Source organism: uncultured Veillonella sp., from assembly GCF_937981445.1.
Taxonomy (GTDB): Bacteria; Bacillota; Negativicutes; order Veillonellales; family Veillonellaceae; genus Veillonella_A.
Map to the genome: position 1 here is coordinate 1 of NZ_CALJON010000015.1, position 99,652 is coordinate 99,652.

Annotated in this window: 84 protein-coding genes, 1 tRNA gene, 1 other RNA gene and 1 other annotated feature; of the genes, 80 read left to right on the forward strand and 6 right to left on the reverse strand. The window is 40.4% G+C overall.

Features of this window, described 5'->3' with window-relative positions; genetic code table 11:
* The first annotated feature begins 671 nt into the window (after positions 1 to 671).
* Positions 672 to 2,171: a DASS family sodium-coupled anion symporter gene (locus Q0376_RS03180; protein WP_298703994.1), complete on the forward strand. Its 1,500-nt coding sequence runs from the start codon at positions 672 to 674 to the stop codon at positions 2,169 to 2,171.
* Between the two features lie 127 nt (positions 2,172 to 2,298).
* Here the strand turns inward: Q0376_RS03180 and Q0376_RS03185 are convergent, their stop codons facing one another.
* Both Q0376_RS03185 and Q0376_RS03190 read right to left on the reverse strand, forming a co-directional pair.
* Complete coding sequence (locus tag Q0376_RS03185; protein ID WP_298703997.1) at positions 2,299 to 3,648, reverse strand: MATE family efflux transporter; 1,350 nt, start codon at positions 3,646 to 3,648, stop codon at positions 2,299 to 2,301.
* Between the two features lie 214 nt (positions 3,649 to 3,862).
* Positions 3,863 to 4,981 carry a M20/M25/M40 family metallo-hydrolase gene (locus tag Q0376_RS03190; RefSeq protein ID WP_298704000.1) on the reverse strand — a complete coding sequence of 373 codons (1,119 nt, stop codon included), beginning with the start codon at positions 4,979 to 4,981 and terminating at the stop codon, positions 3,863 to 3,865.
* A 614-nt stretch (positions 4,982 to 5,595) separates the two neighbouring features.
* Between Q0376_RS03190 and Q0376_RS03195 the strand changes: the two genes are divergently transcribed.
* From Q0376_RS03195 to Q0376_RS03215, 5 genes are all read left to right on the forward strand, one after another.
* Positions 5,596 to 6,168: a DNA-3-methyladenine glycosylase I gene (locus Q0376_RS03195; RefSeq protein WP_298704004.1), complete on the forward strand. Its 573-nt coding sequence runs from the start codon at positions 5,596 to 5,598 to the stop codon at positions 6,166 to 6,168.
* A 57-nt stretch (positions 6,169 to 6,225) separates the two neighbouring features.
* Positions 6,226 to 6,609: a thioesterase family protein gene (locus Q0376_RS03200; protein ID WP_298704007.1), complete on the forward strand. Its 384-nt coding sequence runs from the start codon at positions 6,226 to 6,228 to the stop codon at positions 6,607 to 6,609.
* A 106-nt stretch (positions 6,610 to 6,715) separates the two neighbouring features.
* Entirely contained in the window at positions 6,716 to 7,267 is a 552-nt protein-coding gene (locus tag Q0376_RS03205; protein WP_298704009.1) for a hypothetical protein, read from the forward strand.
* A gap of 319 nt (positions 7,268 to 7,586) precedes the next feature.
* The gene (locus Q0376_RS03210) at positions 7,587 to 8,153 is read left to right on the forward strand and encodes a DUF3793 family protein (protein WP_298704011.1); all 567 of its coding nucleotides are present in this window, start codon (positions 7,587 to 7,589) and stop codon (positions 8,151 to 8,153) included.
* Between the two features lie 14 nt (positions 8,154 to 8,167).
* Entirely contained in the window at positions 8,168 to 8,581 is a 414-nt protein-coding gene (locus tag Q0376_RS03215) for a flavodoxin (protein WP_298704014.1), read from the forward strand.
* Positions 8,582 to 8,700: 119 nt separating this feature from the next.
* On the opposite strand, the gene Q0376_RS03220 is transcribed toward Q0376_RS03215, so the two are convergent.
* Positions 8,701 to 9,861: a pyridoxal phosphate-dependent aminotransferase gene (locus Q0376_RS03220; RefSeq protein ID WP_298704017.1), complete on the reverse strand. Its 1,161-nt coding sequence runs from the start codon at positions 9,859 to 9,861 to the stop codon at positions 8,701 to 8,703.
* Between the two features lie 912 nt (positions 9,862 to 10,773).
* On the opposite strand from Q0376_RS03220, the gene Q0376_RS03225 reads away from it, so the two are divergent.
* From Q0376_RS03225 to pyrR, 32 genes are all read left to right on the forward strand, one after another.
* Complete coding sequence (locus tag Q0376_RS03225; RefSeq protein WP_298704020.1) at positions 10,774 to 11,910, forward strand: RuBisCO large subunit C-terminal-like domain-containing protein; 1,137 nt, start codon at positions 10,774 to 10,776, stop codon at positions 11,908 to 11,910.
* Positions 11,911 to 12,234: 324 nt separating this feature from the next.
* Entirely contained in the window at positions 12,235 to 13,068 is an 834-nt protein-coding gene (gene larE / locus Q0376_RS03230) for an ATP-dependent sacrificial sulfur transferase LarE (RefSeq protein WP_298704023.1), read from the forward strand.
* Between the two features lie 43 nt (positions 13,069 to 13,111).
* Positions 13,112 to 13,909, forward strand: a complete 798-nt coding sequence (locus Q0376_RS03235) for an MBL fold metallo-hydrolase (protein ID WP_298704026.1) — start codon at positions 13,112 to 13,114, stop codon at positions 13,907 to 13,909.
* Between the two features lie 15 nt (positions 13,910 to 13,924).
* The gene (locus Q0376_RS03240; protein ID WP_298704029.1) at positions 13,925 to 15,043 is read left to right on the forward strand and encodes a S1C family serine protease; all 1,119 of its coding nucleotides are present in this window, start codon (positions 13,925 to 13,927) and stop codon (positions 15,041 to 15,043) included.
* Between the two features lie 4 nt (positions 15,044 to 15,047).
* The gene (gene rlmH, locus Q0376_RS03245; RefSeq protein WP_298704032.1) at positions 15,048 to 15,524 is read left to right on the forward strand and encodes a 23S rRNA (pseudouridine(1915)-N(3))-methyltransferase RlmH; all 477 of its coding nucleotides are present in this window, start codon (positions 15,048 to 15,050) and stop codon (positions 15,522 to 15,524) included.
* Positions 15,525 to 15,540: 16 nt separating this feature from the next.
* Positions 15,541 to 16,470, forward strand: coding sequence for a hypothetical protein (locus tag Q0376_RS03250; protein ID WP_298704035.1), 930 nt, complete (start codon positions 15,541 to 15,543; stop codon positions 16,468 to 16,470).
* Between the two features lie 115 nt (positions 16,471 to 16,585).
* Positions 16,586 to 17,041: a CBS domain-containing protein gene (locus Q0376_RS03255; protein ID WP_298704038.1), complete on the forward strand. Its 456-nt coding sequence runs from the start codon at positions 16,586 to 16,588 to the stop codon at positions 17,039 to 17,041.
* 364 nt (positions 17,042 to 17,405) lie between these two features.
* Entirely contained in the window at positions 17,406 to 18,722 is a 1,317-nt protein-coding gene (gene tig / locus Q0376_RS03260; RefSeq protein ID WP_298704041.1) for a trigger factor, read from the forward strand.
* Positions 18,723 to 18,771: 49 nt separating this feature from the next.
* On the forward strand, positions 18,772 to 19,365 hold the full coding sequence (gene clpP / locus Q0376_RS03265; protein ID WP_298704044.1) for an ATP-dependent Clp endopeptidase proteolytic subunit ClpP: 594 nt from the start codon (positions 18,772 to 18,774) through the stop codon (positions 19,363 to 19,365).
* A gap of 21 nt (positions 19,366 to 19,386) precedes the next feature.
* A complete protein-coding gene (gene clpX / locus Q0376_RS03270; RefSeq protein ID WP_298704047.1) occupies positions 19,387 to 20,613 on the forward strand; it encodes an ATP-dependent protease ATP-binding subunit ClpX in 1,227 nt (408 codons plus the stop codon).
* A gap of 99 nt (positions 20,614 to 20,712) precedes the next feature.
* Positions 20,713 to 23,025 carry an endopeptidase La gene (gene lon, locus Q0376_RS03275; protein ID WP_298704049.1) on the forward strand — a complete coding sequence of 771 codons (2,313 nt, stop codon included), beginning with the start codon at positions 20,713 to 20,715 and terminating at the stop codon, positions 23,023 to 23,025.
* Positions 23,022 to 23,714, forward strand: coding sequence for a ribosome biogenesis GTP-binding protein YihA/YsxC (gene yihA, locus Q0376_RS03280; RefSeq protein WP_298704052.1), 693 nt, complete (start codon positions 23,022 to 23,024; stop codon positions 23,712 to 23,714). Before lon ends, yihA begins: the two co-directional genes overlap by 4 nt.
* Positions 23,711 to 24,682: a polyprenyl synthetase family protein gene (locus tag Q0376_RS03285; protein ID WP_298704055.1), complete on the forward strand. Its 972-nt coding sequence runs from the start codon at positions 23,711 to 23,713 to the stop codon at positions 24,680 to 24,682. Before yihA ends, Q0376_RS03285 begins: the two co-directional genes overlap by 4 nt.
* Before the next feature lie 3 nt (positions 24,683 to 24,685).
* Positions 24,686 to 25,597, forward strand: a complete 912-nt coding sequence (tatC, locus tag Q0376_RS03290; RefSeq protein ID WP_298704057.1) for a twin-arginine translocase subunit TatC — start codon at positions 24,686 to 24,688, stop codon at positions 25,595 to 25,597.
* 51 nt (positions 25,598 to 25,648) lie between these two features.
* Positions 25,649 to 25,919 (forward strand) — a binding site (T-box leader).
* 110 nt (positions 25,920 to 26,029) lie between these two features.
* Positions 26,030 to 28,687, forward strand: coding sequence for a valine--tRNA ligase (locus Q0376_RS03295; RefSeq protein ID WP_298704060.1), 2,658 nt, complete (start codon positions 26,030 to 26,032; stop codon positions 28,685 to 28,687).
* 165 nt (positions 28,688 to 28,852) lie between these two features.
* On the forward strand, positions 28,853 to 30,151 hold the full coding sequence (locus tag Q0376_RS03300; RefSeq protein WP_298704063.1) for a folylpolyglutamate synthase/dihydrofolate synthase family protein: 1,299 nt from the start codon (positions 28,853 to 28,855) through the stop codon (positions 30,149 to 30,151).
* An 11-nt stretch (positions 30,152 to 30,162) separates the two neighbouring features.
* A complete protein-coding gene (locus tag Q0376_RS03305; protein WP_298704067.1) occupies positions 30,163 to 31,443 on the forward strand; it encodes an O-antigen ligase in 1,281 nt (426 codons plus the stop codon).
* 186 nt (positions 31,444 to 31,629) lie between these two features.
* Positions 31,630 to 33,132, forward strand: coding sequence for an acetyl-CoA hydrolase/transferase family protein (locus Q0376_RS03310; RefSeq protein ID WP_298704070.1), 1,503 nt, complete (start codon positions 31,630 to 31,632; stop codon positions 33,130 to 33,132).
* Between the two features lie 24 nt (positions 33,133 to 33,156).
* Entirely contained in the window at positions 33,157 to 34,803 is a 1,647-nt protein-coding gene (locus tag Q0376_RS03315; protein ID WP_298704073.1) for a methylmalonyl-CoA mutase, read from the forward strand.
* A 15-nt stretch (positions 34,804 to 34,818) separates the two neighbouring features.
* On the forward strand, positions 34,819 to 35,211 hold the full coding sequence (locus Q0376_RS03320) for a cobalamin B12-binding domain-containing protein (RefSeq protein WP_298704077.1): 393 nt from the start codon (positions 34,819 to 34,821) through the stop codon (positions 35,209 to 35,211).
* Between the two features lie 68 nt (positions 35,212 to 35,279).
* Positions 35,280 to 36,227, forward strand: coding sequence for a methylmalonyl Co-A mutase-associated GTPase MeaB (gene meaB / locus Q0376_RS03325; RefSeq protein ID WP_298704080.1), 948 nt, complete (start codon positions 35,280 to 35,282; stop codon positions 36,225 to 36,227).
* Between the two features lie 225 nt (positions 36,228 to 36,452).
* On the forward strand, positions 36,453 to 36,875 hold the full coding sequence (mce, locus tag Q0376_RS03330) for a methylmalonyl-CoA epimerase (protein ID WP_298704083.1): 423 nt from the start codon (positions 36,453 to 36,455) through the stop codon (positions 36,873 to 36,875).
* A gap of 214 nt (positions 36,876 to 37,089) precedes the next feature.
* On the forward strand, positions 37,090 to 38,619 hold the full coding sequence (locus Q0376_RS03335; protein WP_298704086.1) for a carboxyl transferase domain-containing protein: 1,530 nt from the start codon (positions 37,090 to 37,092) through the stop codon (positions 38,617 to 38,619).
* A 39-nt stretch (positions 38,620 to 38,658) separates the two neighbouring features.
* Positions 38,659 to 39,021: a hypothetical protein gene (locus Q0376_RS03340; protein ID WP_298704090.1), complete on the forward strand. Its 363-nt coding sequence runs from the start codon at positions 38,659 to 38,661 to the stop codon at positions 39,019 to 39,021.
* Between the two features lie 16 nt (positions 39,022 to 39,037).
* Positions 39,038 to 39,454, forward strand: a complete 417-nt coding sequence (locus Q0376_RS03345; RefSeq protein ID WP_298704092.1) for a biotin/lipoyl-containing protein — start codon at positions 39,038 to 39,040, stop codon at positions 39,452 to 39,454.
* 130 nt (positions 39,455 to 39,584) lie between these two features.
* The gene (locus Q0376_RS03350) at positions 39,585 to 40,754 is read left to right on the forward strand and encodes a sodium ion-translocating decarboxylase subunit beta (protein WP_298704095.1); all 1,170 of its coding nucleotides are present in this window, start codon (positions 39,585 to 39,587) and stop codon (positions 40,752 to 40,754) included.
* Positions 40,755 to 40,770: 16 nt separating this feature from the next.
* Positions 40,771 to 40,896, forward strand: a complete 126-nt coding sequence (locus Q0376_RS03355) for a hypothetical protein (RefSeq protein WP_298704097.1) — start codon at positions 40,771 to 40,773, stop codon at positions 40,894 to 40,896.
* A gap of 402 nt (positions 40,897 to 41,298) precedes the next feature.
* On the forward strand, positions 41,299 to 41,466 hold the full coding sequence (locus Q0376_RS03360; protein WP_295197722.1) for a DUF362 domain-containing protein: 168 nt from the start codon (positions 41,299 to 41,301) through the stop codon (positions 41,464 to 41,466).
* 189 nt (positions 41,467 to 41,655) lie between these two features.
* Positions 41,656 to 42,246 (forward strand): helix-turn-helix domain-containing protein, encoded by a 591-nt coding sequence (locus Q0376_RS03365; RefSeq protein ID WP_298704099.1) that lies wholly within the window; start codon positions 41,656 to 41,658, stop codon positions 42,244 to 42,246.
* 257 nt (positions 42,247 to 42,503) lie between these two features.
* Positions 42,504 to 42,953, forward strand: a complete 450-nt coding sequence (gene lspA / locus Q0376_RS03370; protein WP_298704101.1) for a signal peptidase II — start codon at positions 42,504 to 42,506, stop codon at positions 42,951 to 42,953.
* 66 nt (positions 42,954 to 43,019) lie between these two features.
* On the forward strand, positions 43,020 to 43,931 hold the full coding sequence (locus Q0376_RS03375) for an RluA family pseudouridine synthase (RefSeq protein WP_298704184.1): 912 nt from the start codon (positions 43,020 to 43,022) through the stop codon (positions 43,929 to 43,931).
* Positions 43,932 to 43,969: 38 nt separating this feature from the next.
* Positions 43,970 to 44,518, forward strand: a complete 549-nt coding sequence (pyrR, locus tag Q0376_RS03380) for a bifunctional pyr operon transcriptional regulator/uracil phosphoribosyltransferase PyrR (protein ID WP_298704103.1) — start codon at positions 43,970 to 43,972, stop codon at positions 44,516 to 44,518.
* Positions 44,519 to 44,754: 236 nt separating this feature from the next.
* Here the strand turns inward: pyrR and Q0376_RS03385 are convergent, their stop codons facing one another.
* Positions 44,755 to 46,125: a nucleotidyltransferase family protein gene (locus tag Q0376_RS03385; RefSeq protein ID WP_298704105.1), complete on the reverse strand. Its 1,371-nt coding sequence runs from the start codon at positions 46,123 to 46,125 to the stop codon at positions 44,755 to 44,757.
* Between the two features lie 396 nt (positions 46,126 to 46,521).
* Here Q0376_RS03385 and Q0376_RS03390 point away from each other — a divergent pair, with 396 nt between their 5' ends.
* The 40 genes from Q0376_RS03390 (at position 46,522) to rpoD (ending at position 95,749) form a co-directional block, all read left to right on the forward strand.
* On the forward strand, positions 46,522 to 47,082 hold the full coding sequence (locus Q0376_RS03390; RefSeq protein ID WP_298704107.1) for a hypothetical protein: 561 nt from the start codon (positions 46,522 to 46,524) through the stop codon (positions 47,080 to 47,082).
* 3 nt (positions 47,083 to 47,085) lie between these two features.
* Positions 47,086 to 48,279 carry an acetate/propionate family kinase gene (locus Q0376_RS03395; RefSeq protein ID WP_298704109.1) on the forward strand — a complete coding sequence of 398 codons (1,194 nt, stop codon included), beginning with the start codon at positions 47,086 to 47,088 and terminating at the stop codon, positions 48,277 to 48,279.
* Positions 48,280 to 48,378: 99 nt separating this feature from the next.
* Entirely contained in the window at positions 48,379 to 48,999 is a 621-nt protein-coding gene (locus Q0376_RS03400) for a nucleoside triphosphate pyrophosphatase (protein WP_298704111.1), read from the forward strand.
* Between the two features lie 73 nt (positions 49,000 to 49,072).
* Positions 49,073 to 49,753 carry a DNA repair protein RadC gene (radC, locus tag Q0376_RS03405; RefSeq protein WP_298704113.1) on the forward strand — a complete coding sequence of 227 codons (681 nt, stop codon included), beginning with the start codon at positions 49,073 to 49,075 and terminating at the stop codon, positions 49,751 to 49,753.
* A 107-nt stretch (positions 49,754 to 49,860) separates the two neighbouring features.
* A complete protein-coding gene (locus tag Q0376_RS03410; RefSeq protein WP_298704115.1) occupies positions 49,861 to 50,898 on the forward strand; it encodes a rod shape-determining protein in 1,038 nt (345 codons plus the stop codon).
* Entirely contained in the window at positions 50,898 to 51,809 is a 912-nt protein-coding gene (mreC, locus tag Q0376_RS03415) for a rod shape-determining protein MreC (RefSeq protein WP_298704117.1), read from the forward strand. The genes Q0376_RS03410 and mreC overlap by 1 nt, the downstream gene beginning before the upstream one ends.
* Positions 51,809 to 52,300 carry a rod shape-determining protein MreD gene (mreD, locus tag Q0376_RS03420; protein WP_298704119.1) on the forward strand — a complete coding sequence of 164 codons (492 nt, stop codon included), beginning with the start codon at positions 51,809 to 51,811 and terminating at the stop codon, positions 52,298 to 52,300. Before mreC ends, mreD begins: the two co-directional genes overlap by 1 nt.
* Before the next feature lie 118 nt (positions 52,301 to 52,418).
* Entirely contained in the window at positions 52,419 to 54,407 is a 1,989-nt protein-coding gene (mrdA, locus tag Q0376_RS03425) for a penicillin-binding protein 2 (protein WP_298704121.1), read from the forward strand.
* 204 nt (positions 54,408 to 54,611) lie between these two features.
* Positions 54,612 to 55,838, forward strand: a complete 1,227-nt coding sequence (locus tag Q0376_RS03430) for an AAA family ATPase (protein WP_298704123.1) — start codon at positions 54,612 to 54,614, stop codon at positions 55,836 to 55,838.
* A gap of 9 nt (positions 55,839 to 55,847) precedes the next feature.
* On the forward strand, positions 55,848 to 56,951 hold the full coding sequence (rodA, locus tag Q0376_RS03435; RefSeq protein ID WP_298704125.1) for a rod shape-determining protein RodA: 1,104 nt from the start codon (positions 55,848 to 55,850) through the stop codon (positions 56,949 to 56,951).
* 309 nt (positions 56,952 to 57,260) lie between these two features.
* Positions 57,261 to 59,144 (forward strand): TIGR03960 family B12-binding radical SAM protein, encoded by a 1,884-nt coding sequence (locus tag Q0376_RS03440; protein WP_298704127.1) that lies wholly within the window; start codon positions 57,261 to 57,263, stop codon positions 59,142 to 59,144.
* The gene (locus Q0376_RS03445) at positions 59,116 to 59,835 is read left to right on the forward strand and encodes a TIGR03936 family radical SAM-associated protein (RefSeq protein ID WP_363302984.1); all 720 of its coding nucleotides are present in this window, start codon (positions 59,116 to 59,118) and stop codon (positions 59,833 to 59,835) included. The genes Q0376_RS03440 and Q0376_RS03445 overlap by 29 nt, the downstream gene beginning before the upstream one ends.
* An 84-nt stretch (positions 59,836 to 59,919) precedes the next feature.
* Positions 59,920 to 61,428, forward strand: coding sequence for a ribonuclease E/G (locus Q0376_RS03450; protein ID WP_298704130.1), 1,509 nt, complete (start codon positions 59,920 to 59,922; stop codon positions 61,426 to 61,428).
* A 243-nt stretch (positions 61,429 to 61,671) separates the two neighbouring features.
* Entirely contained in the window at positions 61,672 to 62,253 is a 582-nt protein-coding gene (locus Q0376_RS03455) for a manganese efflux pump MntP family protein (protein ID WP_298704132.1), read from the forward strand.
* Between the two features lie 327 nt (positions 62,254 to 62,580).
* Entirely contained in the window at positions 62,581 to 62,892 is a 312-nt protein-coding gene (rplU, locus tag Q0376_RS03460; RefSeq protein ID WP_295790589.1) for a 50S ribosomal protein L21, read from the forward strand.
* Between the two features lie 3 nt (positions 62,893 to 62,895).
* Positions 62,896 to 63,210: a ribosomal-processing cysteine protease Prp gene (locus tag Q0376_RS03465; RefSeq protein ID WP_298704135.1), complete on the forward strand. Its 315-nt coding sequence runs from the start codon at positions 62,896 to 62,898 to the stop codon at positions 63,208 to 63,210.
* A gap of 12 nt (positions 63,211 to 63,222) precedes the next feature.
* Complete coding sequence (gene rpmA / locus Q0376_RS03470; RefSeq protein ID WP_295790580.1) at positions 63,223 to 63,507, forward strand: 50S ribosomal protein L27; 285 nt, start codon at positions 63,223 to 63,225, stop codon at positions 63,505 to 63,507.
* A 502-nt stretch (positions 63,508 to 64,009) separates the two neighbouring features.
* The gene (gene hydG / locus Q0376_RS03475; RefSeq protein ID WP_298704137.1) at positions 64,010 to 65,428 is read left to right on the forward strand and encodes a [FeFe] hydrogenase H-cluster radical SAM maturase HydG; all 1,419 of its coding nucleotides are present in this window, start codon (positions 64,010 to 64,012) and stop codon (positions 65,426 to 65,428) included.
* Positions 65,429 to 65,929: 501 nt separating this feature from the next.
* On the forward strand, positions 65,930 to 67,876 hold the full coding sequence (recJ, locus tag Q0376_RS03480) for a single-stranded-DNA-specific exonuclease RecJ (protein ID WP_298704186.1): 1,947 nt from the start codon (positions 65,930 to 65,932) through the stop codon (positions 67,874 to 67,876).
* Positions 67,877 to 67,889: 13 nt separating this feature from the next.
* Positions 67,890 to 70,124: a bifunctional (p)ppGpp synthetase/guanosine-3',5'-bis(diphosphate) 3'-pyrophosphohydrolase gene (locus Q0376_RS03485; protein ID WP_298704139.1), complete on the forward strand. Its 2,235-nt coding sequence runs from the start codon at positions 67,890 to 67,892 to the stop codon at positions 70,122 to 70,124.
* Between the two features lie 105 nt (positions 70,125 to 70,229).
* Complete coding sequence (dtd, locus tag Q0376_RS03490) at positions 70,230 to 70,679, forward strand: D-aminoacyl-tRNA deacylase (RefSeq protein WP_298704141.1); 450 nt, start codon at positions 70,230 to 70,232, stop codon at positions 70,677 to 70,679.
* A 201-nt stretch (positions 70,680 to 70,880) separates the two neighbouring features.
* Complete coding sequence (locus Q0376_RS03495) at positions 70,881 to 71,501, forward strand: MBL fold metallo-hydrolase (RefSeq protein ID WP_298704143.1); 621 nt, start codon at positions 70,881 to 70,883, stop codon at positions 71,499 to 71,501.
* 12 nt (positions 71,502 to 71,513) lie between these two features.
* Positions 71,514 to 72,575 (forward strand): AI-2E family transporter, encoded by a 1,062-nt coding sequence (locus Q0376_RS03500; protein WP_298704146.1) that lies wholly within the window; start codon positions 71,514 to 71,516, stop codon positions 72,573 to 72,575.
* Positions 72,576 to 72,577: 2 nt separating this feature from the next.
* Positions 72,578 to 73,048, forward strand: a complete 471-nt coding sequence (locus tag Q0376_RS03505; protein ID WP_298704148.1) for a Fur family transcriptional regulator — start codon at positions 72,578 to 72,580, stop codon at positions 73,046 to 73,048.
* A complete protein-coding gene (hemZ, locus tag Q0376_RS03510) occupies positions 73,041 to 74,732 on the forward strand; it encodes a coproporphyrinogen dehydrogenase HemZ (RefSeq protein ID WP_298704150.1) in 1,692 nt (563 codons plus the stop codon). The genes Q0376_RS03505 and hemZ overlap by 8 nt, the downstream gene beginning before the upstream one ends.
* Positions 74,733 to 74,734: 2 nt before the next feature.
* Positions 74,735 to 76,006: a histidine--tRNA ligase gene (gene hisS, locus Q0376_RS03515; RefSeq protein WP_298704152.1), complete on the forward strand. Its 1,272-nt coding sequence runs from the start codon at positions 74,735 to 74,737 to the stop codon at positions 76,004 to 76,006.
* 5 nt (positions 76,007 to 76,011) lie between these two features.
* Positions 76,012 to 77,808, forward strand: coding sequence for an aspartate--tRNA ligase (aspS, locus tag Q0376_RS03520; protein WP_298704154.1), 1,797 nt, complete (start codon positions 76,012 to 76,014; stop codon positions 77,806 to 77,808).
* Positions 77,809 to 77,990: 182 nt separating this feature from the next.
* Positions 77,991 to 78,164, forward strand: a non-coding RNA gene (ssrS, locus tag Q0376_RS03525) — 6S RNA.
* Positions 78,165 to 78,499: 335 nt separating this feature from the next.
* A complete protein-coding gene (locus tag Q0376_RS03530) occupies positions 78,500 to 79,816 on the forward strand; it encodes a replication-associated recombination protein A (protein ID WP_298704155.1) in 1,317 nt (438 codons plus the stop codon).
* Positions 79,817 to 79,980: 164 nt separating this feature from the next.
* Positions 79,981 to 82,806 (forward strand): DNA translocase FtsK, encoded by a 2,826-nt coding sequence (locus Q0376_RS03535; protein WP_298704157.1) that lies wholly within the window; start codon positions 79,981 to 79,983, stop codon positions 82,804 to 82,806.
* A 19-nt stretch (positions 82,807 to 82,825) separates the two neighbouring features.
* Positions 82,826 to 83,275 carry a RodZ family helix-turn-helix domain-containing protein gene (locus tag Q0376_RS03540; RefSeq protein WP_298704159.1) on the forward strand — a complete coding sequence of 150 codons (450 nt, stop codon included), beginning with the start codon at positions 82,826 to 82,828 and terminating at the stop codon, positions 83,273 to 83,275.
* A 21-nt stretch (positions 83,276 to 83,296) separates the two neighbouring features.
* Positions 83,297 to 85,348: a YgiQ family radical SAM protein gene (locus Q0376_RS03545; protein ID WP_298704161.1), complete on the forward strand. Its 2,052-nt coding sequence runs from the start codon at positions 83,297 to 83,299 to the stop codon at positions 85,346 to 85,348.
* A gap of 39 nt (positions 85,349 to 85,387) precedes the next feature.
* Positions 85,388 to 86,425, forward strand: coding sequence for an ABC transporter substrate-binding protein (locus Q0376_RS03550; protein ID WP_298704163.1), 1,038 nt, complete (start codon positions 85,388 to 85,390; stop codon positions 86,423 to 86,425).
* Between the two features lie 2 nt (positions 86,426 to 86,427).
* Positions 86,428 to 87,771 carry a 30S ribosomal protein S12 methylthiotransferase RimO gene (gene rimO / locus Q0376_RS03555; RefSeq protein ID WP_298704165.1) on the forward strand — a complete coding sequence of 448 codons (1,344 nt, stop codon included), beginning with the start codon at positions 86,428 to 86,430 and terminating at the stop codon, positions 87,769 to 87,771.
* A gap of 142 nt (positions 87,772 to 87,913) precedes the next feature.
* The gene (locus Q0376_RS03560; protein ID WP_298704167.1) at positions 87,914 to 89,170 is read left to right on the forward strand and encodes a competence/damage-inducible protein A; all 1,257 of its coding nucleotides are present in this window, start codon (positions 87,914 to 87,916) and stop codon (positions 89,168 to 89,170) included.
* Positions 89,171 to 89,194: 24 nt separating this feature from the next.
* Positions 89,195 to 90,232 carry a recombinase RecA gene (gene recA, locus Q0376_RS03565; protein WP_298704168.1) on the forward strand — a complete coding sequence of 346 codons (1,038 nt, stop codon included), beginning with the start codon at positions 89,195 to 89,197 and terminating at the stop codon, positions 90,230 to 90,232.
* A 14-nt stretch (positions 90,233 to 90,246) separates the two neighbouring features.
* Positions 90,247 to 90,753 carry a regulatory protein RecX gene (locus Q0376_RS03570; protein ID WP_298704170.1) on the forward strand — a complete coding sequence of 169 codons (507 nt, stop codon included), beginning with the start codon at positions 90,247 to 90,249 and terminating at the stop codon, positions 90,751 to 90,753.
* A gap of 163 nt (positions 90,754 to 90,916) precedes the next feature.
* Positions 90,917 to 92,461, forward strand: coding sequence for a ribonuclease Y (rny, locus tag Q0376_RS03575; RefSeq protein WP_298704172.1), 1,545 nt, complete (start codon positions 90,917 to 90,919; stop codon positions 92,459 to 92,461).
* Between the two features lie 332 nt (positions 92,462 to 92,793).
* Positions 92,794 to 94,551: a DNA primase gene (gene dnaG, locus Q0376_RS03580; RefSeq protein WP_298704174.1), complete on the forward strand. Its 1,758-nt coding sequence runs from the start codon at positions 92,794 to 92,796 to the stop codon at positions 94,549 to 94,551.
* Between the two features lie 28 nt (positions 94,552 to 94,579).
* Entirely contained in the window at positions 94,580 to 95,749 is a 1,170-nt protein-coding gene (gene rpoD, locus Q0376_RS03585; protein WP_298704176.1) for an RNA polymerase sigma factor RpoD, read from the forward strand.
* A gap of 300 nt (positions 95,750 to 96,049) precedes the next feature.
* Here rpoD and Q0376_RS03590 read toward each other — a convergent pair.
* Both Q0376_RS03590 and Q0376_RS03595 read right to left on the reverse strand, forming a co-directional pair.
* A tRNA-Ile gene (locus tag Q0376_RS03590) sits at positions 96,050 to 96,124 on the reverse strand.
* Positions 96,125 to 96,273: 149 nt separating this feature from the next.
* The gene (locus Q0376_RS03595; RefSeq protein ID WP_298704178.1) at positions 96,274 to 97,170 is read right to left on the reverse strand and encodes a LysR family transcriptional regulator; all 897 of its coding nucleotides are present in this window, start codon (positions 97,168 to 97,170) and stop codon (positions 96,274 to 96,276) included.
* Positions 97,171 to 97,540: 370 nt separating this feature from the next.
* On the opposite strand from Q0376_RS03595, the gene Q0376_RS03600 reads away from it, so the two are divergent.
* Both Q0376_RS03600 and Q0376_RS03605 read left to right on the forward strand, forming a co-directional pair.
* Positions 97,541 to 98,023 (forward strand): flavodoxin, encoded by a 483-nt coding sequence (locus Q0376_RS03600; RefSeq protein ID WP_298704180.1) that lies wholly within the window; start codon positions 97,541 to 97,543, stop codon positions 98,021 to 98,023.
* Between the two features lie 10 nt (positions 98,024 to 98,033).
* Positions 98,034 to 99,308: a carboxymuconolactone decarboxylase family protein gene (locus Q0376_RS03605; protein ID WP_298704182.1), complete on the forward strand. Its 1,275-nt coding sequence runs from the start codon at positions 98,034 to 98,036 to the stop codon at positions 99,306 to 99,308.
* Positions 99,309 to 99,652: the final 344 nt, after the last annotated feature.

A 99,652-nucleotide genomic window follows, 5' to 3' on the forward strand; every position in this document is an offset into this window, starting at 1 on the left:
ACTGTAGTAGCTTTAATCTTTGTACCAATCGTATTGATTTACCAAGGTTGGACTTACTGGACATTCCGTCATCGTATCGGTGCTGATGACTTACATTATTAATAGTAAGTACATAAGATAAATTTAATGGCATGAAAACAGCGTATTGTTTTCATGCCATTTTTTTCTTTATTTCAGTGCTGTAGTAGCGTCAATCCTAAGATTAAGAAGAGGCGTGGGATGATTGACTTTTTGTACTTGCAGAGTGGTTATTGCAGATTTCTTATTACAGATTTTTTATTACAGATTTTTTTATTACAGATTTTTTTATTACAGATTTCTCATTGCTTATTAATAGTGGACTGTTTGTGTACACTATAGATTTGTGCGGTGTGACGTAAATTGAGAAATATAAGCTAGGATACTCATGATATAAGGACATTTAAAACTAAGTTATTGTTCTAGGAGATGAATTTACTTATTATGAAAATTTATTAAAGGTATAAGAAAATCTGTGTCGAATTGTATGAATAAGTGCATTTTTAGCGCTTCGGTTAGATTTGCGATTTTTAGGATTCTATGACTCAGGGGAGCTTGTACTTACTGTTCTAAGAAGGAGCTGGCAAAAAGGGGAGGTAGCTTTTTGGTTAGTAGGTAAGACGGTTTCCACATTAGAAAGTGAGATGATGTACATGACAAAACCTATCGCAACCACCTCGCCCGCAGCACAACCGGCAAAGAATCGCAAGCCAATTAGCCTTATTATTAGCTTTTTAGTGTTAATTGCCATTTTGTGCTTACCTACACCAAGTGATTTGTCTACTGCAGGTCACCGCATGATTGCTATTTTATTCTTTGCTATTGTTATGTGGATTACCAGTGCTGTATCGTATCCTATAAGTGCTACATTATTGACGGCCTTGACAGCCCTCTTTCTGGGGACCGCGCCTAATATTGATGCACCGGCAAAATTATTAGGTACAAGTAATGCCCTTAAAATTGCCATATCTGGTTATTCTACACCAGCCTGGGCCTTAGTAGCTGCGGCTATGTTTATATCGGTGGCTATGACTAAAACCGGCTTAGATCGGCGCATTGCATTAAATGTATTATCTCGCATAGGTACTAAAACCAGCCATATTTATATGGGTGTTATCTTTACAGGCTTTATTCTCGCATTTTTTGTACCAAGCGCAACAGCTCGACTTGCTTGTTTAGTGCCGATTATTTTGGGGATTTTAGATAGTTTAGGTATTAATCGTCAAAGTAAATTGGCCGCTCTCTTAATGGTGGGGGCTACGCAAGCTGACACCTTGTGGAATATTATGGTTCAGACTGCAGCGGCACAAAATTTAGTAGCTGTAGGTTTTATCTCACAGCAACTTAATACAACAGTGTCTTGGCTTGATTGGTTATTAGCAGCCGCTCCATTTTCACTTACTATGATTGTAATTTACTATTTCTTATCTATGAAGTTACTAAAACCTGATGAAATGGATTTAGAAGGAGCTCAATTAGAACTACAGCGTCATCTTAGAGAATTAGGGCCGATGAGCTTCAATGAAAAGAAATTATTATGCTTATCTGTGATTCTTCTAGGTTTCTGGGCTACTGGTGGTCATTTACATAAATTTGATACATCTACTACGACGATTGTAGCCATTGCCATTTTCTTATTGCCAGGAATTGGTATTATTGATTGGAAGTATGCACAAAGTCGCATTGACTGGGGTTCCATTGTTATGTTCGGGGCGGGTATTAGTTTGGGTTCTGCTCTATTAAAAACAAAAGCGGCTACTTGGTTAGCTAATGCATTTATCCATATGTTTACATTGGAAACCTTGTCTGTATTCGCCTTATTAGGAACTATTACCTTATTCCTTATTGCCATTCATCTAGGCTTTGCATCAGCTACAGCTTTGGCTTCGGCGATGATTCCTATCGTTATTTCCATAGTGCAAGCCGTTAATATTCCTGGTGTAAATCCAGTAGGTCTTACAGTTATTGCACAGTTCTCTATTTGCTTCGGTTTTATTTTACCAGTTAACTCTCCACAGGGGATGGTGGCATACAGTTCTGGTACGTTTGAAGTTAAAACCTTTATGAAAACAGGGATTCCAATTACAATTATAGGCTATGCCATGTTATTATTAATGGCTTCGACATATTGGCATTGGATTGGCTTCGTATAAGATTTAAGGCATTTGTAGTGATATAGTATTGGAATAGGGATAAGGAGCAGATACTATATATAAAATTATGGGGACAAGCAAATAAAAAGGCTGCCGCTAATTGCGGCAGCCTTTTGTTTTGGGCGAATTAATAAGCAAACTTTTTATTTTGAATATACCAAGTGCGCCATAAATATCCAAGCGCAGCGATTAATACGCCACCTAAGAGGCCCATCCACACACCATAGGGGCCCCAATTAAGAGCGTACATAAAGAAGGCCGCAATGGGAATGCTGGCGCCCCAATAGCAAGTGATGGCAATGGTGGAGATGATCTTAACATCTTTATAGCCTCGTAAGATGCCTTGTAAAGGGGTGCCAAAGGCATCGATAACGGTAAAGAAGACTGCATAGGCTAAGAAGGTGCCAATTAAATCGACCATACTATAATCATTGGTGTATAATGTGGCGATTTGATCTAAATGAGTAAAAGTATAGGCGCTTACACAGATGGCGATAATAATAGCGCTTCCACGGGCAATATATGAATACGTCTTAGCTTCTTTAAACTCTTTGGCCCCCACTTCATAGCCGACGGCAATCGTAGCAGCGGTACTAATACTAAGGGGAAAACCATAGAAGAGGCTGGCAAAGCTATTCGCAGCTTGATGGGCGGCAATGATTTCGGTGCCATATTGCGTGATGACGAGACCGGCTATACTAAAAATGCTGCTTTCACAGAAAATAGCAAGGCCAATGGGAATTCCTATGGAAAATTGTTCTTTTATATATACGAAATCTGGTGTAATCCATTGTCTGAAGAGATTATATTTTCTAAAAGGTTTTCCCCAGATAAGAAGGCCTAGGAAGGCGAGGCAGTTAAACCAATAGGCTATGGCTGTGGCAATACCAGCGCCTAAGCCACCGAGGGCAGGGAAACCAAAATAACCTAATATTAAAGCAAAATCTAGGAAGATATGCAAAGAGATACCAGCTAGCATAATGTACATGGAATATCTAGTGTAGCCGTGACTGTCCACCGTATTACGCAAGGTACAAGTCCAAATGAGTGGTAATATGCCTACACCAATAGCCATCATATAATTAATACAGATTTCATATGCATCAGGGGCTAGGTTGAGATAATTAAGCAAAGGCTTAAGGCCGACGATACCGCTAATAATCAAAAGGGCTGCCAAAATGGTAGCCACGTAGAAACCATGCATTATAGTAACAGGAATGCGCTCCACCTTGTGAGCGCCTCGTAGTTGAGCAAGAATTGGTAATAAACCTAATAGTATGCCTGAAATACCATAGAAGCAGGCCACCCATATATTATAGCCAACGGAAATACCCGCTAAGTCGATGGTACTGTATTGTCCCGTTAGAACAATGGACATAAAGGAGCCACCAGTAATGGCAAATTGTGTTAAAATGACGGGAATAGTTAGTTTTATAAAATTAATGATTTTATCAGTTAAACTAGAATAATGTTTCATAGAGTCAATCCTTTCATCAAAAAAAGCACCAAATCATCTATCTTCAATGGCCTACGAAAGATGCTTTGATGCTTTTTTATTTTTATCCGGCGACAAAAATAAGCAGTCGTTCTTATGTAATTTCTAACTTATTTGGTTATTGTAACATGACTTAAGTAACTTGTCTAATTTTTATTGCCAGATATAGTGATTCTAGTTTAGGACTATATGAGACTTATTTAGCAACTTCTTGAATGATTTGAAGGGCTAGGCGAGCGGAATCATAGAGGTCTTTTTCTAAAATGCATTCATTTTTAGTGTGCACATTAGTCATGCCAACGCCAAGTACAGTAGTTGGTACACCAAAGGCATTGAAGAAGCTCGCATCGCTGCCGCCGCCTGATTCAACTACATTAACAGGGAAGCCAAGAGCTTCAGCTGCCTTGCTGGCGATTTGGATTGTTTCACAATCTTCTGGTAAATCAAATGGATCATAAGCTGGTAATACAGTCACTTCAACTTCTGTACCAGTTTCTTTGCCACCTTCTTCAAAAATGGCTACAATGTCTTTAGTAAGAGCGTCTAATTTGCTCTTTACACGACTTCGAGCTTCTAACATAACTGTAGTAGTTTCAGCTACGACATTGGTAGCGCTACCACCGGTGATGGTACCAATATTACAAGTTGTTTCATCATCAATTCGGCCTTGCGGGAATTTGGCTAAAATCTTGCCTGTGGCGATGATGGAATTAATACCTTTTTCAGGGGCATTACCAGCATGAGCCGCTTTACCAGTGACAACTAATTTAAGTTTGTTTTGACCTGGCGCCTTGCGAACGATGCGACCAGGAGCGCCCGATGTATCAAAAGTAAAGCCATGTTTAGCTTTTAATAAGGACGCATCCATATTTTTGGAACCTTGTACGCCTTTTTCTTCGGCGATGGTAAATACAACTTGAATGTCGCCGTGAGGTAAGTCTTTTTCTTCAATCACACGTAAGGCTTCTAAAATGGCAACTACGCCAGCTTTATCATCGCCCCCAAGAATAGTCGTGCCATCAGACGTGATAAGACCATCTTTTATTTGAGGTTTAATATTGGCACATGGCTCTACACAGTCCATATGGGCTGTGAGCATAATCATTGGTGCTGTTGGAACATTGCCTTTGCGAGTGGCTACAATATTACCTGTATTGCCACCTAGTTTTTGTCCTGCATCGTCTTCTTCGATGGAGAAGCCAAGGTCAGTCAATCGTTTAATCAAAATATCTGCAATTAGACGCTCTTTAAAACTTGAACAAGGAACTTGGATGAACTCTAAAAATTCTTTTAATACGCGTTCTTCATTAATCATGACGATACTCCTTTTACTAATAGATACAAACAGATACAAAGTTAATGCACAGTTACAAACTGATTAAAACCTATACAAAAAGGCCTAACGAAATAGCTATATTTTGTATATAGTTTGTTCTCGCTTGTAGCAAAGGAAAGTACGGATTTTGTCTATTTTGTGCGAAGTGAGTAATGGTAAATAATATCCATTTACTTAGGATTAAAGTTTATTCACAAGAGACAAAATATCCTTGTTTTTCCATATTAAAAGATCATTCATTACTTCTATGATACGTTAAAAAACAAAAAAAAGCCATATTTTTATGATAAAAAGTAAAAACAATTATGCTAAAAATGAAATATGGTATAATACAAGAGCCAATATTGATGGCAAAAGTATAGTTGTAACTAATATTAATGGCAAACGTATAGTTATAAAAAGTACAGTAAGCTGTATAAGTAGTATCAAATAGCTGACAATGTGTAGATGAAAGGTAGTTATAGGAGACGTACGGTTAGTAAAAGGACAGAGCGCGTAAAAGGAAATGGTGTAAATAGAAATAGTGTAAATAGAGATAGTGTAAGCAGCAATCGTGTAAATAGCAATAGTGTAATATAAAAAGGAGCTATATGATGAGTGAATCTAAATTGTGTAGTTGGGCCTATCGAAGTGAGGAAGAGCGTCTATATCATGACACGGAATGGGGCCGTCCCGTTCATGATGATGCAATTTTATTTGAATTTTTAATTTTAGAAACTATGCAGGCCGGCTTAACTTGGACTATGGTATTAAAGCGTCGCGAGTCGATGCGCGCTGCTTTTGATCAATTTGATATAAATAAAATAGCTCTTTATGATGAAGCCAAGGAAGCAGAGCTTCTTAAGAATCCAGGTATTATTAGACATCGCCTTAAAATTGCTTCCTTGCGGAAAAATGCACAAGCCTTTCGCAAGGTACAATCCGAGTTTGGCTCTTTTGATGCGTATATTTGGCATTTTACTAATGGTAATGTCATACAAGGATCTTGGTCAACGCAGGCTGAGGTGCCAGGGGTCACACCATTAGCGGAGAGCATAAGCAAAGATTTAAAGAAGCGTGGTTTTACCTTTGTAGGGCCTACGATTGTGTATGCTTTTTTGCAAGCCATCGGCGTTGTGAATGATCATATTATGACCTGCCCACAGTATAAGGAGTTAAGCCAATAATCTAGGCAGTTAAGCAAATCAATATATACAGGAAGTACTTTTTTAGGAGGATACATAATGAGTCAAGTAACGGTGGGATTAGTAGGAACAGCTACAGTCACAGTGAGTGAAGTTAATACAGCAAAAACAATGAAGAGCGGAGCACTACCAGTCTTTGCCACACCTGCTATGTGTGCTTTGATGGAAGAAGCAGCCTGCGCTGCCATTTCTGCACATTTAGGGGAAGGGGAGAGTTCAGTTGGCACTAAGTTGACTATAACGCATGATGCCCCCTCTGCCGTAGGGGCGGAGATTATGGCGAAGGCAGAAGTGATTTCTGTGGAAAATCGTCGTATTTCCTTCGCTGTATGGGCCTATGATGGCGATAAAGTTATTGGACAAGGGTCCCATGAACGCTTTATTATAAACATTGAAAAATTTATGTCAAAAATAAGTAAATAGAGTAAAATAAAATATGTAACAATAGAGTGTACACTTTATTTACTATTAGGTATAATAGGGGCTTTTGAGATACTAGGGATAGATTGTTGAAAGGGTGAATTAGGGCATGAGAAAACATTGGTACAGTTTGCTAGGTGCTACTTTGTGGGCTGCTTCTGTAGGTACTACACCGGTGCAGGGGGCTGATCAGGACATTAATATTAGCAATTATAATGATTTGGGCATTGTCATTGAGTCAGATAAGCAAGTCACAGTGATTGTGAATCATGAGCCAGCGCCTAGGGTAAGACCGGCTGCCAATGTGACAAGAGATTTTATACGCAATAATTTTTTGGAAGCCGAAGTGCTTTATGACCAGGGCTTTTCAAAGTATGTATACTATCAACTTAAGGATACAAAATCCGATGGGATTCATTTACGCGTATATCAATTTTCAGATAAGGCGAAAGATACACGCATTAGTCGCAGTGATGTGGTACTTCGCAATGGCATTTGTTACACATCGCCTGCACTGATTACCATTTATGACGAAAAAGATGGTCGTGAGATGGAATATGTATTTGAAGGTCAGAGTAAGGCCTATCGTGCTGAAGCGGGACTGTTGAAGGAGTTGACCGCGTTAGGTCTCATAGATAAAATGAATATTGAAGAAAAATAGTATGTGTTTTGAATTATAAAGTATATGGAATTGAAGTAGATTTTAAAATTAAAGTGCAATTAAAAAAGGCTCTCTTTTGAGGGCCTTTTTATTATATATATCGAAAAATATAGTAATGAAAATTGATTTCATTTTTATTGACAGAATGATACTTTAATTGTATTATGATTTTAGAAGATAGTTAGCTTAATTATTTTTCGCAAATTAATAGTCAATACATATTTTGAGAAAAACTATTAATTAAATCCGGATTTACTAGTATGACAGCCTTGAGAGCAAGTGTTCTCCTGAAACCAATGAAAAAGGCAGGTAGATCATAATGAACTCGATTGAAACGATTATCGGATATCATTGTGCGCCGGCAATACGGGGAATCAAGGTGGCGAATCTTGTGGCAATACCGCGAGATATGGAACTTCAATTGACAACGGCTTTGTCGGTGTATAATGCTCAATTTAATGACAGAGGATTATTTTTTTCTGAATTGTGTCATTGCGACCAACGTCGCTTGTTATTGGTGTTTCGTAAGCGCATGTTAGAAGAATATTTGCGTCGCCCTGAACACTTAGCGTTTTTACGCTTATATGGTTATTTACCCAGTGAGTCATTAGACACATGGCTTACTCGATTGCGTGAACGACTAGAAAAACGCTCAGATTTTCCACATGAAATAGGCCTATTTTTAGGCTATCCATTACATGATGTACGCGCTTTTATTCGCTATAAAGGGAGCGGTTATAAATTATGTGGTGAGTGGAAAGTATATGGCAATCCAATGTCAGCGATGCACTCTTTTCATTGTTTTCGGGCATGCAGAAATTACTGTCATACCCAGCTTTTAAATGGTAAACAATTAGAGTCATTAGTAGCCGTAACGGCATGCTAGTAGGAGGTAATAAAATGATTGGTGTAATTTATTGGTCTGGCACAGGTAATACAGCAGCAATGGCAGAAGCAATTGGTAAAGGCATTGCAGAAGCTGGTCAAGAAGTAGTAGTGAAATCTGTTTCTGAAATTTCTGTTGATGAAGCAGCTGCTTTTGATAAAATTGCTCTTGGTTGTGCTGACATGGGTGCAGAACAACTTGAAGAAATGGAATTCGAACCATTTTATGCTGATTTAGAAGGTAAATTATCCGGCAAAAAGGTAGTACTTTTCGGCTCCTATGGTTGGGGTGGTACTTGGCTTGATGACTGGGCAGAACGCGTAAAAGGCGCAGGTGCTACTATTGTAGCAGATAATCTTGCAATTTTAGGTGCTCCAGAAGATGAAGCTGATTGTGTAGCTCTTGGCAAAGCATTGGCTAATGCATAAGATTAAACTTAATATATAAGCATATAAAAGCTTTATATCAAATATAAGACATAAAAAAAGAGGCGATAGAATTTCTATCGTCTCTTTTGGTTTATAGATTTATAAGACAAAAGGCGTGGCTAAATGTGGTGAATAAAACGTTCGATACGTTTTAAGGCTTCTGTAATGGTTTCACGAGATGATGCATAAGAGCAGCGAATACGGCCACGACCGCAAGCACCAAAGGCGGAGCCAGGAACCACGGCAACATGCTCTTGTTGAAGTAGCTGTACAGCAAATTCCATATCATCGAGGCCACAAGCAGATATATCAGGGAAGACGTAAAAGGCACCATCTGGTACAGCAATAGGCAAGCCCATTTGTTGGAAGCCAGATGCAATTAAATCGCGCCGTGCATTGTATTCGTCACGCATGGCTTGAATGGCATCATCGCATTCGTTTAAAGCTACAATCGCTGCGTGTTGCACCGGTGTAGCAGGAGCCACAATACTGTATTGATGGATCTTAAGCGCTTGTGTAATGACGTCTCGTGGGGCACACATAAAACCAATACGAAGCCCTGTCATAGCATAGGCCTTGGAAAAACCATTGAGTATAATAGTACGTTCCTTCATGCCTGGTAAGGCGGCGATGGAGCTGTGCTTTTGTGTATAGGTGAGTTCGGAATAAATTTCATCGCTTACAACGATAAGGTCATGTTTTATGACAAGGGCGGCGATTTGTTCTAATTCGGTTTTAGTTAAAATGGCCCCTGTAGGATTGCTAGGGTAGCCCATTAGTAAGACCTTAGTGCGTGGTGTAATCGCCTTTTCAAGGGCTTCTGGGGTAATTTTAAAGCTTTCTTCTAGGGTCGTAGGAACCATAACCGGAACCCCTTTAGCCAATGCGACTTCGGCAGGATAGGCTACATAAGATGGGTCAGGGATGAGAACTTCATCACCTTCATTGAGCAGTACGCGCATAGATAAATCAATCCCCTCACTGGCACCGATAGTGAGCATGATTTCGTCTTCGGTAAAATCTACACCATAACGATTATAATACCAATGACGAATGGCCTTTCGTAATTCGAGTAGTCCTGCATTGCTAGTATAGCCTGTTTCTTTTCGCTCTAGGCTGGCTATACAAGCATTCAATACTTTCGTTGGCGGTGCATAGTCTGGCTCGCCTACACCAAGGGACAAAACATTGTCCATAGATAGGGCCATTTCCCAAATTTTACGAATCCCAGAAGGGGGTAATTGTTTTGACACTTCGGATATACGATTTTCCCAATTCATAATATCTCTCTCCTTTGATTAGTACGTAAGCATAGTAGGAAATCTCTCTTTATGAATTTAGTGTATCATAAAAAATCTATTTCTAGTAGAGAATCCATTTAAGGCCATCATTAAAGGACTTCATTTAAAGACTTCATTTAAAGAGTGCGTTTAGTGAGGCTCATTTAAAGCGCGTTTTATAAGAACATGAGCATTTTTATTTATTAAAGTAAATTTCTTGAAGTACAGGGGGCATTGAATTAAACATATGGGTAACAACATCTTCTGCAGTTGTATGGTCATCCAATAAGACCCATTCTCTCGTCATACCTATGCCACCATAACAATAAAAACGTATATGAAATTGTAACTGTGGATCTAAGGTATCAAGATGTAGACGTTTTTTTGCTTCTTTGGCCTAGGCATATCTTTTATTCATGACATAGAGCCTGTGCAAGTGATTATGGATCGCTTGATGAGTGGACTTGCGTAAATTAAATCACATGAGGGCATCGTATAAATTACATCACATGAGTGATAGTCCATAAATTAAATCATATAAATATCTTTATAAAGAAGTAAGCAAATTTGCTTACTTCTTTTTTGTAGAAAGCGGTGAGATTATAAGGGCATTTACATTGCAATAAGGGAGAAAATCTTAGGAATATTTCACTCTTTTGGTAGTATTTTAGGCGTAAGTTTTGTAAAATAGATAGGAAGATTCATTATATTGTACTAGTAAGTGCTAGTATGTAATCTACATAAATGTATTGAATGGTACAATGAATGTATACGTAGGATACGCTGCATAAGAACAATAATTCGCACATGCATGATTATCCGTATACATACTGTAATTGGTATAATCACTATACCTACATAAGCACGGTGGTTTGCATAGGTACTATAATTTATATAAGTTAGGAGTTATATATGAAAACTCTCTGTACGGAACGGTTCGTAGTAATCTATCAAATAGAAGCACAAACGTATGAAGAGGCAAAATCAATTGCCTGGTCTGTGCAGGTAGAACAAACGATTGAGTTTCCTTATGATTTTCTATGGGATGAAGATATTAAAAATCAAGTAGTTGGTCGTTTAGAACAACTAGAGCCGAGTGAACCGGGTTTTTATTGTGCGCGCATTTCCTATGGCGTAGAGACAACGGCTTTTGAAGCGACTCAATTATTAAATGTGATTTTTGGTAATTCTTCTTTACAACCTCATATTTGGGTTATTGATGTAGAATTACCGGATTCGCTATTGGCTCATTATGGTGGTCCGCGCTTTGGGATTAGTGGCCTACGGGAATTGACGGGGGTAACAAATCGAGCCTTTTTGCAGGCCGTAATCAAGCCTATGGGCTTATCTGTAGAAAAATTAGCGCATATGTGCAAGCAATATGTGCTGGGCGGTGCCGATGTTATAAAAGATGACCATGGTATTACTGACCAGCCTTTTGCTCCTTTTAAAGAACGTATAGCACGCTGTGCTGATGCCATCGGGGAAGCTAATTTGCAAAGTGGGGGTCATACTTTGTATGCTGCCAATGTATCGGCTGACGGTGAGGCCGTATTAGAACGTGCTTACGAAGCCAAAGAGGCTGGCGCAACAGCACTTATGGTAGCGCCGGCTTTAGTGGGCTTTGGTTGGCTATATCGTTTGGCAGCTGATAAAAACCTACAATTGCCGATTATTAGTCATCCTGCTTTTATGGGAGGCTTTGCCTTGCCTGGTGTAAGTGGCATTGCCGATTATTTATGGATGTCATTTTTTCCCCGTTTATTTGGGGCTGATATGCCTATTTTTGTTTCCTATGGTGGTCGGTTTACCTTTTCTAAAGAAGCATGTCAACGAATTCATCATTATTGCACTAAGCCCGTAACAGGCTTGAAGGCCGCTTGCCCTTCACCTGGCGGTGGCGTAACCGAGGCTCGCTTACCAGAGCTTTTAGATGCCTATGGTAAGGACACGATGTTCTTAGTTGGAGGCGATATGTTTAGGCGAGGTCAGGATTTACAAGAAAATACAAAGGTGTTTATCCATATATTAGAACAACATGCCTACTAGACTATATTTATTAGATTATACTGGTTAGGTTATGTCTATTAGATTATGCTTATTAGACTATATCTACTAAATTATATTGGTTAGGCTATGTCTATCAGATTATGCTTACTAGACTATATCTACTAAATTATATTGGTTAGGCTCTGTCTATTAGATTATGCTCACTAGACTATGCTAACTAGATTGTGTTAGCTAGATATGTTAATTAGATTATGTTTACTAGTGCGCTGTAGCTGGTGGCTGGCTATGATACTGTAATTTTCTAGGATTGAGTCCTGTAAGATATTAAAAATGGGACCGCGTCGTGTAAGATGTTAAAGAGAGATGAGTACAATGACAGAAGAATTACAAACTAAGTTGGATAATTTAATGGCTCAGTTAAAGGCCATGGAAAGTGTAGTGGTGGCGTTTTCTGGTGGTGTGGACAGCACCTTTTTAGCTGCCGTGGCACAGCGTGTATTAGGCGCTAAGGCGCAGGCGTTTACAGTGAGCTCACCGACCTTACCGAAGCAAGAGATTCTCGACGCAAAGCGATTTGCAAAAGACATAGGGATTACACATACGATTGTAGAAATTAATGAATTGGAATTGCCTGATTTTGTGCGCAATGATAAAAATCGTTGCTACTACTGTAAAAAGAATCGATTTCAACAATTGATAGATTGGGCCAAGGCGCAGGGCATTGCGGAAGTATTGGATGGAGGCAATGTGGACGATACCAAGGATTATCGCCCCGGTATGCGGGCTTTAGAAGAATTGGGCACAGTGAGGAGCCCTTTATTAGAGAATGGCTTTACTAAAGAGGATATTCGCACTGTAGCAAAGGAGTGGGGCTTCGCTGTATGGGATAAGCCTAGCTCTCCTTGTTTGGCTACACGCGTTCCCTATGACCACGTAATTACTGGCGAAGCCCTTGCCATGGTTGAGGCTGGTGAGGCGTATTTACATAAATATATTCATACCCCTTTGCGCGTTCGTTATCATGAAGGTATGGCGCGTATCGAAGTAGGGGACGCAGAATTTGCGTTGTTTACCGATTCGGCATTTCGCAATCAAGTAGTAGCAGCCTTTTTAGCCTTTGGATTTACCTATGTAAGTATTGACTTACAAGCCTTTAAAAGTGGCAATTTAAATCGCGAAGTAGAATCGACTAAATAGGTAGCGTAATAGATTTAGTTAGTACAAAGAAGATGGAGTAATAGTGGAAGAATCAGTAAATAAAATGGCTGTTCATGTGTTAGCCAGTGGTAGTAAAGGGAATGCCACTTTGATTGCTTACAAAAAGACCTTGCTGCTTGTGGATGCTGGCATTAGTGCACGTCGTATTGTACAAGGAATTAAGTCAGTAGGCCTGCGTCCAGACGATTTGACTGGTATTTGTATTACACACGAGCATACGGATCACATGAATGGACTGGCACAATTGGTAAAACAATATGATGTGCCTGTATACACTAAAGCCTCTACGTGGCGTGAAATCGTAAGACGTAAGGCTATTAATTTTAAACAATTACATGAGTTGACACGAAATCACCTGACTGTTGGTGATTTAGAAGTTGATATATTTAAAACAAGTCATGATGCGGTGGATCCAATCGGTCTAAGTTGTTATGGCGGGGATTCTAAATTGACCTTTATGACTGATACGGGTATTGTAGAAGAGGCTATGTTAAAGCATATGGATGAAAGCAATTTACTCGTATTAGAGGCGAATTATGATCCCCAAATGTTGCGGTATGGCCCCTATCCGGCGGATTTAAAACGCCGTGTAGCAGGAGCCGAAGGGCATTTGAGCAATGAAAGCGCAGCCCAAGCGTTACTCATGATGAAGCGCCCTAATAATTTAAAAGTTATTATGGCCCATAGGTCCGAAAAGAATAATGCAGAACCAGTGGTGGACCATACAGTATCAAAATTGTTAACCCAAGAAGGTCTATTGGTGGGAACTGATTTACAGATTTTTCATGGCCAACCTAAAGAGATTGTAAGCATTAAATAAGATTAGGAGGTATGTATGGACTCTAATAAACGTTATATATTTGTGATTATAGCCCTTGTTCTACTCATAGTGGGTGGTGTAGGTGGCTATATGTCTAAAGACTTTTTTAATGTGGCACAAAATACAACGAAAGAAACAGTTCAGGTAGGTAGTACAGGGGGCAAAAAAGATGTACCCTTAACAGCTAATCGTGATACTGCCATTGTAGAAGCCGTGAAAAAGGCGGGCCCTTCTGTAGTTGGCATTACTACAAAAGTGTATGGCCGGGATGTATTTGATCAACAAGTTCTTGTTGGTGAAGGCGTGGGGTCAGGCGTGATTATAGATAAAGCCGGTTATATTGTAACTAATTATCATGTGGTGGCTCGCGCGCAAGACAAGTCTGTGACTGTATCCTTAACGGACGGTAGCTCTCAAAAGGGGACGATTGTAGGCGTGGATCCACTAACTGATTTGGCAGTGGTTAAAATAGAGCCTAAGGATACATTACCTGTAGCCACATTAGGCGATTCAGATAATTTACAAGTTGGTGAACCGGCGATTGCCATTGGTAATCCTTTGGGACTAGAATTTCAAGGCACAGTTACAGCTGGCGTTGTAAGTGCTTTAAATCGCATGATTGATATGGAAACGCAGCGCTTTCCTTTAATCCAAACGGATGCAGCTATTAATCCAGGGAATTCTGGTGGTGCGTTAGTGAATGCAGATGGTGAAGTCGTAGGGATTAATAGTGAAAAAATTGCCCATACTGGCATTGAAGGCTTGGGTTTTGCCATTCCTATTAATGAAGTGAAGCCAATTGTGAAATCCCTAATTGAAAAAGGCAAAGTGGTGCGTCCTTATTTAGGTTTAGCCTTATTGGATAAAGCAGGGGCTGCTAAATACGGCTATGCGTTACAACGCGATGGATTGTTAGTGGCTCGCGTATATTCTGATGGCCCAGCAGAAGCAGCGGACATTCATGAAGGGGACTATATTATTGGTGTAGGTGAAAAAAGTATTACTAATTTAGTAGCTTTAAAGCAAATTTTAGATAGTCATAAGCCAGGAGAAACACTAGAGCTTACCATTGTAAGTGAAGGCGTAGAACGCCGCATCTCTTTACCTCTTGGTACTATGCCGGAGAGCGAATAAAGATATGAAATTTACTATTATTACTATAGGCAAATTAAAAACGGCTTACTTGCGTGAGGGCGTAGAGGAATTTGTAAAGCGTTTAGCACCCTATGGAGGCGCTACTATTATAGAGCTCAATGAAAGTAAACAAAGTAGCCATGATGCGGCACAGCGAGCTGCCATAGTTGAGGAAGAGGGCAGTCGAGTAATGAAGCAAATTGCCAATAAAGCCTTTGTGGTTCTTTTAGATGTAAAGGGCAAGTCCCTTTCTTCAGAAGAGTTGGCGGCCACGATTCAGCGTTTAGAGGTAGATGGCATTAGTGAAATGACCTTTGTCATTGGCGGTGCCTTTGGCGTTTCAAAGGAATTGCGTCAACGCGCTAATCTAGCCTTGTCATTTAGTGCCATGACGTTTACTCATCAAATGGTGCGTTTATTGTTGGTGGAACAATTGTATCGTGCATGTAAAATAAATAGAAATGAACCCTATCATTGGTAATAAGGAGGAGTCATAGTTGGACAATCAAAATGAGTTTTTTGGTTTGCCCTTGCCAGAGCGTTTAATGCAAACACAGGAGTTAAAAGGGTCTGGTGCATTTTATGAACTGTATAAGGATAGTGTGGAAACGGCGGAAACCGTATTTAAGGAAAATGGGGCGTATATTGAAGAATTAAAAGCTAAGTTAGATGAGTGTCAGGCGGAGGTAGCGCATGATGCTAATGAAAGCGAGCGTCGCCAAATGATTGATCGCAGTGTGAGTGATATAGCCCATTCTAATAGCCTAGTGCTTACCGCTTTAAATGCCTATGGTGATGCGGCGAATAAGATTAAAGTGTTAGAAGAAGGGGGCTTTGCACAAAATTATATTTTGCAGCGAAAAATTGACTTAGTTAAGCAAAATACTGATTTTAATATTTTGCTTACGACTTTGACGAATTATATGCAAATTATAATTAATGCTTTAGAATCTGAGTTGGCTGTTACAGATTCGGACACTGTAGCGGTTCAGCCTGGTGGTGCAGAAGGAGAGGCACAACAGACTGCTAGTGAAGAAGCTAAACATGTAGAGCAATTATCCATTTACCAATCTTGGTTACAACAGACTTATAAAGTAAATACGATTATTGAACGTCGCTTTATATTTATTGAAGCATTGTTACGTGCTTTAAAAGTTGATTTGACAAATCTTCAAGTTCATAAAATGGAACAAGATGTGCAAGAACGCAAGCAAGCCATTGCTAATCAACGTTATAAAAAGACCTTGGAAGATGTGCGAGACTACGATGATTTAGAAGGCCAATACCGTCATCAATATGATGAAGACGGCAATCTTATTGAAACTGTGCAAGGTGGTGAAGGTGGCAATAAACGAGGTATTATGGTAGCGGCTACCTTACTAGGCTTGGTAATCATTGCTATGGCAATTTATATATTGGTGAAATAACTTGTAAAAAATAATAAGAAATTTAAATTATGAGAAGGAATTTCCCTATTCATTGTCTAACTATATGTATATAGAATAGATTTCGAGAGAGATAACATCGAAGGGAGGAATTCATATGTTAATTTCTGAAGTTATGAACAAATATCCAACTACCATTACGGGAGACACTACAATTAGTGAAGCTGCCCAGCTTATGGTTAAATACAAAGTAAATGCTATTACTGTAGTCGACAGCAATGATAAGCTTAGAGGCATTATTACGGAAGGTGACTTACTTTACAAAAAAGTTAGACCTCATGCACCTCATTATGTCAATGTATTAGGAGCTAGTATTTATTACAGTGGCATTGGTGAGTATAATGCACAGTTTAAGAAGCTCTTGGCCGTCCATGTAGAAGAATTGATGACTAAGGATGTCATTACTTGCAAGGCGACGGAAGAAGTGGAAGCTGTGGTAGCTACTATGTTAGAAAAGCATTTAAAAACTGTGCCAGTCGTGGATGACCATGATGTATTAGTTGGCGTATTTAGCCGTCAAGATGTGGTGGAACTTATTGCTAAAGATTTATAATCAGACTGTTAAGGCGCATAAAGGGCGTAAGCCCGGTCCTAATATGGTTTAAACGTTCCATAAAAAGCTTAGGAACCTCCTAAGAATTCCCTTATAACTATAAGTCGTAAGTGAATAGCATAAACGATTTGTTAAAAAATTTATGAGCAAGGCCCTTTTGCTAGACAAGAGAGCCTTGCTTGTATGTTAGGATGAATTATTTTTGTGCGTTCTGGCGTATTATTAATAAAACTAGCAATTTATATAAGAAAATTGCAATCAATGAAGTTTTATGATAAGATTAGGAATGCAATATAAAAAAACAGATTTTGGGCATACGCCCTCAATAATTTTGGGCTCGGGCCCTCAAGGAGGACATATTTTCATGAACGCAACTGTAACCCCTGTTGATCAACATAAGGTAACATTAACAATTGAAGTACCTGCAAAGGACGTAACTAAAGGTATCGCGCAAGCTGTAAAACGCATTGCTGGTCAAGTAAATATCCCTGGTTTCCGTAAAGGTAAAGCACCTCGCCGCATTTTAGAAATGAACTTCGGCAAAGAAGCAATCCTTGAAGAAGCATTTGATACATTAGCTGGTCGTGCTTACCAAGAAGCACTTCGCGCTAATGACCTTACACCAGTAAGCGAACCTGAAATCGAACGCGTAGCTTTCGAAGAAGGTAAAGATTTAGTATTCAAAGCTACTTTTGTAAAACGCCCTGAAGTAACTCTTGGCGACTACAAAGGCTTAGAAGCTGAAAAAGGCGATATGACTGTAACTGATGAAGAAATTCAAGAACAATTAGATAATATTCGCAACCAACAAGCAAAAATGGTAGTAGCTGCTGAAGGCGCTAAAATTGAAACAGGCGATTTCGCAGTTATCGACTACAAAGGTTCTGTTGACGGTACTCCATTTGCTGGTGGCGAAGCTAAATCCTATCCATTAGAAATTGGTTCTGGCAACTTTATTCCTGGCTTCGAAGACCAATTAATCGGTCATGTAGCTGGCGATGATGTAAAAGTTACTGTAACATTCCCTGAAGAATACCATGCAAAAGAATTAGCTGGTAAAGAAGCTGTTTTTGAAGTTCATGTAAACGATATTAAACGTAAAGAACTTCCTGAATTAAATGATGAATTTGCTAAAGAAGCAAGTTCTTATGAAACATTTGAAGAATTAAAAGCAGACCTTAAAAAACAAATGGAAGTAGACAAAAACCGTCGTGTAATGGACGCGTATGCTACTGAAATTGTTCAAAAGGCTGTAGAAAACTCTACTGTAGACATTCCTGAAATCATGGTTGAAGAACGCGTTGAACAAATGATTCAAGAATTAGCTATGAACATGGAAAGCCGTGGTTTGAGTTTAGATCAATATTTCCAATTCTCTAACCAAACTTTAGATGGTCTTAAAGCTGAATACAAAGAAAGCGCAGCTAAAAATGTACGCACTGACCTCGTATTAGAAGCAGTTGCTAAAGCTGAAAATATCGAAGTAACTCCAGATGACTTAAACATGGAAGTGTTCACTATGGCTCGCCAATTCGGTGCTGACCCTAAAGAAGTTTGGAATGTTATTGCAAAAGAAGGCCGTGTGTCTATGTTGGCTAACTCTGTAGCTCGCAAAAAAGCAGCAGGTTTCATCGTTGCTCATGCTAAAGGCAACGAAGCAGAAGCAGCTAAAGCTGAGTAATTAGCGATAGCATATCTAGCCATCTAGGTACATGGACATGAGGTGTATTATGTATGTACCAATCGTGGTAGAACAAAGTGGACGCGGTGAGCGTTCCTATGATATTTATTCTCGTTTGTTAAAAGATCGCATTGTCTTTTTGGGTGGCCCTATTAATGATGAAGTAGCTAATGTAGTCATTGCTCAATTATTATTCTTAGAGGCTGAAGATCCTGATAAAGATATCCATCTCTATATTAATAGTCCTGGTGGCGTTGTAACAGCTGGCATGGCTATTTATGATACAATGCAGTACATCAAGCCTGATGTATCTACAATTTGTGTAGGTTCTGCTGCTAGTATGGGTGCGGTACTTTTAACAGCCGGTGCTAAAGGTAAACGCTATGCCTTACCACATGCCCGTGTTATGATTCACCAACCATTAGGTGGTGTACAAGGTCAGGCTACTGAAATTGAGATTCATGCCCGTGAGATTTTACGTATGCGTGAAGAATTAAATGGCATCATTGCCTCTCATAGTGGTCAAGATATGGAACGCGTTAAAGCGGATACTGATCGCGACAACTTTATGAGTGCCCAAGATGCTGTAGCATATGGTTTAATTGATGAAGTGCTAGAACGGCCGTTATCAATTAGTAAATAATGATAACTAGGAGGACTAGGCTTGAAAAGAAACGATAGAGAAACTTTACGTTGCAGTTTTTGTGGAAAAACTGGGGATGAAGTTCGAAAATTAGTAGCAGGTCCTAATGTATATATTTGTGATGAATGCGTAGAAGTTTGTCAAAATATTATAGAAGATGAGCTAGGCCATGATAGAGACGGTGGATTTACCTTATCTCATGTGCCTACGCCTCATGAAATAAAAGCATATTTAGACGAATATGTAATAGGACAAGATGCAGCTAAGGTTTCACTAGCTGTAGCTGTATATAATCACTACAAACGTTTACAGGTGAATAATACAGTAGATGATGTAGAACTACAAAAAGCAAATGTATTATTCATTGGTCCTACTGGTAGTGGTAAAACTTTATTAGCCCAAACCTTGGCTAAATTATTAGAAGTGCCGTTTGCTATGGCTGATGCTACAAGTTTAACAGAAGCTGGCTATGTAGGGGAGGATGTGGAAAATATCCTTCTAAAGCTTATCCAAGCCGCTGATTATGATGTAGAGAAAGCTGAGCGAGGCATCATCTATATTGATGAAATTGATAAAATCGCTCGTAAATCGGAAAATCCGTCCATTACGCGTGATGTGTCTGGTGAAGGGGTACAACAAGCGCTGCTAAAGATTTTAGAAGGCACTGTAGCATCCGTACCGCCACAAGGTGGTCGTAAGCACCCTCACCAAGAGTTAATTCAAATTGATACAACTAATATTTTGTTCATATGTGGCGGTGCCTTTGATGGCTTAGAAAAAGTAATTTCTAAGCGTACAGCAAAGAAAACATTAGGTTTTGGTGTTGACATTCAAAAGCAAGAAGAAAAAAATATTTCTGCCATTTTAAAAGAAGTGGTGCCAGAAGACTTGCAAAAGTTTGGTCTCATTCCAGAATTCATTGGTCGTTTACCAGTTATGGTAACCTTAGATCCATTGGATAAAGAAGGATTGATTAAAATCCTAACTGAACCACGGAATGCTTTAGTTAAGCAATATCAAAAGATGTTGTCTTTAGAGGATGTGGATTTGGTGTTTGAAGACGAAGCCTTGCAAGAAATTGCCTCTTTGGCGCTTGCGCGCAATACGGGGGCTCGTGGCCTTCGCTCAATTATTGAGAAGGTTATGAAACAGGTGATGTATGATATTCCTTCACAGGAAGATATTAAAACATGTATAATTACCCGTGCTGCTGTGGAGGGCACAGCAGAGCCGATACTCAAAAAATGAGTGAGCCCTTAAAGGCACGAATTAATTGTAAGTCTAAGAAACTCATTTCCTCGGGAATGAGTTTCTTTTTATAAATATAAAATTTGGAAAGGAGTCTATATGAGCGAGACCACATTTTCCCTACCTTTAGTGCCACTGCGTGGTATGGTAGTATTTCCAAAAGTAGAAGTACGTCTTGAAATGGGACGCGATAAGTCTATTAGAGCAGTTGAAGAAGCTATGGCTCATGACCGTCTATTAGCCGTGTCTGCACAATTAGACGATGAAATAGAAAATCCTACAAAAGATGAAATCGCTGAAGTAGGTACCATTGTAAAAATTAAACAAATGCTTCGCCTTCCTGGTGGGGTTGTGCGCGTTTTAGTAGAAGGGATTACGCGGGCTAAGGTAGTAGAAATTACAGAAGGTCCAGTGTATTACGAAGCTAAAATGGAGACCTTAGTATCCGAGTATGGCGATCAAGTTGAAACGGAAGCGTACCGTCGATTAGCACAATCTAATTTTATTAAATGGGCGGAAGAAACAAAACTTGTTACAGATGATGAAATTCGCCGTGTCATGGAGCGCACGGATCCATCTGAAACAGCAGACCAAATTGTACAGTTTTTACAAACTGAGATGGTAACCCGTCAAAACTTTTTAAGTGAGCTCAATGTATTGCGTCGTCTCAACATGGTTGTGGGGGCCTTGAATATGGAATTACAGATTTCTGATCTAGAAAATTCTATTAATAATCAAGTGCGTCAACAAATGGAGAAAGCGCAAAAAGAATACTTCCTACGCGAGAAAATTCGCGTAATTCACAATGAGTTGGGCGATAAGTCTGACCCTGATGAAGAAGCACAAGAACTTCGTGAGCACCTTCGCGAGTTACATGTATCTGGTGATATTCGCGAGCGTATTGATAAAGAAATCTATCGGTATAGCCGCATGCCATCTATGATGCCAGAAGCTAATATTCTTCGCAACTATTTAGATTGGGTATTAGCTCTTCCTTGGGATAAGGAATCTGAAGATCGCTTAGAAATTGATGAAGCTAGCAAGATTTTAGACGCTGACCATTATGGCCTTAAAAAAGTTAAAGAACGTATTTTGGAGTTCTTGGCTGTGCGTAAATTATCTGATTCCCAAAGTGGTTCTATTCTTTGCTTAGTAGGGCCTCCTGGGGTAGGTAAAACGTCCTTGGCTACATCCATTGCTAAGGCTATGAATCGCGAATTTATTCGCGCTTCCTTAGGCGGTGTGCGCGATGAAGCTGAAATTCGTGGTCATCGTCGTACCTATATTGGAGCTTTGCCAGGCCGTATGATTCAAGGCTTAAAAAATGCAGGCACACGCAATCCTGTATTCTTGCTTGATGAAATCGACAAATTAGCGTCTGATTATAAAGGGGATCCATCCTCAGCTTTGCTTGAGGTCTTAGACCCAGAACAGAATAAATCCTTTAGTGATCATTTTATAGAATTACCATTTGATTTCTCTGATGTATTTTGGATTACTACGGCCAATGTACCTGGCAATATTCCAGGACCATTAATGGACCGTATGGAAGTAATTGAACTATCCAGCTACATGGAAGATGAAAAATTAGAAATTGCTAAGCGCTACTTGGTGCCAAAGCAAATTAAAAAGAATGGTCTTGCCGGTAAGGGCGTAAAACTATCTGATGCAGTTCTTCGCAAAGTTATTTCTGAGTATACTCGTGAAGCAGGGGTTCGTACGTTAGAGAAAACAATTGCTAAAATTTTACGTAAAGTAGCCTTTGAAGTGGTTGGTGGCTCTGAAACAACACCAAAAGTGACGGTTAAAAATCTGCCTAATTATTTGGGCGCACCGATTTACTTAGAACAAGAACGGGAGAAGAATGCGCAAGTTGGCTTAGTATGTGGTCTCGCTTGGACCTCTGTAGGTGGTGTTGTATTGCCATGTGAAACAACGACTATGACAGGGACTGGTAAATTGTCCTTAACAGGGAGTCTAGGTAAAGTAATGCAAGAATCTGGACAGGCTGCGCTCTCTTATATTCGTCATAATGCTAAATCCTTAGGTATTGCAGATGACTTCCATAAGACTTTGGATATTCATGTTCATTTGCCTGAGGGTGCAACGCCAAAAGATGGTCCATCTGCTGGTATTACGATGACCTTGGCTATTGTATCAGCTCTTACGAACCGAAAAGTTCGCGCTGACTTGGCGATGACTGGCGAAATCACATTGCGCGGTCGAGTTCTTCCTATTGGGGGCTTAAAAGAAAAATTATTAGCAGCCCTTCGCTATGGTATAAAAGAAGTATTTATTCCTCATGGCAATATTAAAGACTTAGAGGAAATGCCTGCTTCAGTTATAGAAGGCTTGACCATAACACCAGTTAAAACTATGGATGATGTATTAGCACGAGCGTTTGTAAAATGAAGAAAAAAAAGCAAGTAAAACAACAGCCCAAACCTGTATATACGCGTAAGGCCCCTACGGGGCCGCGCATTATTGCGTCCCAATATGTGGCTTCTGCAGTACGGCCTGATCAATATCCAGACGGAGATACTGTAGAAATCGCCTTTTTAGGGCGCTCCAATGTAGGGAAATCTTCCTTGATTAATTCTCTTTGCAATCATCGAGGTTTGGCCTTAGTGAGCGGGCAACCAGGTAAGACAAAAACAATTAATTTCTTTGCTATTACTTCTAAAGAAGATATTAGTGAGGAGGCGGAGCAACGATATGAGTGGTTCCTCGTTGATTTACCAGGCTATGGCTTTGCCAAAACAGACAAAAGCAATCGCAATATTTGGTCATCATTTATTGCTGATTATATTTTAAAATCAGACAGACTTATGTTACTATGTTTATTAGTGGATGCACGTCATCCTGACTTGCCTATCGATCAAGAAGCGTTTAATTGGCTTCGTGAGGCGGGTGTGCCATTACAAATTGTGGTTACTAAAACAGACAAGTTAAATAACAAAGAAAAACAACAAAGTCGGCGTCTCATTAAGGAGCAATTTCCTACAGCGGAGCCGCCAATATTTTATAGTTCATTAAAACATACGGGACGTGAATTACTGTTACACCGTATTAATCAAGTGATTTTGGGGGACGAGGAATGAGTTTGGAAAGAGAAACGCAAATATTAGCACAAGTACAAGCTGACCTAGTTAAGGTTGATGCTTATTTGGCTGAGTCTTTGCAGACTGGTTCTGAAGACTTTAACCAATTGATACGCCCCTTATCCGCTGCAGGGGGAAAGCGCTTACGAGCCCGTTTAGCGCTTCTCATTGCAGGGGCTGGTACATCAAAAGAAAGCGAACGCGTGCCTATTGCGGCAGCTATAGAAATGCTGCATTTAGCTACTTTGATTCATGATGATGTGTTGGACCAAGCTGCTGTACGCCGTGGCGTGCCAGCCATTCATTGTAGCAAAGGCAATAAAGTGGCCATTTTAAGTGGGGACTATTTATTTGCCAAAGCTTTTGATATTGTAGCCGATGTAGGCTCTGTAGCAGTGCTAAAAGCATTTTCCTTTATTATTACCTCCTTAGTAGAAGGGGAGTTTATGCAAATGGAAGATGTGTTTAAAGTTGATCAGGGTGTGGATCGTTATTTAACTAAGACGCAGAAGAAAACCGCTGATTTTATTGAAGCATGTATGGAAATTGGTGGCTTATTAGGCCAATGGCCAGCAGAGCAGATAGCGGCACTGAAACAATATGGTCATGGCCTAGGTATGGCCTTTCAAATTACTGATGATATTATGGACTACAGTGCGACTTCTGAAACTACGGGTAAACCAGTAGGTAAGGATTTAAGAGAAGGTCTTATTACCTATCCCTTGCTCAGCATTGTAACAGAGGCGAATCAAGACGCTGTTAGTTCCTATGTGCATGCTATCGCTGATGGTGCTGAAGAGAACAAGCTCATTGATTATGTTGTTGATCATGGTGGCGTAGCCAATGCCATTGAGTTAGAAGCAAGGTATGAAAAGATGGCCAGCGAAGGCCTACAGAACTTGCCAGAATTTGCTGGTAAGTCCATGCTCTATGATATATTAAATTCCTTGGCTCATAGAAAGGTGTAATGTATGGAATCGTTTCAGGTAAGAGATTTTAATGACCCGAAACGAAAACCTTCTTTAAATAGTGTAATCGCCCACAAAAAGCGCCTTAAGGCAGCGCGGGAAGCAGGTGCAGCTGGAGGAGCTACCGTGCAGGAGCTTCCTGGTGAATCTAGTACTGATTCTATTAGTACGGCCCTAACGGAAGCTACGTATACGCCCACAGAAGAGCAGATTATGGCAGAGAGTAAGGCCATGTCCTTGGTGGGACATTTAGGCGAACTCCGAAAGCGAATTATTATTTCTGTAATCGCTATTTTAGTTGGTTTTTGTGCGGCCTATTACTATGTAGATGATATTCTCGCTATTGTTGTAGCACCAGCAGGGACTTTGTATTATATGCGTCCTACAGAAGCCTTTTTTACTTATATGAAAGTAGCTTTTGTAGCTGGTATCGTATTGTCTAGTCCTATCTGGCTATATGAAATTTGGGCCTTTATTATACCGGCCTTGACACTGCGAGAGAAAAAAATTACAAACTGGTTTTTGCCCTTTGCAATTATTTTATTTTTTATGGGTGTAATTTTTTCATATACTTTAGTATTGCCCGTGGCGATTAAATTTTTTATCGGTTTTGCTACCGATGAATTGCAGCCTTTATTTTCCATTGGCCAGTACTTAGATTTTGTAATTTCTTTTGTACTGCCTTTTGGCTTTATTTTTGAACTGCCTATAGTAGTGATCATTATGGCTAAGTTAAATCTTATTAGTTCAGCATTTTTACGTTCAAAGCGGAAATTTTTTGTTTTCCTTGCCTTCGTAATTGGAGGGGCTATATCGCCAACACCAGATATGTTCTCTCAAACTATGATAGCTTTGCCGATGATTATTTTATATGAAATATCTTTATTCCTGGTGCAGAAAGTGCTAAAAAAATAAAATTACATTGACAGAGTCTTTTGGTTTTAGCTATTATATAGATTAGATATACAAATAGCGAAGAAGAGGAAAAATTCTTTGAAACCGTCCCAGAGAGCACTGATACGGTGGGAGCAGTGCACGGCGTATGAGAAGGGTAGCCTTGGAGCTGAATTAGTGAACTATATAATAGTATCGTACTTGTTGTATTTAAGTATATATTAGCAGTGGCGTACGAATGTATTAAGTAGCTAGTTCCGGATAACTCCGTTACAGGTAATGAGTGATTGCAATAGCAATAATCTAGGTGGTACCGCGGAAGTCAAGCCCTTTCGTCCTAATGGACGAAAGGGCTTTTTTATATGATTTGATAAGAGTAAAGCTTATATTGGATTACGGCTTATAAAGGCGTACTATATGGCTTTAGCTTATGTGAAAGAGGAGGAACAAGGGATGAGTGAATTTAAAAATTTAGACACTTATAATCCAGGAGCTATTGAAAAGAATTGGTATGAATTTTGGGAAAAACAAGGATATTTTCATGAAGAAGTAGATAAGAGCAAAAAGCCTTTTAGCATTGTATTGCCACCACCAAATGTAACGGGGCAACTACACATGGGCCATGCCTTAGATAATACATTGCAAGATATTTTGATTCGCTTTAAACGCATGCAAGGCTACAATGTTCTTTGGATGCCAGGCACTGACCATGCGGGGATTGCCACACAAGTAAAGGTAGAAGAAAATTTACTTAAAACAGAAGGCAAAACACGCTATGATTTAGGCCGTGAAGAATTTGTTAAACGCGTATGGGATTGGAAAAAAGAATATGGCAGTACCATCGTTAAACAGATTCGTAGCTTAGGTGCTTCTTGCGATTGGCAGCGCGAACGCTTCACTCTAGATGAAGGGTATTATAAAGCAGTGCGTGAAGTATTTGTTAGCCTTTATGAGAAAGGCCTTATTTATCGCGGCGAACGCATTACTAACTGGTGCCCTAGCTGCCATACAGCGCTCAGCGATATTGAAGTAGATCACAGTGAAGAACCAGGTCATTTCTGGTATATTAACTATCCAGTGGTAGGTGAAGAAGGTCGCTTTGTAACGATTGCTACGACTCGCCCAGAAACAATGTTTGGGGACGTGGCAGTAGCAGTAAATCCTGAAGATAGCCGTTACCAAGATATTATTGGTAAAACTTTGTTATTGCCATTTGTTAATCGCGAAATTCCAGTGATTGCTGATGAATATGTAGATAAAGAGTTTGGTACGGGCTGCGTAAAAATTACCCCAGCTCATGATCCTAATGACTTTGAAATGGGCCAACGTCATAATTTAGAATCTGTAGTGATTATGAATCTTGACGGCACAATGAATGAAAAGACAGGTCATTTCAATGGCTTAACACGTGAAGCCGCACGTAAGCAGGTGGTGGAAGAATTAAAAGACTTAGGCTTACTTGTAAAAATTGAAGACCATGCTCATAGTGTAGGTCACTGCTCTCGTTGTAAAACAATTGTGGAACCATTAGTATCTAAACAATGGTTTGTAAAAATGGAGCCATTAGCTAAGCCAGCACTTGAAGTAGTAAAAGATAAATCCATTGAATTTGTGCCAGAACGATTTACTAAAACATATACTAATTGGCTTGAAAGCATTCGCGATTGGTGTATTTCTCGTCAACTTTGGTGGGGGCATCGCATCCCTGCTTGGTACTGCGATGATTGTGGTGAAGTGAGTGTATCTCGTGAGGATCTTACAACTTGCCCACATTGTGGTGGCCATGTACATCAAGACGAAGACGTACTGGATACCTGGTTTAGTTCTGCTTTATGGCCATTTGCTACTATGGGTTGGCCAGAACAAACTAAGGAACTAGAACAATGGTATCCTACTAGCGTTATGGTAACGGGTTACGATATTATTTTCTTCTGGGTAGCTCGTATGATTTTTACAGGACTTGAATTTAAACATGAAATTCCATTTAAACATGTATTTATTCATGGCTTAGTTCGCGATAGCCAAGGCCGTAAGATGAGTAAATCCTTAGGCAATGGTATTAATCCACTAGATGTAATTAGCGAATATGGTGCTGATGCCTTGCGTTTTACCCTTGTAACAGGCAATACACCAGGCAATGATATGCGTTTTTACATGGAACGCGTAGAGGCCAATCGTAACTTTGCTAATAAAATCTGGAATGCAGCGAAGTTTGTAATTATGAATCTTGATAATTATGATCCAAACTTCGTACCTACTGATGAGGACTTTACATTAGCAGATCGTTGGATTATTGACACCTATAACAAGGCTGTGGCTAATATTACTGCTAATCTTGAAAAATTTGAACTTGGTGAAGCTGCTGGCGGTGTATATGACTTTATTTGGAATAGCTATTGTGACTGGTTTATTGAATTGGCTAAACCACGTCTTTACAATAAAGAAGGTGGCCGCGATCGCGCTGTAGTTCAATACTTATTAGTTACGATTTTACGTCATATGCTCGAATTATTACATCCATTTATGCCATTCGTTACAGAACATATTTGGCAACATCTTCCTCATGAAGGGGAGAGCATCGTAGTGGCACCATGGCCAGAAGCCTTGCCATTTGGCGACCAAAGTGTAGCCGCTGGTCAAATGAATGTTATGATGGATGCCATTAAAGGGATTCGCAATATGCGTGCTGAAATGAATGTACCAATGGGCAAACGAAGTGCAGTTATTTTAGCGGTTACTGACGAAGCACTTCGCCCGATTGTAGAGGCTCATAAAGATTATTTCAAAACATTGGGCTGGGCAGAGACCGTAACTATTTTAGCTGCTGATGATGCAAAACCAGAAAATGCTACTGTATCAGTTGTAAATGGTCTTGAAGCATACTTATTACTTAAAGACCTAATTGATGTAACTAAGGAACGCGAACGTCTTCAAAAAGAAAAGGCAACTTTAGAAAAAGAAGTGGCACGTCTTGAAGGTAAGTTAAATAATCCAGGCTTTACATCTAAAGCACCAGCCGCTGTTGTGGAAAAAGAGCAAACAAAACTTGCTGAATATAAACAAAAACAACAGGCTGTTATGGAGCGTGAAGAATTCCTTAAGACGCTATAATCGATTTTGTTATGTAAACACTATCTTAAGGGTAGTGGTATAAACTATGTGTGGTCCTAGGGGCAAGAGGCTATAAGGTCGGCTTTGAGAGCTAGCTGTAGAGATAGACTACTTGCCTTACGGGCCTATATAAAACTTTATACATAAGTGTACAGGAGGAAGTTCATGACCTATGTAGAAGCAATAGCATATTTAGAACAATGTGCTTCTTTTGGAATAAAACCAGGTTTAGAACGTATTGAACAACTATTAGCAGCCTTAGGTAATCCTGAGCGAGCGTATAAAGTCGTTCATGTAACAGGCACTAATGGCAAAGGGTCAGTTACGTCCTTTATAGCTTCTGTATTGACTTGTAGCGGGCATAAAGTGGGGCGGTATACATCGCCTCACTTAGTCAGTTATACGGAACGCTTTTGCATCGGTGAAGAGCCTATTTCGGAGGCGGACTTTGCAGCCCTTGTAGATTCTGTCAAACCCATAGTACGTCGGCTCGTAGAAAATGGCATGGAGTCGCCTACGCAGTTTGAAGTATTAACGGCACTAGGTTTTTTATATTTTAAAGAGGCTGGCGTAGATTATGCTGTTGTTGAAGTAGGCTTAGGTGGTTTGTTAGATTCCACTAATGTAGTGATTCCAGAAGTGTCAGTGATTACCAATGTTACCATTGATCATCAGGCCTATTGTGGACGTACCATACCAGATATTGCTCAGCATAAGGCGGGTATTATTAAACACAAGCATCCAGTAGTGACGACGGCTACGGGTGAGGCTCTAGAGGTTATTCAAAGCGTAGCTAATGAGAAGGACGCACCTATATATATAGTAGATACAGCTAACGTTATTGAAGCTGTAGAACCCACCGATTTTGGTCAGCGGGTACGAATAAAAGATGGTAAAGGGCAAACGAAAGTGTATGAAACAGCCCTTCGTGGGCGCCACCAAAGCCGCAATTTGGCCTGTGCATTAGGTGCTTTAGAGGTATTGCAAAAGTCTGATACGGCCATTACCGATGAGGCCATTCTTGAGGGCATAAAACGGACGACTTGGGCGGGTCGTTTTGAAGTCGTAAAGGGCTTAGAACGAATATTTATTTTAGATGGCGCACATAATACAGATGGAGCGAAAGCCTTTGAAGAGACTTATGCGCTTTGGTATAAAAACAAACCTAAAACATTAGTTATGGCCATCTTAAAAGATAAAGAAGTGGATTCCATTATCGACCATATTGTAAAGCCTGGCGACCGTGTTATTACCGTGCCGGCACCAACGCCGCGAAGTAGTGAGCCTAGTGAACTAGCCCAACATATGCCTGGTAAGGCTTTAGCTGCTTCGACAGTCTCTGAGGGACTTGAAAAGGCTATGAAAGAGACAGAACCTAATGATATAATTGTAATAGCAGGTTCATTATATATATTAGGGGATGTGAAAGAATGGTTACAGGCTGAGCTTTCAAAAGCCCAGTAAAGGATGTATCTATGACAGATGTACAAACTTATAACAAGGGAGAGAGACTTAAAGAGAGTATTACAAAGCTGCTGTATGCTGTAGCGATAGTTATGCCCTTATATCCATTAGGTGGTGATGTATTAGTTATCTTGGCCTTCCTATTGAGTGTAGTTGACACGCTTAACTACCGGCCCTTATCGCGACCTGTATCTTGGCTGCAATGGTGTGTACTGGGATTTATGGGCTGGAGCCTACTTTCTTCAGTAGCTTCAGCAAGACCTATGTTTACTTCGCTTAGTTGGCTGTACAATGTGGGGATGTATGGAGCCATCTATTTCTTGACCTATCGCTATGTGAGAGAACCGCATCAGTGGCGCATCTTTTTACGCTGTTTCATGGTAGCGGCGGTACTCGTATGTGTAGTTGGGATTTATCAGTATATGACAACGACTATGGAGCTCCTATCTGAGTGGGTGGATGCGGAACATTTTCCGCTTTTAAAGCGACGTATGTTTTCAACTTTACAAAATCCTAATTTGTTAGGTGAATATTTATTAGTTGTCTTGTCTATTGCGGGAACCGGTATATTCCAAGGGCTTAGGGAAAAACGTTGGCACTTACTAGCTTGGATGGTACCAGCAGCGCTTTTATTCTTGGTGTGTATGACGCTCACTTATTCACGAGGCATTTGGCTTAGCTTCATGGCCGTTGTAGTGTATTGGGGCATTGCCATTGACCGGCGCCTTTTATTGTCCTTATTGGTGATACCACTTATTTTATTCTGTTATCATGGTGAGGTGGCATCTAGGCTGTGGTCCTTATTTAATGGTACTGATACATCAGCGAGCCTTCGCTGGGCTCTGTGGGATAGTACTACATATATGATTGTAGAATACCCTCTCTTAGGGATTGGCTGGGATGCTTTTTGGTTTGAATACCCTCGGTACAATTATTTTATTCAAACCCCTGGTGTCATTATTTATCATGCCCATAATATGTTTTTAAATATGCTAGCAGAGATTGGGGTACCGGGGGCACTATTCTATTTTGCAGCTATTTATGGTCATGCTGTGCATGCTTTGCGCTTGCCTAAGGCGACGATTAGCAATATTGTAAAATATGGAATTTGTGCAGTTGTTGTAGGTGTTACTATTAGTGGGCTTTTTGACCACGACTTGTTTAGCCATCAAATGTCGGTTATTTTTTGGCAAGTGTTAGGTTGGGCTTCAGCCGTACTCTATGCCTATAAATTTGATAAGGTACAAACTGATGCTCGAGAAGCGGTGGAGCACAAATTGCGGCAAGATTAAAGGTATGGCAATAGTCACCTATATATATTAAAATTAAATAGAAGATTAGGTTGGATTTTGAACTATAAAAGAGGAGTTTTTCGGGATTTGTCGAATTAAGTAAGTATGCCTATATTGGTGAAATACTTAAGCATTAGTTAATTACGTATAATATCTGTTCGTAAAACTTAAAGGAGGATTGGAAAGATGACCAATATCCACGATCGAGTTCAAAGTGAGTATCTGAAGTCTAAAATTATGAGTGCAGAGGAGGCCGCTTTGTTAATCAACCCTAATGATAGAGTTGGTACCAGTGGGTTTACGCCATCAGGTTATCCAAAAGTAGTTCCCTTAGCACTAGCTAAACGCATGGAAAAAGAGCCTTTCAAGATTGATGTGTGGTCTGGTGCGTCACTTGGTGAAGAAGTCGATGGTGCCCTAGCACGTGTTGATGGACTTCATAGACGGTATCCATATCAAACGAATTCGGATTTGCGCAATGCGATTAATTCCGGCAAAGTGCTGTATAGTGATTTACATCTTAGCCATATGGCACAGCAAGTGCGTTATGGCTTCTTTGGGGAGTGCGATGTAGCCATTATTGAGGCTGTGTGCATTCGCGAAGATGGTGGTATTGTACCGACTACGGCGGTGGGGAATGCCACTACTTTTGTAAGTCAGGCTAAGAAAGTTATTGTAGAAATTAACGAAGTACAATCCATGGGATTGGTGGGGATGCATGATATTTATGAATTACAAGATCCACCACATCGTCAACCAATTCCTATTTATAGTCCAAGTAATCGCATTGGTACACCTTATATTCCATGCGATCCAGAAAAAATTGTGGCCATTGTGTATTCTAATATACCAGATGGTACAAGAGCGTTAGCGCCTATTGATGATGATGCTAAAGCGATGAGCCAGCATTTGGTCGAGTTTTTTGAAGCGGAAGTAAAGGCTGGGCGCTTACCTAAGAACCTCTTGCCCCTTCAATCGGGTGTAGGGTCAGTGGCGAATGCAGTAGTCAGTGGCCTAGCACATGGACCATTTACTAATTTATCTATTTATACAGAAGTGATTCAAGATGGTATGTTTGATTTAATTGACGAGGGTAAAATCGAGATTATATCCGGTACGTCCTTATCACCATCACCAGCTGGGTTACAGCGCTTCTATGACAATATTGAAGAGTATTCTAAAAAGATTATTCTGCGTCCTCAAGAGGTGTCCAATTCACCTGAAGTGGCCCGCCGACTTGGGGTTATCGCTATGAATACAGCCATTGAATTTGATATTTATGGCAATGTGAACTCCACCCATATTATGGGCAGTCGAATGATGAATGGCATTGGCGGATCAGGGGATTTTGCCCGCAATGCGTATTTGTCAATTTTCTGTACGAGTTCAGTAGCTAAGCAAGGAGCGATTAGTTCAATCGTGCCATTCTGCTCTCATATTGACCATACTGAGCATGATGTTCTTGTGTTCTGTACGGAGCAAGGGATTGCTGATGTGAGAGGCTTAGCACCAGTGGAACGGGCACGACTTATTATTAAGAATTGTGCTCATCCAGATTACAAAGACATGTTAGAAGACTACTTAGAAAGAGCCATTGTGGAAACTAAAAATGCTCATACGCCAATTTTATTGGACGAGGCTCTTTCTTGGCATAAACGCTTTCAAGAAACAGGTACTATGAAAAAGTAGTCGCGATTAGGAGGATGAAACAACATGGCTAATGACAATTTAAAAGCCAAATTAGCTGATTATGATGCAGCATGCGAGAAAGTAACGGCTAAATTTCCAGAGCGTAAAAATCTAAGTTTTAATCGTCTGTATACGCCGCTCGATGTAGAAGGCTTTGACTATGAAAAAGACTTAGGATTCCCAGGGGAGTATCCATATACTCGTGGTGTACAGCCTACAATGTACCGTGGTCGTTTTTGGACTATGCGTATGTATGCCGGCTTTGCTACAGCGGAAGAGTCAAATAAGCGCTATCGGTATTTAATTGAATCCGGCGCTACGGGCTTAAGCTGTGCCTTCGACTTACCAACTCAAATCGGTTATGACTCCGATGATGCCATGGCAGAAGGTGAAGTTGGTAAAGTAGGGGTTGCTATTGACTCCTTAAAAGATATGGAGATTTTATTTGATGGTATCGATCTTGGTAAAGTATCTACGTCCATGACTATCAATGCGCCAGCGGCTGTCCTCTTAGCTATGTATATTGCAGTAGCGGAAAAACAAGGTGTACCAGCGAGCGAGTTAAAAGGTACTATTCAAAATGATATTCTTAAAGAATATGCAGCTCGTGGCACGTATATCTTCCCGCCAAAACCATCTATGCGCTTAATTACTAATATTTTCGAATATTGTTCTAAACATGTGCCAAAATGGAATACTATTTCTATTTCTGGTTACCATATTCGCGAAGCTGGTTCCACAGCAGCACAGGAAATCGCATTTACTATTGCTGATGGTATTGCCTATGTAGAAGCGGCCTTAGCAGCAGGGCTTGATGTGGACGCTTTTGCCGGTCGTTTATCCTTCTTCTGGAACGCGCACAATAATGTGCTTGAAGAAGTAGCTAAATTCCGTGCATCTCGTCGCTTATGGGCTCATATTATGAAAGAACGCTTTGGCGCTAAGAAGGCTAAATCCATGATGCTTCGTGTTCATACACAAACAGCAGGCTCTATGCTAACAGCGCAACAAGTGGATAATAATATTGTTCGCGTAGCATTACAAACTGCAGCGGCTGTTATGGGCGGAACGCAATCACTTCATACGAACTCTCGAGATGAAGCCTTGGCTCTTCCAACTGAAGAATCAGTACAAATTGCACTTCGCACGCAACAAATCGTGGCCTATGAATCAGGCCTTGCCGATGTAGTTGACCCATTAGGTGGCTCCTATTATGTAGAAGCTATGACGAATGCTATTTATGATGAAGCCCTTGAGTATATCCGTAAGATTGATGAAATGGGGGGCGCCGTAGAAGCCATTGAACAAGGCTATATTCAAAAAGAAATTCAAGAGTCTGCTTATAAATGGCAGATGGAAGTGGAATCGGGCCTTCGCACTATTGTAGGGGTTAATAAATTCCAAGTAGAAGAAAAACCAGTGGAAGGCTTGATGCGCGTTGATGCGGCAGTAGGCAAGAATCAGTCTATGAAGACACAACAGGTCCGTGAATCTCGTGATAATGACGCTGTTGCGGCAGCGTTAGCAGCATTAAAAGCAGGTGCACAAGATGAATCAGTTAACTTGATGCCACTCATTTTAGATGCTGTACGCACGTATGCAACACTTGGTGAAATTTGTAATGTACTTCGTGATGTATTTGGCGAATACCAAGCGCATTCCACTTTATAATTTGGAGGGACAATCATGGTAGAACAACGTATTCGTGTATTAGTAGCTAAACCAGGTCTAGATGGACATGACCGTGGTGCAAAGGTAGTGGCTCGCGCACTTCGCGATGCCGGTTTTGAAGTTATTTATACCGGTCTTCGTCAAACGCCTGAACAGATAGTTGAAGCAGCTTTGTCTGAAGACGTTAATGTAGTGGCGCTTAGCTTATTGTCAGGGGCACATAATACATTATTTCCAAAAATTGTAAATTTACTAAGAGAAAAGGGCATGGGCGATGTTCTTGTTATTGGTGGCGGCGTTATCCCTGATGCTGACATTCCAGGGCTTAAGGCAGCTGGTGTGGCTGAAGTATTTACACCAGGCACCCCAACAAGCGATATTATTGACTTTGTAAAAGCTCATGTATAACTTGGTGTGAGGCAACAGGCTCGAATGTATAGTTCGAGCCTGTGTAGTTTATATAAGGTGGTGAACCTATGGACTTAGTCACCGAGCTGTTTAAAGGCTCACGACTGGCGCTTGCGCGGGCCATTACAGCGGTAGAAAGTGAATATGATACGGCCAGTGCTATTATGAAGGCTATTTATCCTAAAACTGGGAGAGCTCAAATTTTAGGTATTACAGGAGCTCCTGGGGCAGGGAAAAGTACGTTGACGGACAAATTAGTAAAACACTATTTAAAGGCGGGTAAGAAAATCGGGATTATTGCGGTGGATCCGACAAGCCCCTTTTCTGGAGGCGCTATTTTAGGTGACCGTATTCGCATGAATGATTTGACCTTAGATCCTAATGTATTTATTCGCAGTATGGGCACGCGGGGGAGTTTAGGCGGCTTATCTCGTAAAACCTCTGATGTAGCTAAACTGATGGATGCGTTTGGCATGGACCTCATTATTATTGAAACTGTTGGCGTCGGTCAGTCAGAAGTAGATATTGTAAAAAGTGCTGATACGACATTGGTTGTTTTAGTACCTGGATTAGGTGATGATATTCAGGCCATTAAAGCGGGCATTTTAGAAATTGGCGATGTATTTGCCATTAATAAGGCTGACCGAGATGGCTGTGACAAGCTCAATGTGGAAATTGAAATGATGCTTGACCTAGATGGTCGGCCGCGCACTTGGCGCCCACCGATTAATCGTACTGTAGCAAGTCGCGACGAAGGTGTAGATGAATTAATTGAGTCATTGGATGCGCATTTTGCTCATTTAGTACAGACTGGTGAGTTAGAAACAAGACGACAAGCTCGTACTAGAGATGAAATCCTTGGTATGCTAGAGGAACAAATTGGCCGTTTCGTAAGCCGTGTTATCGTTCCTAGTGAGTCGTTTACAAAAGGCTTAAAAGAAGTAGAGGCAAGGACAAATGATCCGTATAGTTTAGTTAATTCATTAGTGGCCAATATATTTCCTAAGAATTTATAAATCAAGAACTTACCAAACAAGCGTTTATAAATTAAGACCTTTATAAATTAAGACCTTTATAAATCAAGAGTTTATAAGGTATGTACTGGTAAGTTAAGTTTTTATAAAGGGCAAACTTATAAATACAATTAATTACTATACTCTATAGTTTTTTGAAATTATTTTTCTTAAGGCGAACTTAATGGTAAAATAGAAATATAATATGTTATTAAGGAGCGTGTAAGTATGGCTTTTAAAGTATTACAAGTAGACCATATTGGTATCGGTGTTTCTAACTTAGATGCAACTAAAGACTTCTACAAAAACACCCTTGGCATGGACCATTTGCCAGATGATGAAGTCGTAGAGGAACAAAAAGTAAAAGTAAGCTTTTTCCCTGTAGGTGATGCAGAACTTGAATTTTTAGAAACAACAGAACCAGATGGACCGATTGGCCGATTTATTGAAAAGAATGGTGGTCGTAATGGTATTCAACATATTGCGCTCCGCGTAGATAATATTGAAAATGCCATTGCCGATTTGATGGCTAAAGGTGTTCGTATGATTGATGAAAAACCACGCTACGGTGCAGGTGGTTCGGCCATTGCCTTTATTCATCCAAAAGCGACTGGCGGGGTTTTAGTTGAACTTTGCCAACGTATGAAGTAAGATAATAAGGATATATTATTTATTGTGCTAGCATGTTCTTAGTGTCATAGGGCTAAGATACACTTGTATAAATAATGCAATACTGCTAAGCGAAGCTTTGTGTTATTGCTAGTGCTATACGAAATTTGTATAGCAGTGCCCTGTTAGCTAAGAGCAGACTTGTATAATAATCAATATAAGAGAACAAGTAAGATAATATAATGGAGGTATAGTAATGGCAACAGTCCAAGAGAAGATTGCTTTATTACACAAGAAACTTGAGACTATTAAATTAGGTGGCGGTGAAAAGCGCATTGCCCAACAACACAGCAAAGGTAAAATGACAGCTCGAGAACGTCTTGCTAAATTATTTGATCCTAATAGCTTTGTTGAAATTGACCAATTCGTAAAACATCGCTGCGTTAACTTTGGCCAAGATAAGAAGGAATTACCTGGTGAAGGTGTTGTAACAGGCTATGGTACAATTGATGGTCGCTTAGTGTATGCGTTTGCTCAAGATTTCACTGTAGAAGGTGGTTCTTTAGGGGAAATGCATGCAGCTAAAATCGTTAAAGTACAGCAAATGGCTATGAAAATGGGGGCCCCAATTATCGGTATTAACGATTCCGGCGGAGCTCGTATTCAAGAAGCTGTAGATGCTTTATCTGGTTTTGGTAAAATATTCTTCCAAAATACAGCAGCATCTGGTGTGATTCCTCAAATCTCCGTTATTATGGGGCCATGTGCAGGTGGGGCCGTATATTCACCAGCGATTACAGATTTTATTTACATGGTAAAAAATACATCCCAAATGTTTATTACTGGCCCAGCGGTTATTAAATCCGTAACAGCTGAAGAAGTAACTGCCGAAGATCTTGGCGGTGCTATGGCTCATAATGCAGTATCTGGGGTTGCTCACTTTGCGGCAGAAGACGAAGATGATTGCTTAGCTCAAATTCGCTACTTATTGACATTCTTGCCAAGCAATAATATGGAAGATGCACCATTAGTTGAAACTGGTGATAGCCCAACACGTGCTGATGAAGAGCTTAATTCTTTATTACCAGATAATAGCAATATGGCCTACAATATGCTTGATGTTATTGCTAAGGTTGTAGACAATGGTGAATACTATGAAGTGCAACCATTCTATGCAACGAATATCATTACTTGCTTTGCTCGTTTTGATGGTCAAAGTGTAGGGATTATTGCTAGCCAACCTAAAGTAATGGCTGGTTGTTTAGATATTAATGCATCCGATAAATGTGCGCGTTTCATCCGCTTCTGCGATGCCTTTAATATTCCTTTAGTTACGTTCGTTGACGTACCAGGCTTCTTGCCAGGGACAAACCAAGAATGGGGCGGCATTATCCGTCACGGCGCTAAAATGCTTTACGCATACTCTGAAGCTACTGTACCAAAGGTTACGGTTATTACTCGTAAAGCTTATGGCGGTGCCTATATTGCTATGTGTTCCCAACATTTAGGGGCTGACCAAGTATTTGCTTGGCCAACAGCGGAAATCGCTGTTATGGGGCCAGCTGGGGCTGCTAATATTATCTTCAAACGGGATGAAGATAAAGAAGCAAAAACTGCACAGTATGTAGAAGAATTTGCTACTCCTTATAAAGCAGCAGAACGTGGCTATGTAGATTCTGTTATTGAACCAAAAGAAACGCGTCCAGCGATTATTCGCTCCCTTGCCATGTTAGCAAGTAAACGTGAAAATAGACCACCTAAGAAACATGGTAATATTCCATTATAATTAGTAGTCTGTTATTACGTATAAGAAGGGAAGCACCATATGGACATTCAAAATATGCTGATTGCATTGGGCGGTATTATTGTGCTCTTTATTATTGTTAAAATGGTAAAGCGCAATCAACAGACTGCTCAAGCGTCTACAACTGAAGCACAAGCTTCAACACCTGTTGCCAATGCAGCACATGAGGTGCAAAGTAAGGCGAATGCAGAGGCACCTGTAGAGGAGGACGTTATGGCTGTAATTGCCGCTACTGTAGCAATGCAGGAGGAAGAAGTTATTGCAGTTATTGCTGCTGCTGTGGCAGCTATGGGCTATGATTCCGATCAAATTGCCTCAATTAAACCAGCAAAACTTAAAAATTGGACATTAGAAGCAAGAATAAGTGGCAGACGCCAAGGATAATCTAGGAGGTTATACGATGAAAAAATTTGTTATTACTGTAAATGGTACGGCTTATGATGTAGAAGTTAATGAAGTGGGTGGCACATCTGTGGCTCCAGCAGCGGCACCTCGTGCAGCAGCACCAACACCTGCTCCAGCACCTGTAGTAGCACCGGCTCCTACGCCAGCTCCTGCAGCACCAGCAGCGGCTCCTGCACCAGCAAAAGCAGTGCTAGCTGGCGCATTTAGCGTAAACTCTCCTATGCCTGGCAAAATCATTTCCGTTGCAGTTAAATCTGGCGACGCAGTAAAAGCTAATACAGTGGTATGTATTTTAGAAGCTATGAAAATGCAAAATGAAATTGTAGCTCAAAAAGATGGCGTAGTTGCAGATGTACGAGTAGCTGCTAATCAGTCTGTAAAAGCTGGTGAAGCACTTGTTGTAATCGAGTAATTTACACCTATTGGCAGATTGAGTGTTTGATTTCAATTGACCGATTTAGGGGGGGATTGCTCAAGGGTAATTTCCCCCCTATTTTTATAGGTGGATAGGTGTAAATTGGCTTGGTGTAGGAGGGCTTTTTATGAGTTCGTTATTTGTTGAATACCCTTGGTTAAATGAATTATTAATGGGCTTTACAGGCTTTCATGTAGGTCATTTAATCATGCTTTGCATTGGTGGGTTGCTAATTTTCTTAGCTGCTCGCTATGATTATGAACCAGTACTTTTATTGCCTATGGGTTTTGGCTGTATGTTAGCTAATATTCCTTTCTCTTCAGCAGTATCCGAAGAGGCCGGAGCAGTAGGGTTTTTGATTACCTTATACCAATCGGGCATTGCAAATGAATTATTTCCTGTACTTATTTTTATTGCCATTGGCGCTATGTGTGATTTTACACCACTCATGCGTAGACCGTCAGTTATGCTATTTGCAGCGGCTGCACAATTTGGTATTTTTGCTACTGCTATTGGCGGAGCCTTACTAGGTTTTGATTATGTACATGCTGCAGCTATTTCCATTATTGGTGCCGCTGATGGTCCCACTACTATTTATGTGGCATCTCGTCATGCTGTCGACATGTTAGGACCATTGTCTGTGGCAGCTTATTGCTACATGTCTTTAGTACCAGTTATTCAGCCACCAGTTATTAGAGCGATTACGTCTAAGAAAGAACGGCAAATTCGCATGGATTTTGAAGAAGAAAAACCAGTATCGAAAATGGCGAAAGTATTATTCCCTATTATGATTACTATCATTGCAGGGATTGTAGCACCTATTTCGGTAGCTTTGATTGGGGCCTTAATGTTTGGCAACTTATTAAAAGAATCTGGCGTTACTGACTCCCTATCCCAAGCAGCACAGAATGAATTATCTAACCTTGTTACCCTCGTGCTCGGTATTACTGTAGGTTCCACCATGACGGCGGACAATTTCTTGACTTTAGATGTTTTTAAAATTCTCTGCCTTGGTGCTGTAGCCTTCGTATTTGATACAGTAGGGGGCATAGTATTTGCTAAAATTTACAATCTTTTTGCTAAAAAGAAAATTAATCCTATGATTGGGGCTTGTGGTATTTCTGCATTCCCTATGTCTGGTCGTGTAGTAGCTAAGATGGCATTAAAAGAAGATAATACAAACTTTATTATTCAACATGCCATTGGTGTTAATGTGGCCGGTCAAATTGCATCCGTAGTGGCTGGTGGTTTAGTATTAGCTTTAATCCCAGCACTTGGTCAATTAATTGCTCGTTAGTAGAGGAGGGGATCCTATGACTGATGTAGAAGCAGCTGTATTGCAAATGTGTATTGCATTACCTGTAATGTTTATTGTAATTTGTGGCTTTATTTTAGCTACTAAAGGGTTAGTAAGTTTATTCCCTGAAAAAGATGCATAATAATTAACATATCCACCTGAAATAACCACCTCAACGATGGCTGTACGAACAGTGTATTTTTGAGGTGGATTTTTTTTGTCTGTTCTACGGCTATTTAATTGAGAATAAAACCTAATTTAAAATTCATCTTTTGTAAAATTAAATGAGAATTAAGTAGATGCCTATTCTTGGGAAATACATAAGGTGTAGAAAATGAAAATGTGTATCAAATAGCGTAATAGAGCCATTGTTCTATGCAAAATAGTTGTAGGCACTTGCTAAAAAATAATAACAAATCATTCTCCATAAGTTTGACAAGAAGGAAAAATCGTGTCATAATGAGAATATAAATTTTAAGGTAAGTTCCTTAACGAGTTGATAATCAAGAAGTTATCTAGTATATTTTTTTGGAGGTGTCCAATCATGAGAGTTATCGGTGATGAATGTATTAAATGTGGTTCTTGTGCTTCTGTGTGTCCAGTAGGCGCTATCAGCGAAGGCGAACTTAAATACGAAATCAATGACACTTGTATCGACTGCGGTTCTTGCGAATCCGTTTGCCCAGTTGGTACAATCCATCCAGCAGAATAATTTGGATGCTTAAAGCCCTCTTCGGAGGGCTTTTTTTGTATGTAAATTTTTTTATGGACGTTTTTCTTATCTGTAGTTAGAGTCTACGCTTCATAGATTGTAAGCGTAGGCGTTTTGTATTACACTAACCTCTGAAGACTTATGTATTACTTACGAAATATGTATTAATCATGCAAAAGAGGTGTAAGGATGGATAATAAGAAGATTGGTCAACTTATTTTGCAGTTGCGCACAGAAAAAGGTTTGACACAGCAAGAAGTGGCCGAGCTGCTCCATATAACTAATAAAACGGTGTCTAAGTGGGAATGTGGGAAGGGGGTACCGGATATTGCCTTATGGGAGCCTTTAGCTCAAGTATTAGGGGCAGATGTATTAAAATTATTACAAGGTGGTTTGGCACAAAATTGCAGTGATATGGGAAATATTCGGCGTATAAAGATTTATGTTTGCCCTCACTGTGGTAATATTTTAACTAGTACAAGTAATGCGCATTTAAATTGTTGTGGGAGGCAATTAGAACCCCTTCATTTTAGCCCTGGTGATGATAGGCATCGCCCAAGTATTGATAGTGTAGATGGTGATTTTTATATACACTTTAATCATCCTATGACTAAATCAGATTATATTTATTTTGTTGCATATGTATATGATGATTTCCTTTGGTTACAGCGATTATATGCAGAGCAAGAGGCGGCGTTACGAATCCCGTGGATGAAACGCGGTGGCAAGCTGTTAGTATACTGTAATCATGGAGCGTTTGTATATAATCGAGTATTTTAAATTAGGAAAATAAAAAGACCATACTTTGAGGTATGGTCTTTTTTTCGTACCTCGAAGGACTGAGTCAATGAATCGGTGGCGGTGTTAGTCGATGAATCAGTGGATGAGGCGGTAAATGAATCAATGAGACAGTCAATGAGTGGATGAGGTAGTGCTAGTCGATACGATATAAGTTTATAAGGGATGAGAATAGACAAATTGATTCTTTATAGCTTACAATAAAGAGTAATAAACTATAAAAAGGATGAGTATAAGAGATGGTTTTATATGTAATAATCGGATGTTTATGGCTGATTTTAGATCAATTTACGAAGATTTATGTGCAGCAGTCGATGCACTTAGGTGAATCTATAGCGATTATACCTAATGTATTTCATTTTACTTATATTTTAAATAAAGGTGCCGCTTTCGGTATATTGGAAGACCAAAGGGTATTTTTTTTGACTATTGTAATCATACTGTTAGGTGTGCTTTTTTATTTACGCCAATACATAATGAATGGTTCTAGAGCGCTAAAATTAGGCACGGCGTTATTAGTGAGTGGCGCGCTTGGCAATGGCTGGGATCGCTTTCATTTAGGTGCAGTAGTAGATTTTTTCGATTTTAGAATATGGCCAATTTTTAATATTGCTGATATTGGTATTTGCCTTGGTGTGGCGGCCTTGATTTATCATGTGTGGCGCCAACCGGAGAAGGGAGATAAATAGATGAGTCAAATAGATATAATCACTGAGGATGCATTACAGGCAAATTCATCGTCTCAGGCTGGCGAAGTGAAACAGTTTACAGTGCCTTCTACGGCAGAAGGGACCCGGTTAGATGTGTATTTAACGGACTTATTAGAAGGGTCCCGCAGTTATGTGAAACAGCTTGTAAAGCAGGGCCTTGTAAAGGTAAATGGCAAGGGGGGCAAAAGCAATTTAAAATTGTCCAGTGGTGTCCTTGTAGAAGTGGAAATTCCAGCACCACAATCGGTAGAAGTAAAACCAGAGAATATTCCCCTCAATATTTTATTTGAAGATCACGATATAATTATTATCAACAAAGCCCGTGGCATGGTAGTTCATCCTGCAGTGGGCAATTATAGCGGTACCTTAGTGAATGCTCTTTTATATCATTGTAAGGATTTGTCGGGGATTAATGGTGAAATTCGCCCTGGCATAGTGCATCGCTTAGATAAGGATACATCAGGTGTTATGATGGCAGCTAAAAATGATGCAGCTCATATCGGTTTGGCTGAACAGGTAAAAGCCCATACAGCGCAGCGCACATATTATGCATTGGTACAAGGCAATATTGTAGAAGAGCGCGGCGTTATTAAAGCGCCTATTGGCCGTCATCCTAAAGATCGAATGAAAATGGCCGTTGTGTTTGAAAATAGTAAGGATGCGATTACTCATTTTAAAGTGTTGGAACGATATGGCAAGCATACCTTAGTTGAATGTCAGTTAGAAACTGGCCGGACCCATCAGATTCGCGTTCATTTTGCACATATAGGACATCCTGTAGTTAATGATCCTTTCTACGGGTATAGAAAAATGGACTTTCCTATTGAGGGACAGGCTCTTCATTCGCATAGTTTACGATTGACACATCCTATTACGGGGAAGGAATTGTATTTTGAAGCACCTTTACCAGAGGACTTTTTAGCATCTATTGAATATGCAAAGGAACATAATCGTTAATTAGCTGAGCCTTTGACGATATATGTGAGGAGGATATGATGGCAGATAAAGTAAAAGACTTAGGCCGTGATGGGGATAGTCGTATTTTAATGGATGAGCAAGCTATGATGCGCGCTGTGCGCCGTATTAGCCATGAAATTTTAGAGCGTAATAAAGGCTTAGAAAATGCCATGATCATCGGTATTGAGCGGCGCGGTATTTACTTAGCGAATCGCTTGCAGAAACAGATTGAAGCCATTGAAGGCACGTCTATTGAAGTAGGAACTATGAATGTGGCACTCTATCGAGACGACCGCAATACTAAAGCTAAAGAAGGAACCCCGTTTACCCTAGATACAACAGGGAAGCTAGTTATTTTAGTGGATGATGTGCTATATACGGGACGGACCATTCGAGCCGCTTTAAATGCATTAATGGAAGTGGGGCGGCCTAGAGCCATTCAGCTGGCTGTTTTAGTGGATCGTGGCCATCGTGAGTTGCCCATTCGGGCTGACTATGTGGGAAAAAATATTCCTACCTCTCATTCCGAAACGGTTCGCGTTAATGTAGTGGAACAAGATGGCGTGGATAGCGTTACGATTTCCTAAATTAGGACACAATGTTTGATGACATAGATGGCTAATTGGGATTTTTAATGTTACTTTAAGATGGTTAGATGTGATTAATAGTATTTGATGATACGAAGATATTTAATCACATTTTGGATTTTTTTAGGGTGATTGGGCGTATAAAAAGGAGCTGTAACTTAAATGTGGGATACTCCACATTTGGTTACAGCTCCTTTATGTATGTAGGCATATATGCTACATATTATTTTATAATTTTAAACTTTTATATACAAAGGTGATCGATAAAAATCTTCATGTCCGCTTCGTAAGTCTATATTGGCATTACATAGGGCCTGTATGTCCGTGGCCTTCATATCGAGGGTGAGGAGTGTATTGGTTAAGGCCAAGTCGGCCTTTGCGCTTTGTTGGACAAAGGGACCCCATTTTTGCACGACGGGGATGGTGTGGGTATGTGCTTTTAGCCATGGTCGCGCCATATCAGTAAATCCCAAGAGGCGTGCATAGGTGGGACCTATGTGATGGGCTTCATCTTGGAGTGCTTTGGTAATGCCTAAAACAGTGTAAGTTCCCATGCGTTGTAAACGGGCATAAGTATAACGCTTAGATTTAATTTGCTCTAAGGCGAGGGGCCAGGAATTTGCTTCGCTTGCCTTAGTCCATCGGCGCTCGAGACCTTCTGTAAAATCTGGTAAAGTAACTAATGACTCCATTGTATGTAGGCGACTTTGATAATGCACTAAATCGTTATAGCGCTTGTAATCTACATAATTTTGCGTACGTAAACTTTCTTGCACTGATGTGCGGATTGATGGTGGGAAAAAGCGACTCATAGAGTTTAAGTCAATATTATGGGCGTTTTTTATGGCTTCATCATGGGCATTTTTTATAGCTTCCCTTAAGGCTGAGCCAGATGGAAGTGATGTAGCTCTCGAGGAATGCCTTGTAGAAACCGATGCTGGCAAGATGCGGCTATGGTGTGCAGACTCGCGTAAAATGGGCAATATAGAGAGGGGCAGTTTATATTTTTGAATCCCTTTAATATATTCTAAGGCTAATATATTATTGGGTCCGTCTAAAACTTGTTGAAGCGTTGCATTTGAGAGTTCTAGATTTACCGCATCGGTAGTGTTGAGAGTTTGTGCGCCTTTGGTGAGCGTTGGATGATTGACTAGCCCCTGTTGACTGCTTAAGCTAATAGCTTGCCGTAAAGCAGTGCCATAGGAAAGACCTTGGGCGAGCAAGCGTTGACAATTTTGTTGCACTGTATCACTTTCGCTGAGCGCGGCAATGTTCCAAAGAACTGAAGGATTGTCAGTTTCGGCTCCAAAGGCGAGAGTAGTGATACCAAGAGCACTTAATAAACGTACCGCCCCAGCAGCAAAGCGTTCCGCATTGGCGGTGGCAAAGATGGTAGGTAACTCCACTACAGCATGAACACCTGTTTGTAGGGCCCAGGTAGTGCGAAGAAATTTATCGAACAAAGCGGGCTCCCCACGTTGCACAAAGGAGCCACTCATAGCGACGATGATCAGGGCATCAGGATATAAGTCTTTGATTTTCTGAATTTGATATGCATGCCCTAAGTGAAAGGGATTGTATTCGGCAATGATGCCAATAAGTTTCATAAGAACTCCTTCTTTACGTAATTTGTTTGAAGTAAGGGGGATATACAGTGTATTGATGTAAGCTGTATATACAATGTATTAGTGTAAGATGTATATACAAGTGTATTGATGTAAGATGTATATACAAATTGGCTATGTAATTGTATATACAAATCATAGATACTAGTTTAATTTATTATAGCAGAAAAATGCATATGAATTTCACGTATGTTATGTATGTGTTAATTTTATGCAGGAATTTAATAAAAAATGGTGGCTAAGGGCAGGAGTAAAGTGTTATAATGAAAATGCACGTATGAATGCATATAATTGCATGCAATTCGCCTAGTTCGTAGCATCTGATGGCCGTTAATTGATGAAAAACATAGGTGCAAAAGATATGAATCGAGGAAATGTATGAAAAAGTGGCTTACAATCCTTTTAATGGGGGTTATGTTAGTATTTATAAGTGGCTGCAGTAGTGACAATGCCATCGATAATTATAGCTTTGGTCATAAAGTCATTAAAGCCGGTCAGTCTGAAGTGACCTATGAACTTCCTTTTGATATTGGCGTACAGCCTAATACCACTGCAAATGCCTTAGGATATCCTGTTACTACATATTTAGGGGCGGATAAGAATTTCTTAGTTTCTATTGAAGCTATTTCGCCTAAAGCAGGGCAGGCCTTACCAACGGCAGATGCGTATGCAAAGGAAACTCAAGCATTCTTTGAAAAAAGTTTTGGATCAAAATTAAAATGGCAAGCTAATGCCACTACGATTGATGGCGTCAATGGCGTAAAAGCGGATGCTGAACTCGTAGCAGAACAAGCAAAAATTCATTTCTTCCAATATACCTTTGTAGATAAAGGCGTATTGTGGAATATTACCTATCAGTATCCTATTAATAGTACAATGGGTGCTCAGATTTCTGACCTGGTGGTAGGAAAAATTCAAATTACTAAGAAAGAGGGATAAGTAATGAACGTTTTAGTAGTAAACTGTGGCAGCTCTTCCTTAAAGTACCAATTAGTGGACATGACAAATGAAAGCGTATTGGCAAAAGGGCAATTTGAAAAAATTGGTGCAAATGATGCAATTTTCACTCACAAACGTCCTAGTGGTGATAAATTAGAAAAAGTGGAACCAATTTTAGACCACAAAGCAGCACTTAAAATCTTGCTCGACATTTTAGTTGACAAAGAATACGGTGTAATTGCATCTATGGATGAAATTGATGCAGTAGGTCATCGTGTAGTACATGGTGCTGAAAAGTTTGCTGACTCTGTATTGATTAATGATGAAGTTATGGCTGCGTTGAATGAATGTGCAAAAATGGCACCTTTACACAACCCACCAAACATTCAAGGTATTGAAGCATGCCAATCCATTATGCCAAATGTACCACAAGTAGCTGTATTTGATACTGCTTTCCATCAATCCATGCCTCCAGAAGCTTACTTATATGGCCTTCCATTAGAAGTATATGAAAAATACGGCGTTCGTCGTTATGGCTTCCATGGTACTAGCCATCGTTATGTAGCTGATCGTGTTGCTGAATTAATGGGCAAACCACTTAGCGAATTGAAAATTATTTCTTGCCACTTAGGTAATGGTTCTTCCGTTACAGCTGTAAAAGGTGGTAAATCTGTGGATACTTCCATGGGCTTTACTCCACTTGCCGGCCTTGTAATGGGGACTCGTTGCGGTGATATCGACCCAGCTATCGTACCTTTCTTGATGGATAAAATGAACTTGTCCACTAAAGAAGTTGACGATTTAATGAACAAAAAATCTGGCGTACTTGGTATTTCCGGTGTGTCCAATGACTTCCGCGTGCTTGAAGAAGCAGCAGAAGCTGGCAATGAAAAAGCTAAATTAGCTCTTGATATGTTCCACTACAAAGTACGTGCTACTATCGGTGCTTATGCAGCTGTTATGGGCGGTGTAGACGCTATCGTATTCACTGCTGGTATCGGTGAAAATGGTATTGGCAACCGCGAAGCAATTTGCCAAGGCTTAGAATACTTAGGCACTGAACTTGACAAAGAACGCAACAATGTACGTGGTAAAGATACTGAAATTAGCGTGGAAGGTGCAAAAGTAAAATTATTTGCAATTCCAACTAACGAAGAAATTATGATTGCTCGCGATACACAACGCTTAGCAAAATAATTAAAACTTTATACAATTAATTAACAATGTTAATTATAGCGCGCAGTACCTTCGGGTACTGCGCGTTGTGGTTTAGGAACTTAAAAAAGGAAAGAACGAATGAAATCAAAATCTACCGTATTTGATGTGCCGTTTGTATTGCTTGCTTCCGCCTCACCTAGACGGCGTGAATTACTCAGTCAATTTGGATTGTCTTTTACCGTGGTGAAAAGCACTTATGAAGAAACCCATGAAACTTGGACTGACCCAGCTCAATATGTTATGACTCAAGCACAGGGGAAGGCACGAGCCGCCGTTGTAGGCGGCAGTCCTAAAGAGGCGTATGTAGTTATGGGCGCTGATACTATCGTAGTATTTAATCATCAATTATTAGGCAAACCTGAGGATGAGACAATGGCAAAACATATGTTGAAGGAACTATCAGGCAAGCGACACCAAGTTATGACCGGCCTTTGCCTTCGCTATATAGAGCCAAAACAAGGTGTTGTGCGAGAAAAAGCATTGTGTGTTAGTACTGATGTAGAATTCTATGAGCTTTCTGAAATGGAAATAAATAATTACGTAGCTACCGGTGAACCTATGGATAAAGCTGGTGCTTATGGAATTCAAGGCTTAGGGGGATATTTAGTAAAAGCCATTCATGGGTCCTATACAAATGTAGTGGGTTTACCCGTGGAAGTTGTACTACGAGAATTAAACGCTCTAAAAGGGCAAATCTAGGAGGGCAGATCTAAAAGGGCCGATTTAAAAGTAAATATGTAAAAATGTATAAAATGTACCTAGGGAGGTTTATATGGGACAAAATACATGGTGTGTAGGGGAAGGGCCTCGAGAAAAGTTTGTAGATTTAGGGGCTAATGGTTTATCGACGATTGAACTTATTGCTATTTTATTACGCACAGGTCGTAAGGGATGCTCTGTTTTAGAGGTCGCTAAAGAGGTGCTCGACTCTATTGTTGATGGAGCCTATGGTTTAAATGATGTAACTGTTGAACGATTACAACAAGTTAAGGGCATTGGCCGTGATAAGGCGGTGACTCTTTGTGCTGCCATTGAGTTAGGACGCCGTCTAGGACAAATGCGTGTGAAGCATTTGTACGAAGACTTCAGTTCCCCTAAGGCTGTAGCCGCCTATGCGATGGAACGGTTGCGACATGAGCGAGAAGAAAATTTTTGCGCCGCTTTCCTAAATTGCAAGAATAAACTCATCCGATTAGAGACCATCTCTATTGGAGGATTGACAGGCAGTTTAGCAGAGCAGCGCAGCGTATTTAGACGAGCCTTGGAAGCAAATGCAGCGAGTTTGATTTTAATTCACAATCATCCATCTGGTGATGCCACACCTAGTGATGAAGATGTGCGAATTACTAAAATCTTTAAAGCTGCCGGTGATGTAATGGGGATTCCTGTTCTTGACCATGTAATTATTGGTGATGGAATTTATGTTAGCCTTTGTGAAGATTCGCTGCTATAAACTGTATGTTAGCTTTTATAACTAGGAGTAATCTGCGTATCGGGAATATACAAAATCTCCTTGAAATGGTATCATAAAATGATGAGTATAATAAGGAGATAAAGAATATGATTCGCTTATTTTCGTCTTTAGGACGTGATTTAGGAATAGATATTGGCACCGTAAATACACATATTCATGTGCTAGGTCGAGGTGTAGTTTTATCAGAACCTTCACTGGTGGCTACGGATACAAAACAAGAAGGTATTGTGGCTGTTGGCTCTGATGCGGAGCGCTTATTGCTGCGTACGCCAGATATGCTGGATGAAATGCGCCCCTTGCGGGATGGCTTTATTGTAGATTATAGGGTTATGCTAACTATGCTGCGCCATTTTATGGGAAAAGCATCACGTTCAGTGGGCCGAGCTCGCGTTATTATGGCGGTACCTTGTGGCATTACTGATGTAGAGCGACGGGCCATGACTGATGCCATAATTCAGGCGGGGGCACGAGAAGCGTATTTAATTGAAGCACCCGTAGCAGCCGCTTTAGGCTGCAATCTACCGGTATTTGAACCTATTGGCAATATGGCTGTTGATATTGGTGGCGGTACTACCGATATTGGGGTTATGTCTTTGGGCGGTAAAGTATTAGCTAAGACGGCCCGTATTGGTGGGCATGATTTTAATACTGAGATTTTAGGATATATAAAAAATACCTACTCTGTTATGATGGCGGAAGAAACGGTGGAGCAAATTAAACTTGATTTAGGTTCCGCATTGCCGCCAGAAGAAAATGAGGAAGTATCATTTTTAGGCCGTGATATTGGAAATGGTTTGATGAAGCGTGTGACAATTCACAAATCAGAAATATATGATGTGTTGCAAATGCCTTTACAGCATATTGTAGATGAAATTAAAAATGTGGTGGAGCAGATTCCACCTGAATTGGCGGCTGATATTTTGGAGCGTGGCATGGTGTTAACCGGTGCCACAGCCTTGATGGAAGGGTTGGGGCAACGTATTAGTGGAGAACTAGGGATTCCTGTTCATATCCCTAAGGACCCTGGTTTTGCTGTAGCAGTAGGACTTGGTCAAGCCTCCAAAGAATTTGAACGAATGGATCGATTTATTATTGCTTCGAAGAGTCGGAAAGGAAGGGCTTAATGTTTTCGTCAGATAGAAAATTAATTGCTTTTGTTGGCTTATGCTGCGTATTTTTAGCCCTTTTAGGTTATGCGTGGAAGCAGCGCACAAGTATTCCCTATGTATCGGTAGCCCTTGAGCAAGTAACTACACCATTTACATATGGTGCATCACGCTTTTTAGGCTCCTTTAATACAGGGATAACAGTTATTGATAATGCCATTAATGGGACCAAAGAATTGGACCAGCTTCGCAATGAAAAAGCTGCATTAGAACAAAAGGTAGTTAATTATGATGAAGTGGTGGCTGAAAATATTCGCCTTCGCCAGCTCGTAGCATTTGAGACGAGCCATCGCCAATTTGATATGGTGGCAGCGGCTGTAGTGACTCGCGATTTTGGTACTTGGACGAATACATTTACTATTGACCGTGGTACAGAAGAAGGTCTTGCTGTGAATATGCCTGTACTGATTCCTGGCGGGGTAGTTGGTTTCATTAGTGATGTATACCCTCACTCGGCAAGAGTTCAGACGATTTTAGACCCTCGTACATCCATAGGGGTTATTGTGCAGCGCCCTGAATCTCGCGTTGCTTCGGTTGTAAAGGGAAATGGTAGTAATCCGAATGAACCTTTACTTGTTAATGTAGCACGGGATGGCGATGTATTGACTGGTGATACGCTTATTACCTCTGGTTATGGCGGAATTTATCCTAAGGGCCTATTAGTAGGTCATGTGGCGCGCATTGATAATGATTCGGAAGGCTTTGTAAAAAATGCGGTGGTTCAGCTCTCTGCTGATTTGAGCAATGTAGAAGAAGTATTTGTTATCTTACGATCTCGTGAAGGTGAATTAGACAAACCAAGTCTTACACCAAAGCTTGTGCCACAAACACAGCGTGACCAAGTGGAAGGGGTCAAAGGAGCACAATAATGAAGACTTTATTATATGTTCTAATGGGCATTTTAACCTTTTTGATACAGGCTGATGCCTTTCCCATGTTGTTTAAACATGAATGGATGCCTAATTTAATTTTAGTATGGGTCATTGTGCTATCTCTTTTAAAAGGCCGTCGTATAGGGCTTGGCGTAGCCATTTTAGGCGGACTCATACATGACTTAGTTATATCCAATGCCTTTGGGCTTCATTTTTTCCCTTACATTGTGGTGGCCTATTTTGTGAGTATTTGGTCCCATTCTGTATATGAAGAACAGTGGTATGTTACATTTGCTTGGGTGTCAGGTGCTACGGTACTAGATATGATAGTGCGCATGGGCATGCTATGGTTAGGACGGGAAGAACTAATCTTTGGCACCTATATATGGCATCATATTTGGCCTGTTTGGTGGCTTAATGGCCTCATTGGCATTGTGTTACATGAATTGATTTGGAATATGGAAGAACGAGATGAATATATTTGGTAGTTACTGATTATGCATGATTAGCCTGTTGATGAAGGGGCGTATTTTACTAATTATGTGTAGATGGACTACTAATTACATTTAACTAGCAGGTGGTTTTAAATAGAAAGGAGGCAGTCATTTGTTAGAAGCTCTCTATAAAAAGAATAAAAAAGGTCGCTTTGATGCCTTATTGTACATTGTCTGCCTTATTTTTCTGGTGCTTATAATCCGCTTATTTTACCTGCAAATTATGGATGGTGAATACTATCATACGAAGGCAGAAGGCAATCGCTTGCGCATGGTTACTATGACGGCAGCGCGTGGCGTTATGTATGATCGCAATGGTCAAATTGTTGCCGGTTCTCGCCCTGCGTACACAGTGTCTATGATGCCTACGGGGAAAGAGATTTCTGAGGATGAGCTCAATCGACTCGCTCAGATGCTCAATATTAAAGTAGAGTCCATCAAAGAAAAAATTGCAGCTCACAAGGGCGGTTATGAACCAATTCGCTTAGCCACGGATATTACGATGGACCGCGTAACTATGATTGAAGAACACCGTCATGAATTACCGGGCGTAAGTATTGAAGTGGAGCCGCTTCGCTATTATCCTTATAATACCTTAGCCTCTCAGTTGCTCGGTTATGTAGGGGAAGTTAGTGAAGATGAACTCAATGAGATAAAAACTGAAAATCCTGAAACCTTAGTGGGGCCAGGAACTATTCTCGGCCGATCTGGTTTAGAAAAAATGTATGATGATGTATTGCGCGGCATTGACGGAGGTAAACAAGTGGAAGTGGACGCCTCTGGCCGGCCTGTAGCGGAAGTGGGTCGTAAGGATACGATTCCAGGACGGGATATTCACTTAACTATTGATTTGCCTCTTCAGAAAGCCGCTGAAAAGGCGGTAGCTAATCAAATTGCCTCACTTCGTGCCCAAGGTATTCCTGCTCGCGGTGCTGCCGTAGTGGCTATGGACCCTAACACAGGGGCCGTTTTAGCGATGGTAAGTAATCCGGGCTTTGACCCGAACTGGTTTGCTCGCGGTATTACATCGGCTCAATGGAATATGTTAAACACAGATCAGAACCATCCGTTTGATAATAAAGTTATTTCTGGTGAATATCCACCAGGCTCACCGTTTAAAATTGTAACAGGTGCAGCAGCTTTAGAATTAAAGAAAGTAACACCTAATGAAATGATTTTCGATAGTGGTCGTCACTGGTTAATTGACAAGCGGAATGCGGAAGGGGAAGCACTTGGTTGGCTCGATTTTAATACGGCTTTGGCCAAATCTGACAATGTGTATTTCTATGAAATGGGCAATCGTATTGGTATTGAAAATATTGATAAATACGCTAAGATTTTTGGCCTTGGCGAAAAAACGGGTATTAAGCTCTATGGCGAGGCTGAAGGTAATTTAGCAAGTCCTGAGTATAAACGTAAAGTGTTTGACCAAGATTGGTACTTAGGGGAAACCTTTGATGCTGCCATTGGTCAGTCCTATACATTGGTAACACCACTACAGATGGCCGTTTTGATGTCAGAAGTGGCTAATGGTGGTATTCGTTATCAGCCGTATGTGGTGAGCCGCATCGATAATAGCGATGGTACGCCAGCTGAAATTTTTGGACCTCGTCAAATTGGTGTGTTACAAGTGTCTAAAACTGTTATGGATCTAATTCGTAATGCTTTACGCGATGTAACAGCAGAAGGTGGTACGGCGGGACAACTCTTTAAAGGGTGGCCTATTGCTGTAGCCGGTAAGACGGGGACGGCGGAAAATGCCACAGGGCGAGACCATGGTTGGTTTGTAGCCTATGCACCGTATGATAAACCACGTATTGTGGTGGTAGCCCTTGTAGAGCAAGGGAGCTTTGGTGCTGGTTCAGCAGGACCTATCGTTCGTGATGTATTGGCTGAGTATTTTAAAATTAATGGTGGATCTGATGCTGATACATCTAATGGTGCGGATAGTAGCAATGGGACTAATTCTGCACAGAACGATGCAAGTCGATTAAATAATTCGACTACAGATTCTACCAATTCCAGCACTACTTCTTCGGATAGTGCAAATGGTACAGAGCAAAATAGCATGACTCAGACTACAGGTCCGCAAGCACGATAGAACACAATAAAGGCACCATAAACATATGGTAAACATAAGATAAACGGATGATTAAAATGGATAAAATATAATAAACGTACAATAAAAACACAATAAAAGTACATATAAATATATGATGCAAACACGGAAAATGTATGATAAAAGTGTGTTAACAATACAAAATCTAGAAATAGGCCGTTTTACAAGTATGAGAAAGGAGCTTCCATGGGACGAATAATCTCTATTATGTCTGGTAAAGGTGGCGTAGGTAAGACTACCTTAACTGCCTCTTTAGGAGCAGCACTAAGTCGAGCAGGTCACAAAGTATTGATTACTGATGCTGATTTTGGCATGCGTGATTTAGACCTAGTGGTGGGCAAGGAAAATGATATTTTCTTTGATGCTATCGATATTTGCCAAGAAAACTGTACGTCTGACTATGCCATCTTGCCTTTAGGTACAGATTTTGACTTCTTGCCTGCTACGCAAAGTCGCCGTTGGGAAGATGTAGGTCGCAAGGGCTATGCTAAGCTCATAAAACGACTTGCTAAGCGATATGATTATGTCATTATAGATGCACCTGCAGGGATTGGGCGTGGTAATGAAGCTATTTTCAGAGCGGCAGATCAGATTGTACTTGTAGCAGAACCTATATGGGTCTCCATGCGGGCCGTGCAGCGAGTTATGCAAATGTGCCGTGAAGTACGTCAGTTAAATTATATGATTGTCCTAAATAATGTAGGTCAAAGTAAAGCTCAAGTTTCGTTAGATGATGCATTAGGAGCTTTGCAGGTAGAACGGTTGGGCACCATTTTACCTTATAGGGAAAGTATTCAAACATGGTCGCAAGAAGGCTTATTGCATGAAGAAATTGATCCATTTTTTGATCATATGATGAAAGCTTTGGTAAAATCCATTGTGTCTGATGAATATATGGAAGAGCCTGAATTAGTTGCTCTATGGCAACGAATGAAAGATACATACATGGATTCTTCAAATGTAGGGCACGACATAGAGTATTTGGAAAAAGAATCAAATGATGTCCTTGAGGTGGTGCCAGGTGAATCTGAAGTAGAAACCACTGAGGAATCTGTTGAGAACACTGTTGAGAAATCCGTTGAGGAAACTGCTGGGCAATTCGTTGAGAACACTGTTGGGCAATCCGTTGAAGAACCTGTTGAGCAATCCGTTGAGGAAACTGTTGAGGACCCCGTTAAGGAAACTGTTGGAAAAGCCGATGGGGAATCTATTGAGAACGCCGATGGAGCCGCTTCAGTGTCTATATCGGAGCATAGAGCGAACGATACGGATACTATAGCTGCCCATGAAGCTGAAGGAGTCTCTCCTGAAAGCCCTACAGAAACTGTATTACCTAAGAAAAAGGGCGGCCTAGCGTCATTATTACGCCGTCAGCTTACAAGCTTGTGGTCAAGACGCGGTCGCATGCGATAGGAGGATAGAATGTGGCAGAAAATTTGGCGTGAGTGGGATTGGACATTAGTTATATGTACTGTCGCACTGATTGCCTTAGGCACTGTAGTAATTGGGAGTGCAACCCACATAAATCGAGAAGGGCTTAGTTTTGATGATTTAGTGAGTAAACAATTGCTCTTCTTCGTTATTAATATTATTGTTGTTGTATTATTGCAATGGTTTGATTATCGGCGCCTTCGCTATTGGGGTCGCCCTTTATATGTGATTACTATTGTATTATTGCTAGCTGTTATGTTTGTTGGTACCTCCGCTCTAGGGGCACAGCGGTGGATTCAAATTGGACCTATTACAGTGCAGCCGTCGGAGTTTACTAAATTGCTTATGATTATTAGTATGGCTAGCATGATGGAATCAAGAGTTAATAAGTTAAATACATTTAAATCTTTATTGCCTATAGTTCTATTTGTAGGTATTCCTGCATTCTTGGTGTTTAAGCAACCGGACTTGGGCACAAGTTTAGTATATTTAGCTATTTTGTGTGGCATGCTCTTTGTTGGCGGCATTCGCATGCGCCTCGTTCAGATTATTGTAGGCGCAGCAGTTATTCTAGCGCCTTTAGGCTGGTTTGTTCTTCAAGAATATCAGAAGCAGCGTATTTTAGTGTTTTTAAACCCTAATATAGATCCTTTCGGTGCAGGCTACCATATTATTCAATCCAAGATTGCTATTGGGTCTGGCATGATTCTAGGAAAGGGCTTATTTGAAGGTACACAAAGTCAGCTTAACTTCTTGCCGGAAAATCATACAGATTTTATTTTTTCTGTAGTTGGTGAAGAATTGGGCTTTGTAGGCTGTGTAATAGCTCTATTATTGCTCTTTGTTATCATCTATCGCTGTATAGTGATTGCACGAAGTGCTAATGATACATTTGGCATGCTATTAGCTACCGGTGTAGGCTCTATGCTCGTATTCCAAGTGCTTGTTAATGTAGGTATGACTACGGGCGTTATGCCTGTTACGGGGATTCCTTTGCCCTTCATTAGCTATGGGGTAAGTGCGTTGACTACGAATATGATTAGCGTAGGTTTATTGTTAAATATTGCCATGCATCGTAAGAAACTCATGTTCTAGCGCTTTAGAGAATAGAAGGTAAGTTTATAATATAGGGTAAAACCAAGGTGTAATTTAAGATATAAACCAAGATGTAATCTAAGTTATAAGCTAAGGTGTAATCTAAGCTATAAACTAAGGTGTAAGCTAAGTTATAAACTAAGGTGTAAGCTAAGGATTAAACTGTGTTATAAACTAAGGTTTAAACTGAGTTATAAATATAGACATAAAGATGTTAGTAAACAAAAAGCAAACAAAAGCTATATTAATTTTAAATTTAAGTTTTATAGACTGAATATAGATATTTTATAGATTATAATAGGAGGTCCTATGGTTCATTTAGATCCCAGTTGGTTGCAACATGTGGAGAAACCAGCCCGCTACATGGGGGGCGAATGGAATAGTGTTGTAAAAGATCATAACGAAGTGGATGTTACAATTTGCTTGGGGTTCCCTGATGTATACGAAGTAGGTATGAGTCATTTGGGGATTAAGATTTTATATTCCATCGTAAATGAGCGTCCTGATTTTGCAGCAGAGCGCGTATGTGCCCCTTGGCATGATATGGAAGAGGAGATGCGTAAGCGCCAGATTCCACTTCATTCTTTAGAAACAAAAACACCAGTGCGCGATTTTGATTTCTTAGGATTTACCCTTCAATATGAGATGAGTTATACCAATATCTTGAATATGTTGGATTTAGGAGGTATTCCATTTTATAGTAAAGAACGCGATTTATCGTATCCATTACTTATTGCCGGTGGCCCTTGTGCGTATAATATGGAACCAATTGCTGATTTCTTTGATATTGTAAATCTTGGTGAAGCAGAAGAATCCATAATTGAAGTCATGGACTTGTACAAGGCAGAGAAAGCGGCCGGCTTCCCTGACGGCAAAGAAGGTTTCCTTCGTAAAGCCGCGCAGATTCCAGGTACTTATGTGCCATCCTTGTATGAACCAGAATATACAGAACATGGCGATTTCAAGGGAATGAAAGTATTGGCTCCAGAAGCGCCAGCTGTAGTAGAAAAGCGTATTATTGAAGATATGGAGCATGTGCATTATCCAACTAAGCCTGTTGTGCCCTATTTAGATGTAGTACATGACCGTGCTGTACTCGAATTATTCCGCGGTTGTACTCGTGGTTGCCGTTTCTGCCAGGCTGGCATGCTTTATCGCCCTGTTCGTGAACGTACTCCGGAACGATTAGTACAACTTGCTAAGGAAATTATTGCTAACACAGGTTATAATGAAATTTCCCTTATGTCCTTAAGTTCGGCGGACTATTCTAAATTGCCTGAGTTGGTAGACATGCTTATGGAAGAGTTTAAAGATAAACAAGTGCGCGTAAGCTTACCATCCCTCCGTATTGATGCATTTTCCATTGATATTGCAAAAAAAGTGCAGCAAGTGCGTAAAAGTGGCCTTACCTTTGCACCAGAAGCTGGTTCTCAGCGCATGCGTGATGTAATTAATAAAGGCGTTAGTGAAGAAGACTTAATCGCCGCCTGTACGAATGCTTTTAAATCAGGCTGGAATACAGTTAAATTATATTTCATGATGGGGCTTCCTACTGAAACTGATGAAGATGTGGCAGGTATTGCTGATTTAGCTTATAAAGTGCTAGATTTACATCGTGAAATTACAGGGAAACGAAATGGCAAAGTTACTGTAAGTGTATCGTTCTTTGTACCGAAGAGCCATTCACCATATCAATGGTATGGCCAACAAAGTGTGGAAGAAATTCATCGCAAGCAGCAATATCTTAAAACTTTGATTAACAATCGCAATATTTCCTATCATTATCATGATGGTGCAACTGGCTATATGGAAGCTGTGTTTGCGCGTGGAGATCGCCGTTTAGCAAAGACTCTAGTTGAAGCATGGAAACTAGGGTGTAAATTTGATGGTTGGACGGAGTTCTTCTCCTTAGACCGCTGGTTAGAAGCCTTCAAAAATACGGGAATTGACCCAGATTACTATGCGCGTCGCGATCGTGATTTTGATGAACCATTGCCATGGGATCATTTAGATGATACAGTATCTAAAAAATATTTAAAAATGGAATGGGACCGCGCTGTAAAAGCCGAATTGACTCATGATTGTCGTCGCTTGCCATGTAATGGCTGTAATGTATGTCCTGCGCTTGATACAGCGATTATTGATTATAAGGAGGGTGGACGCGTTGAAAAAAATACGTTTGGCTTTAAATAAAGGTGAACAATTACGCTTTTTATCCCACCTGGACTATGCACAGGCTGTAGAGCGTATGATTCGTCGCGCGGAAATAAAAATGGCCTATTCTGAAGGATTTAATCCTCATATGAAGATTAGTTTTTCCTCCGCCTTGGCCTTAGGCATCACCGCAGCTGTTGAATATGTGGACATGGATATTTTAGAAGATGTGCCTGTAGAAACTATTATAGATCGTTTAAAACAGGTGGCCCCTCCAGGACTTGAGCCTGTGGATGGCCGTGAGATGCCTGATAAAGTGAAAAAGCTGATGGCTATCTGTAATTATGCTGTTTATGAAGTGAATGGTCCTGTTGTAATTGATGGTAAAATCGCTACGCCAGAAGCTGCAGCGGCTATTGATTGGGCCAGTGTACTTAAAGAATTCAATGATGCTGAAGCTATTGAGTATGAAAAGGTAACACCTAAGAAACGTCGCATGATTGATGTGAAACATTTTGTAAAAGAACCAATTACAGCCACTGTAAAAGATGGGCGAGTGACTTTGCGCATGGCTATTGGGATTTATCCAGAAGGCACTATGAAACCAGGGGAAGTGTGGAAACTTGGCATGGAAGCTTATGGCTGGCCAGTGGATGCGTCCTATGCGATTCATCGCAAGGCCATTATGATTGAGACTGAGGGTGTATTGAAGACGCCTTTTGAAGTATAAGAGATAATGCCTTTTGAAGTATAAAATATTATGCTTAATGGTTTTTATATTTAAATGTATTTAAACAATGGAAAGGAGGAGCCTATGAAACGGATTATTGCTAATGTCATGCCTGAAGAGACTCGCTTAGTCGTGGTTGATGAAACTAATGAATTAGTGGATATTGCTTTTCATCGTCAAAGTGAAGATGAGTTAATTAATCATATTTTCAAGGGCACTGTGCGAAATGTATTGCCTGGTATGGCAGCGGCCTTTGTAGATATTGGGGGCAAGCAAAATGCCTACTTAAATCTAAAGCAAGGTAAGCAGACTAAGTCGATGGGCAAATTATTTGTAGGCCAGCACATACTCGTACAAGTAGTGAAAGAGGAAATGCTTGGCAAGGGCGCCCGTGTTAGTGCCGATATTAGTTTGGCTGGCCGTTTTATGGTGCTCTTGCCTTATTCAGAAGGACTCCATATTTCTAAGCGCATTACAGATTCAAAACAGCGGGATGTATTGACGACTATGGCAGAGCCTTACTTAGCGAGTGGCTGTGGTTTGATTTTACGTACAGCAGCAGCTAAAGCGGCGCCGGAAGACCTAAAAGCAGATATAGAGTATTTATGGAATACGTGGATACAATTACAAAATCGCTTTAAAGTAGCCAAAGGTGGCACAGAGCTCTATGGTGATGCGGATTTTTGGTTCCGCGTACTGCGTGATTATGGGGCTACTGATGTAAAAGAAATCATTGTAGATGATGAAATGGCCTATGAGCGTCTTCGTGAGCTCTTGGCATTGACTAAATTGGATGCTCGAATTGAACTTGTTCATTATGAGGCGCGCACTCCCATTTTTAAAGCCTGGCCTATTGAAGAACAGCTTGAAGAACTCACCACCAATCGCGTAGCCTTGCCATCAGGTGGTTATTTACAAATTGATAGTACAGAAGCCCTCACTGTAATAGATGTAAATTCGGCTCATTTTACAGGGGCGCCGGAGGTTGCCAATGGAGCTGCGGGGGACCTAGCGGTAGCTAATAGTACTAAAAAGAATTCAGCCACTACCTTGCGGGCTAGTGAAGTGGCTGTAGCAGTAAATAAAGAAGCAGTCCAGATGATTGCAAAACAAATACGATTGCGCGATATAGGTGGCATTATTATTTGTGATTTTATTGACATGCCTAAGAAGGCACAACGTGATGCATTGCTTGATGAGTTGACGCGCCTGACTCGCACGGATCGGGTAAAAACAGTGGTTTGTGGCATAACTTCTTTGGGCCTTGTGGAACTGACGCGTAAGCGGGAGCGAAAAGGCATTCAGTCGCTGCTCTTTGATGATTGCGCTGCCTGTGGCGGTACAGGTTTGTTATTGTCATCAGAGACGGTGTATTTACAGATTTTGCGCCGCCTTCGCGAATTATATCGTCTAGGCCGTTTAAAGACCGATGTACAAGTCGATGTACATCCTGAGGTGGCACGATATTTTACAAAGCAAGGGCTCCAAGACCTTAGCAAGGAGTTAAAGCGCACTATAAAAGTAAGTGCTGACTCTACAGGAAGCCGTGAGGCGTATTCTTTATTAGCCTTGGATGAATCAACTAGTAGATGATAGGCAGGCCATATACTTCTAGTATATAAAAGGCAATTAACAGGCCTACATAGTAGGTCATATGTAGGATGTAGTATGTAGTATATAACATATAGTGTAATTCACAATAAAAAGAGATTTTGTAGTTGCTACAGGTCTCTTTTTTTCGTATAATATAAAGGTTAAATTAAGCAAGTGCTTTATATTAATTATGTATATTGTTTAGCCTATATGTGAGTCACAAGTGGAGAGGATGTCAGACCTATGTCGTTGTGGGAAATAGCTATTGTAGCTGTAAGTCTAGCTATGGATGCCTTTGCCGTAGCTATTGCTAAAGGACCTTGTATTTCAGACAAAGAACCATTAAAACGGATTGGTCTGCCTTTTTTATTTGGCCTGTTTCAGATGATTATGCCGCTTATTGGTTGGGTGATTGGGGCTCAATTGGCTGGAAAAATTGATGATTATGATCATTGGATTATATTCGCCCTTCTTGGTTATTTAGGGATTAATATGATTCGCAATAGCTGTAAGCCTGTGGAAGAAGGGGACATTATATGTCATTTAGTTAAATGGCGTGAAATGTTTGTTTTGGCCTTTGCTACTAGTATTGATGCATTAGCCATCGGCATTACGTTAGCCTTCTTTAGTGTGAATGTATGGACGGCGTCATCTATGATTGGCATTATTACCTTTGTTATCTCCTTAGGTGGTGTTTTCTTAGGACAGCAATTAGCAAAATTACTATCGGGTCGTGCTGAAATGATTGGTGGTTTTGTGTTAATTTTAATTGGCCTAAAAATCCTACTTCAACATTTAGGTATATTAACCTTGGCCATGATATAGAGTCGTGGTATTAACAAGAATAACTCCATTATATTAAATTGGAGGCATTCATTACTATTAAGCAGGATGAGCCCAATAGCATTAAATAGGTTGAGTTAGCTATATTAATATAGCGTTACATTATTACTTGAAGGTGTTAACCTATTACTTGGAATAAAGGATATAAATATATTGACATTTACATGTATATCATGTAAAATAAATTAGTCATAGTTTGGGTACGCCCAACTATTGCAGCCGCATGGAGAGGTTTGTAAAAGGTCCCTCATTCCATTAGGCATGAGAGAATACCGTATTCAGCGAGTTCGAAAACAAGGAGGTGTCACAATGTACGCAATCATTAAAACTGGTGGTAAACAATATCGCGTTGCAGAAGGCGATGTAATTACTATCGAAAAATTGGAAGCAGCTGCAGAAGAAACTGTAACGTTTGACGAAGTGTTAACTGTTGTTAACGATAGTGACGTAAAAGTTGGTCTTCCACTTGTGGACGGTGCAAAAGTAACAGGCAAAGTACTTGAACATGGTAAAGCGAAGAAGATTTTAGTTTTCAAATATAAATCCAAATCCAACTACCGTCGTCGTCAAGGTCATCGTCAACCGTTCACAAAGGTTCGCATCGAATCTATCGAGGCGTAAGACATGATCAGGATTCAAAGTGTTCGCAATGAGGCGTCTCAGATTGTAGATTGTCACATCACAGGACATGCTGAATATGATGAGCATGGATATGATATTGTGTGCGCTGCCGTATCGTCTTTAGCTTGCACTGCGGTGCTTGGCTTAGAAAAGGTGGCTAAACAGCGCGGCACATATACAAACAGCTCCGGTGACTTGATTATCAAACTTGATGGTGAGATCACTGATCAGAGCCAAGCTATATTGGAGACTATGATGCTCGGTCTCGAGGAAATTAGTAAACAGTATAGCGACTTTGTTACACTTAGTGATATGTAGGAGGTGAACGGAATGTTTACTTTTGATTTGCAATTATTTGCACATAAGAAAGGTGTATCCAGTACACGTAATGGTCGCGATAGCGAATCCAAACGTCTTGGCGTTAAATGTCATGATGGCTCCGTTGTAAAAAGCGGTAACATCATCGTTCGTCAACGTGGTACTCATTTCCATCCTGGCACTAACGTAGGTATCGGCAAAGACGATACTTTATTTGCTTTAGTTCCTGGTAAAGTTGCGTTTGAACGCGATGGTCGCTACAACCGTAAAGTTAGCGTATATCCAATCGAAGCGTAAGACTTTTAAGTCCCCTATGATTCGGTGGCTCTTTAGAGCTGCTGAGTTATAGGGGCTTTTTATTTAAGAACAAAGGGAGTGGATGCCTTCTAGATTCTCAGCTTGTCAAGCTCGAAGGTTCGTCTAAAAGACATCCAATCCCTTTATTGTTTGCTCATATAACGCCCTATAAAAGGTGATAAGCTGAAAAGAGTCAATGAATCATGAGGGGATTAGGGCATGGGGATTTTTGAAAAACACTACATATTATGCTCATAATGAATACGATACTGCACATAAAATAATGGTGTTTCTGTGCTCTTTAGGTGGTACAAGTGTTCCCAAAACTGGATAAAAGATGTATAATTAAGTCATATTCAAGAGATTCAATATAGCAGAAGCAAAGTGCATAGTAAGTATGCTTTACCTGAATGGACCATCGAAGTGTAGATGGTTATTGAGCTCGTACTTGGGAAAGGGCGAGGCACAGGGCTTCGCTATGGTATGAGTAAAGGAGATCAGTATGTACGACGTAAAATCTTCTAAGGCAGAAGAATTTATTAATCACGAAGAGATTTTAGATACTTTAGCATATGCTGAAGCAAATAAAGAAAACCGTGAATTGCTTGACCAAATTTTAGCTAAAGCAGCTACTTATAATGGTTTAAATCACCGCGAAGCAGCAGTGTTGTTGGAATGTCCATTGCCAGAGTATAAAGAGAAATTATTTGCTTTGGCGAAGGAAATTAAGCAAAAGATTTATGGGGATCGCATCGTATTATTTGCGCCACTTTATTTGTCTAACTATTGTGTAAATGGCTGTGTATATTGCCCATACCATGCCAAGAATCGTCATATTTCTCGTAAGAAATTGACTCAAGAGCAAGTTCGTGAAGAGGTATTAGCCCTTGAAGCTATGGGGCACAAACGTATTGTTATTGAGTCTGGTGAAGATCCAATCAACAATCCATTGGAATACATTTTAGAATGTATCAAAACAATTTATAGTATTAAGAATAAAAATGGTGAAATTCGCCGCGTTAATGTAAATATTGCTGCTTGTGAAGTGGAAGACTATAAGAAATTACATGAAGCAGGTATTGGTACCTATACTTTATTCCAAGAAACTTACAATAAAGAAAACTATGAAGCACTTCATCCACATGGGCCAAAGAGCAATTATGCATACCATACAGAAGCTATGGACCGCGCTATGAAGGGCGGCATTGATGATGTAGGGATTGGTGTATTATATGGTTTAGAGCATTATCGTTATGACTTTGTAGGCTTATTGATGCATGCAGAACATTTAGAAGCTGTATTCGGCGTAGGCCCTCATACGATTTCTGTACCGCGCATTTGCCCAGCCGATGATATTGATGTAGATGATTTCAGCAATGCTGTACCAGATGATGTGTTCGAAAAAATCGTTGCTTTAATTCGCGTGTCTACACCATATACAGGCATGATTATGTCTACTCGTGAAAGCCAACGCATGCGTGAACGTGGTCTAGCTCTTGGTATCTCCCAAATCAGTGGTGGCTCTCGTACAAGTGTAGGTGGCTATAAGGAAGAAGAGCTTCCAGAAGATAACTCCGCACAGTTTGATACAAGCGACCAACGCAGCTTAGATGAAATTGTAGATTGGTTGTTAGAACTTGGCTATGTTCCAAGCTTCTGTACTGCTTGCTATCGTGCAGGCCGTACTGGCGATCGCTTCATGGCCCTTGCGAAGAGTGGACAAATTCATAATTGCTGTCAACCAAATGCATTAATGACCCTTAATGAATATTTGCTTGACTATGCTAGCGATGAAACGAAAGCCACTGGCGAAGCTGTTATTGAAGAACAACTTCATAAGATTAAAAACGAAAAGGTAAAAGAAGCATCTGCTAAATACATTAAACAAATGGAACATGGTGAACGAGATTTCCGTTTTTAAGGGTATGAGACTTTATTTTTAAAGGTAGGGGACCTTGTTTTTAATTGATAAAATAATCGTCTAAATTTTAAATTTATGAATGAGTGATTACATTATTGATAATCACTCATTCTTTTTTTATGTAAGACGTATTGAGAAAAAATGCATATTTATTGTTTTACTAACTAGGGATATAGTGTATAATATAATTAAATTGATAATGATAATAGACTAATTAATTGTGTAAGGTTTAAATTGAGATTGAAATTCGATTAGCATATAATAAAGAACTTAGCCTATGACATGGCACTTAACTTATGACATAGTACTTAATATATATTATAGCTTGACGTATGTTAAATAATTTGTCATATGATTCAGGGCTTGCTGTATAATATAAGTTTTGGTATATGGAAAGGGATTCATTATAGGCTAAAGAAATTTTACTTTCATTTAAACAGAGATAGAGTGAGACATATGAAACAGTGTAAAGCGAAACGATGGCGCTTAGCACCGAGCCATATGGATATGCAGGAAGAACTGGTAGAAAGTTTAGGTGTATATCCTATTGTGGCGAAACTATTAATTGATCGAGGCATTACTACAGCTGAAGCGGGGCGACAGTTTCTAGGTGGTCAGCTATCTGACCTTCTAGATCCTTTTTCTTTAAAGGGGATGCGAGAAGCCGTTCCTCTTATTGAATCGGCTGTAGATAAAAAAGAAAAAATCGTCATTTATGGCGATTACGATGTAGATGGTATTACAGCTACATCATTGATGTATCGATTTTTAACACGTTTAGGTGCTAATGTAAGCTACTATATTCCAGAACGACAAAGTGAAGGCTATGGCCTTAATGAAGAGGCTTTAGAGCATATTATTGCTGATGGAACGGCCTTGGTGATTACCGTGGACTGTGGCATTAGCTCCTATGATATTGTGGAAGCCGTAAGGGACCGGCTGACTATGATTATTACAGACCACCATACGGCACCACCTATTATTCCACGAGCTGCAGCAGTGATTAATCACAAGCAGCCAGATTGTCCCTATGAAGATAAAAATTTATCCGGTGTGGGTGTGGCCTTTAAACTGTGCCAGGCTTTATGGAAAGAGCGCACAGGGGAGGACTATTTAGAAGATTTAGACATTGTAGCCCTTGGTACAGTGGCTGACGTAGTCCCTTTAGTGGGGGAAAACCGCATCATTGTACGAGAAGGACTTCGTAAAATGAATGAAAGTCCTAATCTAGGCATTGCGTCTTTAGTGGATGTAGCTGGCTTAGGGGGCAAGAAACTGACTGCTGGTCATATAGGCTTTACCTTGGCGCCACGGCTCAATGCCGCTGGACGTGTGACCCATGCGACAAGGGCGGTAGAGTTATTGACTACTGAGGTACAAGATGAGGCCAATGCGATTGCAGAAGAATTACAGGAAACTAATTTAGAACGACAACAAATTGAGCGAGCCATTCATGATGAGGCGCGCCGCGATGTACTAGCCCAAGGTGAATTAGCTGATAAAGTTCTTGTTGTAGCTGGTGAAGGCTGGCATCCAGGGGTGATTGGTATTGTAGCATCGCGCTTAGTAGAGAAATTTTATAAACCTACTTTGGTTATTAGTATTCACGATGGTATAGGTAAGGGCTCTTGTCGAAGCATTGATAATTGCAATATTTATGAAGCGTTAAAATCGGCGGAAGATTTGCTCCTACAATTTGGTGGGCACAAGCAGGCAGCAGGATTTAGTATTGAAGAAAAAAATATTCCTGCCCTTCGTCAGCGACTTACAGAATATTGTGAAAATGCATTAACCGATGAGGACTATGTGCCTATTGTAGATATTGATGCGGCTATTGCTGCTGAAGATATTACGGTGGAGTTAATTGATCAAATAGAAACTTTAGAGCCTTATGGTATGGGCAATAGCACGCCAATCTTTGCTATTAACTCAATTTTAGTACAGGATGTATTTTTATTAGGGCAGCAAAAGAATCACTGCAAAATTATTTTACAGTCTAAGCTAGGCCCTTTAGATGCTATGATTTGGCATGGTGAAGAATATCATCGAGAAATATTTCCTGATGAGGCGGTAAAATTAGCCTTTTCCTTACAAAAGAATGAATGGCAAGGGCGCATTTCACCGCAGCTCATGGTACAGGATTTAAGTCCTTTAGACTCACAGCGAACTAAATTAACTACAGAGGGGCTAAGGGCTATGTATTTAATTGTAAAAGATGTATTTAGAAGCCCGACAGCACCTAAGTATATTGTTGAGTCAGAGGTCATCCATCGACATCCACCAGACCAAACAGACAAAGAGGCCATACTCGCCATTGAAGTGTTTAAGGAATTAGGTATTTTACAAGAAGAAACAACAGCCAATGGCTTAGCGGTGTACCGCTGGTGTCATGTGAAGGAAAAATTAGATTTAATTACATCCTTGACCTTTTTAAAGTACAGCACCTAAGGAGGTGAGGTATATGATCGAAAATGAAGAAGGTAAAGAGCTGGTCGAACAGACAGCCTTTAATAAAGAAGAAGAATTAAAGAACTTCATGGATATCGTTCATTCCTATTTAGATGATGACGATGCTAAGCGTATTTTAGAAGCCTTTGCAGTAGCAGATAAGGCGCATGCTACGCAAAAACGTGCCTCAGGGGAGCCTTATATTTTGCATCCTTTAGCAGTGGCCACTATTTTGGCACATTTACAAATTGATGGCACTACTTTAATTGCTGCCTTGCTCCATGATGTGGTAGAAGATACGGATGTTACGTTGGAGCAAGTGGAAGAGCTATTTGGTAAAGAAGTGGCCTTCCTTGTGGATGGTGTGACGAAATTAAATCAGTTCCAATATCACACGAAGGAAGACCAGCAATTAGAAAATTATCGCAAAATGATTTTGGCCATGGCTAAAGATGTACGCGTAGTGGTTATTAAGCTAGGGGACCGTTTACATAATATGCGCACCTTAAAGCATATGCGCAGTGATAAGCAAAAGCGTATTGCTCAAGAGACTTTGGAGATTTTTGCGCCATTAGCTCACCGTCTTGGTATTTTCAATATGAAATGGGAACTGGAAGACTTGTCGTTCCGTTATTTAGAGCCTGATAAATACTATGACTTAGTAGAGCAAATGAAGGAAAAACGCCATGTTCGCGAAGAGATTGTAAATGATACCATGGAGCAACTAAAAAAAGCTCTTGGGGAAGCACAGATTAAAGCTGATGTAAAAGGCCGTCCTAAACATTTTTATAGTATTTATAAAAAAATGAAAAAGGATAATCGTGACCTATCACAGATTTATGATCTATATGCAGTGCGCGTTATTGTAGATACGATTCCAGATTGTTATGCCGTGCTGGGGATTGCTCATAATTTATGGAAACCATTGCCATATCGTTTCAAAGATTATATTGCCATGCCTAAGTCCAATATGTATCAGTCTTTACATACGACTGTTATCGGCACAATGGGGCATTCCGTAGAAATTCAAATTCGCACTTGGGATATGCACCGCGTGTCTGAGTATGGTGTAGCCGCTCACTGGCGCTATAAGGAAGGCAATAAGGGGGGCGACAAGGATTTTGACCAAAAAGTAGGCTGGCTTCGCCAAGTTCTAGAATGGCAAGATTCGAGCAATCCTAAGGAATTGGTTAATGCCTTGAAGCTAGATGTATTTTCTGGTGAAGTATTTGTTTTCACCCCGCGTGGTGATGTGGTGAAATTGCCAAAAGGGGCTGTACCACTTGACTTTGCCTATCGCATTCACACTGATGTGGGGCATCGCTGTGTAGGGGCGAAGGTAAATGGTAAAATCGTGTCTCTTGACTATACCTTGCAAAATGGCGATATCGTAGATATTATTACGTCTAAAACAGGTAAGCCAAGTTTAGACTGGCTCAATATTGTAGGCTCTACAGAAAGTAAGAGTAAAATTCGCAATTGGTTTAAGAAAGAGAATAAGGAAGAAAATATTGTTAAGGGCCGCGAAATGCTCGAAAAAGAAGCACGCCGTCTCAATTATGAATGGAAGGCTCTTAATACGCCTGGCCGCTTAGAGCAGATTGCAAAAAGCTTAAATGCAGGTACTGAGTCCGAGCTCTTATCCGCTGTTGGTTATGGTGGTATTCCTGTTAATTCAGTGCTTCTTCGCATTGTAGATATGTACAAGCGGGAAATTGCTAAAGAAGACAATCGCCGTGATACGATGGCCATGTTAGAACGGCTTAAAATGCATGAGCCAGTGCGTAAGCGTTCGAGTATGGGCATTTTATGTAATGGCGAACCAGATGTAATGGTCCGCATGGCCCGGTGCTGTAATCCAGTGCCAGGGGATGAGATTGTAGGCTATATTACGCGCGGTCGTGGCGTATCCGTTCATCGTGCTGATTGCCCTAATGTGGGGCATACTAAAGAAGATGTGGATCGCATGATTGAAGTGGAATGGGACATTGCTACTAAGGATAATTTCCATGTAGCTGTAGACATTCAGGCCTATGACCGTGGTGGCATGCTTATGGAAATCATGGCGACCTTATCGGAAATGAAGATTAATATTGTAAATATTAATGCTAAAGTGGACGATACGAAGAATGCGAATATTAATTTAATTATAGAAATTCGCGACTTATCACAGCTCGATTTTGTTATGACTAAATTGCGCCGCATTCGCGATGTATACTCGGTGCAGCGCGCCAATGGTAGCAATTGATGAGGCATGCCTGATGGTAGAATACATAAAATTTGTTTAGAATTTCTAGCAGGTTCTAACTATTTTTAGATATTCAAAGGCAGGCGCGAAATGGGAGGGATATACATGAGAGCTGTAGTACAACGCGTATCTAAGGCTAGCGTCACCGTAGATGGTGATGTAGTGGGCAATATAGGGCAAGGGGTGCTTGTTTTGCTCGGTGTTGGCAAAGAGGATACGGATAAAGATGCTAAGTATTTAGCAGAAAAAATTGTAAATTTACGCATTTTTGAAGATGATGCAGAAAAAATGAATCTCTCCTTATTAGATATACAAGGGTCTGTGCTCGCTGTATCGCAGTTTACCTTATATGGTGATGTGCGCAAGGGACGGCGTCCTGGTTTTGATCAGGCGGCACCACCAGCTGAGGCAAATCGTTTGTATGAAATCTTTGTGGAGGCTGTGAAAGCCTTAAACTGTCCTGTAGAAACAGGCGTATTTCAGGCTGATATGAAGGTAGAGCTCATTAATGATGGGCCGGTGACGATATTGCTGGACAGTCAAAAATTGTTTTAATACAAGTTTGTTAATAGAGCTATAAAATAAACTCGTGTTACATAAAAGTATTTTAAAATCTAGTGTTATATAAAAAGTGTTATATAAAAGTAGTTTAAAATACAATTTTTATTATGGTAATGAGAGATTACATATTTATTATGATAATGAGAGATTATATAAAACTAATATATATTTAAACTTTTTGAAGGGAGTGATGGGATGAAATTATATCGTTTACCTTTGGGTCCTTTACAGACGAATTGTTATATTATTGGCGAAGATGAGTCGCCTAGATGCTGGATATTTGATCCAGGGTCAGAAGGGCCGTATTTAGTGGACTTACTAAAGGAACGAAAGCTTAAGCCAGAAGCTATTTTGCTTACCCATGGTCATGGTGACCATATTGGTGCCGTGCAGGCGTTGGTAGATGAATTTTCCATTCCTGTATATATTCACGAAGGCGATACAGAGTTTTTAACCAATAGTCAGGTTAATTTAAGTGCTGCTATGGGGTTACAAATTACAGTGTCGGCGGATATTCAGTATGTAGTAGATGGTCAAACTCTGGTGTTAGGTGATTTTGAGTTTACCGTACTTCATACGCCAGGTCATACACCGGGCGGTGTTTGTTATTATGGACATGGTCTTGTTATAGCAGGGGACACCTTGTTCCAAGAGTCCGTAGGGCGCACTGATTTTCTTGGCAGTAGCTTTGATGATTTAATCGCAGGGATTCAAGAAAAATTATTCGTATTGCCTAATGAAACTGTAGTATATCCAGGTCATGGACCGGAGACTACGATTGGACATGAGAAGACGTATAATCCGTTTGTTCGTTAGGTGGTGGACAAGATGGTAAAAAAATCAACACAGTATTGGTTACGCACCGTGTTGATTGTGCTTACAATCATATGTTTTTGGCTTATTGTACCTGTGCTGTGGCCGCTCATCGTGTCCTGTATTTTTACACTTATTTTATTACCCATAGTTAATAAAATTCAGGATTATGCAAGAAAGAGATTGGGCTGGACTTGGTTTCCACGATTTATGGCCATTATTCCGGCCTTTCTCTTGGTTATTTTAATTATGGCAATTTTAATAAAATTTATTGTATTGCCATTTATGACAGAATTTACTCGTTTACTCAACAATATTCCAAACTTAATGGCCCAATTAAATGAATTGTGGCAGGCTGTAGCTACAACCTCCTATGTGAAGTTACCACCACAAGTTGATGCAGTGGTGACAAATACATTAAATCGCATTAGTAGTTATGGTGTGGAACTAGCGCAACGCGGTATATTTGCTATATTTACATTGGCTACTACCATGTTAGAATTCTTACTCGTTCCTATTATGACCTTTTATCTCTTAAAAGATGGACGGCGCTTAAAAGAAGCTTGTTTGAATCTCTTTGCACCGCCTTACAATCGGTATTTAACTGATGTGGTAAACCAAATTCACCGCACTATGGGCGGGTATTTGCGAGGTCTATTAGTATTAGCTACTAATATGTTCTGCATTACTTTAATTATGGCCTATGTGTATGAACTGCCTTATCCCTTGGTATTAGCGTTGTTGGCTGGTATGGCGGAGTGGATTCCTATTATTGGTCCTATTATGGCGGCAGTGCCTGCCATTGTGTTGGCCTTTATAATGAGTCCAGGCTTAGCCTTACAGGTAGCTATTACATATTTTGTTTTACAAGTAATTGATGGGCAAATTATTATGCCTAAGATCATGGGCCATGTTATTAAGCTTCACCCTTTGGTCGTATTAATGGCTATTTTCATAGGGGGCTATTTCTTTGGTATTATTGGCATGATGACAGCAGTACCAGTGACGGCGATGTTGCAAATTGTGTTAAATAAATTATGGTATTATAATTCGTATTATTCTAAAAAGGAAGTGTAATCATGAACACCACATTAGAGAAATTAAAAGAACGTATTAAGGATAAAAAATACAAATTAACAACTCAGCGTCAAACAATCTTGCAAGCTTTCATTGATGCGGAAGAAAAACATCTCTGTGCAGAAGATGTGTATGTATTAGTAAAAAAAGTAGCACCTGATATTGGTTTAGCCACAATTTATCGTACATTGGATTTATTTACAGAACTTGATTTATTAAAACGCCTTGACTTTGGTGATGGCCGTAATCGCTATGAATTAAATGATGAGGAATTTGCTCATTTCCATCATCATTTAATCTGTGTTAAATGCGGCTGTGTAAAAGAATTTGAAGATGATATGCTTGAAACTTTAGAGTCTATTATTGCTAAAAAACTTAATTTTAAAACCATTGATCATCAATTAAAAGTATATGGTTATTGTGGTGACTGCCAAGAAAAAATGAAAGAAGAGGAAGCGGCTAAGGGTGAGTAATCGTCATACGTATTCCTATGAGGGGCCGCTTCCATTAGGGAGTGTGGTGGCTCATCATTGTGGTGCCGCTGGTCTTGTAACGGCAAAGGACGCTCATTGGCAACTCGTGGGGCGTGAGATACACAAAAGTGCTTATATTGAAGGACTTGCCCATGAGAGCCTAGGGCATGAAGGACTTGCCCGTGAAAATCTAGGACATGAAGGGCTAGAGAATGAAGCGCTAGGTCATGAGGGTTTAGGGCAATATATACTGGAAGTATATGAGGTGCAAAATGAGGAGTCTATTTCAAAAGAGCGCCTTTTACGAGCTACCATTAGGGGAGAAATAAGTTCTAGCGGGCGTACGCACATGGGCGGCCAATTACTTCGCCTATTGCGCACCGCACAGGGACTAGCGCCTGTAGGCGAATGGGGCACCATGGTAGGTGTTCGGCCAACCAAACTTTTTCATAAGCTGTGGGATCAGGCAGTACAAGACGAGCGGAGCTCAGTATTACCAATACGAGCGGCGAGCTTAGCGCCTATGGAGGAAGCTCAGCGTGCAGGTCAGCAGAATTTTTCAGAAGCGCATGCTGTGATGACAGATCTCGCGCAAAAGGCCAGTGAGGCGCTGCGTGAACTGCATGAGGTGAGCGAGTCAAAATTGAGTTTACTCCGTCAAATTGGTACCCTACAGCGTCCTTATGTTGAGCCCAAGGAACATATGAAATCACATATCAGCGTGTATGCAGGCATTCCTTTCTGTCAAACTCGTTGTACCTATTGCTCATTCCCTTATGGATTGATACAGGATTATGAGCGCATACCAGAGTTTGTGCGTGCCTTTCGGGCTGATGCGGTGCATTTAGAGCATATAGTGAAGCGATTTAATCTCACTGTTGATAGTTTATACATGGGCGGTGGGACCCCAACTAGCTTAGATGATGAGGATTTTGCACATGTACTAGCAGCGCTACAGCCTTTACATCAAGAACATCGTGAATTTACAGTAGAAGCAGGTCGTCCAGATTCTGTGACAAAATCCAAGCTGGATACCATGAAGCGCTGTGGCGTAACACGCATTAGTATTAATCCGCAAAGCATGCAAGATTCAGTCTTAAAAGCCATCGCTAGGGGACATACAGCTGCGGATATTAGGCAGTTATATAAAGTGGTTAAACAATCTACGGATTTTATTGTGAATATGGATTTTATAGCGGGCTTACCACATCAAACCCTAGCATATATGGAAGAAAATTTAGATTATGTTTGTCAGGCAAGGCCTGAAAATGTTACAATTCATACATTGGCCCTTAAACGAGGGAGCCCTTTATATGAGGGGCATGGTTTAGAAGCTATGCCAGAAGAGGCGGTTGTTAAAGAGATGGTTAATTTAAGTCGTGCCCGTTTAGAAGCGGCCGGCTATGTGCCATATTATGTTTATCGCCAACAATATATGCGTGGTCAGTTGGAGAATATTGGCTATACTTTGCCCGGTTATGAATGTGAGTACAATATTCGCATTATGGAGGAGCGGCAAAGTATTCTATCCATTGGACCTGGTAGTTCATCGAAATGGATTAGCGGTACTGATTATCGCCAAAAGAAGCAGCACGTACCGAAGGACGTGTCCGTATATATTGATACATTACATACATTATTACAAAAGCGTGAAACGCTGAGCAATACACATTGGGAGGGATAATTATGGCTATTCAAAAGCCACGGGGCACGCAGGATTTTTTACCAGCGGTCATTGGTAATTGGCGCTATATAGAAGCAGCCATTCGCAAGTTGTGTGCCGCTTATGGATTTGAAGAAATTCGAACCCCGATTTTTGAAGATACAGGTTTGTTTTTGCGCGGTATTGGTGAAACTACCGATGTAGTGCAAAAGGAAATGTATTCATTCCCTACAGGGGATAAAAAAGAACAGACCTATACGTTGCGTCCAGAAAATACAGCCTCAGCTGTGCGGGCCTATTTAGAGAATAAAGTATATGGTCAAGAAAGTTTAACTAAGTGGTTTTACATGGGGCCTATGTTCCGTCATGATAAGCCACAGGCTGGGCGCTATCGTCAATTTCATCAATTTGGGGTGGAAGTGTTAGGCACACAAGCACCAAGTGCTGATGCAGATGTTATTTTAATGGCCCTCCAATTATTTAGTGATTTAGGTCTTAAGGACTTGAGTGTACAGGTAAATTCCGTAGGCTGTCCAAATTGTCGTCCCGCTTATCGCGATAAATTGATTGCTTTCTTTGAACCAAAGAAAGATGAGCTTTGTGAAGATTGTCAAAGCCGTTTATACAAGAATCCAATGCGTATTTTAGACTGCAAAGAAGAGTCTTGTAAGGCCTTGAGTGTAGGGGCTCCAGAAATTCATGAAAATCTTTGTGAAGAATGTGCTACTCACTTTGAACAAGTAAAGACATTGTTGACTGCGGCAGATGTTAATTACACTGTAAATCCTCGCCTAGTGCGTGGCCTTGATTATTATACAAAAACAGCCTTTGAAGTGCAGTATGCACCATTAGGCTCTCAAAGTGCCATTGCAGGGGGCGGTCGCTATGATGGTTTAGTGGAAGAATTAGATGGTCCACATACTCCAGCAGTAGGCTTTGCCATGGGGATTGAACGGGTTTTGTTGGCTTTAGAAAAACAAGGTTTATTGCCTGAACCGGAAGTAGAACCTTCTGTATTTGTAGTAGCCTTAGGTGAGGCCGCACAATTGGAAGGATTTAAAATAGTGCATGCTCTTCGTCATGATTATATTAAGGCGTCCATGGTAGGCGAAAATAAAAGTATGAAGAGTCAACTAAAACATGCTAACAAAACTCATGCAAAATATGTTATTATATTGGGTGATGATGAATTAGCTCGTGGTGAAGCAATACTTCGCTATATGGAAACGAGTGAACAAGAAACAGTGCCATTAGCGGAAGTGAAAGCACGTATAACCTCATTAGTGAAAGGATGACAATAATGGAAACAATGCAAGGATTGCACCGTACGCATGGCTGCGGTACTATCAGCGAAGAATTAATCGGTAAGGAGGTTGTTCTTTGCGGTTGGGTAGAGCGCCGTCGTGACCATGGTGGCTTAATCTTTATTGATTTACGAGATCGTTCTGGCGTAGTTCAAATCGTAGCATCTCCAGATCATAATTTAGAATCATTCCACAAAGCAGAAGCTGTGCGCAATGAATTCGTACTTTGTGTACGTGGTAAAATTACTGAACGCGATGCGGAAGCGGTAAATCCTAATTTAGCAACAGGTCGCTTTGAAATGTATTGCGAAGAACTTCGTGTATTAAATAAATCCAAAACACCTCCATTCTACATTCAAGATAATATTGATGTAGATGAAAATATTCGTTTAAAATATCGCTATTTGGACCTTCGCCGTCCAGAAATGCAACGCAATTTGATTCTTCGTCACCGTGTGACTAAGGCTATGCGTGATTTCTTAGACAATCATGATTTCCTTGAAATTGAAACACCTATGCTTACTAAGAGCACACCAGAAGGGGCTCGTGACTATTTAGTTCCATCTCGTGTAAACCCTGGTAGCTTCTATGCATTGCCACAATCCCCACAGATTTTTAAACAAATCTTGATGGTAGCTGGCTATGAAAAATATTTCCAAATCGTACGTTGCTTCCGCGATGAAGACCTTCGTGCCGATCGTCAGCCAGAATTCACTCAGCTGGACTTGGAAATGAGCTTCATCGACCAAGAAGACATTTTAAAACTCTTGGAAGGGTTGGTACAGCATATTTTCAAAACGACTATGGATGTAGATATTCCAGTACCAATGCCTCGTATTACTTGGGACGAAGCCATGGAAAAATATGGCTCTGATAAACCAGACCTTCGTTTTGGCATGGAATTCACTGATGTAACTGATCTTGTTCGTACTACTGAGTTTAAAGTATTCCGCTCTGTTATCGACAATGGCGGCGTTGTAAAAGGGATTGTAGTACCTGGTGATGCGGGCATTCCTCGCCGTGAGCTCGATGATCTTGTAACATATGTAAACCAATACGGTGCTAAAGGTCTTGCTTGGGCTTGCTTCAATGAAGATGGGACAATTAAATCCCAGATTATGAAGTTCTTAGGTGAAGACACTATTCGTGCGATTGGTGAAAAAATGGCTGCTAAGCCTGGTGATTTAGTTCTTATGATTGCTGATAAACCAGCGGTTGTAGCAAAAGCTCTTGGTGAACTTCGCCTTGAAATGGGCCGTCGTATGAATTTAATTGACCAAGATAAATTAGCCTTCACTTGGGTAACTGATTTCCCAATGTTTGAATATAGCGAAGAAGAAAAACGCTATGTGGCGATGCATCACCCATTCACTTCACCTCGTGCTGAAGATATTGATAAATTGGCTACTGACCCAGGTTCCGTTAAAGCCATCGCTTATGATATGGTTCTTAATGGTGTTGAAATTGGTGGCGGTAGTATCCGTATTTACCAATCTGATGTACAGGAAAAAGTGTTCAATGCTATTGGCTTAAGTGAAGAAGAAAGCCGTAGCAAATTCGGCTTCATGCTTGATGCATTCCAATTCGGGGCACCTCCACATGGGGGCTGTGCATTCGGTCTTGATCGCTTAGTTATGCTCATGGCTAAACGTCAATCCATTCGTGATGTAATTGCATTCCCTAAAACTCAAAGTGCAGCTGACCTTATGAGTCAGGCACCATCTGAAGTAGCACCAAAACAATTGCGTGAGCTTCATATTAAAACAAGCACAGAAAAAGAAAAATTAGTTTAATCTACAGATTATTTACAAGGATTAAACCAATACAGCTATACCTTAATGAGGTATAGCTGTATTTTATTCATGTGCTATAAAATTTATGCCTGTCAAGAGGGTAGTTTATGATAAATGTGTATTAGTAATACCTCTTGAGGACTTGAAATAAACGACTGAGTTTGCTAATATAATATTAAAGATTACCCCTGCTGTGTGCGTGTGGTATCGGAGTTTTGAGCCAACACTATTACATAGGGAGCTTGGACTCTCATAGTGGCGCTACGCCTGAAGAAGGACAGTAATATTATGAGGAGAGCACCCACCTGCTCATGCAGGATCAAAACACGGTACATATACGGCATGGTGGGGATCTTAATAAGCCGCCTTAGGGCGGTTTATTTTTTTTTCTCATAAATGCACGTATGTCCGTAGAAAAAGTAAGCGCCCCTTGAGGTAAGCATAAACTTTTAGGTGGATGGGATTAGGGACGCAAAGTTTTGTGGCACTATAAGAAGGGGGGCTAATTCCTCTTTGGAGGAGTATGAAATTCTGTCTTAGTGTTGCCTATTAAAGACCTATAAATAGGGTCTTAGGGAATTAGGGATACACTGTGTAGTGTTGCAGAATAAAGACCTGCAAGGTCTAGAAGATTATGATATTCTATGAGATAATATAAACAACTCTAGTAAAAGGTAAATGAGGTGGTCCTATGGAGAGTCTTTTTGATGCAGTAGAAAAGAAAAGTTTTGAGCCCTTAGCTGTGCGTATGCGTCCTACATCGTTAGATGATTTTTTTGGACAGGAAAAGGCAGTTGGCAAAGGGACTTTTTTACGTGCTATGATTGAACAAGACACGATTCCTTCATTACTTTTTTATGGCCCTTCAGGAACAGGTAAAACGACTTTGGCGGGCATTATTGCAAAGTTAACACATAGTCATTTTGTAGTGCTCAATGCTACTAATGCAGGCATTGGAGAGCTGCGGACTATAATTGATACGGCGCGCAAGACGATTCGCAATTTGCAGCAGCGAACAATTTTGTTCCTCGATGAAATTCATCGTTTTAATAAGAGCCAACAAGATGTTTTACTACCTTGTGTAGAGGATGGTACTATAATCCTCATTGGTGCGACTACAGAAAATCCATTTTTTGAGGTTAATCGGCCCTTATTGTCGCGCCTTCGTTTAATCACCTTAGAAAGCCTTACTCCTAAGGCTATTGAGAAGGTCTTGGAGCGAGCCTTACGGGATGAGGAGAAGGGCTTAGGTAAGAAAAGGGTACAAGCCTCTATGGAAGTACTCCACGAAGTGGGAATTTTTGTTAATGGCGATGCACGCATTGCCCTCAATATTTTAGAACAAGCCGTTGCTATGGTACCTGAAGGGGGCGAGTTGACCTTGCCTGTATTGGAACGTGTAGTGGGACGGCGTATTTATAGTTATGATAAAAAGGGCGATAATCATTATGACACGATTTCGGCCTTTATTAAAAGTATGCGTGGATCAGATCCCGATGCGGTGGTATATTATTTAGCTCGCATGATTGAAGCAGGTGAAGATCCTAACTTTATTGCTCGGCGTATTGTTATCTGTGCGGCGGAAGATGTGGGGCTTGCGGACCCTAATGCACTAGTAGTGGCGAATGCAGCAGCTCAAGCGGCCCATTTAGTGGGTTTTCCAGAGGCGCGTATTATTTTATCAGAAGCGGCCCTTTATGTGGCATTAGCACCAAAGAGTAATAGTGCGTATGTAGCCATTGATGCAGCTCTTCAGGATGTACGGCATGCAGAGCAGGGCGCTGTACCACCACATTTAAGGGATACCCATTATAGTGGTGCTAGTCAATTAGGGCATGGTATGACCTATAAATATGCTCATGATTATCCTAAGGGCTATGTGAAACAACAATACTTACCCACCGCTTTGATGGGGCGGACTTATTATGAAGGCGTAGGACGAGGCCGAGAGAAGGATATGTTAGCCAATTTTAAAGAACGTACCGGTGTTGATAAAGTTAAGCGGTAAGTATTTTCCTTCACTTTATGGTATAATAAAATGCTAAGGAATTTTTAAAAATGTAAGTGTTTACTATGAATAAAAGTTTGACCACTTCTTACAGAAGAGGGCATTACTTTTATATTTTTGTTATCTTGTATTGAGTGAATAGATAGAGGTGTTAGGTTAATATTATGGCGCAGCAAAAGGATTCGACTGGGGCTAAGCCTAAGAAAAGGCAAACAACAAGCCGAAAACGAACAACTACGGCAACTAAGCAAGTAGCAACGTCTCCTAAGAGCACCAAAATTCGCAAGGAAGTACGTGGCTTATTCATTATGCTTATAGCCTTAGTAGGGCTCATAGGCATATTTGGATTATCATCAGGCACATTTATTGATATTTTATCTGGATTCTTTATTTATGGATTTGGGCTTGGTGGCATCATACCTTGTTTATATGTGGGCTATGTGGGATGGCGTATATTATATGCAGACGATGGATTCCGTGTGACAAGACGGGGGCTGTTATTAACAGTATTTTTCCTGTTCTTAATTACATTGATTACATTAATTCGTGTGCCCGATGGTCATGAATTAGAAACGACTCGACTTGCCAGTGAAGGCGGGGTAGTTGGGGGCCTGTTGGGCTCTTTATTGCGAAACTTACTTGGTGAAATTGGCGCTTTAGTGGTTGATATTGTGATTTTATTAGGTCTTGGCTTATTGATTACACAACTGTCCTTGCGCACTGGTTTACAACGAACAAAGGCGAAAGCCGAAGAGGGCCTTGTAGTAGCTAGAGCGGCTACGGAAGAGGCGGTGCAAACTGTAAGAGAACGCTATGAAGACTGGAAAGAAGAGCAAGTGGAACGCCGTCGTGTATATGACCAGGAAAAAGATATGAGTTATACACGTCGGACCGTTAGCGATGAGTCTGAAGCAGTAGAAGAAGCTAAAGTGGCAGCATCAAGTGAAGGGACAATTGAAGCAAAAGCAGAAGTCCCTAATTCATCTCATGAAGTATCTCCTGAAGTGCATTCCGTGGGTACCGGCCTTGTGGCAGGTTCGTCTATGGCTGTAGCTAATGCTCATGAATCGCAGGCGGCAATGGAAGAACCATCTATGTCTGTGATTGATACGCAGGAGCCACATCCGGCTGTAAACGGCCAAATGGATGCTGAAGGAGCAGCGGTTGATGCATCGACTGTATTAAGTGATGGTAATTCTTGGCGCACTATGACAGAGAATAGTACATTTGATGATAGTGCACTTCATGTAGCTGGCGATGCAAATTATCATGGAGCGAGTGCTACAGCTTATGAAGCGGATGCTACCGTTTCTGTTTCAGATGATATAGGGCTTGGGAGCGAGGCTGTACGAGCACCAGAAACAATGGCTGCACCAGCCTTTTTAGAACCTCATATGGCAGAGTCTATGCGTCATAATGATACAGCGTCAATGGGGGATGCTACATTTGCTGAGGATGACCAGGCTTTAGAAAAGGCCGCGCAAGTACCATCCTTAGAGGATACAGAAAAGGATCGAGCCGCTGTGGCTGTTAATTTAAGTGGCGATGTACCGGCTCCCGTTGTTACTATTCCATATCATTATCCGCCACTTACCATGTTGGCTAAAGGGACTGTGAGTACCGTATTGCCTGAAGAAATTCAGCAAAATATTGTAAAACTAGAGCAAGTATTAAAAGATTTTAAAGTAGATGCTCGTGTAATTAATGCTACGCAAGGGCCAACTGTAACACGGTATGAGTTAGAGCCTGCAGCGGGTATTAAGGTAAGCAAAATCGTGGGCTTAAAAGATGAAATTACCTTAGGCTTAGCAGCCTCTCACAGTATTCGTATTGAAGCCCCTATTCCAGGTAAATCAGCGGTGGGGATTGAAATACCAAATAAACAAACGTCAGCAGTATATTTGCGTGATGTGCTTGAAAGTAATGATTTCCAACAGGCTAAGGGCGGTATACCAGTAGGTCTTGGTAAGGATATTGCGGGTAAACCCGTTATTACTGATTTGTCTAAAATGCCTCACTTACTTGTAGCGGGGGCCACTGGTTCTGGTAAATCTGTGTGCGTAAATACTCTAATTTCTAGTATTTTATTTAGCCGCAAACCAACGGAAGTAAAATTAATTTTAGTGGACCCTAAAATGGTAGAATTATCTATGTATAATGGTATTCCACATTTAATGGCGCCAGTGGTTACAGATATGAAAAAAGCGGCCAATGTGCTTCGTTGGTTAGTGCGTGAAATGGACGCTCGTTATAAAATCCTTGATGCGGCGCGGCAACGAAAAATTACTGGCTATAATGCAGCGCATCCAGATACAGCCTTGCCATATATTGTAGCTATTATTGATGAAATGGCAGATTTAATGATGCAGGAGCCAGAAGTAGAGGAACAGATTAGCCGTCTTGCAGCTAAAGCCAGAGCGGCAGGGATTCATTTAGTATTGGCAACGCAACGACCATCGGTAGATGTTATTACTGGTGTTATTAAGAGTAATGTGCCGAGCCGTATTTCTTTTGCCGTAGCTAGTGCCGTTGACTCTCGAACAATTTTAGATGCAGGGGGAGCAGAAAACTTAGTTGGTAAAGGTGATATGCTATTTAGCCCTATTGGTGCTAATAAGCCAACTCGTATTCAAGGGGCTTTTATTTCTGATGAAGAAGTAGAAAACCTCGTTGAATTTGTAAAAAAACAAGGACAACCAAGCTATGATGAACGTGTTATAGCGGCTAGTTCAGAGGAAAATAATGAAGACCAAAGTTTAGGCTCTTCAGAAGAATATGATGAATTATTACCTCGTGCTATCGATTTAGTATTTGAACACAAACAGGCCTCTGCCTCTTATATTCAGCGTCGTTTACGCGTTGGATTCTCTAGAGGGGCGCGCCTAATCGACACGATGGAAGATATGAAAATTGTAGGGCCATCCAATTCAAGTAAATCTCGTGAGATTTTAATGACTCGCGAAGAAGTGCATGAAAAATATGGCATGTAAGTAAGAAGGAGGAAACCCATTGGCAACGATTGGGGAAGAATTAAAGCGAGAGCGCAATCGGCGGGGCTTGACTATTAAGGATGTGGAACGGGTGTTGCATATTCGAGCAGCCTATTTAGAAGCCTTAGAAGAAGATAATTACAAAATAATTCCTGGCGATGTGTATGTGAAGGGCTTTATTGGTAATTATGCAGACTTTCTAGGTCTGGAGCGCCATCGTTTTATTGATCGTTATAAGAGCATTATTGGCGAGCCTTTGGGCGTACCGCTTCGCAAGCTTAAACCACGTCGCGTGCCAGCTCATGAAGAAGTAGAGCGTCAGGTTGAGGTGGTGCCACCTAGGGCTAAGCGATTAAGTTATACTTCGCGGCAACAAAGGCGCAAAAAGACATTAGCTCAAGAACGTTTTGCTGTGTCTGTAATCTTAATTTGTGTTCTCATATTTTTGATTTGGTTATTCTTTATGTAGGACTGTAGAAAGGACTAAGTAGTGGATACAAATCGTTATTTAATTACTACGCGTGAGGAAATGGATGCTAAGGGCTGGGCTGAGCTAGATTTTGTGCTCATCACTGGCGATGCCTATGTAGACCATCCTTCTTTTGCAGGCAGTGTTATTGGCCGTCTATTAGAGGCTCATGGCTACCGTGTAGGCCTTATTGCCCAGCCTGATTGGAATGATGTGGAGGCGTTTAAAATCCTAGGAAAGCCTCGCTTAGCATCTCTCGTAACGGCGGGTAATTTAGATTCTATGTTGAATAAATTTACGGCGGCTAAAAAATTCCGTCATACGGATGGCTATTCGCCAGGTGGTGAAAGCGGCCATCGACCTGACCGAGCCACCTTGGTATATGCGAATCGCATGAGAGAAGCCTTTCGCGATGTACCTGTCATTATTGGTGGTATTGAAGCTAGTTTACGTCGCTTTGCCCATTATGATTACTGGTCAGACTCCGTGCGGCGTTCCATTTTACAAGATAGCAAAGCCGAGGTCTTAATTTATGGCATGGGGGAAAAACAAATTTTAGAATTAGCTGAGGCATTGGATAAAGGGCAATTTGAACGACAATTACCTCATATAAAAGGGATTTGCTACATGAGCAAGACCTTGCCAGAAGGCCCTTTGGTAGAATGCCCGTCCTTTGAAGCGGTTAAAGCGAGTAAAAAGGAATTTGCTGAAGCCTTTCGCTTACAATACTATGAACAAGATCCCTATATTGGGAAAACCCTAGTGCAGGCTCATGGAGATCGCTATGTGGTGCAGAATAGTCCAGCATTGCCTTTAAGCCAAGGGGAAATGGATGAAGTGTATAATTTGCCTTTTACTCGCCATTGGCATCCGCGCTATGATGAGGCAGGTGGCGTGCCAGCTTTGAGTGAAGTGCAATTTAGTTTAGTTAGTCACCGAGGTTGTTTTGGTTCTTGCTCATTTTGCGCTATTACGAGCCATCAAGGGCGAATTATTCAAAATCGTAGTGAAGAGTCCTTGGTGGAAGAGGCAAAGCGCATGATTGCCATGCCAGATTTTAAAGGCTATATTCATGATGTAGGGGGGCCAACAGCGAACTTTAGACATTTAGCTTGTGCAAAACAAGCTAAATTCGGCGCTTGTCCTGGTAAAAATTGTGCAGCCCCAGTACCTTGTGAAAACTTAGATACAAGTCATGATGAATATTTAGCTTTATTAAGAAAATTACGCAAACTCAAAGGGATAAAGAAAGTATTTGTTCGCTCTGGTTTGCGTTATGATTATGTATTAGAAGATAATAATCGTCAATTTGTAAAAGAACTTTGTGAACATCATGTGAGTGGACAGCTCAAAGTGGCACCAGAACATGTGTCAAAAAATGTAACTGACATCATGGGGAAGGCCGGCAAAGACGTGTTCTTAACTTTTAAAGATTGGTTTGATGCAGCGAATCGCCAATTAGGTAAGAAGCAGTACTTAGTTCCGTATTTCATGAGCTCACATCCTGGTTGCACCTTAGACGCTGCCATTGAATTAGCTGAGTTCTTGCGCGATCAAGGGATGAATCCTGAGCAAGTACAAGATTTTATTCCTACACCAGGTAGTTTATCTACGGCCATGTATTATACGGAAATGAATCCTTTAACAGGTGAGTCTATTTATGTACCTAAAAAGGCCCATGAAAAAGCGATGCAGCGCGCTCTTATGCAATATAAGCGACCTGAAAATTACAAATTAGTGTATGAAGCATTAACATTAGCAGGACGGCGTGATTTGATAGGATTTGGACCACAGTGTTTAATTCCGCCAAGACCCATTAAGAGTCGTCAAAAGGGCGCTGAAGGCGGTGGCTCAAGATATAGCGCTAAAGGCAGTGCGTCGAGTTATAAGAATAGAGCTAAAGACAGAAGCTCAATCTCTAGTCATAGCGCCAAAGGCAGGGATGCTAAAGGCGCATACTCTAAAGGCGAATCGCAAAGTAAAGGGCGCTCTAGCAAGGGCGGGGCAAAGCCGTATGGACATGGCAAAATTAGTATAAATAAAGGCGTAAAAGGACGTAAATCTCCTAGATAATTATATTTCTCTTGTGTCATAATGGAGGCGGGCAATAGTATGAAACGATTTTGGCCTATTGCACTATTAATAGTATTTGTCATGGCAGTTTTTACTGCGGGCACCTACTTCGAAAAGAATATGCAAAAAGCGCGGACAGCAACTCCCATAAAAGGGGAGCTTACCATTTATTCTGACTTGCCAACCAATGTAACAACTTTATTGGCACACCAATATGAAATGCTATATCATGTGCGCCTTAATTTTCAGCCGCTCACTGAGGAGCAAATGGCTATGCGTATGACCTTGCCACTAGCTGATCAAAAGGGCGATTTAGTGATTACGAGCCGTGATAATTTAGAAATTGGTGTGAAATATAATCAGTTAAAACCGGTGTTAACTGAAGGTGTGGATGAAATATCAGATCGCTTTAAAAATCCCGATGCCCTTTGGGTGGGCATTTGGTATGACCCTGTGATTTTTGCCCAAAGCGAAACGTTTTATGAACACACAGGGCGCTATGTAACAGCTTGGCAATCCCTTATATTGCCAGGCGAGTGGAATGTGGTCATGACCGATTTTGTAGCGTCTCGCAGTGCGGCCAATATTTTATATAGCTTTGTAGAGCGCGATGGTGAAGAGCTGGGCTTGGCTTATTTTGTGGAGCTTAAACCGCATGTGACACAGTATGCTAAATTCTTATCTACGCCGGTGCGTCTCGCGTCGCTAGGAGAAGCTGACTTAGGGATTGGCAATTATTCTGATGGGAAACAATATGCTATGCACAAGTATCCTGTGAAAATAATTTTTCCCGTAGATGGCACACCGTATTATTTGACAGGTGTGGGTATGCTTAAGAGCGTAAGCAATGAAGAAGAAGCCATGCGCGCTGTGAAATGGTTGTTGTCAAAACAAGCCGCTCAAGTGTTGACGGATAGTAGTTTTTATTATGTATATACAAATCCAGAAATTCCGAATCCCGTGGACTCCATCGGACGAGAATTAGTTCTATTTGATAGCCAAGGTGGCTATACTGAAGAAGGTAAGAAAATATTATTAAATAAGTGGATTAGTCAAGTGCGTTTTAGAAAGGGTTAATAATGAGTAAAAAATTAGGCTATATCAGTTTGGGCTGTGCAAAGAATTTAGTAGACACAGAAGTTATGCTAGGTGCTTTGAAAGCTAATGATTATGAAATTACTGATACGTTAGACGAAGCCGAAATAATTATAGTAAATACTTGTACATTTATTGAAAAAGCTAAGGCTGAATCGGTAAATACAATTTTGGAAATGGCTGAATATAAGAAGTTTGGTGCTTGCCGTGGGCTTATTGTGGCTGGTTGTTTGAGCCAACAATACCAAGAAGAATTATTCAAGGAAATTCCTGAAATTGATGCGCTAATTGGGACTGGCTCATGGAATCGGATTATGGAAGCTATTGAAGCTATAAATGAAGGCCATCGCGCTTGCATTATGGACTCTATTACGAATATTTACAATGAGCGCATGCCACGCATGCAAACAACACCAACCTATAGTGCCTATGTAAAGATTGCTGAAGGTTGTGACAATGGTTGTACTTTCTGTATTATTCCGAAGGTGCGTGGCGCCTATCGAAGCCGCACTATTGAATCCATTGTGGAAGAAGTAGAACGCTTAGCTAGCATGGGCGTAAAAGAAATCAATTTAATTGCCCAAGATACTACAAGCTATGGTTCTGATTTAAATAATGGCAAACCTATGTTAGTGGACTTATTAAAAGCATTAGTTAAAGTGGAAGGCATTCAATGGTATCGCTTGTTATACCTATATCCTAAGTATTTTACAGATGACTTGCTTGATTTTATTGTACAAGAGCCAAAGATTTGTAAATATATAGACTTACCATTACAGCATATTAATGATGATATTTTACGCCGCATGAACCGAAAGGATCGAAAGGCTGATATTGTGTCGCTTCTTAAAAAAGTGCGTAATAAAGCGAAGCATGTAACCTTACGTACATCCATTATTGTAGGTTTCCCAGGGGAAACAGATGAACAATTTGAAGAACTCTGTGAGTTTGTAAAAGATGTACGATTTGATAATATGGGTGTATTTACGTACTCTCAGGAAGAGGGCACACCAGCAGGTGCTATGGTGGACCAGATTCCTGAAGACGTTAAGGAAGAGCGTTATCATACATTGATGGCCATTCAAGCAGCCATTTCAGAAGAAAATAATCGCGATTTAGAAGGCACCCATCAAGAGGCGATTGTAGAAGAAATTGATGAAACCGAAAATGGCCAATTATTGGCTAAGGGACGTCTGTCTACACAGGCTCCTGATGTAGATGGCAATATGTATATTGAAGACTGCCAGGGCCTTTCTGTAGGAGATATTGTGCCAGTTAAAGTAGTACAGGGCTTCTCCTATGATGTGGTAGTGGAAGTGGACGCATAGCTATAGGAGAGTAGATGTGGAGGTCCAACTATAGGGGCGTAGACATCTACCTATAAGGCAATTGAAATCATAGGATGCATAGTCAACCGATGAAGGCCTAAACAGGGCTGTTCAAAGAATGGAGAAATGAGGCGAACGATTCATGATAGTTGAACTTATTTCCACTGGTTCAGAATTATTGCTTGGCGATACGGTGAATACCAATGTTAGTTGGTTAGCCAAAGAATTGAATATACTAGGATATACGGTGGCCTTTCAAACGACCGTAGGTGATAATCCGGAGCGCATGGCTGAAGCCTTTGAGATTAGCGCTAAGCGTGCTGATATAGTTATTTGCACAGGAGGCTTAGGCCCTACTGATGGGGATATTACTCGCAATGTATTAGCCAAGGCTCTAGGACGTTCTTTGGAGCTTAATAGTGACGCAGAAGCGATGGTAACACATTATTTTACAAGTCACAATCGAACAATGCCTGAGAAGAGTCGCCGTGAAATGTTCCTTCCGGCAGGCAGTAAAGCCTTAGCTAATAGTAAGGGCATTGCTCCAGGGGTTATGACTGAAGGCGCCGGTACGGTATATTTTTTATTGCCAGGTCCACCAGCGGAAATGAAAGCTGTTTTTTCTGAATCAGTAGTCCCTATCTTACACCAATGTTTTGGATCTCAAGGCGTTGTTTTATCACATCGCTACGGTATATATGATATGCGTGAATTAGAGTTAGAAGCAGCCTTGGAGGATTTATTTAAATCCCAGTCTAATCCAACTATCGCTAGTCTTATAAAGAATGGCTATATTGAATTGCGCTTAACCGCTAAAGGCAAGACTAAAGAGGACGCCACAGCTTTGTTGGCCCCTTGGGATGCGATTGTGCAGGCCCGACTGGGCACTCATGTGGGGCGTAATTTAGACACATCTGTTTTAGAATTGGTGGCCCAATCTTTAGTAGCACAGCAGGCTACGGTAAGTACGGCCGAATCCTGTACTGGCGGCTTAGTGGGGAAATACCTAACAGAGCTGCCTGGCAGTAGTGCCTATATGCGGGGCGGTGTTATTTCCTATGATAATGAAATCAAGCATCAGGTTTTAGGTGTACAGGCCGAAGACTTAGCTACCTATGGTGCTGTTAGCGAAACGGTGGCGCAGCAGATGGCAGAAGGTACGCGTCGCCTTATGGCGACTACCTATGGCATATCCACCACGGGAATCGCGGGCCCTGGTGGCGCTACGCCTACTAAGCCAGTTGGTTTAGTCTACATCGGTGTAGCCGGGCCAAAGGGCACTAAGGTGTATAAAAATATATTCCTTGGGGACCGTCAGAGCATTCGTGAAAGCACTGTAGAAAAAGCTTTATTTTATTTGTACACATATATGAATGATATGGATGAACAAAAGGTTTAATTTTATATTAGAAAGGACTATACCATGGAAGGTAGAGAACAGGCACTGGATAGTGCATTAAAAAAGATTGAGAAAGATTATGGTAAAGGTGCCATTATGCGCTTAGGCGACATTGGGGACCGCATGAATATTGATGTGATCTCCACTGGTTGTTTGGCTATTGACTTAGCTGTGGGCGTAGGTGGATTTCCTCGAGGCCGTGTGATTGAAATTTATGGTCCAGAGTCTTCTGGTAAAACAACAGTAGCCCTTCATGCCATTGCAGAAGCGCAAAAGGGTGGCGGCATTGCGGCATTTATTGACGCGGAACATGCGCTCGATCCTGTATATGCACGTCGTTTAGGTGTTGATATTAATAATTTATTAGTATCGCAGCCAGATTGCGGTGAACAGGCGTTAGAAATTACGGAATCTTTAGTTCGCAGTGGTGCTGTAGATATTATTGTTGTTGACTCCGTAGCAGCACTTGTACCTAAGGCTGAAATTGAAGGTGAAATGGGCGATGCTCATGTAGGCTTACAAGCGCGCCTTATGAGTAAGGCCTTGCGTAAATTAACGGGGATTATTAGTAAATCTCGTACAGTTGTTATTTTTATTAATCAACTTCGTGAAAAAGTTGGTGTTATGTTTGGTAATCCAGAAACAACTACTGGTGGTCGTGCTCTTAAATTCTACTCTACCATTCGCCTCGATGTGCGCAAAGGTGAAGTTATTAAGCAAAACAATGAAAATGTAGGGAGCCGCACAAAGGTTAAGGTTGTTAAGAATAAGGTGGCGCCACCATTTAAAACCGCTGAGTTTGATTTAATGTATGGTACTGGCGTATCCTATGAAGGCACTTTGATTGATATTGGGACCAATATGGAAATCATTAAGAAGTCTGGTGCTTGGTATTCTTATAATGATGATCGCATGGGCCAAGGTAAGGAAGCAGCCAAAGAATATTTGCGCAATAATCCATCAGTGGCCAATGAAATTGACAAAATTATACGCGATACATTAATGGCAGAACCTGAAACATTTGATGTAGTAGGGGAAGACGCAGAGACTACTGAAGAATAAGAAGGGAGCGTTTCATGAAAAGTCGTTCACCTGTAGAATATACGATGACCACTGCCATGGACCAAGCGCTACGTTTCTTAGCTCCACGATTTTTAAGTCGCTTAGAGCTCACACAAAAGTTAAAGCGAAAACAGGTGCCATTGCCTCTTATAGAGGCTGTATTGGCACGACTAGAAGAACTAGACTATATTGACGATGAACGCCTCTCTCGGGAGGCGTTACGCCTTTATATGGAGGCTGAAAAATATAGTGAGACATTTATTCGGCAAAAAATGTACCAACGTGGTTTATCTGTAGGCAGCAGCCTTCATTCCTATGATGAGTATTCAGTAGCTTATAAATTATGTGCACGCCATTTTTTACCTTTAGGTGAAGCGTCTAATTATGAAATGGGTGAAGAATGGGGAGCCGATGATAAAATTCCACAAAAGAAAGTGTTCAATTACTTAAAAAATCGTGGCTTTAAAATAGGCACAATTCAAGAGATTGCCCGTCAAATCTCGCGATTTGACGAATTTTAATGACTTTTAGGCCTGTCTATTTGGCCCTAGAACGCTTGACATGTGATGGTTCACCGTCTACAATTATAGTAGTCTCACAGTAGTGGGCAAAATGTGAATATTGGATGAATTAGACGGCAACTTTAGGAGAAGCCCTAGGCTTCTTACTTTTTTCATACAGGAGGTGAAACTTATTTTAGAGTATAGTATTATAGCCGTTGTAATGGTTCTCATCGGTCTTGGTGTGGGCTATTTAATGCGTAAGAATATTGCTGAAGGGAAGCTCAATCGAGCTGAAACAGAGGCGGCTCGCATTATTGCTGATGGCGAACGAGTAGCAGAAGCCAAGAAAAAAGAAGCATTGGTAGAAGCTAAAGAAGAAATCCATCAGATGCGCACTGAAGTAGAGAAAGAAAACAGAGATCGTAGATCTGAATTACAACGCTTAGAAAGACGCATTCTTCAAAAGGAAGAACATCTTGATAATAAATTAGAAACATTAGAAAAGAAGGAAGACAGTTTACATCGTAAAGAACAAGAAGTGACTACGATTCGTGAACGTGTTGAAGAACTTTATAAGAAAGAAATGGCTGAATTAGAACGCATCTCGGGCATGACTTTTGATGAAGCAAAAAATATTTTGCTATCTAATGTGGAACGAGATATTCGCCATGAAACTGCTATTTTAGTAAAAGATTTAGAGCAACAAGCTAAAGACGAAGCTGAGAAAAATGCTCGTGAAATTATTGCTGCTGCCATTCAACGTTGTGCAGCTGACCATGTAGCCGAATCTACAGTATCTGTAGTGGCTCTTCCTAATGATGAAATGAAAGGGCGTATTATTGGTCGTGAAGGCCGTAATATTCGTGCTCTCGAAACCTTAACAGGTATAGATCTTATTATTGATGACACACCAGAAGCCGTTATTCTTTCTGGCTTTGACCCAATTCGCCGTGAAGTAGCGCGAATTGCACTGGAAAAATTAATTGTAGATGGCCGTATCCATCCAGCTCGCATTGAAGAGATGGTGGCTAAAGCTCGTAAAGAAGTGGACAATACAATTAAAGAAGCTGGTGAACAGGCTACCTTTGAAGCCGATGTTCATGGCTTACACCCTGAAATTGTTAGAATTTTAGGTCGCTTGAAATATCGTACAAGTTATGGTCAAAATGTACTTAAACATTCTGTTGAAGTATCTCATTTAGCTGGCATTATGGCCGCTGAATTGGGCTGTGATGTAACACTGGCTAAACGCGGCGGTTTACTTCATGACTTAGGTAAAGCCCTTGACCATGAAATTGAAGGTTCTCATGTTCAAATTGGTATTGATGTAGCTAAGAAATATCATGAAAGTGTATTGGTTCAAAATTGTATCGGTGCACATCATGGTGATGAAGAGTTTAAATCTGTTGAAGCTGTTCTTGTGGCAGCTGCGGATGCTATTTCTGCTGCCCGTCCAGGAGCACGCCGTGAAACTTTGGAAAACTATTTAAAACGATTAACTAAATTAGAGGAAATTGCCGAGTCCTTTGATGGCGTTGAAAAATGTTTTGCTATTCAGGCTGGTCGCGAAATTCGTGTTATGGTTAAACCTGACAAGATTGACGAAGCAGAAGCAACTTTATTAGTTCGTGAAATGGTAAAACGAATTGAATCTGAATTGGAATATCCAGGTCAGATTAAGGTCGTTATTATTCGCGAAACTCGTGTTGTAGATTACGCTAAATAATAGTAGCTAAAATTTAACAAGATGAATATATAGACTACAGCCCTTACTTAGGTAAGCGGTTGTAGTCTTTTATTATGGCATAAAAAAGACTTGATTTTTTATAATAAAAAGAAGTAAAATATATATTTGTCTGAAAAAATAATCTAAAACTATCTAATAAGTGCTAAAGATGCATATTTTTGATGAACTATATGCTATGTTGCACTTAATGCATTTATATTTTGCGCTATTAATGTAATAGATTCTGTAAAAAATATTCTTGATAAAGAAGGAAAATGACTCTTTTTTGTAGAATAATATAACAGAGAAGTTGAAGTATGGGGTGCGAAGAGATGAATAGACACTTTGATGACGAGTTAATTGAACAAATAAAAAACGCGAACGACATAGTGGAAGTGATTTCTGAATACGTACCGCTAAAGAAAAATGGGCGAAACTATTGGGGGTGTTGCCCCTTTCATAATGAAAAAACGCCGTCCTTTAGTGTTACCCCAGAAAAGGGCTTTTTTTATTGTTTTGGTTGTAAAGCAGGGGGCAATGTATTTAACTTCCTCATGCGTAAAGATAATTTAACATTTCCTGAAGCATTAGAAAAATTAGCGAATCGTGCGAACATACAACTCCCAGAAAAAGCGTTGACTCAAGAAGAGATCCAGCGAAAAGCACATCGGGATGAAATGTATAGGGTCAACGATTTAGCTGCCACATTTTACCATAACTGTTTAACTCAAACAGAGACGGGAAAGGAAGCGCTTACGTATCTTAAGGAACGGGGATTATCAGAAGAAATAATCGAGCAATTTCGCTTAGGTTTTGCCCCAAGTGGCCGAGATAGATTAAGCCGGGCATTTACGCAACGTGACATACAGGAGCGGACCTTACTCGAATTAGGTTTGGCCCGAAAAAATGAACGAGGCATGTATGACTATTTTAGAAATCGCGTTATGTTTCCTATCTGTGACGGCCGTGGCCGTGTAGTTGCATTTGGTGGACGGATTATAAAGCCCAGTGAAAGGGATCCTAAATACTTAAATTCACCAGAAACTAATTTTTTTAACAAAGGACATATGCTATTTGCTTTTGACAAGGCGTGGCAAACAATTCGCCGAAAAAGGCAAGTGGTCTTAGTCGAAGGCTATATGGATGTAATTAGTGCGCATAATCATGGCGTTACTAATGTGGTGGCCTCGCTAGGTACTGCGTTTACGGAGAATCAAGCACGCTTATTAGTGCGACAAGCTGATGAAGTCATCTTAGCATATGATATGGATGGTGCAGGGCGCCATGCGGTGCGCGAAGCTATTAAAATTTTACAAAAATTAAAATTTAAAATTCGTATTGTAGTTATGCCCGATGGAAAAGACCCGGATGATTATTGTCGAAACCATGGGGGCGAGGCGTTTCAACAATTAATTGATGAAGCTATATCGCCTTTTGAATTCTTTTTAAATGAATCGTTAATTCAAGAAGATCGCAATACAGCAGCGGGCAAACAGGCTATTTTAAAGAATATGTTTGACTATATTAAAGAGGTGGACAATCCCATTGAACGGGAGACCTACTTGAAGGCCTTAGCACTGCCTCTATGGCTCGATAATAGTAGCATATTGCGCATGTTTAGGCAGTATACCGGAAATGGTGACTTGCCTATGACATCACCAAGAGAAGCAGTAAAGGCAGCTAAGGTGAGTGAAGAAGACTATTTGACAGCTATGGCTGTTAGTACTGTGCCTTATTTGACTAGAGTTACACAGTATTTGCCTTTAGAAGATATAAGTAATGAAACTTATCGAGCTTTGGTAGCAAAGGCTCAGAAAGTGGCAAGTGAGACTGGACAAATACAGTCTACCGTATTAGAGGAGGCCTTCACTGATGAAGAAAAGGCAGCCTATGCACAATTAATGCTCTTGCATTATGATGATAATGCTTTAGATGGCTATATTCGAGCAGTACGGTTAAAATCCTTGCGTAAACAGTATAAAACACATAGTGCGTTAGCAGACCAGTTAAATCGTGCAGGAGATTCACGATTTATTGAAGAATTAAAACTCTGTCAGGACTTACAATCCTTGATAAAACAATGGTCCTGATAAATCTATGAAAGAAAGGAAGAGCGTTGTGGCTAAGAAGCAAAATAAATCGCATTTACAAGAAATTATAGAACAACTAGTAGCAAAAGGAAGAAAAACAGGTGCTTTATCGAGCAAGGAAATCACCGATGCTCTTCATGAAGAAGTAGATCTTACAGCGGAGCAGCTAGATGAAATGTATGATATCTTGCAAAAGAGTAATATTGAAGTTATTACTGATGATGTAGTAGCGGATGATAGTGAAGATATCATTGAAGAAGATGATGATGAAGATGTAACGGATGATGTGCGTGAAGCGAAGGAAGTTAGTTTAGATCTTAGTATTCCTGAAGGGGTTAATATTGACGACCCAGTGCGCATGTACCTTAAAGAAATTGGTCGTGTGCCACTTCTTTCTGCTGATGAAGAAATTTTATTGGCTCAACAAATTGAAGCAGGTGCAAAAGAAGATGCTTCCTATAAGGAAGTGCGCACCGGCGAACGGGCTAAGCAAAAACTTATTGACGCGAATTTACGTTTAGTTGTTAGTATTGCTAAGCGCTATGTAGGACGTGGCATGTTATTCTTGGATTTAATTCAAGAAGGGAATTTAGGCTTGATTAAAGCAGTTGATAAATTCGACTATACTAAAGGATATAAATTCTCCACATATGCTACTTGGTGGATTCGTCAGGCCATTACCCGTGCCATTGCGGACCAAGCGCGTACAATTCGTATTCCAGTACACATGGTAGAAACGATTAATAAATTAATTCGTATTTCCCGTCAATTATTACAAGATAAAGGGCGCGAACCATTGCCAGAAGAAATTGCTGAAGGCATGGGAATCAGTGTAGAACGGGTTCGTGAAATTCAAAAAATCGCCCAAGAGCCAGTATCTTTAGAAACACCAATTGGGGAAGAAGAAGATTCCCATTTAGGCGATTTTATTGAAGACCAGGATGCTATTGCACCAGATGATGCGGCTAGTTATATTCTTCTAAAAGAGCAAATTGAAGATGTATTCTCTTGCTTAACTGAAAGAGAACAACAAGTACTTGTGCTTCGCTTTGGTTTAAAAGATGGCAAGCCTCGTACATTAGAAGAAGTAGGTCAACATTTTAATGTAACTCGTGAACGTATTCGTCAGATTGAAGGTAAGGCATTGACTAAATTACGCAATCGTGGCAAACGAGATAAGATCAAAGACTTCTTATAAGAGTTTTCATAATAAGATGTTTTATGAGAGTTTGTAAAAAGGATTTCGTATAAAAAACTTCGTATAGAAAATTTCTTATAGTATCGTTTTATAAGAATCATATAAAGGCTCTCACCATTACGCCTCCTATAGAGTAGGGGCAATGGTGAGAGCCTTTTGGTATAATAGGGCCTTATTAGTTGTACGTCTACTTAATGACTAAATGGTTGCATATAAACTTTTTTAATGCCCTTCTAATAATGGATTAAAGGTTAAGTAAATATAAAAAAGCTATCTACATAATGTAGATAGCTTTTTACTTGGTGGGCCCACCTGGGTTCGAACCAGGGACCGACCGGTTATGAGCCGGTTGCTCTACCCCTGAGCTATAGGCCCAAGAAATGAGTCTTTATATTAGACAGTCAGTGACTATAGGCAACACATGGTGTATTGCAACTCTAATATTATAGTACAAGTTACTAGAGTATGCCACTAAGTTATTATACATAAAAGACTATCTCTTAGTCAATACAAAGAGTGACTTCTTAGACTGATTCTCCAGTCATATTTCTTAGGCTTTTTAGCTCTTCGAGAAAGCGACTTACTGTAGGTGAAAGGATTTGATGGCTTCGGGTGACTAGGTACCATTTATTTTCTACGAAGGGCTCAATGGGGCGTGCCACAAGAGTGGGATGCGTATCGGGTAAGAGTCCTTCTAAGGTTACTGCAAAGCCCAGTCCATCCTCTACTAGGTAGGTCATATTATTGATTAGATTATAGGTGGCCACAATGTTTAAATTAGACCGGCTAGTACCAAATAATTCATAATCAACAGGATTGATAAAACCTTGACGAACTAAAATTAGGGGAAGATTTTTTAGTTCATCTTTATGAATTGTGCTTTTGTTGGCTAAGGGGCTGTCGCGGCGCATAACTAGTAAGCTGCGATCGCTAGCGTGAAGATCATAATAATCATAGCCTTCTTTAAACGTAGGCTCCACAACGAGCCCCATGTCGATAAGCCCTTTGGCTAGGCGATCCATGATAACAATTTGGTCACCTGTATATAGATGGAGATGAATTTGTGGATAGATGCTTTGTAGCTTTTTAAAACAATGGCTGATGACTGATATATGCCTTGTTTCTCCACAGCCTAAGTAGATATTGCCATTTAGGAGTGTTTCGTCTTCTTGGAGGACCGCTTCGGTAGTTTCGAGGCGGTCTAAAATCTCTCTACCCTGTTGTTGTAAATAACGACCTTCTTCGGTCAAGGTAATATTTCGTTTGCCACGAATAAATAAAGTTTTGCCTAATTGCTCTTCTAGGTCTTTAATTTGTTTAGATAAAGTTGACTGGGTAATGTGTAGTCGCTGTGCTGCACCAGTAATTGTACCTTCTTCGGCAATGGTTAAAAAATAGGTAAGTAAACGAGTTTCAATCATAGGTTCTCTCTTTTTACTGTATATGATGTTATACAGATTAACTATATAAACTATGTTTTCTGATTTTTATATGTTTTATTCTTTAAATTGTAGAGCTTTTTTATGGCTCTATTTTATTTTATCATTCCTAAAAACGATGGTAAAGGAGATATAATAACTATTAGATATAAATTAATGATGATTTTATACTATATATAGAAAACTACATAATATAGAAGACGATATAAAGTGAAGTACAGAAATCCATATAGCACATTAGATAGCCCATATAGTATTTTATATAAAAATCAATATAGCGTGGTTATATAACTATATGAGAACCCAAGAATTAAGATGCTCATATAATGTAATAATTTGAGGAGGGATTACCGTGAGTCATTCATTAGTAGCCTATTTTAGTGTGACCGGTTCGACAGAACGGGTGGCACAGAATTTGGTTCAGGCCATAGGGGCGCATTGTTATAAAATTGAACCAGAAAAGCCATATACAGCAGAGGATTTAAATTGGACGAATAAAAAGAGTCGTTCATCTGTAGAGATGAGTGATTTGAATTCACGGCCAAAGATAAAAAAGCCTTTGCCAGAACTTGATACGGTTCAATATATATATGTGGGATTTCCTATTTGGTGGTATCGCGCCCCCTCCATTATTAACAGCTTTTTAGAATCTTTCGATTTAACGGACAAAGTGATTATTCCTTTTGCCACTTCGGGGGGTAGCACTATGGGACAAACTAATGTGGCTTTATCGCCATCCTGCGTGGGCGCTGTTTTGAAGGAAGGTAAACGATTTTCAGTTCATGTTTCAGTTGAGGAATTAGCTCGTTGGGCACAAACTTTTGAACTTCACTAGGAGGTTTTGTATGAAAGGATATAAGAAGTCATATATATATTTAGTTGCTAGTATTACACTATTGCTCTCCGTTGGCACTGGGACTTTAGGAACCGTACAGGGTGCGGACCTGAGGGAGAGTCAATTACATAGTGGCATGGTCAATCGCTTTAAGAGCAGCGAAACGGTATCGCCTCAAAGCAGGTCTGAGGTTAATTCAAATGGAATGGAACGAAGTAGTCAGGATTTAGTAAAGGAGACAAAGAGTCAGATGAGTAAAGTAACTACTAATTCAAATATTAAAGAAGAAGCTCGTGTATTAAATGAAAAAGAGATCGCATTAGTTAATATTAGTAAATATACCGCTACAGGGGAGCAAGATTTGCTTAAACAAGCTGTTATGGCAGGGCTTGATAAGGGACTTACTGTAAATGAAATAAAGGATGCCATGGTGCAACTTTATGCGTATACAGGGTTTCCGCGTAGTTTAAATGGTCTTAGTGTTTTAATGAATACGGTAAAGGAACGTGAAGCTAAGGGACTCAACACTGTGGAAGGAGCCGCGGCAACGACGACTATATTAGAAGGACAGGCCTTAGCTGAAGGCACTAAAGTACAGACTGAATTAGTGGGTGCTGAAGTAAAAGGGGCATTATTTGATTTTGCGCCAGCTATTGACCAATATTTAAAAAGCCATTTGTTTGGCGATATTTTTGCCTCTAATGTGTTAGATTGGCGGAATCGTGAAATTGTTACAGTAGCAGCGCTAGAAGCTTTATCAGGAGTTGAATCACAACTTGGGGCGCATCGTCAAATTGCTAAACACAATGGTGTTAGTGATGGCGTATTAGATGAAATTTCTACTATAGTTCATACGCAAGGCACTATGTCTCAATTTGCTATTGGTAAGTCCAATGATGGATATGCACAATATTTTAGTGGTAAGAGCTGGTTGGCCCCACTTAATACGGAAGAAGTAGGCATTTACAATGTAACGTTTGAACCAGCAAGTCGCAATAATTGGCATATTCATCATGGGGCTGGTCAAATTCTAGTTGTTGTTGATGGTAAAGGTTGGTATCAAGCTGAAGGCGAACCAGCACGAGCTCTACAAACTGGTGATACAGTGTACATTGCACCAGAAGTCAAACACTGGCATGGTGCTACTAAAGACAGTTATTTTTCACATTTGGCCTTAAGTGTGAATAAAGACGATGTCAGTGTTACTTGGTTAGAGCCAGTCAGTGATGCACAGTATATGCCTCTTGATTGGAATGAGTCTATTAAAGGGGCTGTTACGGAATAAGTTGTTAGTAATAAACCATTTTAAGTAAAATTTTATATCGTTTTATATGACTAGAGAATCCTTTGTAATTAGAGTGTATGAGATCTAATTATAAGGGGTTCTTTTTGGTAGCTAGCGTTCCAGTTAGGACGAAGTTAAAATAAAGTTTGAGTGAAGTTAAAACAAAGTTAGAGAGAAATTAAAACAAAGTCAGAGAGAAGTTAAAACAAAGTCAGAGAGAAGCTAGAAGAAGGTTACTGCATAGGCCATTATTTGCGAAATTGAATAAGGTTTGTTACACTGAAAGAGTAAAGAGTAAAGAGTAAAGAGTAAAGAGTAAAGAGTAAAGAGTAAAGAGTAAAGAG

Bases quoted from the DNA above. Each gene is read 5' to 3' on its own strand.
- Q0376_RS03180 (WP_298703994.1), top strand. From the start codon at position 672: ATGACAAAACCTATCGCAACCACCTCGCCCGCAGCACAACCGGCAAAG.
- Q0376_RS03185 (WP_298703997.1), bottom strand. From the start codon at position 3,648: ATGAAACATTATTCTAGTTTAACTGATAAAATCATTAATTTTATAAAA.
- Q0376_RS03190 (WP_298704000.1), bottom strand. From the start codon at position 4,981: ATGATTAATGAAGAACGCGTATTAAAAGAATTTTTAGAGTTCATCCAA.
- Q0376_RS03195 (WP_298704004.1), top strand. From the start codon at position 5,596: ATGAGTGAATCTAAATTGTGTAGTTGGGCCTATCGAAGTGAGGAAGAG.
- Q0376_RS03200 (WP_298704007.1), top strand. From the start codon at position 6,226: ATGAGTCAAGTAACGGTGGGATTAGTAGGAACAGCTACAGTCACAGTG.
- Q0376_RS03205 (WP_298704009.1), top strand. From the start codon at position 6,716: ATGAGAAAACATTGGTACAGTTTGCTAGGTGCTACTTTGTGGGCTGCT.
- Q0376_RS03210 (WP_298704011.1), top strand. From the start codon at position 7,587: ATGAACTCGATTGAAACGATTATCGGATATCATTGTGCGCCGGCAATA.
- Q0376_RS03215 (WP_298704014.1), top strand. From the start codon at position 8,168: ATGATTGGTGTAATTTATTGGTCTGGCACAGGTAATACAGCAGCAATG.
- Q0376_RS03220 (WP_298704017.1), bottom strand. From the start codon at position 9,861: ATGAATTGGGAAAATCGTATATCCGAAGTGTCAAAACAATTACCCCCT.
- Q0376_RS03225 (WP_298704020.1), top strand. From the start codon at position 10,774: ATGAAAACTCTCTGTACGGAACGGTTCGTAGTAATCTATCAAATAGAA.
- larE (WP_298704023.1), top strand. From the start codon at position 12,235: ATGAGTACAATGACAGAAGAATTACAAACTAAGTTGGATAATTTAATG.
- Q0376_RS03240 (WP_298704029.1), top strand. From the start codon at position 13,925: ATGGACTCTAATAAACGTTATATATTTGTGATTATAGCCCTTGTTCTA.
- rlmH (WP_298704032.1), top strand. From the start codon at position 15,048: ATGAAATTTACTATTATTACTATAGGCAAATTAAAAACGGCTTACTTG.
- Q0376_RS03255 (WP_298704038.1), top strand. From the start codon at position 16,586: ATGTTAATTTCTGAAGTTATGAACAAATATCCAACTACCATTACGGGA.
- tig (WP_298704041.1), top strand. From the start codon at position 17,406: ATGAACGCAACTGTAACCCCTGTTGATCAACATAAGGTAACATTAACA.
- clpP (WP_298704044.1), top strand. From the start codon at position 18,772: ATGTATGTACCAATCGTGGTAGAACAAAGTGGACGCGGTGAGCGTTCC.
- lon (WP_298704049.1), top strand. From the start codon at position 20,713: ATGAGCGAGACCACATTTTCCCTACCTTTAGTGCCACTGCGTGGTATG.
- yihA (WP_298704052.1), top strand. From the start codon at position 23,022: ATGAAGAAAAAAAAGCAAGTAAAACAACAGCCCAAACCTGTATATACG.
- Q0376_RS03285 (WP_298704055.1), top strand. From the start codon at position 23,711: ATGAGTTTGGAAAGAGAAACGCAAATATTAGCACAAGTACAAGCTGAC.
- tatC (WP_298704057.1), top strand. From the start codon at position 24,686: ATGGAATCGTTTCAGGTAAGAGATTTTAATGACCCGAAACGAAAACCT.
- Q0376_RS03295 (WP_298704060.1), top strand. From the start codon at position 26,030: ATGAGTGAATTTAAAAATTTAGACACTTATAATCCAGGAGCTATTGAA.
- Q0376_RS03300 (WP_298704063.1), top strand. From the start codon at position 28,853: ATGACCTATGTAGAAGCAATAGCATATTTAGAACAATGTGCTTCTTTT.
- Q0376_RS03305 (WP_298704067.1), top strand. From the start codon at position 30,163: ATGACAGATGTACAAACTTATAACAAGGGAGAGAGACTTAAAGAGAGT.
- Q0376_RS03310 (WP_298704070.1), top strand. From the start codon at position 31,630: ATGACCAATATCCACGATCGAGTTCAAAGTGAGTATCTGAAGTCTAAA.
- Q0376_RS03315 (WP_298704073.1), top strand. From the start codon at position 33,157: ATGGCTAATGACAATTTAAAAGCCAAATTAGCTGATTATGATGCAGCA.
- Q0376_RS03320 (WP_298704077.1), top strand. From the start codon at position 34,819: ATGGTAGAACAACGTATTCGTGTATTAGTAGCTAAACCAGGTCTAGAT.
- meaB (WP_298704080.1), top strand. From the start codon at position 35,280: ATGGACTTAGTCACCGAGCTGTTTAAAGGCTCACGACTGGCGCTTGCG.
- mce (WP_298704083.1), top strand. From the start codon at position 36,453: ATGGCTTTTAAAGTATTACAAGTAGACCATATTGGTATCGGTGTTTCT.
- Q0376_RS03335 (WP_298704086.1), top strand. From the start codon at position 37,090: ATGGCAACAGTCCAAGAGAAGATTGCTTTATTACACAAGAAACTTGAG.
- Q0376_RS03340 (WP_298704090.1), top strand. From the start codon at position 38,659: ATGGACATTCAAAATATGCTGATTGCATTGGGCGGTATTATTGTGCTC.
- Q0376_RS03345 (WP_298704092.1), top strand. From the start codon at position 39,038: ATGAAAAAATTTGTTATTACTGTAAATGGTACGGCTTATGATGTAGAA.
- Q0376_RS03350 (WP_298704095.1), top strand. From the start codon at position 39,585: ATGAGTTCGTTATTTGTTGAATACCCTTGGTTAAATGAATTATTAATG.
- Q0376_RS03355 (WP_298704097.1), top strand. From the start codon at position 40,771: ATGACTGATGTAGAAGCAGCTGTATTGCAAATGTGTATTGCATTACCT.
- Q0376_RS03360 (WP_295197722.1), top strand. From the start codon at position 41,299: ATGAGAGTTATCGGTGATGAATGTATTAAATGTGGTTCTTGTGCTTCT.
- Q0376_RS03365 (WP_298704099.1), top strand. From the start codon at position 41,656: ATGGATAATAAGAAGATTGGTCAACTTATTTTGCAGTTGCGCACAGAA.
- lspA (WP_298704101.1), top strand. From the start codon at position 42,504: ATGGTTTTATATGTAATAATCGGATGTTTATGGCTGATTTTAGATCAA.
- pyrR (WP_298704103.1), top strand. From the start codon at position 43,970: ATGGCAGATAAAGTAAAAGACTTAGGCCGTGATGGGGATAGTCGTATT.
- Q0376_RS03385 (WP_298704105.1), bottom strand. From the start codon at position 46,125: ATGAAACTTATTGGCATCATTGCCGAATACAATCCCTTTCACTTAGGG.
- Q0376_RS03390 (WP_298704107.1), top strand. From the start codon at position 46,522: ATGAAAAAGTGGCTTACAATCCTTTTAATGGGGGTTATGTTAGTATTT.
- Q0376_RS03395 (WP_298704109.1), top strand. From the start codon at position 47,086: ATGAACGTTTTAGTAGTAAACTGTGGCAGCTCTTCCTTAAAGTACCAA.
- Q0376_RS03400 (WP_298704111.1), top strand. From the start codon at position 48,379: ATGAAATCAAAATCTACCGTATTTGATGTGCCGTTTGTATTGCTTGCT.
- radC (WP_298704113.1), top strand. From the start codon at position 49,073: ATGGGACAAAATACATGGTGTGTAGGGGAAGGGCCTCGAGAAAAGTTT.
- Q0376_RS03410 (WP_298704115.1), top strand. From the start codon at position 49,861: ATGATTCGCTTATTTTCGTCTTTAGGACGTGATTTAGGAATAGATATT.
- mreC (WP_298704117.1), top strand. From the start codon at position 50,898: ATGTTTTCGTCAGATAGAAAATTAATTGCTTTTGTTGGCTTATGCTGC.
- mreD (WP_298704119.1), top strand. From the start codon at position 51,809: ATGAAGACTTTATTATATGTTCTAATGGGCATTTTAACCTTTTTGATA.
- Q0376_RS03430 (WP_298704123.1), top strand. From the start codon at position 54,612: ATGGGACGAATAATCTCTATTATGTCTGGTAAAGGTGGCGTAGGTAAG.
- rodA (WP_298704125.1), top strand. From the start codon at position 55,848: ATGTGGCAGAAAATTTGGCGTGAGTGGGATTGGACATTAGTTATATGT.
- Q0376_RS03440 (WP_298704127.1), top strand. From the start codon at position 57,261: ATGGTTCATTTAGATCCCAGTTGGTTGCAACATGTGGAGAAACCAGCC.
- Q0376_RS03450 (WP_298704130.1), top strand. From the start codon at position 59,920: ATGAAACGGATTATTGCTAATGTCATGCCTGAAGAGACTCGCTTAGTC.
- Q0376_RS03455 (WP_298704132.1), top strand. From the start codon at position 61,672: ATGTCGTTGTGGGAAATAGCTATTGTAGCTGTAAGTCTAGCTATGGAT.
- rplU (WP_295790589.1), top strand. From the start codon at position 62,581: ATGTACGCAATCATTAAAACTGGTGGTAAACAATATCGCGTTGCAGAA.
- Q0376_RS03465 (WP_298704135.1), top strand. From the start codon at position 62,896: ATGATCAGGATTCAAAGTGTTCGCAATGAGGCGTCTCAGATTGTAGAT.
- rpmA (WP_295790580.1), top strand. From the start codon at position 63,223: ATGTTTACTTTTGATTTGCAATTATTTGCACATAAGAAAGGTGTATCC.
- hydG (WP_298704137.1), top strand. From the start codon at position 64,010: ATGTACGACGTAAAATCTTCTAAGGCAGAAGAATTTATTAATCACGAA.
- recJ (WP_298704186.1), top strand. From the start codon at position 65,930: ATGGATATGCAGGAAGAACTGGTAGAAAGTTTAGGTGTATATCCTATT.
- Q0376_RS03485 (WP_298704139.1), top strand. From the start codon at position 67,890: ATGATCGAAAATGAAGAAGGTAAAGAGCTGGTCGAACAGACAGCCTTT.
- dtd (WP_298704141.1), top strand. From the start codon at position 70,230: ATGAGAGCTGTAGTACAACGCGTATCTAAGGCTAGCGTCACCGTAGAT.
- Q0376_RS03495 (WP_298704143.1), top strand. From the start codon at position 70,881: ATGAAATTATATCGTTTACCTTTGGGTCCTTTACAGACGAATTGTTAT.
- Q0376_RS03500 (WP_298704146.1), top strand. From the start codon at position 71,514: ATGGTAAAAAAATCAACACAGTATTGGTTACGCACCGTGTTGATTGTG.
- Q0376_RS03505 (WP_298704148.1), top strand. From the start codon at position 72,578: ATGAACACCACATTAGAGAAATTAAAAGAACGTATTAAGGATAAAAAA.
- hisS (WP_298704152.1), top strand. From the start codon at position 74,735: ATGGCTATTCAAAAGCCACGGGGCACGCAGGATTTTTTACCAGCGGTC.
- aspS (WP_298704154.1), top strand. From the start codon at position 76,012: ATGGAAACAATGCAAGGATTGCACCGTACGCATGGCTGCGGTACTATC.
- Q0376_RS03530 (WP_298704155.1), top strand. From the start codon at position 78,500: ATGGAGAGTCTTTTTGATGCAGTAGAAAAGAAAAGTTTTGAGCCCTTA.
- Q0376_RS03535 (WP_298704157.1), top strand. From the start codon at position 79,981: ATGGCGCAGCAAAAGGATTCGACTGGGGCTAAGCCTAAGAAAAGGCAA.
- Q0376_RS03550 (WP_298704163.1), top strand. From the start codon at position 85,388: ATGAAACGATTTTGGCCTATTGCACTATTAATAGTATTTGTCATGGCA.
- rimO (WP_298704165.1), top strand. From the start codon at position 86,428: ATGAGTAAAAAATTAGGCTATATCAGTTTGGGCTGTGCAAAGAATTTA.
- Q0376_RS03560 (WP_298704167.1), top strand. From the start codon at position 87,914: ATGATAGTTGAACTTATTTCCACTGGTTCAGAATTATTGCTTGGCGAT.
- recA (WP_298704168.1), top strand. From the start codon at position 89,195: ATGGAAGGTAGAGAACAGGCACTGGATAGTGCATTAAAAAAGATTGAG.
- Q0376_RS03570 (WP_298704170.1), top strand. From the start codon at position 90,247: ATGAAAAGTCGTTCACCTGTAGAATATACGATGACCACTGCCATGGAC.
- dnaG (WP_298704174.1), top strand. From the start codon at position 92,794: ATGAATAGACACTTTGATGACGAGTTAATTGAACAAATAAAAAACGCG.
- Q0376_RS03595 (WP_298704178.1), bottom strand. From the start codon at position 97,170: ATGATTGAAACTCGTTTACTTACCTATTTTTTAACCATTGCCGAAGAA.
- Q0376_RS03605 (WP_298704182.1), top strand. From the start codon at position 98,034: ATGAAAGGATATAAGAAGTCATATATATATTTAGTTGCTAGTATTACA.